At 42.5% G+C, this 86,310-nt stretch carries 78 protein-coding genes and 1 pseudogene (1 of these 79 cut by a window edge); 38 read left to right on the forward strand and 41 right to left on the reverse strand.

The window, feature by feature from the left end; all coding sequences use genetic code 11:
• The 5 genes from pgi to G564_RS0113715 form a co-directional block, all read left to right on the forward strand.
• A protein-coding gene (pgi, locus tag G564_RS0113695) for a glucose-6-phosphate isomerase (protein WP_029038158.1) crosses the window boundary here: on the forward strand, positions 1-1,381 show its 3' portion. Its footprint begins 254 nt before the window's first position; only the last 1,381 of its 1,635 coding nucleotides appear in the window; the start codon falls outside the window, past its left edge; its stop codon occupies positions 1,379-1,381.
• Positions 1,382-1,566: 185 nt separating this feature from the next.
• Entirely contained in the window at positions 1,567-4,104 is a 2,538-nt protein-coding gene (locus tag G564_RS0113700) for a TonB-dependent receptor (RefSeq protein WP_029038159.1), read from the forward strand.
• A gap of 12 nt (positions 4,105-4,116) precedes the next feature.
• On the forward strand, positions 4,117-5,838 hold the full coding sequence (locus tag G564_RS0113705) for a hypothetical protein (protein ID WP_029038160.1): 1,722 nt from the start codon (positions 4,117-4,119) through the stop codon (positions 5,836-5,838).
• A 102-nt stretch (positions 5,839-5,940) separates the two neighbouring features.
• The gene (locus G564_RS0113710) at positions 5,941-7,569 is read left to right on the forward strand and encodes an Ig-like domain-containing protein (RefSeq protein WP_029038161.1); all 1,629 of its coding nucleotides are present in this window, start codon (positions 5,941-5,943) and stop codon (positions 7,567-7,569) included.
• 92 nt (positions 7,570-7,661) lie between these two features.
• Positions 7,662-8,099, forward strand: a complete 438-nt coding sequence (locus G564_RS0113715; protein ID WP_029038162.1) for a hypothetical protein — start codon at positions 7,662-7,664, stop codon at positions 8,097-8,099.
• On the opposite strand, the gene G564_RS0113720 is transcribed toward G564_RS0113715, so the two are convergent.
• A complete protein-coding gene (locus G564_RS0113720) occupies positions 8,096-9,151 on the reverse strand; it encodes an endonuclease/exonuclease/phosphatase family protein (RefSeq protein ID WP_084625649.1) in 1,056 nt (351 codons plus the stop codon). The genes G564_RS0113715 and G564_RS0113720 overlap by 4 nt on opposite strands.
• 100 nt (positions 9,152-9,251) lie before the next feature.
• Between G564_RS0113720 and G564_RS0113725 the strand changes: the two genes are divergently transcribed.
• Positions 9,252-12,059 carry a peptidase associated domain and porin domain-containing protein gene (locus G564_RS0113725; RefSeq protein ID WP_029038164.1) on the forward strand — a complete coding sequence of 936 codons (2,808 nt, stop codon included), beginning with the start codon at positions 9,252-9,254 and terminating at the stop codon, positions 12,057-12,059.
• A gap of 1 nt (position 12,060) precedes the next feature.
• Entirely contained in the window at positions 12,061-13,452 is a 1,392-nt protein-coding gene (locus G564_RS0113730) for a DUF5689 domain-containing protein (RefSeq protein WP_037374086.1), read from the forward strand.
• A 20-nt stretch (positions 13,453-13,472) separates the two neighbouring features.
• Here G564_RS0113730 and G564_RS0113735 read toward each other — a convergent pair whose 3' ends face one another.
• Complete coding sequence (locus tag G564_RS0113735) at positions 13,473-15,647, reverse strand: S9 family peptidase (protein WP_029038166.1); 2,175 nt, start codon at positions 15,645-15,647, stop codon at positions 13,473-13,475.
• 206 nt (positions 15,648-15,853) lie between these two features.
• On the opposite strand from G564_RS0113735, the gene G564_RS0113740 reads away from it, so the two are divergent.
• From G564_RS0113740 to G564_RS0113765, 6 genes are all read left to right on the forward strand, one after another.
• Positions 15,854-17,410, forward strand: a complete 1,557-nt coding sequence (locus G564_RS0113740; RefSeq protein WP_029038167.1) for an NAD(P)/FAD-dependent oxidoreductase — start codon at positions 15,854-15,856, stop codon at positions 17,408-17,410.
• A gap of 438 nt (positions 17,411-17,848) precedes the next feature.
• A complete protein-coding gene (locus G564_RS0113745) occupies positions 17,849-20,272 on the forward strand; it encodes a hypothetical protein (RefSeq protein ID WP_029038168.1) in 2,424 nt (807 codons plus the stop codon).
• Positions 20,273-20,293: 21 nt separating this feature from the next.
• Positions 20,294-21,196, forward strand: a complete 903-nt coding sequence (locus tag G564_RS0113750; RefSeq protein WP_029038169.1) for a histone deacetylase family protein — start codon at positions 20,294-20,296, stop codon at positions 21,194-21,196.
• 83 nt (positions 21,197-21,279) lie between these two features.
• The gene (locus G564_RS0113755; RefSeq protein ID WP_029038170.1) at positions 21,280-22,788 is read left to right on the forward strand and encodes a tetratricopeptide repeat protein; all 1,509 of its coding nucleotides are present in this window, start codon (positions 21,280-21,282) and stop codon (positions 22,786-22,788) included.
• Complete coding sequence (locus G564_RS19340) at positions 22,785-24,434, forward strand: glycosyltransferase family 2 protein (protein WP_051205483.1); 1,650 nt, start codon at positions 22,785-22,787, stop codon at positions 24,432-24,434. The genes G564_RS0113755 and G564_RS19340 overlap by 4 nt, the downstream gene beginning before the upstream one ends.
• Before the next feature lie 34 nt (positions 24,435-24,468).
• Positions 24,469-25,605, forward strand: a complete 1,137-nt coding sequence (locus tag G564_RS0113765; RefSeq protein ID WP_084625645.1) for a glycoside hydrolase family 26 protein — start codon at positions 24,469-24,471, stop codon at positions 25,603-25,605.
• A gap of 106 nt (positions 25,606-25,711) precedes the next feature.
• Here G564_RS0113765 and G564_RS19345 read toward each other — a convergent pair whose 3' ends face one another.
• The 3 genes from G564_RS19345 to G564_RS0113780 are packed head-to-tail and all read right to left on the reverse strand — an operon-like array spanning position 25,712 to position 26,783.
• A complete protein-coding gene (locus tag G564_RS19345) occupies positions 25,712-26,044 on the reverse strand; it encodes a single-stranded DNA-binding protein (RefSeq protein ID WP_037374058.1) in 333 nt (110 codons plus the stop codon).
• A gap of 28 nt (positions 26,045-26,072) precedes the next feature.
• A complete protein-coding gene (locus G564_RS0113775; protein ID WP_029038172.1) occupies positions 26,073-26,405 on the reverse strand; it encodes a single-stranded DNA-binding protein in 333 nt (110 codons plus the stop codon).
• A 27-nt stretch (positions 26,406-26,432) separates the two neighbouring features.
• Positions 26,433-26,783, reverse strand: coding sequence for a single-stranded DNA-binding protein (locus G564_RS0113780; protein WP_029038173.1), 351 nt, complete (start codon positions 26,781-26,783; stop codon positions 26,433-26,435).
• 187 nt (positions 26,784-26,970) lie between these two features.
• Here G564_RS0113780 and G564_RS0113785 point away from each other — a divergent pair, with 187 nt between their 5' ends.
• The 6 genes from G564_RS0113785 (at position 26,971) to G564_RS0113810 (ending at position 31,067) form a co-directional block, all read left to right on the forward strand.
• Positions 26,971-27,534 carry a hypothetical protein gene (locus G564_RS0113785; protein ID WP_029038174.1) on the forward strand — a complete coding sequence of 188 codons (564 nt, stop codon included), beginning with the start codon at positions 26,971-26,973 and terminating at the stop codon, positions 27,532-27,534.
• Entirely contained in the window at positions 27,531-27,812 is a 282-nt protein-coding gene (locus G564_RS0113790) for a hypothetical protein (RefSeq protein ID WP_029038175.1), read from the forward strand. The genes G564_RS0113785 and G564_RS0113790 overlap by 4 nt, the downstream gene beginning before the upstream one ends.
• Positions 27,809-28,471 (forward strand): ATP-binding cassette domain-containing protein, encoded by a 663-nt coding sequence (locus G564_RS0113795; RefSeq protein WP_029038176.1) that lies wholly within the window; start codon positions 27,809-27,811, stop codon positions 28,469-28,471. The genes G564_RS0113790 and G564_RS0113795 overlap by 4 nt, the downstream gene beginning before the upstream one ends.
• A 5-nt stretch (positions 28,472-28,476) precedes the next feature.
• Positions 28,477-28,956, forward strand: a complete 480-nt coding sequence (locus G564_RS0113800) for a hypothetical protein (protein ID WP_029038177.1) — start codon at positions 28,477-28,479, stop codon at positions 28,954-28,956.
• A gap of 104 nt (positions 28,957-29,060) precedes the next feature.
• Positions 29,061-29,588, forward strand: coding sequence for a GNAT family N-acetyltransferase (locus G564_RS0113805; RefSeq protein WP_037374090.1), 528 nt, complete (start codon positions 29,061-29,063; stop codon positions 29,586-29,588).
• Positions 29,589-30,719: 1,131 nt separating this feature from the next.
• Complete coding sequence (locus G564_RS0113810) at positions 30,720-31,067, forward strand: hypothetical protein (protein WP_029038179.1); 348 nt, start codon at positions 30,720-30,722, stop codon at positions 31,065-31,067.
• A gap of 57 nt (positions 31,068-31,124) precedes the next feature.
• Here the strand turns inward: G564_RS0113810 and G564_RS0113815 are convergent, their stop codons facing one another.
• Positions 31,125-31,598 carry a CBS domain-containing protein gene (locus G564_RS0113815; RefSeq protein ID WP_029038180.1) on the reverse strand — a complete coding sequence of 158 codons (474 nt, stop codon included), beginning with the start codon at positions 31,596-31,598 and terminating at the stop codon, positions 31,125-31,127.
• Positions 31,599-31,736: 138 nt separating this feature from the next.
• On the opposite strand from G564_RS0113815, the gene G564_RS0113820 reads away from it, so the two are divergent.
• Together G564_RS0113820 and G564_RS0113825 are read left to right on the forward strand one after the other, a co-directional pair.
• Positions 31,737-34,052, forward strand: coding sequence for a M20/M25/M40 family metallo-hydrolase (locus G564_RS0113820; RefSeq protein WP_029038181.1), 2,316 nt, complete (start codon positions 31,737-31,739; stop codon positions 34,050-34,052).
• 314 nt (positions 34,053-34,366) lie between these two features.
• Positions 34,367-35,140, forward strand: a complete 774-nt coding sequence (locus G564_RS0113825) for an NAD(P)H-binding protein (protein WP_262504845.1) — start codon at positions 34,367-34,369, stop codon at positions 35,138-35,140.
• Between the two features lie 14 nt (positions 35,141-35,154).
• Here G564_RS0113825 and G564_RS0113830 read toward each other — a convergent pair whose 3' ends face one another.
• Positions 35,155-35,895, reverse strand: coding sequence for a DUF6090 family protein (locus tag G564_RS0113830; RefSeq protein WP_029038183.1), 741 nt, complete (start codon positions 35,893-35,895; stop codon positions 35,155-35,157).
• 117 nt (positions 35,896-36,012) lie between these two features.
• On the opposite strand from G564_RS0113830, the gene G564_RS0113835 reads away from it, so the two are divergent.
• From G564_RS0113835 to G564_RS0113855, 3 genes are all read left to right on the forward strand, one after another.
• Complete coding sequence (locus G564_RS0113835; protein WP_156879248.1) at positions 36,013-36,612, forward strand: SPFH domain-containing protein; 600 nt, start codon at positions 36,013-36,015, stop codon at positions 36,610-36,612.
• Positions 36,613-36,865: 253 nt separating this feature from the next.
• Entirely contained in the window at positions 36,866-37,435 is a 570-nt protein-coding gene (locus G564_RS0113840; RefSeq protein WP_245583696.1) for an OsmC family protein, read from the forward strand.
• A 994-nt stretch (positions 37,436-38,429) separates the two neighbouring features.
• Positions 38,430-38,792 (forward strand): hypothetical protein, encoded by a 363-nt coding sequence (locus tag G564_RS0113855; protein ID WP_029038187.1) that lies wholly within the window; start codon positions 38,430-38,432, stop codon positions 38,790-38,792.
• Between the two features lie 98 nt (positions 38,793-38,890).
• Here G564_RS0113855 and G564_RS0113860 read toward each other — a convergent pair whose 3' ends face one another.
• The 15 genes from G564_RS0113860 to G564_RS19355 all read right to left on the reverse strand — a co-directional run bounded on the left by G564_RS0113860 (position 38,891) and on the right by G564_RS19355 (position 49,141).
• A complete protein-coding gene (locus G564_RS0113860) occupies positions 38,891-39,601 on the reverse strand; it encodes an aromatic aminobenezylarsenical efflux permease ArsG family transporter (RefSeq protein ID WP_029038188.1) in 711 nt (236 codons plus the stop codon).
• Positions 39,602-39,603: 2 nt separating this feature from the next.
• The gene (locus G564_RS0113865) at positions 39,604-40,017 is read right to left on the reverse strand and encodes a nitrophenyl compound nitroreductase subunit ArsF family protein (RefSeq protein ID WP_029038189.1); all 414 of its coding nucleotides are present in this window, start codon (positions 40,015-40,017) and stop codon (positions 39,604-39,606) included.
• Between the two features lie 10 nt (positions 40,018-40,027).
• Positions 40,028-40,486: a DinB family protein gene (locus tag G564_RS0113870; protein ID WP_029038190.1), complete on the reverse strand. Its 459-nt coding sequence runs from the start codon at positions 40,484-40,486 to the stop codon at positions 40,028-40,030.
• A 25-nt stretch (positions 40,487-40,511) separates the two neighbouring features.
• Positions 40,512-41,486, reverse strand: a complete 975-nt coding sequence (locus tag G564_RS0113875) for a permease (RefSeq protein ID WP_029038191.1) — start codon at positions 41,484-41,486, stop codon at positions 40,512-40,514.
• Between the two features lie 47 nt (positions 41,487-41,533).
• On the reverse strand, positions 41,534-41,917 hold the full coding sequence (locus tag G564_RS0113880; RefSeq protein WP_029038192.1) for a rhodanese-like domain-containing protein: 384 nt from the start codon (positions 41,915-41,917) through the stop codon (positions 41,534-41,536).
• 3 nt (positions 41,918-41,920) lie between these two features.
• A complete protein-coding gene (locus G564_RS0113885) occupies positions 41,921-42,157 on the reverse strand; it encodes a thioredoxin family protein (RefSeq protein ID WP_029038193.1) in 237 nt (78 codons plus the stop codon).
• An 82-nt stretch (positions 42,158-42,239) separates the two neighbouring features.
• A complete protein-coding gene (locus tag G564_RS0113890) occupies positions 42,240-42,611 on the reverse strand; it encodes an ArsR/SmtB family transcription factor (RefSeq protein WP_456238775.1) in 372 nt (123 codons plus the stop codon).
• A 120-nt stretch (positions 42,612-42,731) separates the two neighbouring features.
• Entirely contained in the window at positions 42,732-43,859 is a 1,128-nt protein-coding gene (locus G564_RS0113895) for an LVIVD repeat-containing protein (RefSeq protein WP_029038195.1), read from the reverse strand.
• 66 nt (positions 43,860-43,925) lie between these two features.
• Positions 43,926-44,735 (reverse strand): helix-turn-helix domain-containing protein, encoded by an 810-nt coding sequence (locus G564_RS19350; protein WP_084625650.1) that lies wholly within the window; start codon positions 44,733-44,735, stop codon positions 43,926-43,928.
• A gap of 372 nt (positions 44,736-45,107) precedes the next feature.
• Complete coding sequence (locus G564_RS0113905) at positions 45,108-45,590, reverse strand: hypothetical protein (protein ID WP_029038196.1); 483 nt, start codon at positions 45,588-45,590, stop codon at positions 45,108-45,110.
• 200 nt (positions 45,591-45,790) lie between these two features.
• A complete protein-coding gene (locus G564_RS0113910; protein WP_156879249.1) occupies positions 45,791-46,216 on the reverse strand; it encodes a hypothetical protein in 426 nt (141 codons plus the stop codon).
• A gap of 5 nt (positions 46,217-46,221) precedes the next feature.
• A complete protein-coding gene (locus G564_RS20795; protein WP_262504844.1) occupies positions 46,222-46,353 on the reverse strand; it encodes a hypothetical protein in 132 nt (43 codons plus the stop codon).
• Between the two features lie 213 nt (positions 46,354-46,566).
• Positions 46,567-47,817 (reverse strand): MDR family MFS transporter, encoded by a 1,251-nt coding sequence (locus tag G564_RS0113920; protein ID WP_029038198.1) that lies wholly within the window; start codon positions 47,815-47,817, stop codon positions 46,567-46,569.
• Positions 47,818-48,047: 230 nt separating this feature from the next.
• On the reverse strand, positions 48,048-48,662 hold the full coding sequence (locus G564_RS0113930; RefSeq protein ID WP_037374061.1) for a hypothetical protein: 615 nt from the start codon (positions 48,660-48,662) through the stop codon (positions 48,048-48,050).
• Between the two features lie 47 nt (positions 48,663-48,709).
• On the reverse strand, positions 48,710-49,141 hold the full coding sequence (locus tag G564_RS19355) for a helix-turn-helix domain-containing protein (RefSeq protein WP_051205491.1): 432 nt from the start codon (positions 49,139-49,141) through the stop codon (positions 48,710-48,712).
• Positions 49,142-49,532: 391 nt separating this feature from the next.
• Between G564_RS19355 and G564_RS0113940 the strand changes: the two genes are divergently transcribed.
• Complete coding sequence (locus tag G564_RS0113940; RefSeq protein WP_029038200.1) at positions 49,533-50,003, forward strand: hypothetical protein; 471 nt, start codon at positions 49,533-49,535, stop codon at positions 50,001-50,003.
• Positions 50,004-51,026: 1,023 nt separating this feature from the next.
• Entirely contained in the window at positions 51,027-51,524 is a 498-nt protein-coding gene (locus tag G564_RS0113955; RefSeq protein ID WP_029038202.1) for a RidA family protein, read from the forward strand.
• A gap of 6 nt (positions 51,525-51,530) precedes the next feature.
• On the opposite strand, the gene G564_RS0113960 is transcribed toward G564_RS0113955, so the two are convergent.
• The 4 genes from G564_RS0113960 to G564_RS0113975 form a co-directional block, all read right to left on the reverse strand.
• Complete coding sequence (locus G564_RS0113960) at positions 51,531-52,307, reverse strand: sulfite exporter TauE/SafE family protein (protein WP_245583697.1); 777 nt, start codon at positions 52,305-52,307, stop codon at positions 51,531-51,533.
• Positions 52,308-52,454: 147 nt separating this feature from the next.
• Positions 52,455-53,126 carry a transposase gene (locus G564_RS0113965; protein ID WP_029038204.1) on the reverse strand — a complete coding sequence of 224 codons (672 nt, stop codon included), beginning with the start codon at positions 53,124-53,126 and terminating at the stop codon, positions 52,455-52,457.
• Between the two features lie 194 nt (positions 53,127-53,320).
• A complete protein-coding gene (locus G564_RS0113970; RefSeq protein WP_029038205.1) occupies positions 53,321-55,384 on the reverse strand; it encodes a M13 family metallopeptidase in 2,064 nt (687 codons plus the stop codon).
• Positions 55,385-55,454: 70 nt separating this feature from the next.
• Complete coding sequence (locus G564_RS0113975; protein WP_029038206.1) at positions 55,455-55,949, reverse strand: nuclear transport factor 2 family protein; 495 nt, start codon at positions 55,947-55,949, stop codon at positions 55,455-55,457.
• A gap of 416 nt (positions 55,950-56,365) precedes the next feature.
• On the opposite strand from G564_RS0113975, the gene G564_RS0113985 reads away from it, so the two are divergent.
• Positions 56,366-56,593, forward strand: a complete 228-nt coding sequence (locus G564_RS0113985; RefSeq protein ID WP_029038207.1) for a hypothetical protein — start codon at positions 56,366-56,368, stop codon at positions 56,591-56,593.
• Here the strand turns inward: G564_RS0113985 and G564_RS0113990 are convergent.
• Positions 56,590-58,101: a carboxypeptidase-like regulatory domain-containing protein gene (locus tag G564_RS0113990; protein ID WP_029038208.1), complete on the reverse strand. Its 1,512-nt coding sequence runs from the start codon at positions 58,099-58,101 to the stop codon at positions 56,590-56,592. The two genes, G564_RS0113985 and G564_RS0113990, sit on opposite strands and share 4 nt — an antisense overlap.
• 143 nt (positions 58,102-58,244) lie before the next feature.
• On the opposite strand from G564_RS0113990, the gene G564_RS19360 reads away from it, so the two are divergent.
• From G564_RS19360 to G564_RS19365, 6 genes are all read left to right on the forward strand, one after another.
• Positions 58,245-59,756, forward strand: coding sequence for an FAD-dependent oxidoreductase (locus tag G564_RS19360; RefSeq protein ID WP_037374063.1), 1,512 nt, complete (start codon positions 58,245-58,247; stop codon positions 59,754-59,756).
• 2 nt (positions 59,757-59,758) lie between these two features.
• Positions 59,759-60,103, forward strand: coding sequence for a hypothetical protein (locus tag G564_RS0114000; RefSeq protein WP_029038209.1), 345 nt, complete (start codon positions 59,759-59,761; stop codon positions 60,101-60,103).
• A gap of 131 nt (positions 60,104-60,234) precedes the next feature.
• Positions 60,235-61,680, forward strand: coding sequence for a PQQ-dependent sugar dehydrogenase (locus G564_RS0114005; RefSeq protein WP_029038210.1), 1,446 nt, complete (start codon positions 60,235-60,237; stop codon positions 61,678-61,680).
• Complete coding sequence (locus G564_RS0114010; RefSeq protein WP_084625646.1) at positions 61,677-62,018, forward strand: c-type cytochrome; 342 nt, start codon at positions 61,677-61,679, stop codon at positions 62,016-62,018. Before G564_RS0114005 ends, G564_RS0114010 begins: the two co-directional genes overlap by 4 nt.
• A gap of 109 nt (positions 62,019-62,127) precedes the next feature.
• The gene (locus G564_RS0114015; protein ID WP_029038212.1) at positions 62,128-63,054 is read left to right on the forward strand and encodes a manganese catalase family protein; all 927 of its coding nucleotides are present in this window, start codon (positions 62,128-62,130) and stop codon (positions 63,052-63,054) included.
• Positions 63,055-63,063: 9 nt separating this feature from the next.
• Positions 63,064-63,813 (forward strand): DsbA family protein, encoded by a 750-nt coding sequence (locus tag G564_RS19365; RefSeq protein WP_051205495.1) that lies wholly within the window; start codon positions 63,064-63,066, stop codon positions 63,811-63,813.
• Between the two features lie 270 nt (positions 63,814-64,083).
• Here the strand turns inward: G564_RS19365 and G564_RS0114025 are convergent, their stop codons facing one another.
• Together G564_RS0114025 and G564_RS0114030 are read right to left on the reverse strand one after the other, a co-directional pair.
• Positions 64,084-65,055 (reverse strand): ion channel, encoded by a 972-nt coding sequence (locus G564_RS0114025; RefSeq protein ID WP_029038213.1) that lies wholly within the window; start codon positions 65,053-65,055, stop codon positions 64,084-64,086.
• 92 nt (positions 65,056-65,147) lie between these two features.
• Complete coding sequence (locus tag G564_RS0114030; RefSeq protein ID WP_029038214.1) at positions 65,148-67,508, reverse strand: multicopper oxidase domain-containing protein; 2,361 nt, start codon at positions 67,506-67,508, stop codon at positions 65,148-65,150.
• Between the two features lie 220 nt (positions 67,509-67,728).
• Here G564_RS0114030 and G564_RS19370 point away from each other — a divergent pair, with 220 nt between their 5' ends.
• A complete protein-coding gene (locus G564_RS19370; RefSeq protein ID WP_084625647.1) occupies positions 67,729-69,042 on the forward strand; it encodes a PQQ-dependent sugar dehydrogenase in 1,314 nt (437 codons plus the stop codon).
• A 174-nt stretch (positions 69,043-69,216) separates the two neighbouring features.
• Here the strand turns inward: G564_RS19370 and G564_RS0114040 are convergent, their stop codons facing one another.
• Genes G564_RS0114040 through G564_RS19380 form a run of 7 tightly spaced genes read right to left on the reverse strand, consistent with a single transcriptional unit; the run spans position 69,217 to position 77,171 of the window.
• Positions 69,217-71,583, reverse strand: coding sequence for a TonB-dependent receptor (locus tag G564_RS0114040; RefSeq protein ID WP_084625648.1), 2,367 nt, complete (start codon positions 71,581-71,583; stop codon positions 69,217-69,219).
• Positions 71,580-71,975 (reverse strand): transmembrane 220 family protein, encoded by a 396-nt coding sequence (locus G564_RS19375; protein ID WP_051205496.1) that lies wholly within the window; start codon positions 71,973-71,975, stop codon positions 71,580-71,582. The genes G564_RS0114040 and G564_RS19375 overlap by 4 nt, the downstream gene beginning before the upstream one ends.
• Before the next feature lie 20 nt (positions 71,976-71,995).
• Positions 71,996-72,367: a hypothetical protein gene (locus G564_RS0114050; RefSeq protein WP_156879250.1), complete on the reverse strand. Its 372-nt coding sequence runs from the start codon at positions 72,365-72,367 to the stop codon at positions 71,996-71,998.
• Between the two features lies 1 nt (position 72,368).
• Entirely contained in the window at positions 72,369-73,610 is a 1,242-nt protein-coding gene (locus G564_RS0114055) for a hypothetical protein (RefSeq protein ID WP_029038217.1), read from the reverse strand.
• Positions 73,607-75,226, reverse strand: coding sequence for a DUF4396 domain-containing protein (locus G564_RS0114060; protein WP_029038218.1), 1,620 nt, complete (start codon positions 75,224-75,226; stop codon positions 73,607-73,609). The genes G564_RS0114055 and G564_RS0114060 overlap by 4 nt, the downstream gene beginning before the upstream one ends.
• Before the next feature lie 9 nt (positions 75,227-75,235).
• Complete coding sequence (locus tag G564_RS0114065) at positions 75,236-75,574, reverse strand: hypothetical protein (RefSeq protein ID WP_029038219.1); 339 nt, start codon at positions 75,572-75,574, stop codon at positions 75,236-75,238.
• Position 75,575: 1 nt separating this feature from the next.
• On the reverse strand, positions 75,576-77,171 hold the full coding sequence (locus G564_RS19380; RefSeq protein ID WP_156879251.1) for a hypothetical protein: 1,596 nt from the start codon (positions 77,169-77,171) through the stop codon (positions 75,576-75,578).
• Positions 77,172-77,635: 464 nt separating this feature from the next.
• On the opposite strand from G564_RS19380, the gene G564_RS0114080 reads away from it, so the two are divergent.
• The 3 genes and pseudogenes from G564_RS0114080 to G564_RS0114090 all read left to right on the forward strand — a co-directional run.
• A complete protein-coding gene (locus tag G564_RS0114080) occupies positions 77,636-78,958 on the forward strand; it encodes an APC family permease (protein WP_037374067.1) in 1,323 nt (440 codons plus the stop codon).
• Between the two features lie 310 nt (positions 78,959-79,268).
• Positions 79,269-79,442: a hypothetical protein gene (locus G564_RS20730; RefSeq protein WP_245583698.1), complete on the forward strand. Its 174-nt coding sequence runs from the start codon at positions 79,269-79,271 to the stop codon at positions 79,440-79,442.
• Positions 79,443-79,661: 219 nt separating this feature from the next.
• Positions 79,662-79,985, forward strand: a pseudogene (locus G564_RS0114090) (heavy metal translocating P-type ATPase); the annotation flags it as partial.
• Between the two features lie 121 nt (positions 79,986-80,106).
• Here the strand turns inward: G564_RS0114090 and G564_RS0114095 are convergent.
• A complete protein-coding gene (locus G564_RS0114095; RefSeq protein WP_029038222.1) occupies positions 80,107-80,688 on the reverse strand; it encodes a hypothetical protein in 582 nt (193 codons plus the stop codon).
• Positions 80,689-80,824: 136 nt separating this feature from the next.
• Here G564_RS0114095 and G564_RS0114100 point away from each other — a divergent pair, with 136 nt between their 5' ends.
• Positions 80,825-81,778 (forward strand): NAD-dependent epimerase/dehydratase family protein, encoded by a 954-nt coding sequence (locus G564_RS0114100; RefSeq protein ID WP_029038223.1) that lies wholly within the window; start codon positions 80,825-80,827, stop codon positions 81,776-81,778.
• Between the two features lie 67 nt (positions 81,779-81,845).
• Here the strand turns inward: G564_RS0114100 and G564_RS0114105 are convergent, their stop codons facing one another.
• The 4 genes from G564_RS0114105 to aspS form a co-directional block, all read right to left on the reverse strand.
• Positions 81,846-82,040 (reverse strand): cold-shock protein, encoded by a 195-nt coding sequence (locus tag G564_RS0114105; RefSeq protein WP_029038224.1) that lies wholly within the window; start codon positions 82,038-82,040, stop codon positions 81,846-81,848.
• 102 nt (positions 82,041-82,142) lie between these two features.
• Positions 82,143-82,394, reverse strand: a complete 252-nt coding sequence (locus tag G564_RS0114110; protein ID WP_029038225.1) for a hypothetical protein — start codon at positions 82,392-82,394, stop codon at positions 82,143-82,145.
• Positions 82,391-84,184 (reverse strand): chloride channel protein, encoded by a 1,794-nt coding sequence (locus G564_RS0114115; RefSeq protein WP_029038226.1) that lies wholly within the window; start codon positions 84,182-84,184, stop codon positions 82,391-82,393. The genes G564_RS0114110 and G564_RS0114115 overlap by 4 nt, the downstream gene beginning before the upstream one ends.
• 42 nt (positions 84,185-84,226) lie before the next feature.
• Entirely contained in the window at positions 84,227-85,981 is a 1,755-nt protein-coding gene (gene aspS / locus G564_RS0114120; protein ID WP_029038227.1) for an aspartate--tRNA ligase, read from the reverse strand.
• Positions 85,982-86,310 lie beyond the last annotated feature (329 nt).

Consider the following 86,310-nt stretch of genomic DNA (forward strand, 5'->3'; position numbering starts at 1 on the left):
TACAATTAATCAAACTGAAGGTCGCGCTGTATTGCATACCGCCTTGCGGGAAGAAAAGAATGCGGAGGTTGAGGTTGAGGGAGAAAACGTAATTCCGGAAGTTTTCCAGGTAAAGGAAAAGATTAAAAATTTTAGCTACTCGGTTATTACCGGGGCTAAAAAGGGATTTACGGGTAAAGCTTTTACCGATATTGTGAATATAGGGATTGGAGGATCAGATCTTGGTCCGGTAATGGTTACTGAAGCCCTGGAATATTATAAAAACCATCTTAAGGTACATTTTGTCTCTAATGTAGATGGAGATCATGTGCAGGAGGTTATAAAGGATCTTAACCCCGAAACTACTCTTTTTGTTATAGTTTCAAAGTCATTTTCTACCCAGGAAACCCTCACGAATTCCACTACAATTCGAAAATGGTTTACTTCAAAAGCCCCGGCCGATGCTGTTGCCAAACATTTCGTTGCTGTTTCCAGTAATGTAAAGGCAGTAGAGGAATTTGGAATTGAGACAGAGAACATATTCCCCATGTGGGATTGGGTTGGCGGCCGTTTTTCTCTATGGAGTGCCGTAGGATTGTCTATTAGCCTTTCGATTGGCTATAATAACTTTGAAGCTTTACTTGAGGGTGCACGTAAAATGGATGTGCATTTTAAAGAGACCGAATTTGAAAATAATATTCCTGTACAACTTGCTCTTTTGACCATTTGGTACAATAACTTCTTTAAATCCGAAACTCAGGCTGTTATTCCCTACACTCAATATCTTCACAGGTTTCCCGCTTATTTACAGCAGGCCATTATGGAAAGCAATGGTAAGGGGGTAGACAGAAATGGAAACGAGGTTTCATATCAAACCGGCAACGTTGTTTGGGGAGAGCCTGGAACTAATTCCCAACATGCATTTTTTCAGTTGATCCACCAGGGAACGAAATTGATTCCGGCAGATTTTATCGGATTCAAAAGATCCTTACATGATCAAAAAGAGCATCACGACAAGCTCATGGCCAACTTTTTTGCCCAAACCGAAGCCTTGTTGCAGGGAAAAGATTCCGGTGAAGTTCAGAAGGAACTGGAAGGGAAAAATATGGATGCTTCTATGGTTAAGGAATTGTTGCCATTTAAGGTCTTTAAAGGTAATAATCCCACTACCACTATTCTCATAGAAAAATTGACTCCGCAGAGTTTAGGAAAGTTAATTGCGCTGTATGAACACCAGATCTTTGTGCAGGGAATCATTTGGAATATATATAGTTATGATCAATGGGGAGTAGAACTTGGAAAGCAATTGGCAACCAATATTTTGAAAGAGATAGAAAAAAATGATGTCGGAAAGCACGATTCTTCTACCTCCCGAATGTTAAATTTTTATCTACAAGAATAACAGATACTTAGCTTATTTGGAGTATATAAAAACAACCTCTTGATTTTCAAGAGGTTGTTTTGTTTGGGACATGTTGAAAACGTTTGGACTTTTGTGAAAAACTCTTAACCTTAAGTTAAAGGATATATTTAAAGAAAGTTGTTCTTTTGCATCAACTTTTTAAACACAAACTAACAAATTACACAATGAGGAAATTTTTAGCATTAGCGTTCTTTTTGACGTCAGCTACAATTTTTGCACAAGGAGTGGTTACCGGTACGGTGATCGATTCTGAGATGGATGCGCCTCTTCCCGGAGCTAACGTGCGGGTAGAGGGAACAACAACCGGAACTGTGACCGATTTTGGCGGATTATTCAGCCTTGAGGTGGACAGGACCAGTGGTATCCTGGAAATTAGCTACGTAGGTTTTGAAACCAAAAGAGTGCCTTTTACTGTGGCTAATCGTCAAACAATAGACCTTGGTCGTATTCTCCTTGCTCCTGATGCAGATGCTCTGGAGGAGGTCATCGTTACAACTTATTCTATTGCGATAGATCGAAAAACGCCGGTTGCTGTTTCTACAATTAGAGCCGAAGCTATTGAAACAGAATTAGGAAACCAGGAATTTCCTGAAATTCTAAAATCTACTCCGGGGGTATATGCCACTAAAGGAGGTGGAGGATTTGGAGATTCAGAGATTCGTCTTAGAGGTTTTGAATCAGAGAACATTGCAGTACTTATCAATGGTATTCCTGTAAACGACATGGAAAACGGTCGTGTTTACTGGAGTAACTGGGCAGGTCTTTCAGATGTTACCAGATTCATGCAGGTACAAAGAGGTCTTGGAGCTTCAAAAGTAGCTGTTCCATCTATTGGAGGAACTATTAACATTGTGACAAGAACTACCGATGCCAAAGAAGGAGGGAGTGTTTTCTATTCTCTTGGAAATGATGGATATCAAAAAGTTTCAGCCACTGTTTCAACAGGTAAAATGGACAATGGTTGGGCTGCTACTGTTTCAGGTGCTAAAGTAAGCGGAGATGGATATGTCGATGGGACTGAGTTTGATGGGTTTTCTTACTTCATAAATATTGCTAAAGAACTTAATAAGAGCCATGAGTTGTCTTTTACTGCTTTTGGAGCACAGCAAAGACACGGGCAGCGTCAAAACGCTTTGCCAATGGAAATCTACAGATTCAGCGAAAGCGGTACAAGATTTAACCAGGACTGGGGTTACAAGAATGGACAGGTTGTTCATGTAGAGGATAACTTCTACCACAAACCTCAAATGTCCTTGAATCATTACTGGACTATTTCTGACGATACAAAAGTTAATACATCTGCTTATGCTTCCTTTGGTTCTGGAGGTGGTGGTGGATTTGGTGGAGTAAACAAGTTTGGTCTTGGTACCGCTACCAGCCCTTCTCCTTACCGTGATGGTTATCTTCAGCCCTTGAACCTCGATTTGATCGTAGACGAGAATGTGGAGCGTGGAGCTTTGGGAGCTGAGACTTATCTTAGAGCTTCAAGAAATGATCACGCATGGTATGGTGTTCTTTCTACTATCAACTCTATGGTGCTTCCAAATGTTGAATTTACAGGAGGTCTTGATTTTAGATATTATGAAGGATCGCACTTTACAGAGGTTACAGATCTTCTTGGTGGTGCATATGTTTTGGATAACTCTAATGTAAATGATCCTCTAAATCCTGCGAGAGTTGGTGACAAAATCAGTTACTACGATGTGGGAACAGTTTTATGGGAAGGAGTATTTGCTCAGGCAGAGTATTCCCAGGATGCTGTTACAGCTTTCGTTACCGTTGCAGCGTCGAATACCTCTTATAAAAGAAAAGATTACTTCAACTACCTTGATACAGATCCGCTTCAGGAAACAGATTACCAGCATTTCTTTGGATATAGCGCAAAAGGTGGGGCTAACTATAACTTAGACAGCAACAACAACATTTTTGCTAACATTGGGTATTTCGAAAAAGCTCCTTTCTCTAATGCTGTTTTTCTTAACTTTAGAAACGATATCAACGCAGGAGCAGAGAATCAGAAGATATTTAGTGCAGAACTTGGTTATGGATACCGTAGCACTAACTTCAGGGCAGATTTGAATGTTTACCGTACAGAGTGGAATGATAAAACTTTTGTACAAAGATTCCAACAACCTGATGGTACAACGGCATCTGCGAACATTCTTGGATTAAATGCACTTCACCAGGGTATTGAACTTGAGTTCAGTTACCGTCCGTTCGAGAGACTTACCTTAACAGGTATGGCATCATTAGGAGACTGGACATGGAAAAATGATATTACTGGTGTTGATATTTACAATGAAGACCAGGAAATTGTGAGAACAATTAATCTTTACGTGGCCGACCTAAAAGTTGGTGGATCTGCTCAAACAACTTTTGCGGCCGGTGCAGACCTGGAAGTATTTGAAGGAACTACTTTACGTGCAGACTGGAATTATTATGATGATCTTTATGCACAATTTGATCCTGAAACCAGAAGTACCAGAGAACTTGGACAGTCATGGGAATTGCCGGAATTTGGACTATTTGATGTTGGTTTGACTCATAAGTTTGATCTTGGTGATTTTGAAGCCATGTTGATTGGAAACGTAAACAACGTATTGGATACAGATTACATTGCAATTGCCCGTGGTGGAGTTAACGATGGGGTATTTTACGGATTTGGAAGAACCTTCAACGTAGGTGCAAAAATTAAATTCTAAAAAAAATTAAAAATGAAAAATTCAATTTATTTCTTAATGATGTTCCTGGGCTTTGCTCTTACGAGTTGTGAGCCTATGGAAGACATTCATGACGAACTGGATGCACGTCTGGACAACCGTGCCATCGAAGGAATGGCTGAGTATACGCTCACAGACGATGATTACGATGATCTTGATCTTCAATTTGGAAACTTTAGTTCTCTTGAAGAAGCGGGTAATCTTATACCGCAACTATTGGCTGATAAATTTCCCGTGTGGGGAGAGGGCTCGCTTGCCCAGGTTACCTTTGACCTTTATGCGCCTATCAACCCTGAAGAGTATACAGTAGTTGATGCAGATTATACCGCAATGGGTCTTGATGCAAATTACTTTACAAGCAGCTCACAAATTACCAGCTTCCTCCGTGCAAAATTTCCACAGGCAGAAGCTAACGATTACGTAAAGCTCACTTACAGGGCTGTTGCAGTTGAGATCGAATATGATATTACAAATGATGATTTTAACCTGATTGGTGAAGAATTGGGGGATACTTATCCGGCACCGGCTTCCAGTGCAGCGCAATACAACAACTTTGACAGAAGAGAAGGCAGAAGCGCTTACTGGAGCAATGAAATGATCCTTGATGCCATTAACGTGGTACTTAGCGAGAATTTCCCTGATGTTGAGGGGCAAACTTACCAGGTTTCTTACAGGATCTATGATGGAAGTCCCGGTACAGAAACTATGGATGTTAAATTTGATGGTTCAAAATATATAATGATCGGTGGAACTGCTTACCAGTTCGATAACGATGATTATGACCTTGTTGGAACTGAGCTTGGAGATGATTATCCAGGGCCTGCAGGAAACGCTGCTCAATATAACAGCTTCGATGTAAGATCTACAAGTTCAAACTATTGGAGCGAAGAAATGATCCTTGAGGCTATCAATGTTATTCTAATGGAGAGATATCCTGATGCTACAGAAGGAGCTCAGTTTGATGTAACTTATGCAGCTTATAGTGGATCTGTAAGCTCTGTTATTAAATCTGTTATACTTACAGATGGGGAATATGTAATTGATACCACTGCAACTGTAGATACCATAATGGTAACAGATGTATATGCTTATGGTGACGGAAGATGGATGATGCCTTTGGAATTGCCTGAGAACATTTACAGAACTGACTTCGGTCAAAGATTCAATAACTTCAGTAGTGAGGGTGATGCAGGTTTCTATATCGGAAGATGGTTAGAGCCTCGTTTCCCATACGCTCAGGAGGGTGATTTTGTTTCTGTGGAATATCAATACTACAACGGAAGCGCTACAGTTGATCGTTACGCAAGTTTCGTTTATGATGAGAATGACAGAGAGTGGGAATTTATTCCAAGTGTAATTCAGCAAACACTACAGTTTGGTCATGAAGGTTCAGGTTGGGTAGTAGATAATACTATTGTATACAATTTAATTCCTTCCGATTATGCTTTGATTGGAGATGAACTTATGGAAGCATATCCTGGACCTGCTGCCAGCGCAAAGAGATATAACAACTTTGACAGAAGACCGGGTAATGCCAACCAGTGGACAGACGCTATGTTGATCGAAGCTTTCAACATCCTGTTGAACGAAAAAGTTGCACCGGGTGCACAGGAAGGTCAAAAATACCTTATGACCTTTGACATCTACAACGGCACTAATACAATCGAACAAATGCACCTTATCAAACAGAATGGTGAATGGGTTCCTGTACAATAGACCGGGTAATATAAAAATATAAAACAGAAACCTCTTAGCTTAAAGTTAAGAGGTTTTTGTGCTTTAAATCACACGGAATAATTCCGGGTAAAAATTTTTTTAATGAAGAAGATCCTATTTCTATTGGCCGCTGTTATGATACTCGGCTGCAGTAAAGATGATGAGGGAGGAGTAGCCCCACCAAAACAGCCTGAGGTAGAATTGCCTGTAGCTGTTGATGACGAACTAAGTACTTCAGAGAACACTGCTTTAACCTTCAGCGGTCTGCTGGACAATGATACCGTATTCGATTTTGCCCGGATTACCGCGATTGACGCTCAGACCTCAAAAGGAGGAACAGTTGTAGATAACCGTGACGGCACCTATACATATACACCTCCCGCAGATTTTATGGGAGAAGACACTTTTGAATATACTATGTGTGACAACGCCTCGCCTAAAAACTGCTCAAACGCTACAGTGACTGTCACTGTGACGGCTGCTGCGGTTGAGGCTGTAGATGATTCTTATGAGTCGCAGGAGGACCAGGTTTTAGTGATCTCCAACTTTTTGGCTAATGATCAATTTCCTGAAAATGGAGTGGTTTCTGTTGCGGGAACCGGGGAAACTGAAGGAACTGTTGAACTTCAAAGCGATGGTAAAATAAAATACACTCCTGCTCAGGGTTTTGCAGGGGAAGACAGTTTCACATATACCATATGTAATGATCACGAAACTTCCACCTGCTCCACTGCAACAATTACAGTTACAGTTATTGATGAAGGTTCGCCCGTAGCTGCCAATGATGAGGTAGTAATGAGTCTTGGAACTTCCAGTATTACTATAAGCAGCTTACTGAATAACGACACCGTTATTGATGATGCAGAGATCACTTCTGTTGAAGCAACAGGAAGCGGTAGTGTTCAGTTAAATGATGATGGTACTGTAACTTATACTCCGATGGTCGGGTTTACGGGGAATGACACCTTTACCTATAGCCTGTGTGATGATGACACGCCAGATCCCACCTGTTCTACCGCTACTGTTACGGTATCAGTGGTTGAGTCAGTTTCTTTTAGTATCCCTGCAAACCTTCAGGACTACTACAGTGACTTTTTCGTTACTACAGATAAGGATCTGAACCTGGTGCTCATTTCAGATTACACCATAGATGCTCATACTACCATTCTTTCTTATGGACAGCGTCACAATTATCTTTATGATGCAGACGAAGATCTGGACAATCCTGACAATGTAATTCTTATGTACACAGGGGAATCAAGATATTGGGAAGAATACTGGTCAGATTCCAATAGCTATTCACCGCAGACCTTTAATACTGAACATATATATCCTCAGTCACGTTTGAGTAGCGCAGATGCGGTTACAGACCTTCACCATTTGAGAGTGGCAGACTCCGAAATTAATTCCACTCGTCTTAACTATCCCTTTACTGAAGGTAGTGGTGATGCAAAACTTATCAACGGTAACAGCTGGTATCCGGGCGATGAATGGAAAGGAGATGTTGCAAGAATGATTCTATACCTAAACATTAGATATGGAGAAACCTTTAATAAGGTTGGAAATCTTGACCTTTTCCTTAAATGGAATGCAGAAGACCCTGTTTCAGCTTTTGAAATTCAGCGGAACAATGTGATAGAAACTGCACAGGGAAACAGGAATCCATTTATTGACAATCCTTACCTGGCTAATCTTATCTGGGGAGGACCTCAGGCAGAAAATCGCTGGTAACAGTTTCTGAATAACCAGAATAAACCGCTCTTTCTCAGGGAGCGGTTTTTTTATTCAAAAAAACTATCTTTACCCGTATAAACCAATTTATTATGTACGAAACTGTTTCTTTTATTCATTCCTGGTGGGCCTATCTGGTCGTGCTGGTTCTAATAATTACTGTAATACTATCTTTTGTTGGACTAGCCAGTAAAAAAGATTATGGTGCTACCGATTTCAGATTAGCGCTTTTTACTCTTATTACAACTCATATTCAGCTGCTTATTGGGATAGTTCTTTATTTCGTAGCGCCATATTTTCAGGCTTTTGGTCAGGTTGGAATGGGAGGAGTAATGAAAGACTCTACCTTACGGCTTTACCTTGTTGAGCACCCTCTAATGATGATCCTCGCTGTGATCCTCATAACTATTGGTTATTCAAAACATAAAAAGAAGCTTACCTCAAGACCAAAATTTAAGACGCTTGCGATCTTTTATACTATCGCACTCATCTTTATGTTGTCCAGAATACCCTGGTCTGCCTGGTTCTAATCGTTCTTTCGAACAAGAAGAATATAAACGGGGAAGTGGTCACTATAGCCATCGGTGAATCCCGTGCTGCCAAAGCTTCTGAAAGGGTAACCTTTGTATTGCCCCGAGGGAGTTACCAAAAATGGCTCATTAAAAATATAGGCCCTGAAAAATGTAAATTTTGTAGGGTCTTTTTCTATTAAAGATTTTGAGACAAGTATCTGGTCGAAAAGGTTCCATTTATCCCTGTAAGCAAGACTGCCCGCACCTGTTTTTGCCATTCCAGCATATGGATTATAGAAATCTTTTAATCCTACCTGATCCTTTTTTGATTTAGCTCCAAGTACTTTCCGAAGACTTTTATTTTGAGGATCATCGTTAAAATCTCCCATTATAATGATCCTTGCATAGGGGTCAATTCTTTGAAGGGAATCTGTGATCTTCAGGTTTAGACGGGCTGCATTTTCTCTTTTATGGCTGCTCAGTTTTTCACCTCCGCTTCTCGACGGCCAGTGATTTACCAGCAGGTGAATTGGTTCTCCTCCCAGGTTTCCGCTTACTACCAGTTGATCTCTGGTGTATATTCTGTTGTCCGGAACTTTAGGATCATATAAAACCAATTCATGTTTAGTAGAATTTTGAGGAGAAAAGATCTTTTTCCGATATAACAATGCGACGTCTATGCCTCTTCTGTCCGGGGAATCATAATGTATGATATCATATCCATAAGGTGCCAAAAGTGGTGTTTTTACGAGATCTTCCAGAACCTGCAGATTTTCCACTTCGCAAACACCGAGAATATCTGGTGGCCCGCCGGTATGTTCCTGGCCAATCCTGCTTATGGCAAATGCCATGTTGTTCAGCTTTTTTTGATAGACCTCTTCGGTCCATCTGTCTTTTCCTGTAGGAGTCCTGTCGTCGTCAAAAATAAGGGGATCATCAAAAATGTCGTAGAGATTCTCTAGGTTATAAAAAGCAATATTGGCCACTTGATAATCCTCCTTTTGCTGTGCGTTTACCGAATTTAAGGTTCCAAGAATTATCCCTAAACAGAGCCTGACAATATTTTTTATAACCACCTGATTTTTATTTTGTTAAAAATGATTTTAAGCGGATCAAAGATAGAATAAATAACGTATTATTGCGCGCTAATCGCCTCCCCTGTAGTGATTTATGAGAAAATTTTCTTTTGCGAGAGGGTTACTTCCTGCGCTTTTATTTTTCACAGCTTCGGCAGTGGGTCAAACTCTTTCAGGAAAAGTAATAGCTGAAGATTCCGGGGAGCCATTGACAGGGGTATTGGTCCAAATTTCCGGAACATCCCTAGAGCAGCTTTCAGACGGGGAAGGGAATTTTGTTTTTTCTGAAGGTCTTCCGCAAAGTGCCGTTATAGTATCACTATCCAAAAATGCCTTTTTTGACAAGCATTTTCGGGTCAACATTTCTTCTGAAGATATTGATCTTGGATTAATATTCCTTGAGCCCAATCTGCCGGAATTACAACAGCAAACCGCAATTATCTCCCTGGCAGATCATGAACTCGATGAGGAAGAAGGAAGTTATTCCAGTATCTCAGGTCTTCTTCAAGCCTCTAAGGATGTGTTTTTAAATGCTGCAGCATTCGATTTTAGTTCCACTTTTTTCAGACCCAGAGGCTACGACAGTGAATTGGGGAAAGTGCTCATCAACGGAGTGGAAATGAACAAATTCTTTAACGGTAGACCCGTGTGGAGCAACTGGGGTGGATTGAATGATGTGCAGCGTAACCAGGTGTTTTCTATGGGTTCTTCACCTTCAGAAGTCTCTTTTGGAGGTCCGGCCGGTACCACGAATATTATTATGAGAGCAGCTCAATATGCCAATGGCGGGAAATTTTCGTACGCAGTAGCAAATCGCAGCTATTCGGGCAGAGCAATGGCCAGCTATCACAGCGGAATCCTGGCTTCAGGCTGGGCATACTCAGTTTCAGCAGCAAAAAGGTTTGCCGAAGAGAGTTATATGGAAGGAAGTACCTATGATGCAAATTCTTTCTTTACATCTGTAGAGAAAAAATTTAATGACTCCCATAGCCTCAACTTCACCGCCTTTTACACACCCAATATTCGGGGTAAGAATTCACCAAATACTCAGGAAGTATATGAACTCAGGGGAGAGCGGTATAATTCGTACTGGGGTTTTCAGGATGGGAAGATCAGGAATTCGCGCTTAAAAGAAGTCGCTGAACCTGTTCTAATGGTAAACCATTACTGGAAGGCAAATGAGAAATTAGAGATCAACTCGAATTTTGCCTACCAGTTTGGTAAAACCGGCAACAGCAGGATTGATTATGGAGGGAGCAGAAATTACACAGACGCATATGGAGCTGAGATCCTGTTGGGAGGAGGAAGTAACCCTGATCCTGCATATTATCAGAAACTCCCATCCTATTTTCTGAGGTTTGAAAACAGACCCGACTACCAGTCCGCTTACCTGGCCGAGCGGGATTTCGTTAAGAATGGACAGCTCAATTGGGAGAATCTATATACTGCTAATCAAACGGCTGCCGCTTCTGGGGGCAATGCTATTTATGCGCTTTACGAAGACCGCACAGATGACCGGCAGCTTACTGCAAATTCCAATTTCAGATATTTAGCAAACAGGAATCTTGTTTTCAACGGAGGAATAAATTCCCGTTATCTCAAAAGTGAGAATTTTGCATCTGTACTCGATCTGTTTGGAGCGCCATTTTTCCTGGATGTAGATGTTTTTTCAGAAGGATCGGCCGCTCAAAATGATCTTAATAATCCAAATAGAAGGGTAGCCGAAAATGACATTTTCAAATACCATTATGATCTGTTAGCCCAAAGTGCAGGCGGTTTTCTGCAGGCGGAAATCAGTAGCAGGAAAATAGACGGCTATGTGGCGGGAGAACTATCGGGAACTGCTTATCAAAGGGACGGGCATTTTCTAAATGGAAATTTTCCTGAAAATTCAATGGACAAGGGGGAGGAGCTGCAATTTGTAACCTACGGAATCAAATCTGGATTCACTTATAAAATTACCGGAAGGCATCTGCTGAATTTTAATGCTAGTCATATCACCAAACCTCCTACACTCCGGAATTCCTTTTCGAATGCCCGGCAAAATAATGAGACTGTTATAGGACTGAAGAACGAGACGATCATTACGGCAGATGGGGGATATATCATTCGGTCACCTTTTCTTACGGGAAGAATTACCGGATTTTATGGCCTTTTTGAAGATGCTACAGAAGTCTCTTTTTATTATGCCGACGGGCTTTCAGGTGGAGGGAGAGAAGGTTCAACTGCTTTCGTCCAGGAAGTGCTTTCAGGAATTGGAAAAAGGCATGCCGGAATTGAATTTGGTCTTGAAGTGCCGGTCACTACGACCATTAAATTAAAAACCGCAGGCTCTTCGGGCAAGTATCTTTACTATACTAATCCTGAACTTTACCTCACTTCAGATGATTTTGTGGAATTAAGAAGAATGGGGAAAGCCGCATTAAAGGATTACAGACTCCCCGGCGGCCCCCAACAGGCAGTGCAGCTGGGATTAGAATACAGAGATCCTGCATACTGGTGGATCTCTGCTTCGGCAAATCATTTTTCCAAAGCATTTGTTGACATTGCACCCCTCACCAGGACAAGGAATTTTTCTACAGATATTGATAATCTCCCCCTACTGGCTTATGATGAAAAGGCGGCAGCAAAACTTTTAGAGCAGGAAGAATTTGAAAGTTATATGCTGGTCAACATGGTGGGCGGGAAATCCTGGCGTCTTAAGAACAGATATGTCGGTTTCTTCGGAAGCTTAAATAATATCCTGAATGCGGCCTATAAGACCGGAGGATACGAACAATCCCGAAATGTAAATTACACGCTCCTCAAAGCAGATGCCGAAAGAGAAAAGCCTCTTTTCAGTTCGAAATACTGGTTTGGTCCCGGTACTACCTATTATGCTCATGTTTATTACAGATTCTAATATGAAAAAATATACTTACTTCCTCAGCCTTATGCTTCTGTTCTCCTGTGCACCCGAAGATGATGTGCAGAATTCTGATGCTGCAGCCGATCTTTCGGTGTTGACGAATACAGACCTGGATGCAATTCTAGGGATCTTTTATCAGAATAAAGGAGAGGTGGTCACTTTTGACAAAGACCTGATCTTCGAAGCCTATGTGGTCTCCAGTGATGAAGCAGGGAATTTTTATAAAGAGCTGGTGGTGCAGGATCAAAAAAAAGATCCAAAAGCGGGAGTAAATATAAAGCTGGATATGAACTCTTACTACCAGTTTTACAATTTTGGCAGAAAAATCTATGTCAATTTAAAAGGCTTGAGTCTGGGAGATGCTAACGGAGTGCCAACTCTGGGAGTCGTTCAGGGAAAACAGATAGCTAATATTCCGCAGTCGAGAGTCGCAGTTCATATCACAAGAGACGCAGAAGTAGCGACAATCACTCCTAAATCCATTAAAGCAGCTGATTTTAATGACCGACTGAAAAACCTTTATGTAAAGCTGGACGATGTGCAGTTCAATAAAATGCTGGTGGGGCCACATAAGGTTTTCACCTATGCTTCCGAAGATAATGATCAATACGACGGGGAAAGACTGGTAGAAAGCTGTACGGGAGACTTCCCGTTTATTCTCAGTACCAGCACTTATTCAGATTTTAGCAGTTTAAAACTTCCTGCCGGTATGGGGAGTCTGCAGGGGATACTTACCCGTGACTACTATGATAAATTCTATACCATCTACCTTAATTCGCCCGCAGATGTTAAGTTTACGGGAAACAGCAGATGCGATCCTAAGGAGTTTACCTGCGGACTTGCCGCTGCAACGGGGAACAAAATACTTTTTGAAGATGATTTTACCGGTCAGAAGAACAACAAACCGGTAGATGGCAAGGGCTGGAAAAATATCGTACAGGAGGGATCCAGACCCTGGGAAGCCTATACCGCTACGGGAGCCAATGCCTCACTGGGAAGATCGGCAAGAATGAGACCGGCGGGTTCCGGAGATTCCCGTAGCATCAGCTGGTTGATCACTCCGAGAATAAATTTTGATACCAATAGCGGCGAAGTGCTCAGCTTTAAAACCTCGACAAGTTTTGCCAATGGCAGCTTTTTGGATGTTCTTATTTCTACCGATTGGGATGGTCTTGAAGAGAACCTTCTAAAAGCCGACTGGCAGATCCTGTCTGCAGCATATATCGCGCAGAACAATGATTTCTTTGGCGACTGGATGTCTTCCGGACAGGTGGATCTTTCCTGCGCAACCGGAAAAGGATATGTTGCCTTCAGGTATACGGGAAGTGATCTTCCTTATTATAATGGGGTTTATGAATTGGATGAGATAATGGTTTCTGCAGAGTAATTCCGTAGAAACCATTTTATTTATTCTTCTATTCCTTCCAGCTTCAGAAGAAAAGCATATTCCAGTGCTGTTTCACGGTAGCGTGCAAATCTTCCTGATGCTCCGCCATGACCGGCTTCCATGTTGGTATGCAAAAGGAGCAGGTTATCATCGGCTTTCTTATCCCGCAATTTGGCTACCCATTTTGCAGGTTCCCAATACTGCACCTGTGAATCGAACAGGCCGGTTGTAACCAGCATGTGAGGGTATTCCTGGGCTGTCACATTATCATAAGGAGAGTAAGACAGCATATATTCATAACTGGCTTTATTCTTTGGATTTCCCCATTCATCAAATTCGTTGGTAGTGAGTGGAATGCTTTCATCCAGCATGGTTGAGACCACGTCCACAAAAGGAACTCCGGCAATGACTCCGTTAAATTTTTCGGGCGCCATGTTGACTACGGCACCCATAAGCAATCCGCCGGCACTCCCGCCCATTGCATAAAGATGATCGGGAGAAGTGTAATTGTCCTGAATAAGGTGTTCGGCCACATCAATAAAGTCGGTAAAGGTATTTTTCTTTTTGAACATCTTCCCTTCTTCATACCACTGCCGCCCCATGTCTTGCCCTCCGCGCACATGAGCGGTGGCGAAGATGAAACCGCGGTCAAGAAGACTTAACCGGGCCGAATTGAAATAAGGATCCATGGAAGATCCATAAGAACCGTAGGCGTATAACAGCAAGGGAGTGTCGGCACTCTTTTGAGTTGTTTTCTTATAAACCACAGTCACAGGCACCTTTGCTCCATCCCTGGCTTCGGCAAAGAATCTCTCGGTGATATATTCTTCCGGGTCATGACCTCCAACTACTTCCTGAACCTTTAGAACTTCCTTCTCCTTCGTTTCCATGTTGTATTCTATAGTAGACATAGGCGTGGTAAAAGAAGAATAGATGTATCGTAGTTTATTAGTTTCGAATTCGGGATTTATTGAGAAAGATGCCACATAAGCCGGTTCTTCAAATTTTAAATAATGTTCATCTTTTGTTTTTTGATCAATAATTCGCATTTGAGTCAGTGCATTTCCTCTTTCGTTCACCACTAAATAGTTATCAAACACTTCAATTCCCTGCAACAGCACATTCTCCCGGTGAGGAATCACTTCCACCCAGTTCTCCTTTGCAGTTGCCGTTTCGGGAGTTTCCATAAGCCTGAAGTTCTGTGCATCCAGGTTGGTTACCACATAAAATTTGTCTTCATAATGATCAATATTGTACTCCAGACCTTCTTCGCGGGGAGTGAACTGCACGAAATCCCCGTTTGGTTCATCTGCGTTCAGGATGTGATAATCATTAGTTAGAGTACTTCCGGTGTAGATCATGATGTATTCATCAGATTTTGACTTGCCGACTCCAATATAAAAAGATGGATCTTTTTCATTATACATCAGCTTATCCTTTGCATGCTCCTCGCCCAGAGTATGGCGGAAGATCTTCTCTGAAAGCAATGAAACCTTGTTCTTGGTAGTGTAGAAGTATGTTTCGTTATCATTGGCCCAGGCTCCGCCGCCGGTGGTATTTTCCAGCTTATCCTTTAGCAGTTCTCCGGTCTCGAGGTTCAGGAATTGAATATGATAAACCCTTCGGCTTAAAGTATCCTCGCCAAATGCCAGGATCTTATTGTCCGGGCTCACCTGTAGTCCACTTACCGCGTAATAATCGTGACCTTGGGCTCTTTCATTGGCGTTGATAAGAATTTGCTCTTTTGTATCCATGCTGCCCTTTTTCCGGGCGTAGATGGGATATTCCTTTCCCTCCTCATAACGGGTATAATACCAATATCCATTTTTAAAATAGGGAACAGACTCATCTGTTTGTTTTATACGACCTGTAATTTCCTGAAAAAGCTTTTCCTGCAACTGCTTTGTGTCCGCCATCACTGTGTCGGTATAGGCATTTTCGGCATTCAGGTATTCAATCACTTTTCGGGTTTGCTCATCAGGCTGTTTCGCTATCTTTTGTTCATCGGTAAGCCGCATCCAGAAATAGGGATCTTTACGAACATGGTCGTGAATGCTCAAGACAGAATCTTTCTGCATCACATCGGGCGCTTCGGGATAATTAGAAGCTGAAATTTCGTTTTGGGTGGTGGTTTGCCCGCTAAGAGACTCACAAACTATAAAAAGACTAATAAAAAGTAATTTGAGATTTTTCATTTTAAAGCGATTAGAAAAAGGAGGGATCCTGTTGCTAATTTGCAAATTATTCCTGAATTTTCTATTATTTAATGAGTTACGAATGCCTAAAAAGCTTTTACAGGGGCAAAATGAATTAAATGTAATTTGATGTATATCATCGTGTTTTCTGAAGTGTTTAATTCCGAAAGCTTTAATCTTATATTTGTACCCGCTAATAAAGTTTGATGCATAAAGAATTTTCTTTCCAGGTCTCTCCCGAAACTGCTGCCAATTCTGAAGCGGTAAAACATTTTGTGGCAAGACAGTATAATCTGCCATTTAATGAAATTACCCACGTTGAAGTCCTGAAGAGGAGTATTGATGCCCGGCAGAGAAATATTAAGGTGAACCTTAAGGTGCAGGTCTTTCTGCAGGAGGATTTCAGCAAGGAAAAGATAAATCGGCCGGAGTATAAAGATGTTTCTAATTCCGAAGAAGTGATCATAGTAGGAGCGGGTCCTGCCGGCTTATTTGCTGCACTGCGCTGTATGGAGCTGGGGAAAAAACCAATTGTCATTGAAAGAGGCAAGGATGTTCGCGCCCGCCGCAGGGATCTTAAAAAGCTGAATATTGAACACGTGGTAAATGAAGATTCCAACTACTGCTTTGGAGAAGGCGGCGCCGGAACTTATTCTGACGGGAAACTATACACCCGAAGTAAAAAAAGAGGAGATGTAAACCGCATTCTGGAACTCCTGGTGGCTTTTGGTGCGACAGATCAGATCCTGGTGGAGGCACATCCACATATCGGGACCAATAAATTACCAGGGATCATCCAGGATATTACAAAAACTATTCTGGAGCATGGCGGAGAGGTGCTGTTTAATTCCAGGGTGACAGACCTGCTGATCAAAAATGAAGAAGTTACAGGAGTGACCTTAATGGACGGCCGAAAAATGGCAGCCAAAAAAGTCATTTTAGCCACCGGTCATTCGGCGAGGGATATTTTTAATTTGCTCTACGAAAAGAACATATATATTGAGGCCAAACCATTTGCCCTTGGAGTAAGGGTGGAGCATCCGCAGGATCTGATAGACCGTATCCAGTATCATTGTACGACAGACAGAGGGGAATTTCTACCTCCGTCTTCCTATAGTATCGTAAAACAGGTGGAAGGAAGAGGAGTTTATTCCTTTTGTATGTGCCCCGGCGGGATCATCGCGCCCTGTGCGACCTCTCCGGGAGAGATCGTTACCAATGGCTGGTCACCCAGTAAGAGGGATCAGGCAACGGCCAACTCCGGAATAGTAGTGGAAATAAAGCCGACAGATTTTGCCATTTTTGGGACCTCACCCCTGGCAGCCCTTAAGTTTCAGCAGGAGGTAGAGCAGAAGGCATGGCTTGCAGGAGGAAAAACACAAACAGCTCCGGCACAGCGGTTAGTGGATTTCAGCAACGGGAAAGTATCGGCTTCTTTACCCGAAACTTCCTATAAACCCGGGATCGCTTCCGTAGAACTGGGAGAGGTATTACCCGGTTTTGTGTACAAAAGTCTTCAGAAGGGATTTGTGGAATTCGGCAAAAGCATGAAAGGTTATTTTACCAATGAAGCCGTGGTACACGCCACCGAATCCCGTACCTCCTCACCCGTTCGTATCCCGCGGAATCCTGCTACGCTTGAGCACGTACAGATCAAAGGACTGTACCCCTGCGGGGAAGGTGCAGGCTATGCCGGCGGAATTGTTTCTGCAGCTATCGACGGAGAAAAATGTGCTGAAAAAGCAGTCTTAGCCCTGGACTGAGAGCATCGAAAAGGATTCATTACCAAAGGCTTTGAATTTAAGATAAGCTTGAAAAACCGGACATTCTCTTATTTTAAGTCATAGTTGTCCGATGAAAAAAGAAGGCTGAAAAAGCCCGCTAATGCTGATCAGAGATCTTATCTATCAATCTAAGGAGTGGTTTTTAGTTCTTTGAATTTCAAATATTCTACCAATAAAAGCATATTTTCAGAACATTGAATTTCAGTATCTTATAAAAAAGGTCTTGGTTCTAAATTCTAGAGCGGAGCGGTCTAGATTCTTTTTCCGGACAACAATGATTTTAAGTTTCAAATATATTTTGCCTCTATATTTCCATTAAAAAGGAAGTGCAGCTTCTGGCACCATGTTTGTGGTTTTCAATAATGTTGTTAATTCATTATAAACATCATAAGTACACTAACCAACCAGCACTTTTTTATGAGGAATTTTTATTTTTATCTCCTTTTTCTTTCACTTTCGTTTCATTCCCTATCTGCACAAAATCCGCAACAATCTTTATTAAAAACCCTTCAGGAATTTCACTCTATTCCTAAGGAGGTGGCTTATTTACATCTGAATAAAACAGTACTGCTGCAGGGGGAGCAACTTGGTTTTTCGGCGTACCTGGTAAAGAAATCTGATCTTACTCCCTCAAAAGCTACTTCAAATCTTTATGTACAGGTAAAGAATGAATCCGGAGAGGTGGTAAAGCAAAAATTATTGCTGGTGGAAGAAGGTGTGGCTTCAAATGTTATAGCTATAGACACTTCTTTTGCATCAGGCGAGTATACCATCACGGCCTTCACCAATTGGATGAGAAATTTTGAGGAGCAGAATTACTTTACTGAAAGCTTCAGGGTAATAAGTTCTAACCTGGATCATGTTCAGCAGAAGGAGGAGGTAGGGCCCGATGTTCAGTTTCTGCCAGAAAGCGGACACTTACTCAGCAATGCCATAAATACAGTTGGTGTGGTTGTAAAGGATAAATCCGGTTACGGTTTATCAAATGCAACGCTGATGATAAATGATGGAAGTAAAGTCATTAACAAAATTAGTTTGAATCGCTTCGGAATAGGAAGATTTACGCTGATCCCTGAATATGGGAAGAAATACTCTGCAGTTCTATTTTACCAGGGAAAGGAAATTCCGGTGGCATTTAATACTCCGATAGTTTCTGAAGGTATCATTTTATCGGCTGTTCAGAGAAATAAGGAATTGCGGCTCCTTGTTAGCACCAATGCTGCAACTTCTGCAAAAATTAAAAATCAACCATATTTTCTTGTAGTTCAAAATCGAGGGTTGGTTGAGGCTCATGAGCTGAGATTTGGTGACAAGGAAAACATACCGGTGATCTTGGATCTCGATTACCTTGAGTCGGGGATCAATATTTTTACCCTGGTAGACGAAAACCGGCAACCCATTGCCGAAAGGCTCTTCTTTAATTATGAATGTCTGCCGGTTAAGGGCATGAAGGAGCCACAGATCATAGCAGTGAAGGATTCCCTGCAGGTTAAATTTTCTACCCAGGAGCCGGATAGTACCCGTATTAGTGTTTCTATCCTTCCGCAGCAAACCCTTTCATACAATAGAAACCACAGTATTGTATCCTATAATTTGTTGCAACCATATGTGAAAGGAACGATAGAGGAGGGCAGCTGGTATTTTACTGACATCACCGAAGAGAAAAAATATGAACTGGATAACCTGCTGCTCACCCAGGGCTGGAGCAGTTATAACTGGGAATCGATCTTTAATTTTGAGGAAAAACTTCCTTATCCTTTTGAGGAGGGAGTTGTGCTTAAGGGAATAATGAATACCCGGGATTCAAGAAGGAACGAACTGAAATATATGATCCATGCCACAGAGAATAGTAATCCCATGGTCCTCGAGATACCATCAGATAAGGATGCTTTTATTGTGGATGGTTTTCAACCTGTGGAGGGGGAGCAACTTTTTATTTCCCGCGTAAAAAATAATGACAAATTATTACCGGCCGGTCTTTCCGTTCAGTTCTATCCCAGTGCAATTCCATTCTTTAGACCAGGTTCTAATATACTGCCACAAAGACCTCTTGTTTCTTCAGCTGCTAACAATAACTTCATTGCGGTACGTGCCTTTGAAAATCCGGGCGAGGAGCTAAGAGAAGTACTTCTGGAGACAAAGATAGATAGGGTCAGGGAGCGGGAGAGGAAATTGGGCGCACACAGCTATGGACAGGTGCATGTGGTCAAGGATAACGATATTCCATTATATCATACCTTGGGCGGGTATTTAAGTAGTAAGGGATTGGGCGTTTCAGAAGGTGGAGGAAATTTTAAGGTCGTCCACTCTTTATCTGCTTTAGCCCTTTTTTCAGATCCCAATTCTGAACCAGATCCGGAAGCGCCACCCGCACCTATATTAGGATCCTCAGATGGTGGCATGGCAATATTTCTTGATGGAGTTCCAATAATGGACCAAAATATGTTTTATCAGTATCCTCTTGCCTCAATTGATTATATTGAGATCAATAAAACTGGAATGGGCAATGGATTCATGGGGAGCAAAGGCAGTATAAAAATTTATTCCAGTCTGCAATCACGTTATTCCTCCAGAGACCGGACAAGAATCCAGCAGTTCGACATTCCGCTGGCGTACAGCAGTGAAAAGCAATATTATGTTCCTAAATACGAGAATGATAATGACAGCTTTTTTATAAGCTACGGAGTGATAGACTGGATCCCATCCCTTTCTTCTGAAGGAGGTGAGGAGTTAAGTTTCAGGATCAAAAAACCGGAAGTGGACTTCCAGATGATCATTGAAGGCTTTACTGCAGACGGAACTTTAATATATGATGTGAAAACAGTTTCGGCCGGGGAATAGGTTTTTTATCTTTGGCAGATCATGCTGAAAATCGCCTTCCATTCCATCTACGTTTTGCCTTTGCCAAAAGGTCACCGTTTCCCGATGGAAAAATATGAGCTGGTACCACAGCAGCTGCTGCACGAAGGTACCTGTGGGCAGGAAAATTTCTTTGAACCGGAATTTCCCGATGAAGCTGATATTCTCGCGGTACATAACAAGAATTATGTAGAAGCCTTGAAGAATCAGACGCTGAGCGGCAGGGAAGCCAGAAAGATTGGCCTTCCTCTTTCAGAACGCCTGGTGGAACGGGAATTCATTATTAGCTCGGGCACTATCAGGGCTGCCGAATTTGCGTTAAAAAATGGTATAGCCATGAACATCGCCGGCGGCACACATCACGCCTATACTAATATGGGTGAGGGATTCTGCATGTTCAACGATCAGGCGGTGGCGGCGAGATGGCTGCAGCGGAACAAATTGGCCGAAAAGATTCTCATCGTCGATCTTGATGTGCACCAGGGAAACGGGACGGCAGAGATATTTGAGAATGATCCTTCTGTTTTCACTTTCTCCATGCACGGCAAGAACAATTACCCCTTCAAAAAGGAGAAATCTGATCTCGATATTGAACTGGAAAATGGTACCGGAGATGAAGAATATCTAAAGATCCTCAAAGAAACTTTGCCCCGACTTATCGAAGAACAAAAACCCGATTTCATTTTTTACCTGAGCGGAGTGGACATCCTGACCACCGACAAACTCGGGAAACTCGGCTGCTCCGAAGCCGGCTGTAAGGAGCGGGACCGCTACGTGCTACAAACCTGTCATGATCTGAAGATCCCGGTGGAGGTAAGCATGGGCGGCGGATATTCGCCACACATCAAAGATATTGTGGAGGCGCATGCCAATACCTTTAGACTGGCGCAGGAGATCTATTTCTGAGAATTTAGTTTATTATAATTATTAATGTTCTGTTAATCAAACCAAAAATATCTATTTTTGGTCTGGTCCCCTGATCTTTTAAAATGAATATCTTTAGAAAAAGTTACCTCCTGCTGTTTTTAATTTATTTCCCCTGTTCGGCACAAATTACTGATACCTTGAACCTTGCCCGGGAAAAAGCTTATCAGCAAAATTTTTCTGAAGCCGATGCGCTTTTAAGTCAGTACAATAAAAAAAACAGGAATGTTTATGCTCTTTGGTTGCAGGCTCAAATATCCTACTGGAAAGGGGATTTTGAGCGATCCAAAAATCTCTACAGGCAGGCAATAGCTCTTTCCCCGGGTCTTTCGGAACTTAAGCTGGATTACGGCAGCACACTTTTTAAGATGGGAGATGTAGAAGATTCCGGTAAAATACTGAAGTCTTATCTTAAGGATGATCCGGCTAATCCTAATGCTTTGATTATGCTGGCTTATTTTGACTACTGGAAAGGTAAAACTAATAAGGCGGCGAAAACTATCCGACAGGTGCTGGAGGTGCATCCGGAACATGAAATGGCTGCTAAACTCATTAGAGAAATTAATTATGCCCGGGCTCCTCATGTGAGCCTAAATTCTGAATTTGTTTCAGATGACCAACCTCTGGACGCACAGCATTATAACCTGACAGCAGGAAAATATTTTTCAGGTGTTTTATCACCTTTTGTTAGCCTTAAATACAGGAATTTTGATCTGCCTGCCATTTCTGTACAATCTGTTCAGGTAGAGATAGGCAATAGGTTCCAACTGGGAATGAACGGGCCTGAGGTGCATCTTTCAGGAGGAATAATTAAGCCCCATCAGGAAAGGGACAGCCTTGAATTTTTGGGAAGAGCGGCAATTTCTCAGAAGCTTGTAAAACATTTAAATGCTGAAGTTGCTACTGCACGTCTTCCCTATCAATACACTTTGGCCAGTATAGAGGAGCCTTTGATGCACCAGCTGTCTTCTGTGGCTTTAAGTTTTAATAATCCCCAATCCATAGTAGGAAAACTTGCTTATGAGAGGCAGGATTTCCCCGATGATAATATTATTCATACTTCTTATCTGTATCTCCTGAAGTCTGTATTAAGATCAGGTTCCTTCCGTCTTGACCTGGGGTATTCTTTTAATTATGCACATTCTGTGAAGAATTCCTTTCAACCCGTAGAAGAGTCTTTTTCCGGGCAGGGATTGATCTCTTCTAAAAACATTTCAGGAATTTATGATCCGTATTTTTCTCCTCAGAACCAAATGGTAAATTCCGCTCTGGCATCCATCCATATCAATCCGACAGATGCTTTTGAAATAAAAATGAGGGCGAATTACGGGTTTTATGCCAAAGCAGAACAGCCTTTTTTCTCTTCTGCTCAAACTCCCGGGAACAGGATGGCTACAGGAAACAATTTTTATGAAGAGCAATACACTCCGGTGGAATTTTTTGCGGGAATTGCCCTAAAGGTTTCACCACAAATGCAATTGAGAGCCGATTATCAGTTTAGCAACCTCTTGTTTTATGAGCTTCATAACCTGGGTTTTTCAGTTAGTTATAGTTTTTTAAGTAATTCTAAATGAGAGATCAGGTGAGCAAAGAGTTTAAATATTCCTACTGGAAATACAGAGAAGCCTCGAAAGTCAATAAGAGGAAAATGCTGGGACTCTCTATGCTCATCGTGGCCGGGTTTATAAGCGTACTCTTCTTTGCAGAATGGTGGTTCAGAGAAGAACATATAAACTCTTTACCTCTTTATCTTGTACTCACCTTTATTTTCTGGTGGGGGATTTTCAGAATGGTGATATTATGGGTTTCGTATATAAAAATAACAAAACCTGCACCGGTACCGGCTTCAGAAGATCTTAGAGTAGCAATATTTACCACAAGCTCTCCCGGCGAACCATTGAGCATGTTTGAAAAGACGCTGGAAGCCTGCGCAAAGATCACTTATCCTCATACCACCTATTTACTGGACGATACCCGGGATCCCAGGTTTAGGGAAACAGCCGAAAAACATGGAGCCGTTTGGCTGGAACTGGTCGGTTTTCCGGGAGCGAAAGCGGGAAAAATAAATGCGGCTTTACAAAGAACAACTGAAGATTTTATTCTGGTTCTGGACCCCGATCATATCCCTTTTCCAAACTTCCTGGATGAGGTCCTCGGTTTCTTTAAAGATAAAAAGGTAGGCTATGTGCAGGTGGCACAAGCTTATTACAATCAATATCGCTCCTTTACAGCCAGAGGTGCTGCAGAGCAGACTTACGGATTTTACGGCCCCACCCAAATGGCACTGGAAGGCATTAATTGCGCGGTCGCTATCGGGGCCAATTGCACCTTCCGGCGGAAAGCCCTGGAAAGTATAGGCGGGCATGGGATAGGACTTGCCGAAGATATGGTTACTGCAATAAGAATTCATTCCCGTGGCTGGAGATCGGTTTATAATCCTGTAGTAGTAAGCAGGGGTCTGGTACCCGAAGATCTTGGTTCTTTTTGCAAACAGCAGTTAAAATGGGCGCGGGGGGTGCATGAAGTATTGTTTGCCGAGCTGCCAAAGCTTTGGAAGCATTTGTCGGGCTGGCAGCGCTTATCCTATTTTACCATCGGTACCTATTATAGCTCCGGTTTTACCATGTTCCTTTTTCTCATTATTCCTTACCTCTTTCTTTGGTTTGGCTGGTTACCTGCCAACATGGAATTTTCAAGTTTTGTTATTAACTGGACACCTTTAGCGATTTTTGGATTGGCTATTTATCTCTACGTGCAGAACTGGCTTTGTCACAGAGAGGAAGAAAGAGGCCTGCACTGGAGGGGAATGGTCTTAAAATTTGCCTGTTGGCCTGTATTTTTAATGGGATTTGTACTGGCGATCTTTAACCGGGATATACCTTATATCCCCACAGCAAAACAGGCTGTAAAAGGATTTACACCTTTTGTGAGGCCTCTTTTTCTCTTTGCGTTTTTATTCCTCGGCACCATAATTTATATCCTTATCAGCCGTAAGTTTTACACAGCCGAGGCTGGTCTTTTTCTTACCAGCGGTGAAATATGGGGAATGGTCGCTTTTGCAACCATTGCTTTTATAATGACAATTATGGGGATCTACGCCGCATGGGAATCCCGCAATTTATCTGCAGAAGAACCATGGAAGTACATAGAAGTCAATAAGATCGATATTTCAGGAAAACACCATAAAACAAAGGAGAGAAAAGAAGTAACTTCTGTATAAAGAGGTAATAGAACAATCTCTCCAAAAAAAGCTTATGAAAACAATATTCTTTAGAATTTTTCTGGTGCTTACGGCCATTGTAGTTGGCATTGCGATTTTTATGCTCATCTCTTATGCCGGGGATAAATCAAAAGGACCTTTTGAGGATTTTTTAACCAGCATTAATCTCGGTATTGCAAGTATGGAGAATGACCTTGTTGCCAGAGAGGACAGGAGGAGTAAAGATCTGGAATGGTTTGACAGGTACAGGAATTCTCCTGCAGTTCTAAACACGGCAGATACTATTTTCTACGGAATATATGACGACCGCTCTTCCACTTCATTTGAAAATATTGTTCGGGTAGAAGATTCCCTGGATATGCATCTCCCGATAATATCTTTTTATACTGCCTGGGGCAGCAAAAAAGAGCAGCAGTTCCCTGCGATAAAGGCGCAGGCAATATATCAATTGGGTTCCATGCCTATGATCACCTGGGAGCCCTGGCTTGACGATTTTGATCCTGCGGAATTTCCTCAAATCGCTCAAAAAATGAACAATAATGAAGAAGGGCTTCAATTGATCAGCAATGGGGTCTTTGATCCTTATATTGTAAAATGGGCTCTCGCCGCCAAGAAATTCAGGCATCCTTTATTCCTTAGGTTTGGTCACGAGATGAACGACCCTTACAGGTATCCCTGGGGTCCGCATAACAACGCACCTGAAGATTACATAGCTGCGTGGAAACATGTAGTGACCAAATTCCGGGAAGTGGGTGCATCGAACGTGGTTTGGATGTGGTCTCCCCATATAGCCTATGAGAATGCCCGGGAATATTACCCAGGTCATGAGTATGTGGACTGGATAGGACTAACGACTCTGAATTATGGAACTGTAGCTCCATGGAGTAAATGGTGGACTTTTGATGAGGTTTTTGAAAAGGGCTATAACGAATTTTCTCAGTACGACAAGCCTATCATGATCAGCGAGTTTGGAAGTCTGGAAGTGGGAGGTGATAGGGCACAATGGTATGCCGATGCCCTAAGCAGCTTGCCGGAACAGTATCCTGCAGTCAAAGCACTCATATATTTTCATGCTGCAGGGGATAATACCACAACCTATAAGGTTTTGGACTGGTCGTTCGTCGATGATGAGGAAGTAGTGGAGGCAATTAAAAGTTCCATTCAAAAATAAGTTGTTTTAAAATGGTTTGAAAGAATCGCAGTGTCCTCCCCCATTAAGATAGAAAAAGACCCCGTTTAAGCCGGGGTCTTTTTAAAAATTTTTTTCCATGTGACGATTACTTTTCCGGCAGGATCAATTCCCTGCACACTACTTCGGTTACATATTTCTTGATCCCGTTCTTGTCTTCATAGCTGCGGCTGTTCAATTTTCCCTCGATCTCAATTTCCCCACCCTTAGGCACCTGTTTCTCTACCACTTCGGCCAGTTTGCCCCAGGCGACCACATTATGCCACTGAGTGACAGTTGTTTTTTCACCATTCTGTTTGGTAAAGGTTTCTCTTGTGGCGATTGAAAATTTAGCGAGTTTAGTTCCGGTGCTAAGGGTCAGGATCTCTGGTGCTTTGCCTACGTTGCCAGAGAGTTGCACATTGTTTTTTATTGTGTTCATAATAGTGTGAATTATGTTAGATAGATCATTATTTTCCGAGAAGAAGTACCTCATTGCAGATAATTTCGGTTACATATTTCTTTACTCCGTCCTTGTCGTCATAGCTGCGGCTGGTAAGCCTGCCTTCCAGGCCTATCTCTTTGCCTTTGTCAACATAGTTTTCAATAATTTCGGCAGTCTTGTCCCAGGCTATAACATTATGCCATTGGGTATCCTCGATCTTTTCTCCTTTGGCATTTTTGTAGGAGTAATTTGTAGCAATGGAAAATCTGGCTTTTTTTCTACCTGATTCGAAGGTATGGATCTCAGGAGTTTGCCCCACGTGACCAATGAGCTGTACTTTATTTCTTAATGCGTTCATGATTTCTAATTTTTTTTAATTGTTTTTCTAATTTTTTTGATCTTGTTGTTTGCCTAAGAGTAAAACCTCACTACACAGCACCTCGGTCACATATCTCGTGATACCTTCCTTGTCCTCGTAGCTGCGGCTGGTTAGTTTTCCCTCGATGCCGATTTCCTTTCCTTTCGGAACGTAATTTTCGATAAGCTCTGCTGTCTTGCCCCAGGCGACTACATTGTGCCATTGGGTGTCGGTTACTTTCTCGCCCTGGGCGTTCTTATAGGTTTCATTTGTTGCGATGGAGAATCTGGCCATTTTCTTACCCGATTCGAAGCTGAGGATCTCCGGTGCGTTGCCTACGTTCCCAATCAACTGTACTTTGTTTCTTAATGCGGTCATGATATAAAGAATTAAATAAGTTGAAAATCATTCGTTCATTTCAACAGGACAAACCTACTACCACCTCCAAATCACAATCGGTTGATAATGATTTGTTTTCGTTTAGATCTGTTTGTAAGCATTTGTAAATGGATAGAGTCTTCATTTAATTTTTTCGTATTATTACAGTAGAACCAATATTCGGGCTATGAAAAAGCTGATATTTATGTTGTTATCCGCACTATTTCTTGTCGGATGCCAGAACGTTACGAAGCAGGAGAAAAAAGGAACTGAAGATGACCCTCTTTTTGAGACGACCTTTAAAGATTACAGGGACCTGAAATATTTTGAGAAATTTGAAAAGATTTCCGATAACTCGATCAATCTTCAGAATTCGGCAGATGGATACCGTTTAATGGAATTAAAAGAAAAGAATAATCATCTTATTCTCTTTTACAAGCTCTCAGATTCCGAAGCCGGGTCGCCAGATGAGCTGTCATATCTGGCTTTGGACACGCTGCAATTGCCGCAACTTCAGGAAGACGAGCGGGTAACGATCGGCTATTGCTATCACGACGATTATAATGAGGGAGAAGTGATCGCTGTAGTTAAGGAAACAGACAGTCTCCATGTCACCCATATTGTTAAAGCCTGGAGAGCAAGTGCAGAATCAGAAAGTATAGAGAAACTCGCTGACCATAAGGGCATAAAATGTCTCAATGAATTTTTCGAAAGAGAAAACGCCACTATTCCTTTTGAAAAGATCTCATGAATCAAAGAGCCTTCTGGAAATATTACAGGGATTTTAATTTTTACAACCTGGTCTTCTCGGCGCTTAATGCAATTTACTTTGGGGTGATCAGCGGACTATTCGTCTTCCTCAGCTTTGGGATGCTGATCGGATATTTGGGGTACAGGTATTTTAGAAGTAATGAATATTACCTGTACTACAACCTGGGATTCACGAAAGCATTTTTAATTAAAAAGGTGTGGCTCTGCAATCTCATTTTTGTGGGACCTGTCCTCCTCATTCTACTACTTTTCCTATGAACAGGCTCGAAGTAATGGAGGTGAATAAGACCTTCGGAAAAAATCAGATTCTAAACAGAGTATCCTTCAGCTGTAAAACAGGAGAAATAATTGGCCTTTTTGGGAGGAATGGATCCGGCAAATCTACTTTACTCAGGGGGATCATGGGAACTTTGAGTATGGATTCCATTACAATCTACATTAATGGTGATAATATTCAGACGCCAAAAATTTTTCCGAAGCAATTGATCGGTTTTTTGCCACAGGACAGCTTCCTGCCAAAGGAGATGAAGGTGCGGGATGTGATCCCACTGATGTTTCCTGATGGGGACGAACAGGATAAAATTTTTCATTCCGACGGAGTTGCTGCCTTTGATAGCAGGAGAATCGGAAAACTCTCTGCCGGACAATTAAAATACCTGGAATTAGTGTTACTTGCACAGCTTCCGCAGCCGTTTTTGCTGCTGGACGAGCCTTTTTCGATGCTGGAGCCGATGTACATTGAAAGGGTAAAGAAATTGCTGCTCTCGCTTAAAGCGACCAAAGGTTTGGTGATCACAGATCATTATTACCGGGATGTACTTGAAATTGCTGACCGCAGCCTTGTCCTGAAAGCCGGACGCGCTTTTGAGGTGGAGAATGAACAGGACCTGGCAAGACACGAATATTTAAAAACATAAAAAGAATGAAACCCGCTTCGGCTAAAGAAATAAGAGACGAATTAAAACATCAGGACCGGGAGGAGCTGCTGCATATCGTTTTGCGGCTGTCTCGCTTTAAAAAGGAAAACAAGGAACTGCTTACCTATCTTCTGTTTGATGCTAACGATGAAGAACAGTATAAACAGAAGATAAAAGCCGAAATAGATACCGAATTTGCTGCCATTAACCGCAACAATTTTTATTACACAAAAAAGAGCATGCGCAAGCTGCTCAAAAATGTGAAAAAATACAGCCGTTATTCCGGAAAAAAAGAAACTGAATTAGAATTACTTATTTATTTCCTTCAGAAAATGGAAGCTTTCAAACCTTCTATTCACCGGAATAAGATCCTGAAGAACATGTACGAGAGACAACTGGAGCTGGTAAAAAAGAATATGGAAAAACTGCACGAAGACCTGCAGTATGATCTCAATCTTGAGTTGGAAAAGCTGAAGTTGTATTGAGTATTGAGTAGTGAGAGGTTAGAAGTAAGCCTTTGAGTTTCAAGAATTGATATTTTTGCTAATTGCTAATTGCTAATTGCGTATTGATCATTGTTAATTGTAAAATGGCTTTCCCAAACATTAAAACAACCCGTCTAAACCTGCGGCAGATCACAGAAGCCGACCTGGAGAATATTTACAGCGGACTATCACATCCCGATGTAATAAAGCACTATGGTGTGAATTACAGCAGCCTGGAAGCAACCTGGGAGCAGCTGGAGTGGTATGCAGAGCTGGAAAGAACACACACTGGGCTTTGGAGGGCGATCACCTTAGCCGAAACCGGAAAATTCTGCGGCGCTATTGGTTATAACAACCTGAGCCGGGAGCATAAAAAAGCGGAACTGGGTTTCTGGCTCCTTCCGGAATTCTGGGGCAGGGGATATGTGCAGGAAGCTATGGAGGCTGTGTTGGAGTACGCTTATCAAAAATTAAAGCTGCACCGAATAGAAGCCTTCGTAGAAACAGAGAACATCAGCAGTCAGAAAGCGCTTCAAAAACAGGATTTTCAGCAGGAAGGGATAATGAGAGATTCCGAAATTAGGAACGGGAGGTTTATTAGTGTGGCGATTTTCTCAAAACTGAAAAAATAAGCACCAAATTTTTACCCGCCGGAGCCTGTGGCGAAGGAGGGCCAAATTCCAAGCACCCAATTCCAAAGAGATTCCTCCTTCGTCGGAATGACAAATGAACCGTTCTGTCATTCAGAGCGTAGCTTTTGCGGAGCGAAGAATCTTTTCTCAATGAACAGAATTTCTCCGTGGGCTTAGCGTAACCTTTGCGAGCTCTGCGAGAAATGAGTACGAGTAATCACGTTCGAGTGAGAAGGTTCGAGTAAAGAGAAGCATCCGTGCATCCGTGGCTTTTTTCAATTACCAATAAGCAATTAACCATGAACAGATTTTCTTCGCGGCCTTAGCTGGAATGATTTGAGAATGTGAAAATTTGAGAATTTGAAGATGTAGGTAAAAATATTTCCTGTAGGGACAATTTATAGCTGTCGTCACGGATTATACATCCGCACGAGTATTAGGAAAAAATTTCACACAAAGAGCACAAAGATTAAAAGAAGAGCACAAAGAGATCTCCGTAAATCAGCGGAATCTGCGGGAAATTTTAATTAACAATGAACAGATTTCTCCGCGTCCTTAGCGCAAGCTTTGCGGCCTTCGCGAGAAAAAGGCTTGAGTAATCACGTCTGAGTAAAGAAGATTATCCGTGCATCCGTGGCCTTTTTCAATGAACAATTACCAATTAACAATGAACAGTTTTCTTCGCGGCCTTAGCGCAAACTCTGCGGCCTTCGCGAGAACTGCGTATGAGTAAGTAGCCCTGAGTAAGAAGGTTCGAGTAAAGAGAAGCTCCGTGCATCCGTGGCTTTATTTTCAATTAACAATTACCAATTAACAATGAACAGGAAGTTCTTCCTGAGCTTAGCTAAAGCTTTGTGGTCTTAGTGTGAAATAGGTCGGAGTAAGCACTTTCGAGTGAGAAGGTCCGAGTAAAGAGAACCATCCGTACATCCATAACTTTTTTTTCAATTACCAATTAACAATAAACAGCATTTCTCCGCGTCCTTAGCGTAAGCTTTGCGGCCTTCGCGAGAACTGCGTGTGAGTAACCAGGTCTGAGTGAGAAGGTTTGAGTAACAAAGAAAATTCGTGTATTCGTGGCAAAAAACCTCATAACAGCAGATTAACCAAAAAATTACTATTTTTAAAAGTATGGAAAAAGCCTGTCTTGAATGTGGGGATAAAATTGTGGGTAGGACCGATAAGAAGTTCTGCAGCGACTACTGCCGTAATTCCTATAACAACAACCTGAACAAAGACAGCAAAAACATGGTGCGCAACGTCAACAATGCGCTGCGAAAAAATTACCGCATCCTGGAAGAGCTGAATCCCGATGGCAAGGTAAGACTGCCAAAATCAAAATTGGCAGCCAAAGGTTTTAACTTCGACTACTTCACCAATATTTACACAACCAAAACCGGGAATACTTATTATTTTGTTTACGACCAAGGCTACCTGCCGCTGGACGGAGATTTTTATGCCCTGGTAAAAAGAATTTGAAAAGCCTCCCAAAACTATTATTCCGGAAGGCCTTGTTTATTTGAAAATATAACTCTTTTATTTCTGGTGATCCCAGCTGTTACCCTTTAGATTCAGTGCTGCCCGCATCACGTCCCTCTGGCTTAATTGTCCTACCAGTTCGCCGTTTTTTAGTATTGGAAACCGCCTGAACCTGTTTTCAATGAATATTTTTGCCGCGTCCAGCACATTCATATCAGCATCAATGGTCTTCGCGTTACAGGTCATGCGCTTTTCCACGAGGTTTGCATCCATTGGCATGTTGTAATAACGGCTGTCTGATATATGTTTCATGCAATCTCCTTCAGAGATCACCCCTAGCAGTTTATTATTTTCGTCAACCACACAACCTCCGGAGATCTGATGCTTTATCATAAGTTCCATGACCTCAAATACTGTTTGTTCTTTTCTGAAGGTCACCAGGTCTGTTGACATATAATCTTTTACGCAAACAGGGATGTCCGCAGCCTTTTCCGGCTCGGCCCTTCTTCCTTGAAAACTCTTTATTCCCATAGCATAATGTTTAGAAATGAACCTATAAAATAATTATAATTTTCTCTTTTCCTACTTTTAATGAAGATAATTAATAATTATTTATGATTTTACTACCAGATCATTAGGTTTTGGATCGCTTTTGAATATATTTGGAATATGTCAAAAACAATACAGGCAATAGTGGCAGTTTCCTTGCTTATTGCCGCCGTGATCTGGAGCTTCATAACTACTCAACCTACGGCAGATCTTCAGGCCGAAGCCCCTGCCGATCAGTTTTCAACTGCCCGTGCTTTTGAGCATGTCAGGGCAATGGGGCAGGAACCACATTATGTAGGGAGCCAAAATCACCGTTTGGTGCGCAACTATATAGTATCTCAACTTGAGGAACTCGGTTTATTGGTAGAAACCCAGGAAGGCTTTTCAATGAATAAGGGTGGAACGCTTACCCGGCCGCAGAATATTATGGCCCGGATTAAGGGCAGCGGCAGCGGAAAAGCTCTTTTGTTGATGTCCCATTATGACAGTGCAATGCATTCTTCTCCCGGGGCAAGTGATGCTGCCAGCGGAGTCGCTACTATTCTTGAAGGCGTGCGTGCTTTCCTCGCCTCCGGAAAAACTCCCGAAAATGATATCATTCTTCTCTTTACCGATGCTGAAGAATTAGGTCTTAACGGAGCAGATCTTTTTGTAGAGGAGCATCCATGGGCAAAGGACGTGGGACTGGCACTCAATTTCGAATCCCGCGGAAGCGGCGGTAACTCCTTTATGCTGCTTGAAACCAATGGCGGAAATAAAGCACTTATAGAACATTTTACCAATGCAGGCGTCGAATATCCCGTAACCAATTCTCTTGCCTACAGCGTTTATAAAATGCTGCCAAACGATACAGATCTAACAGTGCTAAGGGAGCAGGGAAATATTGACGGTCTCAACTTTGCCTTTATAGACGATCATTACGACTACCATACTGCGACCGATGCTCCGGAGAATCTTGATCCTGAAACCCTGGCGCACCAGGGCAGTTACCTTATGCCGCTCCTGCATTATTCAGCCGAAGCTTCGCTTGAGGAGCTGTCTACAGAGGAGAATGTGCTTTTCTTTAACCTACCCGGCCTTAAACTGGTAAACTATCCTTACGGGTGGATCTTTCCATTGTTGATCATAGCTGCAGTGCTGCTTATTGTTCTCATAGGCTTCGGAAAAATGAAAAACCGGCTGCCGCTTACGGCGGCTGCAAAAGGTTTTATTCCGCTGCTTTTATCTTTATTCCTGGCAGGCTTTCTCAGCTATTTCTTCTGGAAATTCATGCTGTTTCTTTATCCGCAGTACCGGGAAATGGAACATGGCTTCACCTATAACGGCTACTGGTATATCGCGGCAGTGGCATTCTTAGCTCTTGCGGTATGTTTCTATGTCTACCACAAATTCCGGAAACCACAGAATTCCCATCACCTGCTGGTTGCTCCACTCATTCTCTGGATCATAATCAGTCTCCTGGCAGCCTTTTATTTAAAAGGTGCAGCTTACTTTATAGTACTGGTTTATTTCGGTTTAGCACAGCTTTTTCTGCTCCTACTCAATCCAAAATGGACAATCCTTGCCGTTGCTTTTCTGTGTATACCTTCGATCTTCATATTAATGCCTTTCATAGCTTCTTTTCCGGTGGCACTGGGATTGAACATGCTGTTTTTAACCGCAGTGCTAATCGCCCTGTTATTTCCACTGCTGTGGCCGGTATTCTCTGCCTTCAGGAATAATCAGTTGCTCGGTTTTCTGAGTTTTCTAATCTTTATGGGATTGTTTATAACCGCACATTTCAAAGCAGATTTTTCTGAAGAGCGTCCGCGACCAAACAGCCTGGTATACCTGATCGATGAAAATAAAGATGTTGCTACCTGGAATACCTATGACCATACTCTTGACCGTTATACCGAATCCTTTTTTACTGAAGGCGTAGTAGAAGCACAGGAGATGCACTGGTTTGGAAGCAAGAACGGAAGCCGGTTCACCCGGACTTCCGTAGCCCCTAAGATCATGCTTCCTAAGCCTTACGTTTCTGTAGAAAAGGTTGAAAGTTCCAGTCCAGAGGAAGCTATTTACCAGATCAAGATCGCGACCAACCGAAGGATCAACAGAATAGAGCTCTTTGCCGACAGGAGTGTTAGCTTCAAAAGCTTTAAAGCCAACGGAAAGGAAGCCGGAGAACTGCAGCCGGGGCTGAGTAGTTTACATGTACATAAGAACCGCTGGCGGGACAGATTACTGTCCTATTACGCTGTAAGCCAGGATACCTTGAGGCTGGAGGTGAGCCTGGAGCAGGGAATTCATCCCGAAATTACCCTTTTAGAGGCTGCATATGACCTGCACGACAATCCGCAGCTCAAGGTGCCACCACGAGAGCCGGGAATGATCCCCAGACCATTTGTGCTGAATGATGCTATTGTGGTGAAGAAAACTTTTGTGTTACAATGATCAATAAACAATTAACAATAATCCACCACCAAATAACATTTAAGAACTTTTGAAGCACCAAATTCCAGGCACCAAATTCCAAACTTGATTTGAAAATTTGAAAATGATTTGGTTTAGCTAAATACCTACTGTCCTTGTCACCGAAAATGGAGGAGTATGATAATCAATAACAGTTTGACAACCCCCGCAACTCGTAACCCCTAACCCACAACCTGCAACTATGTCCTTTAGTTGTTGTAATTTGGAACTTTATTAAACCTTAATCCTTAGACATTATACATTCAAAAAACATCTCCATACTCGGAACCGGCTGGCTGGGTTTGCCGCTAGCAAAGATGCTGCTTGCTGAAGGTGTTGCGGTAAAAGGTTCTACCACCTCTGCAGACAGGCTTCCGCTTCTCAGGGATGCCGGAGTTGATGGCTTTCAATTAAAAATAGCTTCGGAAGGCATTGAAGGAGGTATAGAGGGTTTTCTAAGGGAAACCGAGTTATTAATTGTTGACTTTCCTCCCGGGCTTAGAAGAAATCCGCAACTGGATTATTCCGGAGCTATAGGGAAACTGGCTGATGCGATAGAAGCTTCAGGTGTCAGAAAGGTCATTTTTGTGTCCTCTATTTCCGTGTATGAGGAAACAGAGAGCTTTCCCATCTATACTGAAGATACCGAACCAAATGCCACTTCAGCTTCAGGGAAGGAGATCGTTTCCGCAGAAAAAATGCTGCTCGAAAACAGCATTTTTAATACCACAATAATCCGCTTTGGCGGACTCATAGGGGCCGGCCGTCAGCCGGTAAAATATCTTGCCGGCAGGAGCGGACTCGCGAATCCGCTGGGGCCGGTGAATCTCATTCATCTAAAAGACTGCCTTCAGGTAATTCAAAAGGTGCTTGAAAATGACCTTTTTGGAGAGGTATACAATGCTGTTTATCCACTTAATCCGCCGCGGGAGAAGTACTACACAGAAAAAGCCCGGGAAGCCGGACTGGAACTTCCGCAGTTCGATCATTCTCATCCCTCCAAAGGGAAGATTATTTCAGCATCAAAGGTGATGCGGGAGCTGGGGGTGGAGTTTCAGCAGGCAATTTGAAAAAATAGCCGGGGCTAATTTGAAAGTTTATTAAGTTCGCTTTCGGTAATCGCGATCATGGTATCAAGGCTTTTGATCTTCTCCAGGTAAAGCTCATTTAACGGGCTGGAGCTAATAATGAGGTTGAGAATCCGGTTACGATGTGAAACATCTGTGACAATAAATCTCCTCTTCCCGTCATCAGCAAAACCAATTCTTTCACTAAGAATATCTCCCATATATAGTTCCTCCTCAATTAGATTTTTATTTCTCTGAAATGCTTCTTTCAGCAGGTTTTCCCTCTCCCTTATCATTTTAAATCCTGCGTCCCAGGAGGCGATCATTCTGCGCAGGCTATCGTTGCGAATCACCTTTAAGTCCCCCGAGCCGCTAATGTCATTGATCGTGCCTTCGTTAGTCATGGCAATGGTATAGCCAAAGGTTTGCGCCACCAGACTGTCAAATACGGCGGGTGGTGGCATGGGTACAGTATCTGTTGAAAACGACAGGAGCTGAATACTCGCGGAGGTTACACGTTCTGTTTTTTCGATCACTCTTTTTAATTCGGCCTGTGATTCCCGAAGGTCGCTCTTTAGGGACTTAAGGTACATCTCTTCCTTCTTTCTCTCTTTTCTGAACTCATTCCAGTTGTTGATCTGCAGCGCAATGAGAATGCCTATCACTACAAGGATGATCTCTCCAATGGCATACTTAAGGTATCTCGCAGGCTTATGCTGTGCTACCAGGTATCTCCTTATTTTTCTGAAAAAGTTCATCGTCTCCCGCAATTAAGAGTTCAGAAGAAAAAAAGCATGGGGGGAAATATCAAGATAATGTTTTTTGCAAAATTTAGCGGCATGATAGTTGCCTGTTTAGTTAAAAACCTACAGATCATGAAAAAATTAACCATAATATTTGCAAGTCTATTTTTCCTAATGGCCGGATTTTCCGGTTTTTCTCAGGAGAGAGGAAAGGAGAATAAGGAAAGAGCAAAGGAACGCAAGGAAGTAGCTAAGGAGCGCAAGGAAATAGCCAAAGAGGCACGAAAAGCGGATAAAGAGCGGGAAAAGATTTATCGCGAGAGAGCTAAAGAAGAAGCCGATTGGCACAAGGAGCGTTCGAAGAAGATAGCAGAAATGCGTCGCGAAGAAAGAAAAGATGAGGCCGAACTTTACCGGGAAATGGCTAAGGCAGATGCCAAATTCTACCGTGAGAAAGCTAAGGACGCAGAGGAAAGAGCCAGAGAAATGCGAAAAGACCGGTCTGAAATGGAACGGGAACTGGCCAAAGAAGAAGCTGGATATTACCGGGAGCGTGCAAAAGAAGCAGCCGAGCGGGAAAGAGAGCTGAGAAAACAAAAAGCTGAGTGGAATCGTGAGCAGGCCAAGGAAGCCGCCGAATATCATCGGGAACGTGCTAAAGAAGCCGCAGAACGTGAAAGAGATCTGCTAAAAAAAGAGCGGGAACTGAGAAAGAATGGAAGAAAGCAATAAGCAGAATTATATAAAAGATCAAAAGCCGGCAAATCGCCGGCTTTTTTTTGTTAACGATTACCGGCAATCAATTATCCATAATTACCTGTAGGTTCAGGCCATGGCCTGAACTGATTTTTACAATTCATCGCCTATTATTAATCATCGGAAAATATTGTAATTAATTGATAATCAGACATGTTATGGTTAAATTTGCATTTCAACAAACAGCTGGCCACCAGAGGATAGGATGTAAGGAATATTAATTTAAAAAATGAAAAAGATGGAAAATGTAGTGAAGAAAAGAAATGGAGTTAATGTAGAACAATTAGTGGGCACTATTGAGGCGGTAAAAAAAGATCCTGAAGTGGCTGATTTTAAATTTAGAGCGAAGACAGAATGGTTGGGCGGCGGACGTTCAAAAACCACTTTTCAGCCATTTTATGGTGCAAAAGAAACAGATAAATCAAGAACAACTCCCATTGTAATAGAAGGTGATGAGCCACCCGTACTCTTAGGAGAGAATCATGGAGCAAATGCGGTTGAAGCTGTGCTTCACGCGCTGGGTTCGTGTCTTAGCGTTGGCTTTGCCTACAATGCGGCAGCCCGGGATATAGACCTGGATTCCCTGACTTTTGATATTGAGGGAAAACTGGATCTGCATGCCTTCCTGGGGCTTTCTGAACAAACCCGTCCGGGGTACGAGCACATTAATCTAAAATGCCGGGTGAAGTCAGATGCTTCCAGAGATGAGCTGAAAGAGCTGTTTGATTATGTGCAGAATACCTCGCCGGTATTGGACATGTTACGTAATCCGGTGAAGGTGGATGCTGAAATGTTATGAGCTGAAATTCTATCCTATAGGTCAGAAACAAATCAAGGCGGGAATTTTCCGCCTTGATTTGTGAAGAGCTCGTCACGGATTGCAAATCCGCGCCATCTGTTTACCCCAACTTTTCCAAAGTTGTTGACAATGAGATATAGGTTTTCATTTTAAAGAATGTTGTTCCAATCTGTGGAACTTTGGTAAAGTTCTAACCGGTGTGGAATTTGAGTTTTGGAATCATTGTTGTCCGATGAAAAAAGAAGGAACCTCTGAAAAAGCCCGCTAATGCTGATAAGAGATCTTATCTATCAGTCTGAGGGGGTGATTTTTAGTTCTTTGAATTTTCAAATATTCTACCAATGAAAAGAAATTTTCACAACATTGAATTTCAGTATCTTATAAAAAAGTCTTGGTTCTAGATTCTAGAAGCGGAGCGGTCTAGATTTTTCCCGACAACAATGTTTTGGAATTTGGAATTTCCCTTTCTGTGGAACTTTGGTAAAGTTCTAACCAATTTGAATTTGGAATTCCCCCAAAAGTTTTCACACAAAGCAGGAAAGTCAAAAATAAGAGCACAAAGAAATTGTAAGATTTTTGTTACCATCTATATTTTTTTAATAGAAGTGATAAAGCCTGTTTTAGATTTTCAACATTCAATCTACATTATAGAAAAGAAAAATTTCTCGCAGAGAGCGCAAAGATTAATCGCTAAGGCCGCAAAGAAATTTGTCTCAAATTGGAATTTCTTCACTTAAATATTATTCAATATACAATCAAAAAGGTTTCCCGCAGATCACGCTGATCTTCGCAGAACAATTAATCACTTATTAACCAATCCCTAATTAACCATTCTCCGATTAACCAATCTCTAATTAACCTTCTTGGAATTTGGGATTTGGATTTTGGTGCTTGGATTTTCATTTTCCCTCTTGATAACTTTTGAAACTTTATGACTGGCATCATACTCCTGTTTTTTTAGATTTGAGGTTTTGAAAAATTCCCCCGAAAATCTATGAGTGCATTCGTGATAAGTAAAAGAGATAATGGAAATTATAAATTCACCTTTGCCTCCCGAAAAGGGAAAACCATCTTCACCAGTATTGCCTGCAGGGACAAATCTGACTGTGAGAAGATCATAGAGACCATCCAGAATGACCTCGAATCCTTCACTTTCAGGAAAGCCCGGACCGGCTCGGGAAAATATTTCTTCAGGATCACCCGCGGCGGACTCGTCCTCGCCACCAGCCGCAAATTCTCTACCGAGCTCATGCTTCAGAAGGGAATTGATCAGTTCCTCAAATATGTCCCCGAGGCTGAAACCCTGGATTTCTCCATCAGTGAAGATGTCTTTGCTGAAATGGAAGAAGAGGAGTGATCAATGAGCAATTAACAGTTGACAATGATCAATTAACAATAATCATTTAACAGTAGAACCGGATTTGTAGCTATTACATTTATATGGCAAACGATCCCTCACCCAATTAGTTTAAAATAGATATTGATGTAGTACAAGCCGGTGAGGATGAAAACAAATCCTGCCAGGAAGCGCATGAATTTTTCTATTTTAGTCACAGCTCTAAAATACATTCCCAGTTTCTCCATACTAAAGGCAATGACGAAGGCAAAGAGGATTACCGGTAAACCCGTGCCGAAGGAGAATACCACCGGAAGAGCAAGACCTGCGCTTGCCGAAAGCATCATGGGGATGAGCATGACGAAGAACAATGCACCGCTGTAGGGGCAAAAGGCAAGGGCGAATAAAGCACCTAAAAGAAAGGAACCGAACATTCCTTTGGTCTTGAATCTTTCTGAAAGCTTGTCGGTAAAATTTCCACTTTTGATAAAGTTGAGCTTGATCATATCGGTCATTACCAATCCTATAAATATTAGAACGAAACCTATATACTTTTCTCCGTTTCCCTGGAAAAGCTTTGCGACCTGGAATTTACTTGCTCCAAAAAAGATAAGGGCACCAATCAGGGTATAAGTAAAAACCCTTCCCAGGGTGTAAAGCAAGCCGCTTAGCAATACTTTTCGTTTGTGAGTTATGGTTTTCGCAATATAGGCCGTGGCCGTAATGTTCGTAGCAAGGGGACATGGGGCTATTGCTGTTAATAACCCCAGTGCAAAAGCCGCTAGAACAGGTGCTTCGCGGTTTTGGGCCAGATCGTTAATCCAGTCCATGGTCAGGATTTTAAGAATTGATCTATTTCTTCCCGCAGTTCCTGCCTGAACTTTTCCTCCTTTCCTGCATTCATAAATGCAAATTCAGTAAGGTTCTTTTTAGCTCCTGTTTCGGGATTATAGAGGAATAGAGAAGTGCCAAAAGCTTCAAATTCGTCGGCCATTTTCTCATTTTCAGATTTATCAACGTTTACTGTTGAAAAGGAAATTGCCGGATAATCCTTCAGAGTTTCCCGGGTTAAAGATTCAATTGCCAGGCAGGTCTTACACCTGTTTTCAGAATGGAATTGGATCACCTCAATTTCAGCATTAGAGGATGCGGTAGTGGACTGGGTGGGGTTCTGCGCTTTGCTGTTGCAGGAGGTGAACAGTAAAACAGTAAAGGCGAGCGGTAGAAAATGATTTATGAACTTCATGATATTAAGGTTAGATGGTTCCATATTTGTTAATTATGGCGAGTTGCCCCGCGTGATAAGTAGTGTGGGAGATTATGCGTCCAAAGGCTTCAGCTTTTGTTTTTTCTCCAAATTCTTTAGTGCTGATCTTGGTTTTCCAATCTTCTTCGGATTGTTTTTCTATAATGGATCTCAGCTTCTGAAAAGATTCAGAAACATATTGCTTTAGCTCAACCGGATCTGTCAATTCCCCTGTGTCTTTCTGAGCGATTAATGTTTTAGCTGTGACTTTAACTGAAGGCTCTCCAAAGACATTTTTGGCAAACAGTAATTCCACGTCACCTATGTGACGGATAAGAAATCCGACGGAATTGGGGGAGCTGCCTAATCTCTTTTTGAGATCTTCAGAAGTAAGCTGATCCAATTGATTGGAAAACCGGGTTCTGGCGTCGATCCAGAGTTCAGTTAATATTTGTGTTTTAGTTTTCATTGGTCGGCTATTTCAGAAAAAAGATTTATAAAAGCATATTGAAGAGAAATCCTGAGAGGATGATAAATAAAGTGACTACTCCAAAGTAAGTGCCGATTAACCGCATGCTCATAACCTTTTTGAGCAAAGTAGCTTCGGGAATAGATAAGCCGACGGTTGCCATCATAAAAGCAATGGCTGTTCCCAACGGGACACCTTTGGCAACAAAGACTTCAATAACCGGAACTATTCCTGCTGCATTGGCGTACATGGGAACGGCAAAGATGACGGCTACAGGCACTGTCCACCACTGCCCGCCTCCAAGATATTCTCCAAAGAAGTTTTCGGGAACATAACCGTGCATTGCAGCCCCAATCGCGATCCCGATGATCACATAGATCAAAACCCCTTTTACAATATCCAAGGCACCCTGTGTGATTTCCGGCAGGCGCTGCCGGAAGCTTTGTTTTTCCTGGTCGATACCGTCCTGTTCCATTTTACTGCCCAGGATCTTTTTTACCCATTCCGAAAGCCATTCTTCCAGGTTGAATTTCCCCAAAATCCAGCCGCCTATGGTTCCCAGGAGAATCCCTGAACCCACATAAATTAGAGTAGCCTTTAAACCAAACATCCCTATGAACATGGCTATAGCCACTTCATTTACTAGGGGGGAAGTAATAAGAAAAGAAAAAGTCACTCCTAAAGGAATACCTCCCTGTACAAAGCCAATGAACAGGGGAACGGAGGAACAGGAACAGAATGGAGTAATTGCTCCAAAGACGGAGGCAAAGAAATATTCCAGCCCGTAAAGTTTTTTTCGGTGTAGAAAATCCTTCAGCTTTTCAACAGGCAAATAGGCGTTTAGGATGCCCATTAGAAAAACGATAAGGAAAAGAAGGATGAGGATCTTTATGGTGTCGTAAATGAAGAAATTTAGAGCAGTTCCCAGGTGCGTATCTGCGCCAATGTCAAAAACGGAATATATTAGCCAGTCGGCAAAATTCTGAATCCAGTCAAACATAACAACAGGTTAAAGTTTTTTCTGAAATAAAATAGAGTTCTAAAAAATTAGCAACAGCCCGAATCGGAACAGCAGGTTTCCTTAGGGGTAAGGAGAGAGGTGTCTCCCTTGACAGGAAAACCTTTCTGTGCCCAGCGAAGTAGCCCATATTTCATATTCACGACATTGGAATACCCGTGATTAATTAAAAATCCTGCGGCTCTCAGGCTCCTGATGCCCTCTTTGCATACCAGAACCACATCCCGGTTTTTGGGGATCTCTATATATCTTTCTTCAAATTCACTGAGGGGTATTTGGAGAATATGAGGAACATCGAAAGATACAAGTTCCACCTCGGCTTTTTCACGAACATCAAGCAGGAGGGCTCCTTTTTGCAGCCTTCTTTGAGTCGTTGTGGGACAAATTTCCCTTACTAAAGTCTGCCTGTCCATTCCTTAGTTCTTTAGTAAGTCAATAATTTCATTTACCTGTGCAACCCGGCCTTTGATCTTAATTTTTTCATTGATCATAAGAACAGGAGTGGTCAAAACGTTGTACTTCATCATCTGTTCAATGTCTTCCACTTTTTCTACCTCGGCTTCGGCATTAGTCTGTTTTAATGCTTCCAGCACATTATTATAGGTAGTCTTACATTTTGGACACCCGGGACCTAATACTTTTATCTGTGTCATGGCTGTATCTTTTTAGATGTATTCGTAAAGTTACGAACAATTATTCGTAGTTCGTAGTATTACGAATGGTATCTTAAAAAAATTATTTCAGGATCTTGTTCAGCAGGCTTTTGGCGAGAGAGAAATTTTCGCGGTTGATGCAGTATTTTATTGTTGGAGGAGTAATGTCGCCCTGGATAAGTCCGGCAGACTTTAATTCTTTAAGGTGCTGGGAGAGCGTGGATTTGGCTACGGGAAGTTCTTCTGCCATGTCCCCGTGGAAGCAGCAGGTTTGAGATTCAAGTAATTCAAGGATTGCAATGCGTACAGGATGTCCAAGGGCCTTTGCAAACCTGGCGGTTTGTTCCTGTTCAATTGTAAAATATTTGGTCTTACTGCTTTCCGGCATTTTTATAATAATTAAGGGCGTGAAGATACGAACAAATTTTCCGGTTGAAAATCTGCTCCCAGCCATTTTTACTGAAAAAAATATCCGGTATTATTTTTCAGTCTTTAATAAATACATCCCGGATCAAGGGCTCTGGAAGTACAACCTTCCGGCCATTATCTGTACATGTAAATTCCGTCTGCCAACCTATGGATTAGAAGTGAAAATGTGGAGGTCGGTACTGATATCACTAACGAAAACATTTCCCGAACCAGTAAAAGGATATACTCCAAAGGCACCGTTAAATCCGTCATCAGTTCCCGGGCCTACAATTCCATTGGTGTCATAGACATAGATCAGCTCCGGAGCTTCAGGATCGGATACATTAAAAACCTTAAATCCGGCACTGTAGTAAGAGATGTAGGCAAGATTCCCTTTAATGTAAAGATTGTGTACGCGGGAGGATTCATCGTGGATCTGTCCCACCTGTACGGGATTGGAAACATCAGAAATATTCCAGATGGCAATATCGGGGCCTCCTAAATTTTCAAAATTGTATTGTGTAGAGGCCGCAAATTCATTTGTTATGAAAAGGTAATTCCCATCTTCTGTGATCCAGCCACTGTGGTCAAATCCCTGCCCGGTACTTATGTTACTTAAGAATACAGGGGAAGATCTATCGGTAACATCATAAATAAAAGTTCCCATTTCCCCGTGGAAATCGAACATCCTGTCCCCAATAACCGCTATATCGTGAGACTCAGGGAGTTGAGAACTCCATACAGGTTGAGGTTGTGTGGGATCAGCATTCAGATCATAGATGGAAATCCCGAATTCCTTTAGCTCGTTATCAATCATCTCATGTTTGCCCGACAGGTACAAATAACCTTTGTCATCAATGAAAATGTTGTGAGCAGAAGGGAAATTACCCACAGGCACAGGCGCCGAAGGATCTTCAATATTATAGATCGTCCCTCTCATTTCGCCCGGACCGTTATGAAATCCATCAACTACGTACAGGAAATTCTGCCACACCTTCATATCAAAAGCAGGAGAGGAAGTAGTAGACACAAGTATGGGATTGACAGGATCTGTAACATCTACAATGGAAAAATTCCTGTTTTGAGAACTCATATCTCCTATTACCGCAAATTCCTTCCCGCTCCGTTCAAAACCCCAAACATCTGTGGTGGAAGTTCCCGGAATAGTTAAAGTTGCGGCTTGTGCAAAAGGGGGTGTTTCTTTCTCTACATTCTCCGTGCCCTCGTCATCACCGGAGCAGCCTGCAAGGGAAATGGATAGTAGAAGTACAAGCAAAGAAAGAGACCTGATCATAATTTGAGTTTTAGAGTTGTAAAAAAAAATAATTCCGGTATAGTTACTGCAAAAAATGCTCCATTTCTATGCCAGTTGTGCTGCGGGTCTTTGACGTGGTGAAATTGCCTTGTAAAGAATGATCACCTGCAGCAGTCCCGCCAGCATTTGGATTGGAAGACCCAGCGGATTGACAAAAAGGAAAAATAAGCCTGCAGCTATTTCCAGGAGTCCGGCGAAAAGCCAAATAGGACCGAGAGTTTTCCGTAGCCGGATAAGAGATATTCCGAAGATAATTCCCAGAACTCCAAAGGCTACTGATATTCCCATAGCAATGAATAGTGGATCCACAGGATTCCAGAAAAGGGAGGTTATATCGTGCGCTATAGTGAAGATCATGAGCGCGATGAGAAGCAGGGCACTGATCTTTAGCAGAGAATTTTCAATGATGGTTCCCAGGGCGACAAAGCCCCTAAGGAAGAAAATGAAGGCAACCAGCACGAGTACTTTGATAATAAGATAAAAGGTCTGGCTGTAACCATCCACCGGAAAGAAAAAATAGTTGGAGGTCCCCGAGAGATCTTCCGAAATTCTCATGAAGTCCATAGGTCCTTCGAGAAATCCCAGGAGTAAATAAACGATCCCGAAGATCCAGCCCAACCTCAGAATTCCTTTTTTGTTCCAGGTAGAAGGTTCCTCCTTTCTAATATCCTTCAGGTCGTGCCCCAGGGCCGACAGAATGGTTTTGACCGTGTAAGTCCGCGGCGTGACCTCTCCGGTCTCGATGCGCTGGATTGTTCTTACGCTGATGTTGCAGAGATCCACCAGCTCTTCCTGGGTAAGTCCTTTTTCTTTTCTTAGTTCGGCGATTCTTTGTCCAAGTTCCGGCTGTTTCATGATTGATGATTTTTGATGTTGTACTTTTCTTTTGTTCATAGCAATATTATCCGGAACGGCAGAAAAGTACAAAATTTACGGGATTACTTCACCCGTCATTTACCCGACATTCGGCGGGAATAGCCGTAATCACTGTATTTTCGAATTTAATCGGCACGGATTGCAAATCCGCGCCAGCAGAATTTTTTTACCTGAAAACAGGTTGAGGTTAGAATAACAACTAGATCAATATTCTGCTAAGGGTTTTTTGTTTTCTTGCTGTTTTTTGTTCGGTCAAAATTTAAGTCGTTAGTTGTTTTCTAAAAGTTTTTTGACAGGGTTTTGTTTAAAATTTTATGCGTGCTGTACAGCTTGAATTATTTCTGTCAACTCTCAGGCTTCAGCAGGCGAATACTCTAATATGCCTGAGATCAAAATCTTATATTCCTGGACTTGCTTCTCAACCTCCTTTTTTAAGTGCAGTCCAATCAAGAGCCCTGTTGCTAACAAAATTCCTCCTATTATCCACATATAAGCATTAGAACTATATTCCAGGACCATTCCGGCTAACAAGCCTAATCCTAAGATAAGATGCCCGAAAAGCAGTACTTTGGATAATGGGTGTAACATGAAAGCAATTTTTACATCGGTCTTGTCCTCTGAATCTACCTTGAATAATTTTCCGGTTACAATAAGATTATTTTGAGTATTTATCTCAAATCCAAGAAGCATCCGTTTCCGAATCTTAAATTTTACCGGTTTCTTTTTTTCAGAATTCACTCTAAAAACAAATCTTTTCGTTCCACCAAAGGCGGACTCTAATCTTCTGCTGACCTCTACAGGATCGCTACTTACCTGAAAATTCCATATTCTCATATTATCATTTTAAATTTTTTGTCAACCGGTCCCGGCCATGAGTAGTGGAGTTGTTTTTCTTAATATCTCCAATCCAATACAGGTATTCAGTTTTATGAATTTGGCTGCTTCTCAGCTCTACAATTTATAAGCATAAGTGGCAAAAAAATGAGAAAAAGAAGAGGCTTTGAAAATATCATTTTTGGAAGGTATTTGAAGGATCAGGCTTTTTGTGGCAAGGTGTGCTTTAGCAGAATACTTTCAAGCCTACGGAGATCTTCTTCAGCTATCTCTGAGGTAGGAAAACTGAACTTCTTCCTCTTCCTGCGTTTGCTGATGATAAGGGAGGATTCTGAAAAATCAAAGGTCTCTATGTCTGCAAAGGGAATTGTGCGACCGGAGAAGGAATTAAATTTGATGGTAATGGCCTTGCTGTTCCACCGCACATAATATTTGTACCAGAACATCTTGGTCAAAGCAGCAACATTTAATAATCCTCCCACTAAAAATAAAAATTTAGTTTGTCCTTCTTCAAGGTCAAACCAATGACTGTGTGCTATAACATAAAATCCAACTGCCAATACTATGAAGATAAACATTAGCCAGTCGATCTTATGGTCAAATTTGATACGATTCGGGGATCTCAAGAAACCTATTTTTGGAGTTTATCTATCTTGTGTTTTAAGTCTTCAATTTGACCTACGAGTTTGTTGACATTTTTATGGGTTGAATAAATTTGGTAAAAGATGACCAGGGCCATTCCTAAAAAGATCAGATTTTCCATATTTTATGTGGTAATACAGGTTACTTCCCCTTTGCTGTGGAAAGAATAAAAATTATTGATCATTTATTGCGGTGTGTAGGGAATCGCAGCAGCCACTAATATAGTTTTAATTTTTTAACAGTCCCATGTAAAAACCCCTTCCACAGAAGAGGCCTCTAAAATGTCATTTTTGTAAGGTAATTTTGGAGTTGCTATGAACTCAAAAATCTCCCTTTACTCAGATATTATTTTGCGCTCTTCAGATTCTAAAACAGGAACATCATTTTCCTTTTTTAACATGAACAGGACGTAGACAAGCAATCCGCAGGTGATCAGGGAAAGGACAATCATCACGTTCCAGGTAAGGCTGAATCCAAATTTATCGATCAGCTGCATGCCCGAATTATGTCCGAAGATATGTCCGGTGGAGAATGCAATGCTGTATAATGCCATATAGGATCCCTGTTTTCCGCCTTCGGCTCTTTTGAGGGCGAAGCTGTTTGAAAAAGGAAAGGCGATCATTTCCCCGACGGTCAGGAAGATCATCCCCACCACTACAATTCCTATCCACCCGAACAGGTTTATGAGCAGAAAACTTAAGGCTACCAGAATGGTTCCCGTGATCACATGGAATAAAGTGGAGCGGAACTTTGCTTCCAGATATTTGATGAGCGGCATTTCAAACAGGAAAATGAGGAACCCGTTCAAGCCCAACAACACCCCGATCTCGAATTCACTAAATGCATGCACCTGCGCGTAATATAACGGCATGGTCGAGAAATACTGAAGAAAAACCAAACCGAACAGCATCATGGCTACAATAAAGACCAAGTAAGGTTTGTCTTTCATCATGGACTTCGGAATGCTTACGATCTCTTTTGGATTTTCAATTGCCTTTTTAGGGTGGAGCAGCTTGAGTAAAAGTAATCCTGCCAGCATACAGGTGATCCCATCTACCCAGAAGAGTCCGCTGTAACCGGCACCCGCAATGATCAATCCGCCCACGGCAGGACCTGCCGAAAAGCCGAGGTTGATGGCAAGTCTTATAAGCGTGACCGACCGTGTTCTGTTCTGAGGTTTGCTGTAGGCATTGATGGCAACAAAAACTGCCGGCCTAAAGGCATCGGCGACCAGCATTACAAGAAAGATCCCGCCACAAATGCCCCAGAAAGTACCAGGGAACTGTAAAAAGATAAATAGTACGCCCGAGAGCAGCAGGCTAAAAGCCATGGTCTTATAGTGTCCAATCCTATCCACCAGTTTCCCACCCAGCCAGGAGCCGGCCACGGATCCCAGTCCAAAGAAGGTGAGGATCCAGCCGACCTCTTCAAGAGAGAAACCCCTGTTTTTGGTCAGGTAAAGCGAAAGGAACGGGATCACCATTGTTCCCGCTCTGTTGATAAAGGTGATGAATGCCAGGAGCCAGACCTCCCGTCTCAGGTCACTAAAGGAACCCACATAAGCCCGAAATACCCGTTGTAACATTGTTTAGAAATGAAGGGCTGAAATTAAATTAAAAACCCGTTGGTTTTGAGGAGGCTGCAAAGAAATTCTGTGAAGTAAAAAAAGCCCCGTCAAAAGAAGAGGCTTCTAAAATGTCATTTTTGAAACATATTTCTCCCAAACCTCTCGTCTCGTGTCACTGATGGATTAAAATGAATCCAAAATACCTGCTGTATTCTGTTGATACCCGGTTTAAGGTAGCCGTATTTTTGTCAGTCAAATATTTCATACTTCCAGTGATCAAAACCTGTCTCATACAATTCTTCCATTTCGCCTTTTGCTGAATGACGGCCTGTTTTGTCGTAAGTGACGATCTCATAATTAAAGCTCAAAATTACATTTTGATAAAAAGTGAGTTCGTAATTGGCAGAGTCTCCCTGATAATAGAAAGAGCCAATTCCTATTATTCCTGTTGACGGTGTTTTTATTCCTGCGTATTCTAAAAATTCTGGGTAATAACCATGCTCCTCCTTGAAAGCCTCAATTTGCTTTATCAGGTTCTCAGTTCTTTTTATCGCAAAGCTTCTACTGAAATCTCTTGTAAAATATGAAAGATAAGAGGTGGAAAGAAGGACAGTCAGGGGAATCGACCAAAGAAGTAGGGAAGCTATTTTAATTTTTTTATCTGACTTTCGAAACTGTTGTATTGTCAATATCAGCCCAATTGGGATAAGCAGTAATCCCAATATCCCCATCATCTGCCCGCCATTGTAGATAACCTGTGCCGTAGTATTCAGAAAGTTTGGTCCCGGTAGGAAGGGAAGATTGGTCAGAATTACTATTCCAAGTAAAACTCCTAACAAGAAAAATACATGTCTCTTTGTCATTGTTTGGCTACGACCCATAATAATACAATTCAACCAGGGTAGAGGGGTTACTTTTTTTTGAACTTTTTTTCAAGAAAACTTCCAATTAGTAAACCTATCCCCATAAAGAGCACTGCGATTGTTATTATTATAATGAGAGATACTGCATCGTTTAGCAATGGTTTATTTGATAAGACCAGGATAAATCCTAAAATAACACCTAATGAACTGCCAATAATTGTGAGACTTACTATAAGCCAAGGAACTTGAAAACCACGTTTCATTGTTTTTTCCATATAAGTATTTTTATTTTTTTTAAAATAGTCTTGCGGTACATTTAGGGCTTTAGTCAATAAACGTAAAGTGTCATCTCTTGGACTGCTTTCTCCATTTTCTAATCTTTGTATTGTCCGTAAACCTAAACCTGATTTTTCGCTCAACTCCTCTTGAGAAAAACCGTTATCTAATCTTAATTTTTTTAGATGTTCAGAAAGTTCCATATGTGTAGTCTGTCTTTTTTTTCAAATCTATCATTTAAGTGGGATTATTAGTATGCCAATACCAGAAATTGAACACGTCATTTCTTGACATTAAATGACTTTACTTGCCTATTGTATAGTTTGAGCAGGTTTTATGGAGAAAAATCAAAGACCTTAAAGCTTGGTGAATATTGCTGGCAACGTCTCCGGTTAACAAAAGTGGCGTGTAGAGAAGAAATCACTAACGGGTTTTTCTAATGGAAATAAATGTAGGAATTTATCTCTCAAAAAAGCCATTTTTAATAACCGTTGTCGTGCATGGTGAATTTATCCAGATTATAGTGTTACTTAGTGAAAATTCCGAATAATACCCATACTAAGCGTTTAAATCTAACCTCTTAATTCTCTACTTATGGTTAAAACTGAAATTTTAAAACCTGCTTTTTTAATTTTTTTCTCGACTTTACTTGTAATTAATATCGGTTGTAGTTCTGATGATGGTGATGATGATTCAACTCAATTTGTTGAGTTAACTGTCAATGGAACACCTCTTTATGATGATGGAGATGATTATTTTTTTGGAAATGTGGATGGTAAATTTTCTGGTAAGGATGGACACGTTGAAAGAACATTTTTATGGCAAAATTCATTAAACATTGCGGACTATAATGCTGATATGATGTCCTCACGTAATGGTTTCTTTGAAATGGAAGTGAAGGATGCAGATGGAAATGTTATTTTAAAAAAAACTTTACAAGGTGGTGCTGAACTTGATTCTTTTTCAGGCATAACTTCAAGTGGAACTTCCGGAGTTTGGTCAGTCACAATTACTCTTTCTTCCTTTGATGGTGATGGAAAATTCTCCCTAAGAGAAGAAAATTAATCAGCCTATTCGAGACCTGTCCTTTGGATAAAACTCAATTTAAATATTCGAATAAAGATTATCATTCTATGCATTTTGCACAACGTCTTTTATTCCATATTTCACTTCTCTTTACTGTCTTCAGCGGCGGGCTAAAACGAGTCTTTGACCTGCAACAGCGGTAGGGAAGAAGGAGCAGGATTCTCCTGCTAATATAAATGTTAAAATTCTTACAAGCAGGAAAATTCCAAGCACTCAATCATTGTTGTCCGGAAAAAGAATCTAGACCGCTCCGCTTCTAGAATCTAGAACCAAGACTTTTTTATAAGATACTGAAATTCAATGTTGTGAAAATTTCTTTTCATTGGTAGAATATTTGAAAATTCAAAGAACTAAAAACCACCCCCTCAGACTGATAGATAAGATCTCTTATCGGCATTAGCGGGCTTTTTCAGAGGTTCCTTCTTTTTTCATCGGACAACAATGGCACTAAATCCAAATTCCAAAATGGTTAATTGGTGATTGGTTAATTAGGGATTAAAGAATCGTTCTTCTGCGAAGATCTGCGTGATCTGCGGGAAAATTTTAATTGTATAATGTATATTGAATATTGTATAATGTAAAAGCTAAGAAAAACAGACATTGTCACCTCTATTAGAATGAAATAGATGGCAGCAAATGAGTTACAATTTCTTTGTGTTCTTCTTTTTTTGGCTTCTTTGCTTTGTGTGAAACCTTCATGGGAAAGCACCAAATTTCAAGCACCAAATTCCAATTTGAGACAAAATTCTTTGCGGTCTTAGCGGTTAATCTTTGCGTTTTCTGCGAGAAACCTTTTTATTGCATAATGTATATTGAATATTGTTTAATATATACCACCCAGCACCAAATTCATGGAAATTCCAAACATCAAATTCCAAGTAAGGTTAAATTCAAAGCACCAAATTCCAAATTCCAAAACGGTTAATTCGGGATTGGTTAATTTGGGATTGGAGAATGTACGTTTCCCTTTTTTATTACCTTTTACCTTCTAAAACTTCAGCCATGAAAAAACTACTTTTTTTACTGCTCCTTATTGCCGGACCGGTTTGGGCGCAGAGTCCCGAAGAACGTATTGAAGAATTGGGAATTGAATTATCTGAAGTAAGAGAACCTTCGGCCAACTTTGTGAAGTGGAGACAGGTCGGGAATTTGCTGTATTTAGCCGGGGAAGGTAGTCCGGAGAAAGGCACTTTAGGAAAGGATCTTACTACCGAGGAAGGTTATGAGGCGGCGCGAAATACCGGAATCAGGATCCTTGCCACCCTTAAAGCGGCTACGGGTGATCTGGACAGGATCAAACAGTTCGTAAAAGTGCGGGGGATGGTGAGCTCAGCTCCCGATTTCTACGAGCAGCCACAGGTGATCAACGGCTTTTCTGATCTCATGTTCGAAGTCTTCGGGGAACGGGGAAAACACGCCAGAGCTGCGGTGGGACATGTGAGTTTACCTTCCAATATCGCGGTGGAGATCGAAGTGGTGGTGGAGCTGAAGGATGAGTAGAATTTTCTAAACAATCCCCGCTGCCAGCAATACAGAAAACACGAGCAGCATGATTCCCACCGCCCGGTGCAGGGTCTCTATGGTGATCTTTTTCAGGATCTTGTTACCAACAGCAGCACCGACGAAAGCCGACAAAGTAGCGGCAATGAGGAGGGAGTAATTAATTTCAGATCTAATTTTCAGGATATCTGCAGCATAGACCGTGAGCCTGGAGATGTCGATAAACACAGAGATCACAATCCCGGTGCCGATAAAGACTTCCTTCGTCAGCCCGGCCCTGATGAGGAAGGCTGTCCGCAGCGCACCCTGATGGCCTGAGAGTCCGCCGAAGAAGCCGCTCAGCACACCGCCCAGGGGCAGGTACTTTGGATCGAAATTCAGCTTCATCAGTCTCGGAACTATATCGAACAGCGCGAAGACAAACAACAGGAATGCAATGATCAATTTTAGCGGAGTGATTTCGAAGGTCTTTCCTGCCAGGGAATAGCTGATCAAAGCTTCAGTTTCTGAAAGCAGCGTTAGCAGATAAGCCCCGGCAAAGGCTGCGAGAATCGCCGGAATACCAAACTTCAGCACCACTTTTTTATCCGCCTTTCTGCCAATCAGACTTAGCTTGAAAAGGTTGTTCAGGAAATGTACGATGGCCACCAGGGCTATCGAAATATCGAGCGGAAAGAAGAGGGCGAAAACCGGTAAAAGGATGGTTCCAAGTCCGAAGCCGGAGAAGAAGGTCAGTCCCGACGCCAGCAGGGCAAAAAGGCAAATGATTATGTATTCCAGCATTAAATTTTAGCTTGTTCTAATTCTGTTGCAATCTAAGGAGCAGATCTTTGGTAATGTAATTTTAAATTTAAATTTTTCGGTGAAATAAATAAGCCCCTTTAGAAGAGGAGGCTTTAAAATGGCCTTTTGGAAGGTGTTAATTAATAATTATCGGAATTTATCTTCCTTCCAGGCTGCCGGATTGTTTTTGATGTAGTTCGAAATATTATAAAAAGCAAGTTCATCCCGGATGATGATGTCATAAAAGCGGGTTTGCCATTCAAATTCAAATCCCAGTCTGCGGGCATGTTTTGTAGTGGCAGATTTATAGGATCTGATTATGGTGGAAATGGAATTTGATTTTGGGGAGATTGCAGCCATTTGGGGATTTTTTGGGTGAGGCTGGGGATGATCCTGGAGATCCTGGGCATGATCCTGGGAATTTGGATACTGTGGAGACGTTGCATGCAACGTCTGTACGGAATTCTCGGGATGATTCCCGGGGGAATCATCCTTCTCCTGCTCAATATTTCCTTTGGAAATATTTTCTTCCTTCGGAAGTTCAGGATTATTTAATATTAGAATGCCGTGGATGTGATTGGGCATGACAATATAATTGCCTAATTCCACATGGGATGTGTGGTTGGGAATGCCATGCCATAGGATGTCTGCGATCGCTCCTAAGGGGGAGAGTTCCATTTTTCCATTTTTAATTTTTCCGAAGTAATGCTTCATATTGGCGGTGCAGATGGTGATAAAATAGGCTGCATTCCACCTGTAATCCCAGCTCTCGAGTCGGGCGGATTTTATTCGGTATTTGTTTTTATAAAGATCGGCCATCCGGGAATTTCTAATTTTGCTTCTATCAATTTTTCATTCGAAATAAGGAGGGGCCATCTGAGTAGATAAAAATATAAAAATTAAAAGATCAATCTTTTATAAAATAAATAAGCCCCTCCAAAAGAGGGGCTTTAAAATATTGTTCTCATTAGAGATTCCTCTCCCGAAGCTCGGGATCGGAATGACAATGGAGATTACCAGATCTTCACTCTGTTCTCCGGTTTTACATACATTTTATCTCCTTCCTGAATATTAAAGGCTTCGTAGAAAGCATCAATATTCTGTAGGGGTACGTATGCACGATATTGTCCCGGAGAATGCGGATCGGTTTTGATCTTGTTCTTAAGCGCTTCATCTCTCATCTTGGTTCTCCAGACGGTTGCCCAGCTCATAAAGAAACGCTGCTCGGGAGTGAAGCCGTCGATCTCCCCGGGGTGACCATTCTCCTTCAGGTGAATTTGCAGTCCGTCGTAGGCGGCGTTCACTCCTCCAAGGTCTCCGATGTTCTCACCAAGGGTGAATTTTCCGTTGATGTAAACTGAATCCAGTACTTCAATAGCGCTGTACTGGTCAGAAAGTTTCCCTCCTAAAAGTTCAAATTCCTTCAGGTCTTTTTCTGTCCACCAGTTGTTGAGGTTTCCGTCGGCATCAAAACGGGAGCCGCTGTCGTCGAATCCATGAGAGATCTCATGACCGATCACTGCTCCAATTCCGCCGTAATTCACGGCAGCATCAGCTTTATAGTCGTAGAAAGGTGGCTGCAGGATAGCTGCAGGGAACACGATCTCGTTGTATAGCGGGTTGTAATAAGCATTCACGATTTGTGGTGCCATGAACCATTCGCTTTTGTCAACCGGTTGTCCGAGTTCGGCTATATCCTCCTGAACTCTCCATTTTGCAGCATTTAGCATGTTCTGGAAGTAAGAACCACCATCGGCAGGTTCTTTAATTTCAACACTGCTATAGTCCTTCCACTCATCGGGATATCCAACCTTGATCTTGGTGGTGCCCAGTTTTTCCTTTGCCTTTATCTTGGTACTGTCGCTCATCCAGCTAAGGTTGTCGATCCTGTTCTCGAAGGCTTTTACCACGTTTTTGATCATCTCTTCAGCTTTCTGCTTAGCTTCAGCCGGGAAATGCTCTTCTACATATAATTTCCCAAGCGCCTCTCCAATTGTACCATTGATAGTAGCAAGGGCACGCTCATTCCGCGGTAATGGTTTTTGTGCCCCGCGCAGGGTTTTTTCATAGAATTCCCATTTGGCTTCTTCAATTTCGGTAGTCAGCATTCCTGCCGCATCATTGAAAAGATTCCAGCGCAGATATTCCTTCCAGTCCTCCACATTTTGAGAAGCGAGCGTTTTTTGAACCGCCTGCATGTAACGTGGCTGTCTCACAATGATAGTGTCTACATTGGCCGCACCAATAGATTCAAAATAGCGGTTCCAGTTGATTGCAGGAACTGCTTTCTGAAGCTCGGCAGCGGTCATTGGGTTATAGGTCTTACGGGCATCACGACGCTCTACCTTATCAAGACGGGGCTGTGCAAGTGCAGTTTCGAATTCGAGGATAGTTTTAGCTTTTTTCGCTGCCTCTTCTTCGGAATCTCCCAGGTACTGAAGCATCCTGGTGATATGAGCCACATATTTTTCACGCTTATCTTTTGAATCGGCATCTTCAGCAACATAATAGTCCCTATCCGGCAAACCGAGGCCACCTGGGGAAAGGTAAGCTGCGTTCAAATTGGAGTTCTTGGCATCGGCACCTACGCCAAAGGTGAAGAATCCGCCGCCGCCGTATAGCTGCATTTCCTGAAGATAATTCTGTACATCTTCTTTGGTCTTTATAGCAGCGATCTTGTCGAGGTAAGGACGAATGGGTTCAATTCCCTGTTCATTACGGGCAACGGTATCCATGATGGTCTTGTACAGGTAAACGGCTTTCGCCTGATCGCTGTTCCCGTCAAGGCTGTCGCTGTTCGCCGCACCTTCCAGCAGGGCAAGGGCATTCTTATCTGTTTTTTCACGCAGCTCATTAAAGCTGCCCCAGGTAGTTTTGTCTTCAGGAATTTCATTGGTATCCAGCCAGCGGCCGTTTACATACCTGAAGAAATTTTCCTGTGGAGCCACCGTAGTGTCCATATAGGCCAGATTGATCCCGCGCGGTTCTTCGGCTTCAATCTCTTTGTCCTTTTTACAGCCGGTAACAACCGCTGTGGCCATAAGCGAAAGAAGGAAGCCTTTATTTATTCTGTTCATGTTTTAAGTAAATTTTTATTGCGGCGAAATTTAATAAAAAGGAATGAATTTGCACCTCTGCTACAGCAGCTTAATTGGATCTCAACCTGGAGATCAGATCTTTGTCAAATTCTGCTTTTAAGGCGGTCACCGCATCCACATTTTCATTGGGAATCGCAATGGAGAGAACATAGTGCTTTACCTTCCATCTGCCGTCTTCTTTTGTGGCTACACCACTACCGCGGCAAATGCCCATTTGGGTATCCAGCAGCTCATCAAACCAGGCGAGTTCTCCATCTTCGGCTATGAAGATATTACGCTCGAGGGTGGAGAAGCTCCAGGCTTTTCCCCGGTCAAAATAGGGTTTTGACCATTTCATAAATTCCTGCTTGTTCCAGTTTTCGGTGGCATCGGTACCAATGAAAACAGATACCGGAGCCATCAGGGTGAAGTAATTGTCATAATTGGCCTCAGCTGCAGCTTTGTGCCAGTTTTCCAGAAGTTCGTTCACGGCTGTTTTTTCATTCTGCCCAAAAGCGAAGCTTCCGAAGAAAAACAGAAGGCTTAAAAATGTGATTTTTTGCATGGTGTGAAAAATTTGGTTCAAGATAGGCATTTTTGGGAGTGCTGGGACCGTGGTTTGTGGTTTGAGTTTTTTGTCAGTTTTGACACCGGTCAATTGGGCCTAAAGCCCTTTCCTAACAATATCATCATTCCTCCGGCTAAAGCCGGAGGCAATTCATACCAGAACAGGATTTGATCCAGAGGAGATCTTCTAAAGGTGAAAGGACAAATGAATTGCCACCTTCAGGTGGTGGATAAAGATCTCAAAATTTTTAAAGGGCTTAAGCCCAAATTGGGTTGAGTCAATAGACCTTTCCTCCAACTTCGTACTTCTAACCTCGTACTTCTAACTTCAAATTTCCTTTGTAGGAAAAATATACCATCAAAATATACAACCTGAGGGTTTTAGACTTATATTCGTGGTCTAACTACCTCATTATGAAAAGAATTCTACAACTGCTGGGTGGTGTTTTCCTTGCCTACAGCGTGGCTGGCGTTCTCCTGCATGCCCTTGCACATGTGGAGGGATTCGGACATAACTGTGAGCTGCTACTGTTTTCCTTTAGGGATAATCACCTTTTGGTGTTTAGTCTTACTGCAGCCATCAGTGCCTCTTTGTTCTTTGCAGCTAAAATTCGCTGGGTCAGAGTCAGGAGCCGGTCTTAAAGACTTTCCTCCTCAGCTTCCGGTGCAACAAAACTTCTTATTGCTGCATTGGGTTCAATGATATTATACCCGCTCCAGAAATCTGGATTATAAACCTTAAAGGTCTTGTAGTCAAAATCTGTAACAGCCGTCTCAGGGGCCGATCCTGCCGGTTCATTTTCATAGACTACCAGTTGTAGCTTTTGTACCTGACTAATCTTTAGCTTCAGGTCGAGGTCCAGTTCATTCTGCTTGCGACGGCCGCGAACATGCTTATTTTTTTCTATAATGGTAAGGGGCCTCGAAATACCGACTGATTCTCCTGTTTCACGTTCCAGGTAACTTAAATGATATTTTCCGGCTTCATCTTTTACAAAGATCATTTTGCCGCGGTACACATCATCTGCCGTACTAATTCCGAAGAGACGGAACTTCTTCAGGGGTTTTACATTCTCGTATTCCAGCCTGTGCACTCCAAAATCTGTAGTATTCACATAAAGCCTGCCTTTGAAATCCGCTCCCCGTTTTGGCTTGAAATCTATGACGTAAACCGTAGCATTATCTATCCATGAGTAACCATTGAGTACGAAATTATATTTATTGCTCTTGTCAAAAAGGTTAAAAGTGATGTCCTCTTTCCAAAACATACCATTCATTAGCCTCTGCACTTTGGAGGCAGCACTTTTATTTAAGGCTGTTCTACTTTTTACAAGTGCCTTTTCTTTCTCTTCGGGAGTTTTTTCTTTTGCCGGTTCCTTCTCCTTTACTACAAATTCCTCTTTCAGCTCATCCTCGTCGATCTTCACTCCTATAATTCCAGAACGTACCTTGAGGTAAGAACGCTCTTTGAGGGTGTTCATGAACAGTGCGCCTAAATGGTCTGTTAGCTGCTCCAGGGACTGATTGCTCTGCGGATTGTGAAGATTGGCGGCTTTTATAATTTGTAATTTCTGGCTATCGTAGTTTCCGTAGACATCTGCCAGAACTTCCTTATAGGAATCTGAAACCTTTGGTACCTTTGCAGAGATCTCGTTCATAAGCTTTTGATCAATACCTGCAATGGTACTTTTGTCGACTTCTATGTCGAACTGCCGCACATAATTAAAATCGGACTCCCTTAGGAATACTCTTTTTCGGCTATTGTCAAAGCTGTAATTATTATTAACCTCTTCCTTTACCTTTTTTATGATCTCCTTTGCTGAAAGATTTTTGTTGGAAAGAAAAACCTCGCGCAGCTCAATGGAGGTTGGTTTCAGGTACACTGTTCCTTCTGAAATTTCGGTGGGAACGACTTCCAGAAGCTCATATCCCAGGGAGGAGATCTTAATAAGGGAGGGAGATTCCTCCTTCTTTGGGTTGTAACTGAAGAGTCCTTCTTCGTTAGTGACCAGTCCGCGGTTTTCACCAAAGATCACATTCGCATACGGAATGGGCTGCTTAGTTGCTGCATCCAGCACCTGCGCTCGTATCTCCTGAGCTTGTAAAAACGGGACCTGCAGTAACAGAAAGAGGAAAAAAAGGATCTTCATGGACTTTGTTTAGAATTTAGACGAATTAGGGATGACATTGTTACAAAAGTTTCCCTTTTACACCAAGGATTAACAAAAAACTAACTTAATCTCCTTGGTAGCTGCTGATTACAATGTTTAACTTTAGGAATAAAGTTTAAGCTATGTCAAGATCAATATGGAATTCGACCGCTCCCAAAACCAATTTTCCCACTCTTAAAGAATCCCTGGTAGTAGATGTTGCCATTGTAGGAGGTGGAATAACAGGTATTACGAGCGCATATTTGCTGGCAAAATCCGGTAAAAAAGTTGCTGTTCTCGAAGCGGCAGAAGTCAGTGGAGGAACAACAGGATATTCCACGGGAAACCTCTATTCCATGGTAGATAAGCGCTTACATCATATTCAGAGCAAATGGGATGAGGAAACAGCGGCGAGCGTGGCCCGCTCGCGGACAGCTGCCGTTAACCTTATTGAAAGTCTGGCCCGGGAATACAATATTGACTGTGACTTTAAAAGGGTACCCTGGTATCTCTTTAGTGAGACCAGTAAAAAGGATGAAACCATCGAAAAGGAAATTGATGCAGCATCTCACTACAACCTGCGGGTAGAAGAAGTTCACGAGCTGCCGCTTCCGGTAAAAGTGAGCAAGGCCATAAAGGTAGAAGATCAGGCGCAGTTCAATCCTTCAGCCTTTGTAAGGGGACTGGCACGGAATATTGAAAATGAAAACTGCCGGATCTTTGAGAATTCGCCTGTGTACCATATTCAGAAAGAAGAAGAGCTTACCCTTTCCACGCCGTCTGGTACAGTGACCGCTCAAAAGGTTATCTTGGCCACGCATTCTCCTAAAGGAGTTTATGCGGTACAAACGGCACTTTACCCATACCGGGAGTATGCAATGGCAGCAAAGTTAAATTCCGGCGACTTTCCCGACGGGATCTACTGGGATACCGAAGCGGAATTCCATACTTCCATGAGAACTTATAAGGTTAATGGAGAACCATATGTACTGATGCTTGGGGGGCATCATAAAGTAGGACAGGAGGATAATTACACCAGGTTCTACGACCGGCTGGAGAAGAACCTTCGTAAATATTTTGACGTGTCTTCCATAGATTACAGATGGAGCGCCCAACATTACAAACCGGCAGATGGTTTGCCTTACATAGGGGAAAGTGCAGATGATAATATCTATTTTGCGACAGGCTTCTCTACAGATGGACTTACCTACGGAGTGCTCTCTGCCATGATCTTCGATGACCTGCTCAATAACAGGGAGAATGAATGGGCCGATCTTTACAAAGCTAAACGGTTCACCCCCATAAAATCTGCTAAGAATTATATCAAGGAGAACCTTAATGTTGCCAGACAGTATCTCAAGGATCTTCCCGGAAAAGCAGAAGCAGATTCCTTTGATGAGATCTCTCCGGGACAGGGGAAGGTTGTGGAAGTAGACAGCGAAAAATGGGCTGTATTTAAAGATGAAAGCGGAAAAGTTCATTGCCAGTCGGCTGTATGTACCCACATGGATTGTATTGTGGACTGGAATGACTCCGAAAAATCCTGGGATTGCCCCTGTCATGGAAGCCGCTTTAAGGCTACGGGAGAAGTGATAGAAGGTCCTGCTTTTTCCCCGCTTGATAAACGAGATGTAAAATCCAAAAATGATTCCTGAAAATGGTCATCACAGCAATAATTTTAATTAGCCTCGCAGTAATTTTAGGGCTTTACCTGATCACATTCGTGCTAAAGAAAAAAACTCCCCCCAAAGGTGTGGCATTGATCCATGGAACTTTAGCTGCTTTAGGAATAATTGTCCTGTTGATTTATGCGCTTACCACAAGTTCCCATCATAAGCACTGGGACAGTATCATTATATTCATCGTTGCCGCCATTGGTGGGATCTATCTTTTTTCCAAAGATATTCGTCATCTGGAAATTCCGGTTTGGGTGGCAGTGGTACACGGAGCTATTGGCCTAACGGGACTAGGTTGGATCCTTTACCATGTCGCCGGTTCCTGATGATGGAACGGTAGAAAAATCTAACGTATTACGTTATAAAACCCGGTTTTACCGGATTTTATGTTGTAGATTATAGATGCTAAAGATTTTAAATTAAGCCCCCTGTTATTTGCTAATCTAAAACCAATGCTATGACAGGCTATAGTCGCATGTATATTCTGCTCTTCCTGATTTTTATGGCGGGATGCGCCAATCTTGATCCTGTGGGAGGGGGACAAATTAATTATGATCCGGGGGAACGGCAGGTGGATCCCACAGATGTATTAGTTCCTGACGGATACAAAGTAGAAGTGGTTGCGCGGGGTCTCACCTTTCCCACGGCAGTTGTGGAAAATGAAGAGGGACAGCTTTTTGTCACCGAATCCGGTTACGCTTATGGAGAGGTCATTCTTTCGCCAAAACTTCTGAGGGTCAATACAAATGGAAGTACCGAACTCCTGGTTGAGGGCGAAAAGAACGGTCCATGGACGGGAATAATCTATCATGACGGTAATTTTTATGTTGCAGAAGGCGGACAATTCGAAGGCGGAAAGATCCTGCGGATTAATGGCAATGGAAAAGTAGACACTTTAGTAGAAAATCTTCCCAGTGTAGGAGACCATCACACTAATGGCCCTGCAATAAAAGATAACTATATATATTTCGGGCAGGGTACTGCGACCAATTCGGCCGTGGTGGGTCCCGATAATGCTTCTTTTGGCTGGTTGTACCGCAAACCTGAATTTCACGACATTCCCTGTAAGGATATTGTCCTAAAAGGAATAAACTACACAAGTAAAAACCCATTGACAGATACCCCTGACGATGAGGTTACAACAGGTGCTTATGTGCCTTTTGGAGAAGCTACCCGAAAAGGGCAGGTGATTAAGGGAGAGATCCCCTGCAACGGCGCGATCATGAGAATTCCCATAGAAGGAGGGGAGCCGGAACTGGTTGCCTGGGGATTCAGGAATCCCTACGGAATGGCCTTCTCATCTTCGGGAGAACTTTTCATTACCGAAAACAGCTATGATGTGAGAGGCAGCAGGCCGGTTTGGGGAACAGGAGATGTACTCTGGAAAATAGAGGAGGGAACCTGGTACGGGTGGCCCGATCATAACGCCGGACATGAAATTTCACAGTTGAAAGTACCGGATAAGGGAGCCCCAAAATTACTTCTCGATGAATATCCTGATTCCCCGCCGCAGCCTGTTGCCAAATTAGGAGTGCACTCCTCTTCCAACGGAATGGACATATCCCGTAATGCCGGTTTTGGCTTTGTGGGAGAAGTCTTTATCGCACAGTTTGGAGACATGGCACCCAATGTAGGGAAGGTCATGAGACCGGTAGGGTTTAAGGTAGTACGGGTGAACCCGGAAAATGGTGTTGTGGAAAATTTTGCCATCAATAAAGGAAAAGGAAACGGACCGGCTACTTTCCTGAAGACAGCAGGGCTGGAACGCCCTGTCTCAGTTCATTTTAATGAAGGAGGGGACGCCCTGTATGTAGTCGATTTCGGGATCCTTATTGTTTCAAAAGAGGAAGGAGCAAAACCCCGTGAAGGGACAGGGGTGATCTGGAAAATATCAAAAGAATGAGAATTATGGGAGGGAGAGCTGTTTTTTTATCGGTCATTATTTTGATGTGCATGGGATGTTCATCTTCAAAGAAGGAGGCCTATACTGTAAAACCCCTGGCTAATATGACAGAGCAGGTGCAGGAAGGTAAGGTACTTTTTCATAAATTCTGTAATTCCTGTCATCCCGACGGTACTGCTGGACTGGGAGCTCCTATTGTCACCACATCTGTTCCGGGCTTTGTCATAAAATTCCAGATCAGGAATGGGTTAGGAACCATGCCTGCTTTTAGCGAAGAGGAGATATCAGATGAGGAGGTTGATAAGATCGTAGACTATCTAAAGGCCTTAAGAGAATGATGCAACTAAAAGAATAACAGAAATTTACGATACAATTAACCGTGGTTACAGAAGAAAGATAATAACTTAATTACTCCGAAATATTTATTAACCATTAATCCAATTAACTATGTTTTACCACGTAAAGGAACTACAATTCAACGCGCGGGTTTCTCAACCCGATCCTGCTTTTGCGACACTGCTACTGGAGCAATTTGGAGGTGCTAACGGCGAACTTAAAGCTGCCCTGCAGTATTTCACCCAGGCCTTTGCGGCCAAACAGGTACATCCCGATAAGTATGATCTGTTAATGGACATTGCTACCGAAGAATTTAGCCACCTCGAGATTGTTGGTGCAACTATCCAAATGCTCTTAAAAGGGATCCACGGAGATCTCAAAAATGCCGCCGAGGAATCTGAGATCATGGCTCTGTTGAAAGGAAAAGCGTCTAAGGAAGATTTTATCCACAATGCAATGGTAAACCCCCAGTTCTTCAATCTTTCAGGAGGCGGTCCAACGCTTTCAGACAGTAACGGAAATCCATGGACCTCAGCTTATGTTACAGCAAACGGAGATCTTTCTGTTGACCTGAGATCAAATATTGCTGCCGAATCCCGGGCGAAAATTGTCTATGAATACCTTATGCAGCACACAGATGATCCTCATGTAAAAGATACCCTGAGGTTCCTGATGACACGCGAAGTGGCACACTTCCAGATGTTCCAGGCTGCCCTGGAAACCATAGAACCCAATTTCCCACCCGGAGTGCTGCAAAGCGATCCTAAGTTTAGTAACAAGTATTTCAATCTTTCCAATGGGGAAGATGTAAGAGGGCCCTGGAATGAAGGTAAAAGTCCAGAAATGGGTGAAACCTGGGAATACATTTCAGATCCAATAGAGCACATCAGGAAAACCAAAGGATTGACCAAAGGGAACGGCAAAACTGAAAGAGATCCAAAAGAAGTGGATAAAAAGAATAAGGAACTGAGTAAGAAGAAATCTGACGAGATAAAAAAAGCCATGCCTAAAGGTGAGGCGCAATGGAGTAAATATTAGAAATTTTTTATGGAGAAATTCAGGGTAGATTATTTTACCGATCCCCTTTGTTGCTGGAGCTGGGCCCTGGAGCCCCAACTGCGAAAATTAAGATTTCTCTTAAAAGACCGCCTGCACTTGAACTATGTGATGGGCGGTCTTTTGAGTGAGTGGAAAAATTTTAACGACCAGATGAACGACGTCGCCCGACCTGCACAGCTGGGCCCTCTCTGGATGCAGGCCAGGAACATGTCCGGGCAACCGATTGAGGAAAATATTTGGGTCTCTAATCCCGTTGACACTTCCTTCCTGGCTTGTATGGCGGTCAAGGCAGCTGCTTTACAGTCCCGGATTGCAGAAGAAGCAATGCTCCGGAAGTTGAGGGAGGAAGTGATGATGCACCAGAGAAATATTGGAGATTTAGAGGTAATTCTCGCAGTTGCTGAAGACCTTGATCAAAAGCAAATCCTGAAAAAGGAGGTTTTCAGGGATGATCTTTTCTCAGATAAGGTGAGCAAGAGCTTTAAAGAAGATCTGAACAAAACAAAAGCAGGGGGAGTTACCCGTTTTCCCACTTTATTGATCACCTACAAGGAAAAGACCTATCAAATTACCGGCTACAGGCCCTTCAGCGAATTAAAAAAGACTTTTTTACTGATGGAGCCAGATCTAGACTTAGACCGGCAAATTGATAAAGAGGAATACCTCAACAGCTGGGAAAGCCTTACATATCGCGAACTGAAGGAAGTGATCACTCCTACACAGGAACAGTGTTTTTAAAAATTGAATTTCCGGTTCAACGGTAAGGTTGAAAAGGTTATCCTATTAAAAATGGAATTGGGCTAAAGCCCTGTCATTTGTTTTCTATATCCTCCGGCTAAAGCCGGAGGCAATTAATAACCGAGAAGTTATTTAAATTAGATGTGAACAATGAATTGCCACCACCTTTAGGTGGTAGCAATTAAGAAGAATTTAGAAGGGCTTTAGGCCCAACCGGTTAAAATTACATTTGTGGAGGGACAACAATGTCTTTGATATAATTATTCTAAATCATTTTATCGCTTGCCAGCTGAATCCTTCATTCCGCAATAAAGATGACAATAATTCCCTTCTGTGCTCCGGGTTGGAAAGTTGTTCCGGTGTGAAATTACCGGCACTTGCACTGTTATCTTTGGTGCGGGTCTCCGGCGTAGGGAGAGAAGCTGAAAAATTCTTGTGAAGGTGAATTAACATGTGAGTCATGGTACTTCTAAGGAGTTGTAGTTCTTCTTTTCCAACTTCTTTTTCTTTTTCATTTTGGGGATCCAATAAAATACTTATCGCTTCATCAAGTCTTGTAAAATTGGTACTGAAACAGTTATCGGGATTTGAGTGGCTAAAGAAATGCACGACCGGATACGCCTGATGACTCACCAGGTGGTTGTCGATCTTTTCCTGCAGTGAGAGCAATTGCTGGTCTTTATAGGAGCTGTTCACCTTGCTGAGCTTTTCAGCAACTTCTGCCGGGCTTCTCCCAAGGTTAAAGATACTTCTTGAAAGAGTGCGCTTACGAATGACTGCAGAGGAGACAGAAATTAAATAGGTCATAGAACTGGTAAAGAAGATGAACCCAAAAAAAGAAAAAATACTGGTCATGATCTCAAAAAATGGGGTAGTGGATTTGAAATTTCCCAGGCCCAGGGTAGACAGCACGTAACCTGTGTAGTAGAGTCTTTCCACCCAGTTGGCAGGTCTCGAGTTACTATTGGTAATTCCGGACGGGTCGTAGGAGTAGACCAAAAACAATCCAAGCCAGACTAAAATTATCCATACAAAAAGGACCCCCAGATTAACGATCATGCCACTGTAGTCAAATACTTTCCTTCCAAAAATTTTTGAACTAAGTCGGGTGGCGACATAGGAGAAACTCGCTACAGATTTTGAAATAAACCCAGCACCGCTTCCAGAAAGGGTGGTAAAAAAGAAATCATAGATGGTAAAAAGAAGCAGGGTTAACCCTGCAATTAGCAAAAGTAGCTCCATGCCTGTTAGTAATTCTTTTCATTTGTTGAACGTCCCTGGCAGCTATTACCTGAAAAAACCAGGATTTTATATTTTATTCCTTCTATACTTTTTTAAAATCGGGCAGATAAACCTGCCCCGGTACCAAACCGATTGTCATAGCTTACCAGAACTGAAAAATATTTCGACAGGAAGTACTCGGCACCAATTTGAAATACTTCTTCTTTTTCAAAATCCTCCCCATCGGGTAAATCCCCGCTCCATCCAAAATCTGCCTGAAATTCATATTCCCCAAACACAGCGATCCTCCGGAACAGTAGAATTTCCCTGCTAAGGCTTATTTGTGGTCGCAGCTTATGATCCATACGCACGTCAAGATTAAACATATAGGGAGTAAAATATCGAATTCCTGCAATGGCAGTAGTAGAAATCTCCTCTAAAGAATCGTGCTCTTCATTCTCAACATTCACCCCGCCAAATATTCTAAACCAGTCATTAAAATAACGTTCATAGGTTAGTTCTGCCTCAAGATTTTCATTCCAACCGTATTCACCACTTGCGGTAAACTGGTTTCTGATGTTAGAAGAGATAACATTAAATTCAGCCATATGTGATGCGACATCGACCATTCCCCAGGTGAAAAAATGGTTGCTCTTATTCGTGAGGATCCTTAAGGGGTGATCCTCCAGTCGCTTATCTCTGGGTGTTCCATAGCTATAGACCCTGGCCATACCGGCATCCATGTGGTACAGAATGTGACAGTGAAAAAACCAGTCTCCATACTCGTTTGCATCAAATTCTATTACGATTTTCTGCATAGGAGCAACATTGACCGTATGCTTCAAAGGAGAATATTCTCCGTGCTCGTTAACGACTCTGAAAAAATGGCCATGCAGGTGCATGGGATGATGCATCATGGTTAGATTATTAAGAGTAATCCGGGCAACTTCTCCCTGCCTGATCTTGATCCTATCGCCTTCCGATAAAGGAACCCCATTCATACTCCAGATATAACGCTGCATATTTCCTGTAAGATTTAAAAGTATCTCTCTTACCGGCCGATCTGGAGAAAAGTCAGTTCTCTCCTGCGCTCTCAGATAATCGTAATTGAATTCAGAAAACATTTTCATATCGCTCATTTCCTCCCCCGCATCCATTCCCTCCATTGGCATTTTGCCGCCTTCATCTTTGGGGTTCACTTTTTCCTTTTGATGATCCTGATGATCCATTTCACCCTGATCCAGATCTTCATTCTTATCAGGTTCCTCAGTATCCATAGAGTGCCCCATCTTCCCATGACCCATACCGTCCATTTCATCCATTTGCATTCCGTATTTTGCCATCATCTTTTCGGGCTCTTCCTTACCGGGTCTGAATTTCATTGCAGGAGCACCCATCTTCATATCCATTGCAGCCATTTCTTTCATCATTTCAACCAGGTCTGGTTTGGGTAAGTCATCTGGTGCGCTAATGTCTTTGCCTTTTCCAAGAAAGGCTGAAGTTTGTCCTGTACCATCCTGTGCTGTAGCTCTAACCTCCAGTTGACCTGTTTCAGGAACAGTTACTATAAAATCATAGGTTTCTGCTACAGCAATGAAGGTTTTGTTACGCTCCACAGGAACTACATCAAGACCATCTGCAGCTACTAATAAAGGATCATTTTCTCCTCCAAAGGTTAACCAGAACTGGGAAGAGGCGGCAGCATTTATAAACCGGAGTCTTATTTTTTCTCCCGGTTTAAAATCGGGATAACTTTGGGAGGTGGCCCCGTTCATAAGAAAGGCGGGATAGTATACATCAGATATGTCTACGCCTTCCATACGTTGTCTCCAGAAACTAAGCTGGGCGCCTAAAGCACCCCGGGAAATAGCTTCACTTAAAGGAACCACCGTATTCTTTTTGATTCCATACCATTCGAGACCACGTTTTAAAGTTCTTAAGACTTCTGTTGGTTTTTCAAAGGTCCAGTCGGCCAAAACCAATACCAGATCTGAATCATAATCCAGATCCTCCTCAGGATCTTCAATAACAAATGAGCCATAAACCCCATCCTGCTCCTGCAATCCTGTATGTGAGTGATACCAGTAAGTACCGGCCTGTTTTAATTCAAATTCATATGTAAAGGTTGTTCCGGCTTTTATAGGAGGTGTTGTTAAATAGGGTACACCATCAAAAAAGTTAGGGAGTAGAAGACCATGCCAGTGAATAGAAGTTTCCACATCCATTTCATTTTTTACATGTATTACGGCATATTCCCCTTCTGAAAATCTTAAGGTAGGGCCCGGAATACTACCGTTAATGGTCATTCCCATTTTTTCTTTGCCTCCAATATTCACGATTTCCTGGTTAATGGTAATAGTATATTCCCGTACCGGAAGATTATTAATATTTCCTTCTACAGACGGGGAACGTTGAGCAACTGAAGGAAGAGAAAGTGTAGCAGTGAACAGAAGAGCGAAGAGAAGATTTTTCATTACGTTTTCTTCAGGATTATACGAAAGGGGATTACTTACAAGTTAGTCAGCTTCTACCTTTTTTCATATGAAAGTACTGTTAAAACTCACCCGGGTAAAAATTTCCGGAGCATAGGAAAAATCCAATACTTTACCCGTTGCTTAACAGGAACTTAACCCAGTCCTCCGGATAAATTGATTAACTTATAGATCCTTCTGGAAAATCTTAAAATCTATAGTTATGAAAATAAAATTTCTCATCGTATTGTTCAGTCTGGGATGGGTACTAACGGGTTCCTCACAGGAATCGGTAGGATTGGAAGTGATAGCAGATAATCTGGTATCCCCGGTGGCCCTGAAAGAATCTCCCGACAATTCGGGAAGGTATTTCATTGTTGATCAGGCAGGGGTAATTAGAATTCATACTCCTCAAAAAGGACTTTTGCAGGAGCCTTTTCTGGACCTTAAAGATAAAATAGTGCCCCTCAAGGACGCCCATGAGGAGAGGGGACTTCTTGGTCTGGCTTTTCATCCTGACTACAGCACGAACGGCAGGTTCTTCGTGTATTATAGTGCACCACTGAGTGAGAATAGTCCCAAAAACTGGGATCATACCAGCCATATCTCAGAATTCAAAGTTTCTTCAGATAATTCAAATAAGGCCGATAAAGCTTCAGAAAAGATCATACTGAAGGTCGATCAGCCGCAGGATAATCACAATGCTGGTACCCTTGCCTTTGGACCGGACAATTACCTTTATATCGCCCTTGGCGATGGTGGGGGAGCAAATGATATTGACATGGGGCATGTGCCCGACTGGTACGAAGAGAACGCCGGCGGAAACGGGCAGGATGTAGAGCAGAACCTGCTCGGTAGTATTTTAAGAATTGATGTGGATGGAAATTCTCTCTATAGAATTCCTGAAGACAATCCCTTTGTAGGTAAGGAGGGAATGGATGAGATCTATGCTTATGGGCTACGGAATCCATATCGGTTTTCCTTTGACATGGAAGGGAATAATGATCTTATTGCCGGAGATGCGGGACAGGTGCTGTGGGAAGAAATAAGTGTGATCACCAAAGGTGGTAACTACGGGTGGAATGTCAAAGAAGGATCTCACTGTTTCAATTCCTATAATAACGATAAGGAGAAAAAGGAATGTCCTGAAGAAGATAAAATGGGGAACCCTCTGATAGATCCTGTCATTGAATTTAAACAGGGCGGCACCGATCATGGAGGCAAAGGCCTGGTCGTAATAGGAGGGTATGTCTACAGAGGTGAAATGATTAAAAACCTGGCAGGGAAATACATTTTTGGGACCTGGACACAGCATCACGGGAAACCTGCGGGAGCAGTGTTTGTGGCAACTCCGAAAGAAACCGGAATGTGGGATTTTAAAGAGCTCAAAATAATTCAGACTAACTCCAATTCAATTGGTCACTATCTTTTGTCTTTTGGCCAGAACAAGGAGGGAGAAATGTTCGTTCTTACCACCGATGAAGAAGGACCTGTTGGGAACACCGGGAAAGTTTTTAAAATGGTGCCGGCGAAATAGAACCAGCTTTTGAATAAACGGGGCTGCCTGTTGAGTAAATGTTCCGTCATTCTGAATTTATTTCACATTCTTTTTCAGTATAAAGTTCCAACTAGAACCTGAAACTCCCGAAGTTTCGGGACAGGTTGACGAAAAAATAGGTTTGAAGTAATAATTTTTAAAATCCTTACACCATCATATCTCGAATGATAAAGTCACTCCCAGGGTAGCAGGATTTCCAAGATGAACTGCACCAAAGTTATAGCCGTAGCTAATGTATTCTTTATCAAATATATTTCGGCCCCAGAGCATGAGCTTAATATCCCTGTAGGAGACGCCAATATTCCCATTGTACAGGCTGTACGGCTCCTGCCTTAGATTATTTGCCAGATCGAAATACTGTTCTCCCAGGTATTTCCATTCTGCACGAGCCGTGAATTCCCAGTTTTCATTCAGTCCCAGGTTTGATTTGTATTGCAGAGCGAGCATTGAAGTTACTTCCGGAGTATAGATCTGCTTGTTATCTTCAAGATTAACTTCTTCGCCATCCTGCGCAATGAGGAGGGATTCATAGCCGGCGTCTGTGTAACCCAAATCATAACTGAGTTCGAGGCCGGGGGTCAATAATGCTTTCAGCTCTACCTCCAGGCCTTTACTGGTTAACTTTCCGGTGTTTCGTGTGACGATAACTCCATCGGGTATTACTAAAGTCGGCACTTGTACATCGGTCACTTCCGTGTAAAAAACAGTGGCATTCACCAGCAGCTTATTCTCCAAAAATGAGTTTTTAGTGCCTATTTCATAGTTGTTGCTGAATTCCGGTTTATATTCGTACAGAGGTGGCTGCGTGGGATCTGCACTCAACGGAGTTAATCCTCCCGCCCTGAAACCGCGACTGTAGGTAAGGAAGACGAGGTTTTCTTCTGAAAGATCATACGTGAGCCCGGCTTTAGGCGAGAAGGCATTGAAGGTGGCGGTGGCAGTAGTGTCCGGCTGATATTCGAACATTGGTTCAGTATCAGAGTCCCTCTGGTATTCTCCAAGTACAGACTGCCTCTTATATTCGTGGTCATACCTTAAACCGGCAATCAGACCCAGTTTGTCTGTAACCTGATAATTCAGCTGCCCAAAAAAAGCAATTCCTTTTCCCGTTGCCTCAGTTGTATTGATAAGTGAAAAGTTAGTTTCCTCGGATCCCAGTAAGCCGGCATCCTCCCCAAAATGGGTGGCCTGTTTCACCGGACTTTCCTGATAGAACATGTAAGTTCCCGCAGTCCATTCAAGATCTCTGCCGGGTCCGCGGGGAGAGGAAAGTCTAAATTCCTGTGTCACAACTTCCACCGTATTCCAGTCATTTCCATAGTCATTGATGATCGATATCGCGTCCAGAGGGGAGAAGTCTGCATCAATAGGATTTTCGTAATACCTGTAATTGTGTTGATAGGCAGTCTGTGAACTGAAGTTGAGGTTTTGCCCTTTATGATCAATTACCAGAGAAGTATTGAAGGTGTTATCCTTCATTGTTGAAAGCTGGTTCTGGTTGAGGGTGTAAGGATTTTCCAGCGCGGCCTCGATTCCCATGTTCAAGGGGAAAGCTCCTTCATTTTCGGCTGTAAAATGTTTAAGGTTTAAGGTGGCATTCCAGGTAGGGCTAAACAGGTACTTCAGGTAGTAATTTCCGGAGAAATTTTCCTGGTCATCATAAGTGGAACCGGTGAATTCATTGGTATAAAAACCTTCTCTTTCCTCATACAATCCTGCTGCACCAAAAAACAGTTTCTCTCCTAAAGGGGTTCTTATTCCTCCTATGTACCGCTGTTGGGTATAATTGCCCCGGGTAGCTTCTCCAAATACAGTTGTTTCCTTTTGGGGCTCCCGGGTTATAATGTTGATCACACCACCCATAGCGTTTCTTCCGTAAAGCGTTCCCTGCGGTCCACGCAACACTTCTATTCTTTCAATATCAAATAGCTGGGTGATATAGGTATCCAGGTTGTATTGATTCACACCGTCTATATAAGTTGCAATGGCAGGATCGTAGGAGGTAGTAACAATTCCTCTGATAGAGGTCACGGTTCTTCTATCCCCCGGATCACTGGCGTATAGATTCGGAGAAACAGCGGTGAGATCATTTGAATTCTGGATCTGGCTCTGCTTTACATTTTCATAGGACAGGCTTGTAATACTCAACGGGATTTCCTGGATTAGCTCTTCTCTTTTCTGAGCGGTTACAACTACTTCCTTTAAACGCTCCCCTTCCGAAGAGAGAAGAATTTCCAGTTCAACTACTTCCGCATTAATATTGACAATGCGGGTCGTTTCTGAATATCCGCGTTTGCTTACACTAAGAATGTAAGAACCATAAGGCACTGCCGGAAATGAAAAAATTCCGTCTCCCGAAGTTTTGGTTTGGTAGGAGGAATTCAGCAGGTTGATCTGTACATTTTCAAGCGGTTCTGCCGATTCTGAAAGAACTTTTCCTGTTAGGCGCCCCCTTTCCTGTGCGCCTGCAGTCATGGAAAAAAGCGAAAGAACTATGCTGAAGAGTAGACAATATTTCATTGGGTTGCATTTAGATTCGGCTGATTTTTATTTTTTCGAAAGATCAGGTTTAATAAAAGGGCGAAACTGAGGATGAGTAGCCCAAAAAATTCCCGGGTGGATTCGACCCATGGTTTTTCCTCTGACATTGATCCGGTAATATTTTCAGCATCATGCTCAGTTATCCAGGAGAGTACTCCATCAGGTACAAAGAAAAGGTACAGCGCATAGGTAAGGAAGATGAGGATGCCGGCATAGTGCAGAACTATATGGTCTTTTCCCAGTAAAGCAAGCAGGCAAACAAGAGCTCCATAGCCGTAGATAGCCATCCACAGGAGAGGGTCCGGATCATTATATTGTATAACGGCAGAGATAGTGAAGATGACTACAAAAAATGCATTAAGGAGTTTCACTTTTTGCTATTTAGGATAAGCTAACTTTTTTCAGGTTGGTGGTTTTGATTCTCATCTCTGTGCCGGGATGATAAACGGAACATCTTTCGCATTCCGAGAATAGCTCCAAGCAATCCGCCTACACCACTTCCCACCACGAAGCCGAAGAAAGCTCCCGGTCCGCGATTTCCTGCCGACATTTGTCCCAGGCCAACTACTGCCCAGCTACCATCGGCGATCATCCAGGCCAGAAATGCCATGATCAATCCTCCAATGATAGCGCCAGCGACCGCAAAAGTGAATATCGAAGGGTGATAAAAGAGGTTTCCATGTGGATCTCTGTCTGTGGTCTCCAGCACAAGGTCCGGTGCCGGTTTTTTGGAGGGAGAATGGTTTTTCTTTTCGTGTTCCATGTCAGTCTTTTTTTTCCTGAAGTATAGGGGCATCCGGTAAATAACTGCTGGTGTCAACGGGGACATCAAAAGGAGAGAGTAACCGATCTACAGATTGTTGTGTGGCAATGTTAACTGAAGTTGTATCCCCTATGATCCAGGCAAAGTTCAGAATTGTTTCCTGCGGCCCGGTTTTAAATGGTTTTACCATATTTAAATAATCTGCTGTAGCCTTAGGTACGCTGTCCGCTTTTACAAAAAGTATGGGTCCATGTTTTCCCATATGGCCCAAAACAGCTGCAGGTATCATGTACAGGACATCATCGGGATTTCCAATGATATAGTTATGGCCGGCCTGTGCAATTCCCCAACCCCACGACCTGGGTGTCCAGTCCCACCACCAGCCCCAGTTACGGCCAAAATCTTTATAACCGGCATTCACGGTATTGGATGCAAAAACGGTTTTTCCTGCTACTCTTCGCACGAGACCATACTCTCCTAATTGCCGTGCTACTTTGTCTGAGATCACATCTGGTCCGCCGGTGAGATACATGAAAGAACCATGATCTCCATATCTTCTTTTAAGGATGTCTTTTGTGGCCTGAGGAATTGAATCCCGGTACACCCAGGCGAAGCCTTTTCCCATATGTGCATTCCAACCCATAGCTCCCATACCATGCTGTATCCCCTCGGGGTGATCTATGGCCGAGATGACCACTTCATCGGGATGGTCGGCTTTCAAAGCCGCCTGCCACCTGTCAAGCACAGAGGCAAGTTTAACAGGGTCTTCTTCATAAAATGTGCGTACCCTGTAAGCCAGGATGTCTCTGATCTTTTTTACCTGGTCTTCCGGAACATTGACGGCATATACATCTGTTCGCTCATCCTGTAGTACACCATCGGGTTTTAGGCGTTTCATCTCCCGAAGGGTCTGCTCTGAAATAGTGTTGTCTTCTGAAAGGAATAACATTGGCGCATTTACCGGCATGTGGGTAATGCGGTGCATAGCTGTAAAAGCGATATGTTCGTCCTGGGGAACTAAAATAATGGCACCAACTGCATTATCTTCCCTGGTGGCCGGATAGACAGTTTGAGTTAAGAGAATTGCCTGTTCTTCAGGATTACTTCCGGGTAAGCGAACGGTATAAGCCGTGGCCGTAGCTTCCTGTTGTAAGGGATGGCTGCCACCACCGGGTCCTCCTTCGGTTTTTCCGCAGGAGATCACCAGAATTCCCAGTAGTATGTTACAGATATACTTTATCATACATTTCCCGGTTTTAAATGTTTTTTAATTAACAGCCAGTTTATTGGCCACGCAATCAGAAATCCTACAAAGGATGCAAGCCACATACTGGCGAACCACAGCACATCATCTTCCTTGGGCATCATGGGGATCTTGTTCATGAGCATGTACCAGGATGTGGTCATCATTCCTAAACTCACCGCCAGCATACTGAGGGCAGTGGTGATCAATGCCATTTTAGACAATTGTTTATTGGACATTTCCGGCATCATGCTCTTTTTCATAGGATACTGAACCAGAAGCCAGGCTATTAGAACTGCAAAAACATACATGGCGATCATCATGATGGGCATACCGGCTCCCAGCCAAAAGAAGGGTCCTTCCATACCCTCCCCGAAGAAAAGAGGGAAACCGAACCAGACCAGGATAAATCCTACTACAATCATCAAATTAGCTCCATAACCAAATCCCATTGCGGTCGCTGTGGCACTTTGCTGATTATGGGACCTGATCCATCTCCAGTCTCCTTTTTCCACTTCTTTAGCGGGTCTTCTGTAGGAGTTAATATAGAGTACGGGTCCCAGAATTGGTAATAGTAGGGAAGCAAGCGCCCAGGAAATCTTTATCGGCATTTTTACCATAGGTAGGGTGTACATTGAATGAATCCATACAAAAAGGGCTGAGGCAATACCCCAAATCACTAATATTAGTAATAAAGCTTCGAGGTCCCCTAAAGCTACAGGACCCATGCTGGCATATTCTGCTTTTTCAATGGCAAAATCGAGACGTCCCTGGGCAGCATAACTAATTCGGTTACTTACGATCCAAAAATGACGGAAGGGACCTTCAGAAGGAGTGACAAACCAGTCGGGTCTTTGGGCGAAGGCGTAGCGGTCCAGCTCTCCGGATATTCCACCATCTTCTTCAGCATAGAGAAGGGTGGCGTTATTGCTACGGGCGTAGGTAATAGCTGCTAATCCAAGTAAGGCGTCGTCCGGGATGGTAAGTACATAATGAAAGTATCCGTTGTTCCGGTTCACTTCCCGGCCCCACCCGAATTCCGCTTCTTCATCACGATACTCAGCCAATTTTAAAGCCAGGTGTTGAGGTGAGTTGGCTGTAATTCTTTCTGCCTCTTTTAGTTCCTCCAGATTTGGAATTTCATCCCCCGAACCTATGATAAATATCTTTTTGTCATTCAGGGACTGTGTATTTCCGGAGAGTTTTCCATTCTCATAGAATAATACAGGAGAGCCATTAAAATAAGCGTAGTAAAGTGCCGGAAGGGCCCATTTAAGAGCTTCTTTTCCTCCCCCGGGGACAACGACCACATTTTTTGCTTCAGGATCAACTTTTAAAGATTGGATAAAAAATTCCTGCCAGTTCTTTTCAGAAGGTGACATAGCTGCTGTTTTAGCCTCTTCATAGGGAATGGCCGTCTGGAGATATGCATGAAGATCTGCAGCGCCGGCATTTACCAGCCTGGTCACATTTTTGGTATGAGCCATTAGTCTACCTTCCTCAGCACCCGATTCGGCCCACGGAGAGACCTCCAATTCTTCCTTAATAAGGTTGGTTAGTCCAAAGCCGAGAACGAAGACGACAATAAAAGCTACTATAGGATAGGTCCACTTCATAGAAATGTATTATGGTAGTACATAAGTTAATAACCAGAAAAAACCGAACAAGCCGATTAGCCCGTAAACCATGGCAAGGGCTTTTTTTGTGCCGGTACCTCTCTTGCCGAACAGGATTAAAAGGCCGGGTATCAATGCTATTGCAAAAATGACCAGGATGTTATAATGTTTTTCCACATTTTCTGTGGCCAGTGCGTAAATGATAAGGGCGACTACTCCCAGAATCACCATAATTAAATGTATCATCCAGGTCATCTTTGGTACTTTCATGTTCATGCTGAGGTGGGTAAAGGCCATAAAGCCAAATATCACTCCGATGAACAGTAAGATCGTAGCTGTGATTTCCATTTTATTTCTTGCTTATTTTCCAGATCACACCAGTAAAGGGATGGGCGTTCATTCCTGTATCGTCAAATTCAACAACTCCAAAATCCACTATGTATAAGTTACCATCTTTATCCCATTCCAGCTGAATTGGTCTTTCCAGACCACCTCCTTTATCAGCCGAGGCCGGTAAACCTGATTTGTTATAGATGAAATCTGTAGCTTCTCCTGAAGACAGGTTTACCTGCTGTACCTTGAAGCCGGGCCAGTTGTACTGCACATCTTCGGGGGCTTCAGATTCAGGTGGCATTCCCGGAGGCCGGTGGGGATGAAATTTCTCACCCTTGAATTCGGGAACTATGGAACCGAATTCGGCAACCAGAATGTCATTTTCAGGGATATTCAAATTTCCGCGACCAAAGACCATTCCCTGTGTTGCCGCATGAGGTGAGATCCTGACCAAAGGTTGTCTGGGTTTGTCTTTCCCTTTAAGTAGTTTTTTGTGGGTCTCAGGTGTAAGAACAAATTCCCACTTTTCTTTTTTCCCCCTGAAGCGGTCATCTGTAATTGGAATACCACTATAGAAGTCGGGCCACCCATACCATTCGCCTTCAACAACTTCGTAAATGGTTTCCCAATCAAAGAAAAGCCCGCGTGGCGGCATTGGGTTCGCACTGTTCATAGTAGTGATCAATCTGCCATCAGGGCTAAACCGGTACCCGAAGCTGCTGCGCAATCCCCAGGCGATTCTCTTTATTTCTGAACCATCCAGATTGCTTTCATAGAAAGCCCCATTGGCAATTTTTTCACCCGGAATCACCTGTCCGGCTGTGGTAGTATCGCCCAGGGCCGAATATGCGCCGGTTCTAACCGAATCGGCTTCTGTAAGCTTAATTTTAGAGGTGGGGACCCAGAAATTCTGGCCGGTAAGCGTAACATCTTCACCGGGGATCTCCCGGGCTTCAGGTTTATTGAATTCGTCGATGACCATGACGAAATGTTCTTCAATTACCCCGCTGTTCCCCTGGGTAGACAGGAACCAGTACATCTTATCATCTTTGAATATGGGTTTTGCATTGAGGAATTCCCCCCAGGAAGGGAGGCCGTTTATAATGGTTTCAAATTCACGGTTTTCCGGTTTTAACACGGAATATCTGCTTCGGTGAGAAATATATAGATTGCCTTTGTAGAATGTAACGCCGGTGACCGGTGGGATAAGCCCCTCTTCCATGTCTTCGGAAGAAGCTTCTTCCTTAATCTCGGTCATAGGAACCACCTGGTCGAAAAAGACCTGAAGTTTTTTATTTGGTCCACCCATGAGGATGCGGGCTTCGGGAGCGCGTGCCGGTTTAGTTCCGTAGGTATGGCCGCCGGCTTCAGCTATGTAGTAGTTTCCGTCTTCGTCAAAAGTGATGTCTACAGGATAGGTGAGGCCTTTTTCAATTGCTTCGATCTTGTAACCTTCCGGCACGACAATATCTGATGCATTGACATTTCTCTGGACAGGCTGTGATACCTCAGATACGATTTCCTCTTCGTCACCTCGCTCTTCTTCAGCATTTTTACAGGAAAATATCAAGAAAAGAAGAATGAGGAAATATTGGAAAGATATCTTCATCATCTAAAAGGGTTAGTTAACTACTTAAAGGTAGGGACGAAGCAGAAGCTGCACAAACGCCTTAACAGGCTTTCACAGAAGATTATGAAATTTTTTAGAAATGTGGACATCAGAGTGAGGGCTGTCAGAAATGAAGTTGGAAAATGGTTTTTGGACTCATTGGGAATTTTCTAAGCCAGACTCCCATGTTATGCAAAGATTCCGAAAAGAATAATAAAAAAAAGCGAAAGCCTTTTCCCGTAGGAAAACCATCAGCAAATCAGAATGCCAAAATTAGAAATAAGAAAATAGAATTGCTTTTTGAAATTAGAGTCAGAACAACTCTAAACAAAGAGGTGGTGCTTTTACAATTTCCTTAATAAAAAAGTTGATCACTAATTGTAACTTCGAAATCGATGAGAGGAATTCCAGTTCTTTTCTGCTCCCTTTTACGGATTTCGACGGTAAAAATCATAATATTTTTTAGAATGAACGATTATAAGGAAAACAGCTTAAGTCTTGGCAATGCAGTAGCCATGGGAACAGGTGTTATGATAGGTGCCGGTATTTTTGCTTTACTAGGTCAGGTGGCCGAACTCTCCGGGGAATATTTTGCCCTTTCTTTTGTAGTAGGGGGGGTAATCTCAGGTTTTAGCGCTTATTCCTATGTCAAAATGGCCAAGGCCTACCCCTCGGCAGGGGGTATTGCTATGTTTCTGCAAAAGGCTTACGGAAAGGGAACGATCACGGCTTCCGCAGCACTTTTGATGGCTTTTTCTATGATCCTAAACGAAAGTCTTGTGGCGAGGACCTTTGGCTCGTATGCAATGCAGCTATTCGATGGTGGCGAAGACAGTTTTTGGGTGCCGGTATTAGCTGTGGCTCTTTTGGTAACAGCATTTATCATTAACATTTTAGGAAATAAGGTTATAGGTAGAACTGCAATGACTACTGCTGCAATAAAGATTGGAGGAATCCTGATTTTTGCAATTGGAGCACTTTGGGCCGCAGATTTTGCCGTCGGCTCGGCCTTACCCTCTTCTGCGCCCACTAATTCCTTTACCGATTATATTGCTTCTTTAGCACTTTCCATTCTGGCATACAAAGGCTTTACGACCATCACCAATAGTGGAGGTGAAATTGTGAATCCGAAGAAAAATATCGGGAAAGCGATTATTTATTCGCTGATAATATGCGGAATAGTATACTTTCTGACTGCATTAGCCGTGGGTGCTAATTTAGAGATATCAGAAATCATAAAAGCCAAAGATTACTCCCTGGCCGAAGCTGCGAGGCCGCTATTTGGCTCCTGGGGGCTTTATTTTACGGTAGGAATAGCGCTGGTGGCAACAATTACAGGAGTGATATTCAGTGTTTTTGCCGTATCTCGAATGACGGCTATGCTGACCAACATGAAGCTGGTGCCACATTCTCATTTCGGAATGAAAGGTAATATTCAGCAGCATATGTTGGTTTATGTTATTGTACTTTCAATCGCCTTGACCGTTCTTTTTGACCTCTCGGGAATTGCGGCAATGGGTGCCATTTTTTACCTGATCATGGATATGATCATCCACGTGGGAGTCTTAAATCGAATGAGGGAAGAGGTGCAGGCGAACCGGTTCGTGGTGATAATTGCTATTGTACTTGATGCTGTGGTGCTAACAGGATTTGTGTGGGTAAAATTACAAACCAACCTCACCGTGATCCTTGTATCTTTAGCGCTCATCCTGATCACGTTTGTTGGAGAAAAATTCTTCTTAAAGGGAAGGCAGGAGACAGATGGGGAGGAAAATAGATCCGGTCATTGAAATTGAAAACAGGAAAATATTTTCCCGAACCATCTCCAAAAAATTAACCTGAAGACTTTAAGCCTTCAGGTTTAGTTTGTTGCTAATAGTCAAGTACAAATACCCACAAATTTCTCCCGTTTTTAGTATCAATTCTTAATGAGATCTACAATATAATAGCAGCTTCTATAAGCTCCTGCTAATTACATTTCATTTAATCAAGACTTTCTGGAGCTAAAAATCTTTAAAATCAAGGCTATCAACCATTAATGTTCATTCCCCTACAAGAAAGGTCGACATATCTAAGACGCAACTGGTAAATCCAGAAATTATGGAACATCAAGACAAGCACAGGGAGGAACCGAAAAATTCAGCCAAGCAGAAAGCTATAGAGGAGGAATCCAGTCTCAAGGATGATCTGGTCGAAAAAACAAAAAATAGCCATGATGAAGCAATGGATAAACACAAGCATTCTGGCCATGGTTCGGGACACGGGGAAATATGACATGACCATCATAAAATGATGATTGCAGATTTCAGAAAGCGTTTCTGGGTGACATTAATATTAACCATCCTCTTCCTCTCCCCAATGATCCAGGATTTCTTTGGATACGAATATCTTTTGCCGGGGAATAAATACATTCTTTTTGCCCTCTCCACCGTCGTTTATTTCTATGGAGACTGGCCATTTTTGAAAGGTTTCTTCTCTGAGATCAAAAAAGGAGCGCCAGGGAATGTGGGTATTGCCGTTGGTTCTGGCACAGATGTGGCCGCAGAAACCGCCGATATCATCCTGGTCAATAGTAACCCACAGGACATTGCCAATTTTATTCTTTTAGGAAAAGCTACCTATGATAAAATGATCCAGAACCTGGTACGGGCAACCGGATATAATGTTGTTGCCATTCCGTTGGCTGCCGGAGTTCTGTATTCCACCGGTTTTGTTTTAGGCCCTGCGGTTGGCGCTGTGTTGATGAGCCTGAGTACAGTTATAGTTGCCATTAATGCTCAGTTACTAAGAGGAAAAATGGGAAATAACAAGAAATAAACATTAGAATCGCTTTTTTAATGCCCCGGCCAATTAAAACGACTCAGGATTGGATATATTAAGTTGAATACCAGGAGCTAAGTCTGGAGCGTTATCACTGCTGCTAAAACCGGTAGCAACTTTAAATTCTGTCCCCTTCTCTGAACAGCGGAATAGTCCCCGTAGAGTCGGGTTCAAGAGATTCTTCAAATGCTTCATCAAGTTCCATTTCAAAATTCTCGGGTGTTTTAAGAAACAGTTCATTGAGCTGAAGTTTGAAATTTTCAAACTCAATAACAAGGTCTTCTGCAGTTTCAAAAATTTCGTCGGGGTTCTTTTCTTTTTTATTTGAAAGCTGGTGTAAAACATGGGCTTTCGTAAGAAGTACATTGGTTCGGGATTCAACAGCGGGGCTGCGCAGGGTATCGGGCATAGTGGATTTTAAAGACTCCATGATCTGCATGAGATTGTTGGAAATATCCATGATCTCGGCTCCTGTTCTGTTGGAAAGCCGCTGTACTTCATCCTGGGCGGTAACATAAGCCAGCCAGGAACTTACAATCTCCCGGGCTTGTGGCATTAAGGTGACTCTCTTGTTCACGGATACTTGAAGTGAATCCGAAAATGAGGTTTTTCTTTGCACCTGTTCCCTTTGTGGCTCAGTTTTCTGTTCATCACAAGAGATCATTAAGCTAAGGACAAAAAGGAGAAGTATTTTTTTCATTTTTTAAAGGTATACTTTTGATACAGAAATTTAAACGACAGACAGAGATCTTGAAATAAACAGATCATTTAAGACTGTGAAATTCCTCATCTTTCCTGAATTAAATATCTTTGCTTCTACTAAAACAGAAACTTTTATGGCTTCAAAGATATTGATAATTGGCGCATGCGGACAAATAGGAACAGAACTTACAACGGCCCTGCGTGAAAAAGTGGGTAATAATAATGTAATCGCGAGTGACATACGGGAAGGAGATGAGGAACTTATGGCCTCCGGCCCCTTTGAAATTCTGGATGCCACCAATTTTGAGCAGGTGGAAGGAGTGATTGAAAAACACGATATTAATGAAGTCTATTTAATGGCAGCAATGCTGAGTGCCACAGCCGAAAAATTTCCTATGAAAGGCTGGGAACTCAATATGAACTCTCTTTTTCATGTACTGAATATTGCCAAAGCAGGAAAGATCCAAAAGGTTTTCTGGCCTTCAAGTATCGCGGTCTTTGGGCCCACCACGCCAAAACTTGACACGCCGCAGCAAACAGTAATGGAACCTTCTACGGTTTATGGAATAAGCAAGCAGGCGGGAGAGCGCTGGTGTGAGTATTACTACAAAAAATTTGGAGTTGATGTGAGAAGTATCCGATACCCCGGATTGATCAGTTACAAAACCCTTCCGGGAGGGGGAACAACAGATTATGCAGTAGAGATCTATCATGAGGCGCTGAAAACAGGAAAATATACCTCCTTTTTAAAAGAGGATACCGAGCTGCCAATGATGTTTATGGATGACGCCATTAGAGCTACTATTTCTTTAATGGAAGCACCTGCAGAAAAGGTAAAAGTGCGTTCTTCCTATAATCTTTCAGCCTTAAACTTTACACCTAAAACTCTTGCTGCCTCAATTAGAAAACATATTCCTGAATTTGAGATCTCCTATGCACCCGACTTCCGGCAGGAGATCGCCGATTCGTGGCCGTCAAGTATAGATGATTCCCACGCACGGGAAGATTGGGGATGGCAACATGAATACGATCTGGAAAAAATGACTTCCGAAATGCTGGAAGGTATCCGGGAGGTACATCACGTATAATAACAGGTACAAAAAAAATGTCCTGCACATCGTGCAGGACATTTAATGAAATAAACTAATGCTATAATTAGTTGATCACACGCACTTGAGCTGCGGTCAATCCTTTTCTTCCTTCTTCTTCAACGTATTCAACTTTGTCACCTTCATTAAGTGTTTCACCATTTAATCCGGTAACGTGAACGAAGATGTCTCTTCCTGTTTCATCGTTGGTAATGAATCCATAACCTTTTGATTCATTGAAAAATTTAACTGTACCTTCCATTGTAAAAAAAATAATAATTAATAAAGTACAAACATAATCTAATAATTGAAACAGGGAATAATGAAAGTGTTATTTATTTCTAAAAATTTTATTTTCTGGTAGTTACCGCTCATTCCGGTCCCTCATTTTTTTCAAATTTTCATCCGATAGAGTGTAATCTTTTAATTTTTTACCCCTCCATCGAAGCACCAGAAACATGGGTAATAAGATAAACACAGAGGCAAGAACAGATAAGCCGATAATCCTATCTCCTAAAGCCTCGTCTTTCTCCACCTGCATTATGTATAATCCTATAAGAATAGCTATGGCAATAAGAATGGCTACAATTTTCGTTAAAGTGGCTAATATTTTCATACTGTTACATCTATTAATTTTTGCCTGTAGGCGGTTAAAAGCTTTGATTTAGATACAAAACCAATATACTTATCTTCTTTTACAACCGGCAAATTCCAGGCCGTAGTTTGTTGAAATTTATTCATGATCTGGTTCATCCGGTCTCTTTCCAGGTGAATTATCTCAGGCGCCGCCTGCATAATATCACTTACTTTTACTTCCTCATATAAGTTCTGCTGAAACATGATGGGTCTCAGGTCGTCGAGCAGGATGATTCCTTTAAAAATATTTTCATCGTCGACCACCGGAAAAATATTTCGTGAGGATTTTACCACCCCTTCCTTTATTACTTCTCCCAAAGTCATATTGATATTAAGAGGAATGAAATTCTTTTCGATCACCTGGTTAATGTTAAGCAGGGTAAGTACAGTCTGATCCTTATTGTGGGTAATCAATTCCCCTCTTGAAGCAAGATCCATCGTATAAACAGAATGCGACTGCACCTGGTTGGTTATTGCAAAAGAAATAGCTGCAGTGATCATTAGCGGGACAAAAAGTTCATAACCCCTGGTTAATTCGGCTATAAGGAAAATTGCGGTGAGAGGGGCGTGCATAATTCCGGCCATTAGTCCGGCCATGCCTACCAGTGTAAAGTTACTTACCGAAAGCGGAGTCTTCAGGATGCCCAAATGATTGAATATCAACGCGAAGCAATGTCCCATGGCGCTTCCCATGAATAGTACCGGCGCGAAAATTCCTCCTACACCTCCTGCGCCAATGGTGAAAGCCGTGGCAATAATTTTAAAAATAACCAGTCCGGCCAAAAGGGCAACAACCACCCAGATATTGTCCAGGTATGCGTTAAATAAGTTGCTCCCAAGTGCTTCAAGATAATTTCCTTCCAGGAGGTTGTTGATCACGTCATAGCCTTCCCCGTATAAGGGCGGAATAAAGAAAACCAATATTCCCAACCCGGCACCACCTACGAGCAATCTAAACAGGGGATTTCCCAATTGTTCGAATCTTCCGGTAAGTCTAAAGTAGATTTTGGTGAAATAAATAGAACAAACTGAAGCTACAACCCCCAGTAAAATATAAAAAGGAACCTCGGTTATGTCAAATTCATCTGTGAGGGTATAATGTAGTATAATATCGTTTCCGAAGAAAAAATATGAGGTAAGAATGGCCGAAACAGATGCCAGCAACAGCGGGATCATCGATACCAGGGTGAGGTCCAGCGCAAAGATCTCGATAGCAAAAATAATAGCCGCAATGGGGGCTTTGAATAAAGATGACATTGCTCCCGCAGCAGCACAACCAATCAGCAGCGTCCTTGTCGCCTGATTCATTTTAAAGATCCGCGACAGGTTGGAACTTATTGCTGCTCCCGTGGCAACAGTGGGAGCCTCCAACCCCACAGATCCTCCAAAACCAACCGTTACGGGTGCTGTTAACAGGGAAGCATAGGACTGAAATTTTTGCATAAGTCCCTTTCTCTGCGAAATAGCATAAAGAGTTGTGGGAATACCGTTCCCTACCTTGTTTCTAATCCCAAATCTTATTATAAGGAAAGTGAGAGCCAGTCCCATTAATGGAAAGATGAAATAGAAAGCATCATGGTAATTCACAATGAGCTCTCCTTCAAGCAACATTTGTATGAATGCGGTAATATTCTTTATTACCACAGCCACAAGTCCTGCGAGAAAGCCAATGATCGCAGCCAGCACCATTAAAAACTGCTGATGTGAGACGTATTTGGTCCTCCAGACTAAAAACCTGAGCAATAATGGATTTCTCTTAATACCCGGCATAGTTGGATTTGATAAAAAATCCTGCAGTTGCAGGATTTTATTTTATTTTTCTGTTGTAAGCTTTAAATTTAATTCTTTGAGCTGATCTTCACCAATTTTTGCCGGAGCATCTATCATTACGTCTCTTCCGGAATTGTTCTTCGGAAATGCAATGTAATCACGAATAGTCTCCTGTCCTCCAAGAATGGCTACCAATCTATCGAACCCAAAAGCAATTCCTCCGTGTGGAGGTGCTCCATACTGGAAGGCATCCATTAAGAACCCAAACTGGGCTTTGGCTTCTTCGGGAGTGAAACCAAGATGATCGAACATCATGGCCTGAGTGCCTTTATCGTGGATCCTTATAGAACCCCCGCCAATTTCATTTCCGTTCAACACCAGGTCATAGGCGTTGGCACGAACGTTTCCGGGATCTGTATCAAGTAACTTAATATCTTCAGGTTTTGGGGAGGTGAAGGGGTGGTGCATCGCGTGGTAGCGATTGGTTTCTTCATCCCACTCTAAAAGAGGAAAATCAACCACCCATAAAGGTGCGAATTCATCTGCCTTTCTAAGTCCCAGTTCATTTCCAAGATGCATGCGCAGTACACTTAACTGAGTGCGGGTTTTTTGAGCATCGCCGGCCATCACAAGAATAAGATCTCCGGGTTTGGCTCCTGTTCTTTCTGCCCATGCTCCTAAATCTACTTCTGAATAGAATTTATCTACAGAAGATTTAAGGCTGCCGTCTTCATTGAATTTTACCCAAACCAAACCGTTGGCACCAATTTGCGGACGCTTAACCCACTCGATCAATTTATCTAACTCTTTTCTAGTATAGGAGGCAGCACCGGGAACAGCGATTCCCACTACCAGTTCCTGTTGATCAAAAACATTGAAGCCTTTGTCTTTTGCAAGGTCATTTAATTCCCCGAACTCCATTCCAAAGCGAATGTCGGGTTTATCATTTCCATACTTCTGCATGGCTTCAGCATAGGTCATGCGTGGGAATTCAGTCACGTCAACACCTTTTACGGCTTTGATAAGGTGACGGGTGAAATCTTCAAAAGTGTTTAGTATATCTTCCTGCTCTACGAAAGCCATTTCGCAGTCGATCTGGGTGAATTCCGGCTGACGGTCAGCACGCAGATCTTCATCCCTGAAGCACTTTACGATCTGGAAATATTTGTCCATTCCGCCAACCATGAGCAGCTGCTTAAAGGTCTGCGGCGATTGTGGCAGCGCATAGAACTGTCCTTCGTTCATTCGGCTTGGCACCACGAAATCGCGGGCACCTTCGGGCGTGGATTTTATCAATACAGGAGTTTCCACCTCGATAAATCCTTTTTCTGAAAGGAATTTTCTCACCTCCATAGCCACTTTGCTTCGGAAGATCAGCTTATTCTTCACCGGATTCCGGCGGATATCAAGGTAGCGGTATTTCATGCGCAGGTCTTCCCCGCCATCGGTTTCATCTTCAATAGTGAACGGCGGAAGTTGCGCTGCGTTTAGAACTTTAAATTCAGAAACCAGGATCTCCACGTCTCCTGTTGGCATGTTCGGGTTCTTCGATTCTCTCTCGATCACTTCTCCCGAAACCTGGATCACGAATTCCCGGCCCAGTTGGGAAGCTTTTTCCATCATTTCCTTTGGCGTGCGCTCCTCATCAAAGATCAGCTGCGTAAGTCCGTATCGATCGCGTAGATCGACCCATACCATAAAGCCTTTGTCCCTGATCTTCTGCACCCATCCGGAAAGTGTTACTTGCTTTCCTTTATCTTCTAATCTTAATTCCCCGCAGGTATGGCTTCTGTACATAGTATTCTGATCTTTTAAAGGAGCAAAAATAAGAAGATATAGCGGATTGAAGAGATTTTGGGTAAAGTTAATGATGAAAAACAGAATTCAGCCGGAGAGAGGTGTCAAAAAGGTCATTCTTGGGAACCACCAATAATGGAAGCATCAAATTCCAATGTCCAAATTCCAAGGCGCGGTGGATATCTTTTCCCGCTGATTTCGCGGATATTCGCAGATCTTCAATGAGAATGTTGGCGCGGATTTGTAATCCGTGATATAGAAACGTCTCATCTTTCTGCCGTCCCTACAGGACTCTTGACGATTATGTACTTTATTTCTACCGATCTTTT

It is taken from the genome of Salinimicrobium xinjiangense DSM 19287, assembly GCF_000423585.1.
Lineage (GTDB): Bacteria > Bacteroidota > Bacteroidia > Flavobacteriales > Flavobacteriaceae > Salinimicrobium > Salinimicrobium xinjiangense.

Excerpts from the sequence above, each read along its gene's own strand:
- G564_RS0113975 (WP_029038206.1), bottom strand. The coding sequence starts at position 55,949 with ATGCAAAAAATCACATTTTTAAGCCTTCTGTTTTTCTTCGGAAGCTTC.
- G564_RS19350 (WP_084625650.1), bottom strand. The coding sequence starts at position 44,735 with ATGAAACAGCCGGAACTTGGACAAAGAATCGCCGAACTAAGAAAAGAA.
- G564_RS0113790 (WP_029038175.1), top strand. The coding sequence starts at position 27,531 with ATGAATCAAAGAGCCTTCTGGAAATATTACAGGGATTTTAATTTTTAC.
- G564_RS0114095 (WP_029038222.1), bottom strand. The coding sequence starts at position 80,688 with ATGAAAAAAATACTTCTCCTTTTTGTCCTTAGCTTAATGATCTCTTGT.
- G564_RS0114030 (WP_029038214.1), bottom strand. The coding sequence starts at position 67,508 with ATGAAAAATCTTCTCTTCGCTCTTCTGTTCACTGCTACACTTTCTCTT.
- G564_RS0113775 (WP_029038172.1), bottom strand. The coding sequence starts at position 26,405 with ATGAACGCATTAAGAAATAAAGTACAGCTCATTGGTCACGTGGGGCAA.
- G564_RS0113785 (WP_029038174.1), top strand. The coding sequence starts at position 26,971 with ATGAAAAAGCTGATATTTATGTTGTTATCCGCACTATTTCTTGTCGGA.
- G564_RS0113840 (WP_245583696.1), top strand. The coding sequence starts at position 36,866 with ATGAAAAAGATGGAAAATGTAGTGAAGAAAAGAAATGGAGTTAATGTA.
- G564_RS0113705 (WP_029038160.1), top strand. The coding sequence starts at position 4,117 with ATGAAAAATTCAATTTATTTCTTAATGATGTTCCTGGGCTTTGCTCTT.
- G564_RS0114080 (WP_037374067.1), top strand. The coding sequence starts at position 77,636 with ATGAACGATTATAAGGAAAACAGCTTAAGTCTTGGCAATGCAGTAGCC.
- G564_RS0113875 (WP_029038191.1), bottom strand. The coding sequence starts at position 41,486 with ATGTTTGACTGGATTCAGAATTTTGCCGACTGGCTAATATATTCCGTT.
- G564_RS0113810 (WP_029038179.1), top strand. The coding sequence starts at position 30,720 with ATGGAAAAAGCCTGTCTTGAATGTGGGGATAAAATTGTGGGTAGGACC.
- G564_RS19340 (WP_051205483.1), top strand. The coding sequence starts at position 22,785 with ATGAGAGATCAGGTGAGCAAAGAGTTTAAATATTCCTACTGGAAATAC.
- G564_RS0113940 (WP_029038200.1), top strand. The coding sequence starts at position 49,533 with ATGGTTAAAACTGAAATTTTAAAACCTGCTTTTTTAATTTTTTTCTCG.
- G564_RS0113750 (WP_029038169.1), top strand. The coding sequence starts at position 20,294 with ATGCTGAAAATCGCCTTCCATTCCATCTACGTTTTGCCTTTGCCAAAA.
- G564_RS0113835 (WP_156879248.1), top strand. The coding sequence starts at position 36,013 with ATGAAAAAATTAACCATAATATTTGCAAGTCTATTTTTCCTAATGGCC.
- G564_RS0113860 (WP_029038188.1), bottom strand. The coding sequence starts at position 39,601 with ATGGACTGGATTAACGATCTGGCCCAAAACCGCGAAGCACCTGTTCTA.
- G564_RS19360 (WP_037374063.1), top strand. The coding sequence starts at position 58,245 with ATGTCAAGATCAATATGGAATTCGACCGCTCCCAAAACCAATTTTCCC.
- G564_RS0113780 (WP_029038173.1), bottom strand. The coding sequence starts at position 26,783 with ATGACCGCATTAAGAAACAAAGTACAGTTGATTGGGAACGTAGGCAAC.
- G564_RS0113820 (WP_029038181.1), top strand. The coding sequence starts at position 31,737 with ATGTCAAAAACAATACAGGCAATAGTGGCAGTTTCCTTGCTTATTGCC.
- G564_RS20795 (WP_262504844.1), bottom strand. The coding sequence starts at position 46,353 with ATGGAAAATCTGATCTTTTTAGGAATGGCCCTGGTCATCTTTTACCAA.
- G564_RS0113985 (WP_029038207.1), top strand. The coding sequence starts at position 56,366 with ATGAAAAGAATTCTACAACTGCTGGGTGGTGTTTTCCTTGCCTACAGC.
- G564_RS0113735 (WP_029038166.1), bottom strand. The coding sequence starts at position 15,647 with ATGAAAAATCTCAAATTACTTTTTATTAGTCTTTTTATAGTTTGTGAG.
- G564_RS0113805 (WP_037374090.1), top strand. The coding sequence starts at position 29,061 with ATGGCTTTCCCAAACATTAAAACAACCCGTCTAAACCTGCGGCAGATC.
- G564_RS0114115 (WP_029038226.1), bottom strand. The coding sequence starts at position 84,184 with ATGCCGGGTATTAAGAGAAATCCATTATTGCTCAGGTTTTTAGTCTGG.
- G564_RS0114015 (WP_029038212.1), top strand. The coding sequence starts at position 62,128 with ATGTTTTACCACGTAAAGGAACTACAATTCAACGCGCGGGTTTCTCAA.
- G564_RS0113710 (WP_029038161.1), top strand. The coding sequence starts at position 5,941 with ATGAAGAAGATCCTATTTCTATTGGCCGCTGTTATGATACTCGGCTGC.
- G564_RS0113865 (WP_029038189.1), bottom strand. The coding sequence starts at position 40,017 with ATGAAGTTCATAAATCATTTTCTACCGCTCGCCTTTACTGTTTTACTG.
- G564_RS0114000 (WP_029038209.1), top strand. The coding sequence starts at position 59,759 with ATGGTCATCACAGCAATAATTTTAATTAGCCTCGCAGTAATTTTAGGG.
- G564_RS0113745 (WP_029038168.1), top strand. The coding sequence starts at position 17,849 with ATGAGGAATTTTTATTTTTATCTCCTTTTTCTTTCACTTTCGTTTCAT.
- G564_RS0113765 (WP_084625645.1), top strand. The coding sequence starts at position 24,469 with ATGAAAACAATATTCTTTAGAATTTTTCTGGTGCTTACGGCCATTGTA.
- G564_RS0114100 (WP_029038223.1), top strand. The coding sequence starts at position 80,825 with ATGGCTTCAAAGATATTGATAATTGGCGCATGCGGACAAATAGGAACA.
- G564_RS0113855 (WP_029038187.1), top strand. The coding sequence starts at position 38,430 with ATGAGTGCATTCGTGATAAGTAAAAGAGATAATGGAAATTATAAATTC.
- G564_RS19380 (WP_156879251.1), bottom strand. The coding sequence starts at position 77,171 with ATGATGAAGATATCTTTCCAATATTTCCTCATTCTTCTTTTCTTGATA.
- G564_RS0114025 (WP_029038213.1), bottom strand. The coding sequence starts at position 65,055 with ATGGAGCTACTTTTGCTAATTGCAGGGTTAACCCTGCTTCTTTTTACC.
- G564_RS0113990 (WP_029038208.1), bottom strand. The coding sequence starts at position 58,101 with ATGAAGATCCTTTTTTTCCTCTTTCTGTTACTGCAGGTCCCGTTTTTA.
- G564_RS0113880 (WP_029038192.1), bottom strand. The coding sequence starts at position 41,917 with ATGGACAGGCAGACTTTAGTAAGGGAAATTTGTCCCACAACGACTCAA.
- G564_RS0113955 (WP_029038202.1), top strand. The coding sequence starts at position 51,027 with ATGAAAAAACTACTTTTTTTACTGCTCCTTATTGCCGGACCGGTTTGG.
- G564_RS0113930 (WP_037374061.1), bottom strand. The coding sequence starts at position 48,662 with ATGACAAAGAGACATGTATTTTTCTTGTTAGGAGTTTTACTTGGAATA.
- G564_RS0113970 (WP_029038205.1), bottom strand. The coding sequence starts at position 55,384 with ATGAACAGAATAAATAAAGGCTTCCTTCTTTCGCTTATGGCCACAGCG.
- G564_RS19345 (WP_037374058.1), bottom strand. The coding sequence starts at position 26,044 with ATGAACACAATAAAAAACAATGTGCAACTCTCTGGCAACGTAGGCAAA.
- G564_RS0113870 (WP_029038190.1), bottom strand. The coding sequence starts at position 40,486 with ATGAAAACTAAAACACAAATATTAACTGAACTCTGGATCGACGCCAGA.
- G564_RS0114050 (WP_156879250.1), bottom strand. The coding sequence starts at position 72,367 with ATGGAACACGAAAAGAAAAACCATTCTCCCTCCAAAAAACCGGCACCG.
- G564_RS0113700 (WP_029038159.1), top strand. The coding sequence starts at position 1,567 with ATGAGGAAATTTTTAGCATTAGCGTTCTTTTTGACGTCAGCTACAATT.
- G564_RS0113730 (WP_037374086.1), top strand. The coding sequence starts at position 12,061 with ATGAAAAAATATACTTACTTCCTCAGCCTTATGCTTCTGTTCTCCTGT.
- G564_RS0113800 (WP_029038177.1), top strand. The coding sequence starts at position 28,477 with ATGAAACCCGCTTCGGCTAAAGAAATAAGAGACGAATTAAAACATCAG.
- G564_RS0113715 (WP_029038162.1), top strand. The coding sequence starts at position 7,662 with ATGTACGAAACTGTTTCTTTTATTCATTCCTGGTGGGCCTATCTGGTC.
- G564_RS0113895 (WP_029038195.1), bottom strand. The coding sequence starts at position 43,859 with ATGATCAGGTCTCTTTCTTTGCTTGTACTTCTACTATCCATTTCCCTT.
- G564_RS0113830 (WP_029038183.1), bottom strand. The coding sequence starts at position 35,895 with ATGAACTTTTTCAGAAAAATAAGGAGATACCTGGTAGCACAGCATAAG.
- G564_RS19370 (WP_084625647.1), top strand. The coding sequence starts at position 67,729 with ATGAAAATAAAATTTCTCATCGTATTGTTCAGTCTGGGATGGGTACTA.
- G564_RS0113960 (WP_245583697.1), bottom strand. The coding sequence starts at position 52,307 with ATGCTGGAATACATAATCATTTGCCTTTTTGCCCTGCTGGCGTCGGGA.
- G564_RS0113920 (WP_029038198.1), bottom strand. The coding sequence starts at position 47,817 with ATGTTACAACGGGTATTTCGGGCTTATGTGGGTTCCTTTAGTGACCTG.
- G564_RS0113905 (WP_029038196.1), bottom strand. The coding sequence starts at position 45,590 with ATGAGAATATGGAATTTTCAGGTAAGTAGCGATCCTGTAGAGGTCAGC.
- G564_RS0114005 (WP_029038210.1), top strand. The coding sequence starts at position 60,235 with ATGACAGGCTATAGTCGCATGTATATTCTGCTCTTCCTGATTTTTATG.
- G564_RS0114060 (WP_029038218.1), bottom strand. The coding sequence starts at position 75,226 with ATGAAGTGGACCTATCCTATAGTAGCTTTTATTGTCGTCTTCGTTCTC.
- G564_RS0113755 (WP_029038170.1), top strand. The coding sequence starts at position 21,280 with ATGAATATCTTTAGAAAAAGTTACCTCCTGCTGTTTTTAATTTATTTC.
- G564_RS0114105 (WP_029038224.1), bottom strand. The coding sequence starts at position 82,040 with ATGGAAGGTACAGTTAAATTTTTCAATGAATCAAAAGGTTATGGATTC.
- G564_RS0113725 (WP_029038164.1), top strand. The coding sequence starts at position 9,252 with ATGAGAAAATTTTCTTTTGCGAGAGGGTTACTTCCTGCGCTTTTATTT.
- G564_RS0114055 (WP_029038217.1), bottom strand. The coding sequence starts at position 73,610 with ATGATAAAGTATATCTGTAACATACTACTGGGAATTCTGGTGATCTCC.
- G564_RS0113885 (WP_029038193.1), bottom strand. The coding sequence starts at position 42,157 with ATGACACAGATAAAAGTATTAGGTCCCGGGTGTCCAAAATGTAAGACT.
- G564_RS0114010 (WP_084625646.1), top strand. The coding sequence starts at position 61,677 with ATGAGAATTATGGGAGGGAGAGCTGTTTTTTTATCGGTCATTATTTTG.
- aspS (WP_029038227.1), bottom strand. The coding sequence starts at position 85,981 with ATGTACAGAAGCCATACCTGCGGGGAATTAAGATTAGAAGATAAAGGA.
- G564_RS0114110 (WP_029038225.1), bottom strand. The coding sequence starts at position 82,394 with ATGAAAATATTAGCCACTTTAACGAAAATTGTAGCCATTCTTATTGCC.
- G564_RS0113815 (WP_029038180.1), bottom strand. The coding sequence starts at position 31,598 with ATGGGAATAAAGAGTTTTCAAGGAAGAAGGGCCGAGCCGGAAAAGGCT.
- G564_RS0113965 (WP_029038204.1), bottom strand. The coding sequence starts at position 53,126 with ATGGCCGATCTTTATAAAAACAAATACCGAATAAAATCCGCCCGACTC.
- G564_RS20730 (WP_245583698.1), top strand. The coding sequence starts at position 79,269 with ATGGAACATCAAGACAAGCACAGGGAGGAACCGAAAAATTCAGCCAAG.
- G564_RS0114065 (WP_029038219.1), bottom strand. The coding sequence starts at position 75,574 with ATGGAAATCACAGCTACGATCTTACTGTTCATCGGAGTGATATTTGGC.
- G564_RS0113740 (WP_029038167.1), top strand. The coding sequence starts at position 15,854 with ATGCATAAAGAATTTTCTTTCCAGGTCTCTCCCGAAACTGCTGCCAAT.
- G564_RS0113890 (WP_456238775.1), bottom strand. The coding sequence starts at position 42,611 with ATGGCTGGGAGCAGATTTTCAACCGGAAAATTTGTTCGTATCTTCACG.
- G564_RS19365 (WP_051205495.1), top strand. The coding sequence starts at position 63,064 with ATGGAGAAATTCAGGGTAGATTATTTTACCGATCCCCTTTGTTGCTGG.
- G564_RS19355 (WP_051205491.1), bottom strand. The coding sequence starts at position 49,141 with ATGGAACTTTCTGAACATCTAAAAAAATTAAGATTAGATAACGGTTTT.
- G564_RS0113795 (WP_029038176.1), top strand. The coding sequence starts at position 27,809 with ATGAACAGGCTCGAAGTAATGGAGGTGAATAAGACCTTCGGAAAAAAT.
- G564_RS0114040 (WP_084625648.1), bottom strand. The coding sequence starts at position 71,583 with ATGAAATATTGTCTACTCTTCAGCATAGTTCTTTCGCTTTTTTCCATG.